Origin of the sequence: Pseudomonas sp. IT-P260 (genome assembly GCF_949768395.1) — a bacterium.
GTDB classification, from domain to species: Bacteria; Pseudomonadota; Gammaproteobacteria; order Pseudomonadales; family Pseudomonadaceae; genus Aquipseudomonas; species Aquipseudomonas parakoreensis.
Map to the genome: position 1 here is coordinate 344,490 of NZ_CATKPO010000033.1, position 110,390 is coordinate 454,879.

114 protein-coding genes, 3 tRNA genes and 3 pseudogenes (1 of these 120 only partly in view) are annotated in these 110,390 nt (G+C 58.1%); 61 read left to right on the forward strand and 59 right to left on the reverse strand.

Going from position 1 to position 110,390, the window contains the following annotated elements; all coding sequences use genetic code 11:
- The 5 genes from ACM6HV_RS15420 to ACM6HV_RS15440 form a co-directional block, all read left to right on the forward strand.
- Positions 1–221: the 3' portion of a hypothetical protein gene (locus tag ACM6HV_RS15420; RefSeq protein WP_414904651.1), read on the forward strand. Its footprint begins 235 nt before the window's first position; 221 of the gene's 456 nt are visible here — the last part of the coding sequence; the start codon falls outside the window, past its left edge; its stop codon occupies positions 219–221.
- Positions 200–751 (forward strand): sel1 repeat family protein, encoded by a 552-nt coding sequence (locus ACM6HV_RS15425; RefSeq protein ID WP_414904652.1) that lies wholly within the window; start codon positions 200–202, stop codon positions 749–751. The genes ACM6HV_RS15420 and ACM6HV_RS15425 overlap by 22 nt, the downstream gene beginning before the upstream one ends.
- A gap of 131 nt (positions 752–882) precedes the next feature.
- Positions 883–1,857 (forward strand): tetratricopeptide repeat protein, encoded by a 975-nt coding sequence (locus tag ACM6HV_RS15430; protein WP_414904653.1) that lies wholly within the window; start codon positions 883–885, stop codon positions 1,855–1,857.
- Positions 1,858–1,862: 5 nt separating this feature from the next.
- Positions 1,863–2,828 (forward strand): tetratricopeptide repeat protein, encoded by a 966-nt coding sequence (locus ACM6HV_RS15435; protein ID WP_414904654.1) that lies wholly within the window; start codon positions 1,863–1,865, stop codon positions 2,826–2,828.
- Between the two features lie 274 nt (positions 2,829–3,102).
- A complete protein-coding gene (locus ACM6HV_RS15440; RefSeq protein ID WP_414904655.1) occupies positions 3,103–3,852 on the forward strand; it encodes a tetratricopeptide repeat protein in 750 nt (249 codons plus the stop codon).
- 103 nt (positions 3,853–3,955) lie between these two features.
- Here ACM6HV_RS15440 and ACM6HV_RS15445 read toward each other — a convergent pair whose 3' ends face one another.
- Positions 3,956–4,252 carry a hypothetical protein gene (locus tag ACM6HV_RS15445; protein ID WP_166495844.1) on the reverse strand — a complete coding sequence of 99 codons (297 nt, stop codon included), beginning with the start codon at positions 4,250–4,252 and terminating at the stop codon, positions 3,956–3,958.
- 489 nt (positions 4,253–4,741) lie between these two features.
- On the opposite strand from ACM6HV_RS15445, the gene ACM6HV_RS15450 reads away from it, so the two are divergent.
- Together ACM6HV_RS15450 and ACM6HV_RS15455 are read left to right on the forward strand one after the other, a co-directional pair.
- Positions 4,742–5,011, forward strand: a complete 270-nt coding sequence (locus ACM6HV_RS15450; protein ID WP_414904656.1) for a DUF2790 domain-containing protein — start codon at positions 4,742–4,744, stop codon at positions 5,009–5,011.
- Positions 5,012–5,101: 90 nt separating this feature from the next.
- A complete protein-coding gene (locus ACM6HV_RS15455) occupies positions 5,102–5,500 on the forward strand; it encodes a hypothetical protein (protein ID WP_414904657.1) in 399 nt (132 codons plus the stop codon).
- Here ACM6HV_RS15455 and ACM6HV_RS15460 read toward each other — a convergent pair.
- Positions 5,497–5,766, reverse strand: coding sequence for a DUF1652 domain-containing protein (locus ACM6HV_RS15460; protein ID WP_007964586.1), 270 nt, complete (start codon positions 5,764–5,766; stop codon positions 5,497–5,499). The two genes, ACM6HV_RS15455 and ACM6HV_RS15460, sit on opposite strands and share 4 nt — an antisense overlap.
- 370 nt (positions 5,767–6,136) lie before the next feature.
- Here ACM6HV_RS15460 and eco point away from each other — a divergent pair, with 370 nt between their 5' ends.
- Both eco and ACM6HV_RS15470 read left to right on the forward strand, forming a co-directional pair.
- Complete coding sequence (gene eco / locus ACM6HV_RS15465) at positions 6,137–6,622, forward strand: serine protease inhibitor ecotin (RefSeq protein WP_414904658.1); 486 nt, start codon at positions 6,137–6,139, stop codon at positions 6,620–6,622.
- Between the two features lie 21 nt (positions 6,623–6,643).
- On the forward strand, positions 6,644–6,949 hold the full coding sequence (locus ACM6HV_RS15470) for an NIPSNAP family protein (RefSeq protein WP_003225174.1): 306 nt from the start codon (positions 6,644–6,646) through the stop codon (positions 6,947–6,949).
- Positions 6,950–6,979: 30 nt separating this feature from the next.
- Here the strand turns inward: ACM6HV_RS15470 and ilvA are convergent.
- A pseudogene (gene ilvA, locus ACM6HV_RS15475) lies at positions 6,980–7,938 on the reverse strand (threonine ammonia-lyase, biosynthetic); the annotation flags it as partial.
- A 281-nt stretch (positions 7,939–8,219) separates the two neighbouring features.
- Here ilvA and ACM6HV_RS15480 point away from each other — a divergent pair.
- Entirely contained in the window at positions 8,220–8,555 is a 336-nt protein-coding gene (locus ACM6HV_RS15480; RefSeq protein ID WP_166495849.1) for a DUF2834 domain-containing protein, read from the forward strand.
- 146 nt (positions 8,556–8,701) lie between these two features.
- On the opposite strand, the gene ACM6HV_RS15485 is transcribed toward ACM6HV_RS15480, so the two are convergent.
- Both ACM6HV_RS15485 and ACM6HV_RS15490 read right to left on the reverse strand, forming a co-directional pair.
- On the reverse strand, positions 8,702–9,625 hold the full coding sequence (locus tag ACM6HV_RS15485; protein WP_041064381.1) for a magnesium transporter CorA family protein: 924 nt from the start codon (positions 9,623–9,625) through the stop codon (positions 8,702–8,704).
- Between the two features lie 7 nt (positions 9,626–9,632).
- Positions 9,633–11,207: a RimK family protein gene (locus tag ACM6HV_RS15490; RefSeq protein ID WP_047294647.1), complete on the reverse strand. Its 1,575-nt coding sequence runs from the start codon at positions 11,205–11,207 to the stop codon at positions 9,633–9,635.
- Between the two features lie 92 nt (positions 11,208–11,299).
- On the opposite strand from ACM6HV_RS15490, the gene ACM6HV_RS15495 reads away from it, so the two are divergent.
- Entirely contained in the window at positions 11,300–12,418 is a 1,119-nt protein-coding gene (locus ACM6HV_RS15495) for a peptidase C39 family protein (RefSeq protein WP_414904659.1), read from the forward strand.
- A gap of 130 nt (positions 12,419–12,548) precedes the next feature.
- Here the strand turns inward: ACM6HV_RS15495 and ACM6HV_RS15500 are convergent, their stop codons facing one another.
- Positions 12,549–13,694: a PQQ-dependent sugar dehydrogenase gene (locus tag ACM6HV_RS15500; RefSeq protein ID WP_414904660.1), complete on the reverse strand. Its 1,146-nt coding sequence runs from the start codon at positions 13,692–13,694 to the stop codon at positions 12,549–12,551.
- Between the two features lie 52 nt (positions 13,695–13,746).
- A complete protein-coding gene (locus ACM6HV_RS15505) occupies positions 13,747–14,088 on the reverse strand; it encodes a hypothetical protein (RefSeq protein WP_145598224.1) in 342 nt (113 codons plus the stop codon).
- 192 nt (positions 14,089–14,280) lie between these two features.
- On the opposite strand from ACM6HV_RS15505, the gene ACM6HV_RS15510 reads away from it, so the two are divergent.
- A complete protein-coding gene (locus tag ACM6HV_RS15510; RefSeq protein WP_414904661.1) occupies positions 14,281–15,153 on the forward strand; it encodes a Ku protein in 873 nt (290 codons plus the stop codon).
- Positions 15,154–15,290: 137 nt separating this feature from the next.
- Here the strand turns inward: ACM6HV_RS15510 and lpxO are convergent, their stop codons facing one another.
- The 3 genes from lpxO to ACM6HV_RS15525 all read right to left on the reverse strand — a co-directional run bounded on the left by lpxO (position 15,291) and on the right by ACM6HV_RS15525 (position 17,849).
- On the reverse strand, positions 15,291–16,190 hold the full coding sequence (gene lpxO, locus ACM6HV_RS15515; protein WP_007964602.1) for a lipid A hydroxylase LpxO: 900 nt from the start codon (positions 16,188–16,190) through the stop codon (positions 15,291–15,293).
- Positions 16,191–16,665: 475 nt separating this feature from the next.
- Positions 16,666–17,205: a hypothetical protein gene (locus tag ACM6HV_RS15520; protein ID WP_414904662.1), complete on the reverse strand. Its 540-nt coding sequence runs from the start codon at positions 17,203–17,205 to the stop codon at positions 16,666–16,668.
- A 176-nt stretch (positions 17,206–17,381) separates the two neighbouring features.
- Complete coding sequence (locus ACM6HV_RS15525) at positions 17,382–17,849, reverse strand: anti-virulence regulator CigR family protein (protein ID WP_414904764.1); 468 nt, start codon at positions 17,847–17,849, stop codon at positions 17,382–17,384.
- Between the two features lie 396 nt (positions 17,850–18,245).
- Here ACM6HV_RS15525 and ACM6HV_RS15530 point away from each other — a divergent pair, with 396 nt between their 5' ends.
- Positions 18,246–19,832, forward strand: a complete 1,587-nt coding sequence (locus tag ACM6HV_RS15530; protein ID WP_041064399.1) for an ABC-F family ATPase — start codon at positions 18,246–18,248, stop codon at positions 19,830–19,832.
- A 278-nt stretch (positions 19,833–20,110) separates the two neighbouring features.
- On the forward strand, positions 20,111–21,298 hold the full coding sequence (locus ACM6HV_RS15535) for an MFS transporter (protein ID WP_414904663.1): 1,188 nt from the start codon (positions 20,111–20,113) through the stop codon (positions 21,296–21,298).
- A 92-nt stretch (positions 21,299–21,390) separates the two neighbouring features.
- Here the strand turns inward: ACM6HV_RS15535 and ACM6HV_RS15540 are convergent, their stop codons facing one another.
- Both ACM6HV_RS15540 and ACM6HV_RS15545 read right to left on the reverse strand, forming a co-directional pair.
- On the reverse strand, positions 21,391–22,428 hold the full coding sequence (locus ACM6HV_RS15540; protein WP_414904664.1) for an alpha/beta hydrolase family protein: 1,038 nt from the start codon (positions 22,426–22,428) through the stop codon (positions 21,391–21,393).
- A gap of 238 nt (positions 22,429–22,666) precedes the next feature.
- Entirely contained in the window at positions 22,667–23,278 is a 612-nt protein-coding gene (locus tag ACM6HV_RS15545; RefSeq protein ID WP_108182802.1) for an FMN-dependent NADH-azoreductase, read from the reverse strand.
- Between the two features lie 125 nt (positions 23,279–23,403).
- Between ACM6HV_RS15545 and ACM6HV_RS15550 the strand changes: the two genes are divergently transcribed.
- Both ACM6HV_RS15550 and ACM6HV_RS15555 read left to right on the forward strand, forming a co-directional pair.
- The gene (locus tag ACM6HV_RS15550; RefSeq protein ID WP_047294719.1) at positions 23,404–24,312 is read left to right on the forward strand and encodes a LysR substrate-binding domain-containing protein; all 909 of its coding nucleotides are present in this window, start codon (positions 23,404–23,406) and stop codon (positions 24,310–24,312) included.
- Positions 24,309–24,668, forward strand: coding sequence for an MmcQ/YjbR family DNA-binding protein (locus tag ACM6HV_RS15555; RefSeq protein ID WP_041064415.1), 360 nt, complete (start codon positions 24,309–24,311; stop codon positions 24,666–24,668). The genes ACM6HV_RS15550 and ACM6HV_RS15555 overlap by 4 nt, the downstream gene beginning before the upstream one ends.
- Positions 24,669–24,781: 113 nt before the next feature.
- Here ACM6HV_RS15555 and ACM6HV_RS15560 read toward each other — a convergent pair whose 3' ends face one another.
- Positions 24,782–25,210, reverse strand: coding sequence for a DUF1294 domain-containing protein (locus tag ACM6HV_RS15560; protein WP_041064418.1), 429 nt, complete (start codon positions 25,208–25,210; stop codon positions 24,782–24,784).
- On the reverse strand, positions 25,207–26,037 hold the full coding sequence (locus ACM6HV_RS15565) for an undecaprenyl-diphosphate phosphatase (protein ID WP_414904665.1): 831 nt from the start codon (positions 26,035–26,037) through the stop codon (positions 25,207–25,209). Before ACM6HV_RS15565 ends, ACM6HV_RS15560 begins: the two co-directional genes overlap by 4 nt.
- 302 nt (positions 26,038–26,339) lie before the next feature.
- On the opposite strand from ACM6HV_RS15565, the gene ACM6HV_RS15570 reads away from it, so the two are divergent.
- The 9 genes from ACM6HV_RS15570 (at position 26,340) to ACM6HV_RS15610 (ending at position 34,526) form a co-directional block, all read left to right on the forward strand.
- Positions 26,340–27,974 carry a methyl-accepting chemotaxis protein gene (locus tag ACM6HV_RS15570; RefSeq protein WP_414904666.1) on the forward strand — a complete coding sequence of 545 codons (1,635 nt, stop codon included), beginning with the start codon at positions 26,340–26,342 and terminating at the stop codon, positions 27,972–27,974.
- Positions 27,975–28,122: 148 nt separating this feature from the next.
- A complete protein-coding gene (gene pnuC, locus ACM6HV_RS15575) occupies positions 28,123–28,686 on the forward strand; it encodes a nicotinamide riboside transporter PnuC (protein ID WP_414904667.1) in 564 nt (187 codons plus the stop codon).
- Positions 28,683–29,219: an AAA family ATPase gene (locus tag ACM6HV_RS15580; RefSeq protein WP_414904765.1), complete on the forward strand. Its 537-nt coding sequence runs from the start codon at positions 28,683–28,685 to the stop codon at positions 29,217–29,219. Before pnuC ends, ACM6HV_RS15580 begins: the two co-directional genes overlap by 4 nt.
- Before the next feature lie 323 nt (positions 29,220–29,542).
- On the forward strand, positions 29,543–29,992 hold the full coding sequence (locus ACM6HV_RS15585) for a hypothetical protein (protein WP_145598514.1): 450 nt from the start codon (positions 29,543–29,545) through the stop codon (positions 29,990–29,992).
- A gap of 1 nt (position 29,993) precedes the next feature.
- Positions 29,994–30,566: an adhesin gene (locus ACM6HV_RS15590; protein ID WP_414904668.1), complete on the forward strand. Its 573-nt coding sequence runs from the start codon at positions 29,994–29,996 to the stop codon at positions 30,564–30,566.
- Positions 30,567–30,639: 73 nt separating this feature from the next.
- Complete coding sequence (locus tag ACM6HV_RS15595) at positions 30,640–31,623, forward strand: heme utilization protein (protein WP_145598512.1); 984 nt, start codon at positions 30,640–30,642, stop codon at positions 31,621–31,623.
- Positions 31,624–31,686: 63 nt separating this feature from the next.
- Positions 31,687–32,367 carry a C39 family peptidase gene (locus ACM6HV_RS15600; protein ID WP_145598511.1) on the forward strand — a complete coding sequence of 227 codons (681 nt, stop codon included), beginning with the start codon at positions 31,687–31,689 and terminating at the stop codon, positions 32,365–32,367.
- Between the two features lie 44 nt (positions 32,368–32,411).
- Positions 32,412–33,158 carry a hypothetical protein gene (locus tag ACM6HV_RS15605; RefSeq protein ID WP_145598510.1) on the forward strand — a complete coding sequence of 249 codons (747 nt, stop codon included), beginning with the start codon at positions 32,412–32,414 and terminating at the stop codon, positions 33,156–33,158.
- A 45-nt stretch (positions 33,159–33,203) separates the two neighbouring features.
- Positions 33,204–34,526 carry a hypothetical protein gene (locus ACM6HV_RS15610; protein ID WP_414904669.1) on the forward strand — a complete coding sequence of 441 codons (1,323 nt, stop codon included), beginning with the start codon at positions 33,204–33,206 and terminating at the stop codon, positions 34,524–34,526.
- An 85-nt stretch (positions 34,527–34,611) separates the two neighbouring features.
- On the opposite strand, the gene ACM6HV_RS15615 is transcribed toward ACM6HV_RS15610, so the two are convergent.
- Positions 34,612–35,937 carry a sigma 54-interacting transcriptional regulator gene (locus tag ACM6HV_RS15615; protein ID WP_414904670.1) on the reverse strand — a complete coding sequence of 442 codons (1,326 nt, stop codon included), beginning with the start codon at positions 35,935–35,937 and terminating at the stop codon, positions 34,612–34,614.
- A gap of 345 nt (positions 35,938–36,282) precedes the next feature.
- Here ACM6HV_RS15615 and ACM6HV_RS15620 point away from each other — a divergent pair, with 345 nt between their 5' ends.
- The 3 genes from ACM6HV_RS15620 to nhaB all read left to right on the forward strand — a co-directional run bounded on the left by ACM6HV_RS15620 (position 36,283) and on the right by nhaB (position 39,688).
- Positions 36,283–36,549, forward strand: a complete 267-nt coding sequence (locus tag ACM6HV_RS15620) for a hypothetical protein (RefSeq protein WP_041064446.1) — start codon at positions 36,283–36,285, stop codon at positions 36,547–36,549.
- Between the two features lie 278 nt (positions 36,550–36,827).
- Positions 36,828–38,117: a hypothetical protein gene (locus tag ACM6HV_RS15625; RefSeq protein WP_414904671.1), complete on the forward strand. Its 1,290-nt coding sequence runs from the start codon at positions 36,828–36,830 to the stop codon at positions 38,115–38,117.
- A gap of 68 nt (positions 38,118–38,185) precedes the next feature.
- Positions 38,186–39,688: a sodium/proton antiporter NhaB gene (gene nhaB / locus ACM6HV_RS15630; RefSeq protein ID WP_414904672.1), complete on the forward strand. Its 1,503-nt coding sequence runs from the start codon at positions 38,186–38,188 to the stop codon at positions 39,686–39,688.
- A 101-nt stretch (positions 39,689–39,789) separates the two neighbouring features.
- Here the strand turns inward: nhaB and ACM6HV_RS15635 are convergent, their stop codons facing one another.
- From ACM6HV_RS15635 to gnd, 3 genes are read right to left on the reverse strand one after another with little or no spacing between them, the layout of a single operon-like run.
- Positions 39,790–40,596: an HAD family hydrolase gene (locus ACM6HV_RS15635; RefSeq protein WP_145598505.1), complete on the reverse strand. Its 807-nt coding sequence runs from the start codon at positions 40,594–40,596 to the stop codon at positions 39,790–39,792.
- A complete protein-coding gene (gene zwf / locus ACM6HV_RS15640) occupies positions 40,593–42,116 on the reverse strand; it encodes a glucose-6-phosphate dehydrogenase (protein ID WP_414904673.1) in 1,524 nt (507 codons plus the stop codon). Before zwf ends, ACM6HV_RS15635 begins: the two co-directional genes overlap by 4 nt.
- Complete coding sequence (gene gnd, locus ACM6HV_RS15645) at positions 42,113–43,117, reverse strand: phosphogluconate dehydrogenase (NAD(+)-dependent, decarboxylating) (protein WP_305809626.1); 1,005 nt, start codon at positions 43,115–43,117, stop codon at positions 42,113–42,115. Before gnd ends, zwf begins: the two co-directional genes overlap by 4 nt.
- Before the next feature lie 249 nt (positions 43,118–43,366).
- Between gnd and ACM6HV_RS15650 the strand changes: the two genes are divergently transcribed.
- Entirely contained in the window at positions 43,367–43,549 is a 183-nt protein-coding gene (locus tag ACM6HV_RS15650; protein WP_041064455.1) for a DUF6026 family protein, read from the forward strand.
- Between the two features lie 200 nt (positions 43,550–43,749).
- Complete coding sequence (locus ACM6HV_RS15655) at positions 43,750–45,498, forward strand: phosphoethanolamine transferase CptA (RefSeq protein WP_414904674.1); 1,749 nt, start codon at positions 43,750–43,752, stop codon at positions 45,496–45,498.
- Positions 45,499–45,840: 342 nt separating this feature from the next.
- On the opposite strand, the gene galU is transcribed toward ACM6HV_RS15655, so the two are convergent.
- The gene (galU, locus tag ACM6HV_RS15660) at positions 45,841–46,680 is read right to left on the reverse strand and encodes a UTP--glucose-1-phosphate uridylyltransferase GalU (protein WP_007912230.1); all 840 of its coding nucleotides are present in this window, start codon (positions 46,678–46,680) and stop codon (positions 45,841–45,843) included.
- A gap of 258 nt (positions 46,681–46,938) precedes the next feature.
- Here galU and ACM6HV_RS15665 point away from each other — a divergent pair, with 258 nt between their 5' ends.
- Positions 46,939–47,124, forward strand: a complete 186-nt coding sequence (locus ACM6HV_RS15665; RefSeq protein ID WP_007964653.1) for a hypothetical protein — start codon at positions 46,939–46,941, stop codon at positions 47,122–47,124.
- A 152-nt stretch (positions 47,125–47,276) separates the two neighbouring features.
- Positions 47,277–47,564, forward strand: coding sequence for a hypothetical protein (locus tag ACM6HV_RS15670; protein WP_131671764.1), 288 nt, complete (start codon positions 47,277–47,279; stop codon positions 47,562–47,564).
- A gap of 3 nt (positions 47,565–47,567) precedes the next feature.
- On the opposite strand, the gene ACM6HV_RS15675 is transcribed toward ACM6HV_RS15670, so the two are convergent.
- Entirely contained in the window at positions 47,568–47,798 is a 231-nt protein-coding gene (locus tag ACM6HV_RS15675; RefSeq protein ID WP_027612691.1) for a hypothetical protein, read from the reverse strand.
- Between the two features lie 72 nt (positions 47,799–47,870).
- On the reverse strand, positions 47,871–48,227 hold the full coding sequence (locus ACM6HV_RS15680) for a hypothetical protein (RefSeq protein ID WP_003225393.1): 357 nt from the start codon (positions 48,225–48,227) through the stop codon (positions 47,871–47,873).
- A gap of 212 nt (positions 48,228–48,439) precedes the next feature.
- Between ACM6HV_RS15680 and ACM6HV_RS15685 the strand changes: the two genes are divergently transcribed.
- The 5 genes from ACM6HV_RS15685 (at position 48,440) to ada (ending at position 51,572) form a co-directional block, all read left to right on the forward strand.
- Positions 48,440–48,742, forward strand: coding sequence for a DUF1883 domain-containing protein (locus ACM6HV_RS15685; protein WP_041064472.1), 303 nt, complete (start codon positions 48,440–48,442; stop codon positions 48,740–48,742).
- 23 nt (positions 48,743–48,765) lie between these two features.
- A complete protein-coding gene (locus tag ACM6HV_RS15690) occupies positions 48,766–48,942 on the forward strand; it encodes a hypothetical protein (protein WP_162531605.1) in 177 nt (58 codons plus the stop codon).
- A gap of 94 nt (positions 48,943–49,036) precedes the next feature.
- Positions 49,037–49,747 (forward strand): 2OG-Fe(II) oxygenase, encoded by a 711-nt coding sequence (locus ACM6HV_RS15695; protein ID WP_414904675.1) that lies wholly within the window; start codon positions 49,037–49,039, stop codon positions 49,745–49,747.
- Between the two features lie 5 nt (positions 49,748–49,752).
- Positions 49,753–50,418: a DNA oxidative demethylase AlkB gene (gene alkB / locus ACM6HV_RS15700; RefSeq protein WP_414904766.1), complete on the forward strand. Its 666-nt coding sequence runs from the start codon at positions 49,753–49,755 to the stop codon at positions 50,416–50,418.
- Positions 50,419–50,504: 86 nt separating this feature from the next.
- Positions 50,505–51,572, forward strand: coding sequence for a bifunctional DNA-binding transcriptional regulator/O6-methylguanine-DNA methyltransferase Ada (gene ada, locus ACM6HV_RS15705; protein ID WP_414904676.1), 1,068 nt, complete (start codon positions 50,505–50,507; stop codon positions 51,570–51,572).
- Here ada and ACM6HV_RS15710 read toward each other — a convergent pair.
- Positions 51,569–52,027 (reverse strand): GyrI-like domain-containing protein, encoded by a 459-nt coding sequence (locus ACM6HV_RS15710; RefSeq protein ID WP_414904677.1) that lies wholly within the window; start codon positions 52,025–52,027, stop codon positions 51,569–51,571. The two genes, ada and ACM6HV_RS15710, sit on opposite strands and share 4 nt — an antisense overlap.
- A gap of 62 nt (positions 52,028–52,089) precedes the next feature.
- Complete coding sequence (locus tag ACM6HV_RS15715) at positions 52,090–53,073, reverse strand: MDR family oxidoreductase (RefSeq protein WP_414904678.1); 984 nt, start codon at positions 53,071–53,073, stop codon at positions 52,090–52,092.
- Positions 53,074–53,262: 189 nt separating this feature from the next.
- Here ACM6HV_RS15715 and ACM6HV_RS15720 point away from each other — a divergent pair, with 189 nt between their 5' ends.
- The 11 genes from ACM6HV_RS15720 (at position 53,263) to ACM6HV_RS15770 (ending at position 62,938) form a co-directional block, all read left to right on the forward strand.
- On the forward strand, positions 53,263–55,722 hold the full coding sequence (locus ACM6HV_RS15720) for an autotransporter (protein WP_414904679.1): 2,460 nt from the start codon (positions 53,263–53,265) through the stop codon (positions 55,720–55,722).
- 114 nt (positions 55,723–55,836) lie between these two features.
- Complete coding sequence (locus ACM6HV_RS15725; protein ID WP_414904680.1) at positions 55,837–56,901, forward strand: NAD(P)H-dependent flavin oxidoreductase; 1,065 nt, start codon at positions 55,837–55,839, stop codon at positions 56,899–56,901.
- A gap of 166 nt (positions 56,902–57,067) precedes the next feature.
- The gene (gene modA, locus ACM6HV_RS15730; protein WP_414904681.1) at positions 57,068–57,835 is read left to right on the forward strand and encodes a molybdate ABC transporter substrate-binding protein; all 768 of its coding nucleotides are present in this window, start codon (positions 57,068–57,070) and stop codon (positions 57,833–57,835) included.
- A complete protein-coding gene (gene modB, locus ACM6HV_RS15735) occupies positions 57,836–58,516 on the forward strand; it encodes a molybdate ABC transporter permease subunit (RefSeq protein WP_414904682.1) in 681 nt (226 codons plus the stop codon).
- A 3-nt stretch (positions 58,517–58,519) separates the two neighbouring features.
- On the forward strand, positions 58,520–59,599 hold the full coding sequence (gene modC / locus ACM6HV_RS15740; protein WP_414904683.1) for a molybdenum ABC transporter ATP-binding protein: 1,080 nt from the start codon (positions 58,520–58,522) through the stop codon (positions 59,597–59,599).
- A 69-nt stretch (positions 59,600–59,668) separates the two neighbouring features.
- Entirely contained in the window at positions 59,669–60,697 is a 1,029-nt protein-coding gene (locus tag ACM6HV_RS15745; RefSeq protein WP_414904684.1) for a DNA topoisomerase IB, read from the forward strand.
- 189 nt (positions 60,698–60,886) lie between these two features.
- Positions 60,887–61,117, forward strand: coding sequence for a hypothetical protein (locus ACM6HV_RS15750; RefSeq protein WP_041064505.1), 231 nt, complete (start codon positions 60,887–60,889; stop codon positions 61,115–61,117).
- Positions 61,118–61,239: 122 nt separating this feature from the next.
- Positions 61,240–61,470, forward strand: a complete 231-nt coding sequence (locus tag ACM6HV_RS15755; protein ID WP_007964939.1) for a hypothetical protein — start codon at positions 61,240–61,242, stop codon at positions 61,468–61,470.
- Between the two features lie 106 nt (positions 61,471–61,576).
- Positions 61,577–61,861 carry a hypothetical protein gene (locus ACM6HV_RS15760; protein ID WP_414904685.1) on the forward strand — a complete coding sequence of 95 codons (285 nt, stop codon included), beginning with the start codon at positions 61,577–61,579 and terminating at the stop codon, positions 61,859–61,861.
- 208 nt (positions 61,862–62,069) lie between these two features.
- Entirely contained in the window at positions 62,070–62,576 is a 507-nt protein-coding gene (gene msrA / locus ACM6HV_RS15765; protein ID WP_414904686.1) for a peptide-methionine (S)-S-oxide reductase MsrA, read from the forward strand.
- A 200-nt stretch (positions 62,577–62,776) separates the two neighbouring features.
- Positions 62,777–62,938 carry a hypothetical protein gene (locus ACM6HV_RS15770; RefSeq protein ID WP_174376922.1) on the forward strand — a complete coding sequence of 54 codons (162 nt, stop codon included), beginning with the start codon at positions 62,777–62,779 and terminating at the stop codon, positions 62,936–62,938.
- A gap of 152 nt (positions 62,939–63,090) precedes the next feature.
- Here the strand turns inward: ACM6HV_RS15770 and ACM6HV_RS15775 are convergent, their stop codons facing one another.
- Both ACM6HV_RS15775 and ACM6HV_RS15780 read right to left on the reverse strand, forming a co-directional pair.
- Positions 63,091–63,531: a hypothetical protein gene (locus tag ACM6HV_RS15775; protein ID WP_222014494.1), complete on the reverse strand. Its 441-nt coding sequence runs from the start codon at positions 63,529–63,531 to the stop codon at positions 63,091–63,093.
- 682 nt (positions 63,532–64,213) lie between these two features.
- On the reverse strand, positions 64,214–64,963 hold the full coding sequence (locus ACM6HV_RS15780) for an NADPH-dependent F420 reductase (RefSeq protein WP_414904687.1): 750 nt from the start codon (positions 64,961–64,963) through the stop codon (positions 64,214–64,216).
- A gap of 109 nt (positions 64,964–65,072) precedes the next feature.
- Here ACM6HV_RS15780 and ACM6HV_RS15785 point away from each other — a divergent pair, with 109 nt between their 5' ends.
- Positions 65,073–65,435, forward strand: coding sequence for a winged helix-turn-helix transcriptional regulator (locus ACM6HV_RS15785; RefSeq protein ID WP_414904688.1), 363 nt, complete (start codon positions 65,073–65,075; stop codon positions 65,433–65,435).
- A gap of 19 nt (positions 65,436–65,454) precedes the next feature.
- Here the strand turns inward: ACM6HV_RS15785 and ACM6HV_RS15790 are convergent, their stop codons facing one another.
- A complete protein-coding gene (locus tag ACM6HV_RS15790) occupies positions 65,455–65,673 on the reverse strand; it encodes a hypothetical protein (RefSeq protein WP_414904767.1) in 219 nt (72 codons plus the stop codon).
- A 673-nt stretch (positions 65,674–66,346) separates the two neighbouring features.
- On the opposite strand from ACM6HV_RS15790, the gene ACM6HV_RS15795 reads away from it, so the two are divergent.
- Positions 66,347–67,330 carry an LLM class oxidoreductase gene (locus ACM6HV_RS15795; protein WP_414904689.1) on the forward strand — a complete coding sequence of 328 codons (984 nt, stop codon included), beginning with the start codon at positions 66,347–66,349 and terminating at the stop codon, positions 67,328–67,330.
- 89 nt (positions 67,331–67,419) lie between these two features.
- On the opposite strand, the gene ACM6HV_RS15800 is transcribed toward ACM6HV_RS15795, so the two are convergent.
- From ACM6HV_RS15800 to ACM6HV_RS15830, 7 genes are all read right to left on the reverse strand, one after another.
- On the reverse strand, positions 67,420–67,722 hold the full coding sequence (locus ACM6HV_RS15800; protein ID WP_414904690.1) for a putative quinol monooxygenase: 303 nt from the start codon (positions 67,720–67,722) through the stop codon (positions 67,420–67,422).
- A gap of 226 nt (positions 67,723–67,948) precedes the next feature.
- A complete protein-coding gene (locus ACM6HV_RS15805; protein ID WP_414904691.1) occupies positions 67,949–69,049 on the reverse strand; it encodes a low temperature requirement protein A in 1,101 nt (366 codons plus the stop codon).
- 98 nt (positions 69,050–69,147) lie between these two features.
- Positions 69,148–69,687 carry a DsbA family protein gene (locus ACM6HV_RS15810; RefSeq protein WP_103367061.1) on the reverse strand — a complete coding sequence of 180 codons (540 nt, stop codon included), beginning with the start codon at positions 69,685–69,687 and terminating at the stop codon, positions 69,148–69,150.
- A gap of 11 nt (positions 69,688–69,698) precedes the next feature.
- Complete coding sequence (locus ACM6HV_RS15815) at positions 69,699–70,241, reverse strand: redoxin domain-containing protein (RefSeq protein WP_414904692.1); 543 nt, start codon at positions 70,239–70,241, stop codon at positions 69,699–69,701.
- Between the two features lie 514 nt (positions 70,242–70,755).
- Complete coding sequence (locus tag ACM6HV_RS15820) at positions 70,756–72,996, reverse strand: putative bifunctional diguanylate cyclase/phosphodiesterase (RefSeq protein ID WP_414904693.1); 2,241 nt, start codon at positions 72,994–72,996, stop codon at positions 70,756–70,758.
- 530 nt (positions 72,997–73,526) lie between these two features.
- On the reverse strand, positions 73,527–73,817 hold the full coding sequence (locus ACM6HV_RS15825; protein ID WP_247842706.1) for a hypothetical protein: 291 nt from the start codon (positions 73,815–73,817) through the stop codon (positions 73,527–73,529).
- 218 nt (positions 73,818–74,035) lie between these two features.
- The gene (locus ACM6HV_RS15830) at positions 74,036–74,467 is read right to left on the reverse strand and encodes a GFA family protein (RefSeq protein WP_047598473.1); all 432 of its coding nucleotides are present in this window, start codon (positions 74,465–74,467) and stop codon (positions 74,036–74,038) included.
- A 104-nt stretch (positions 74,468–74,571) separates the two neighbouring features.
- Between ACM6HV_RS15830 and ACM6HV_RS15835 the strand changes: the two genes are divergently transcribed.
- Positions 74,572–75,462, forward strand: a complete 891-nt coding sequence (locus ACM6HV_RS15835) for a LysR family transcriptional regulator (protein ID WP_145598488.1) — start codon at positions 74,572–74,574, stop codon at positions 75,460–75,462.
- A gap of 132 nt (positions 75,463–75,594) precedes the next feature.
- Complete coding sequence (locus ACM6HV_RS15840) at positions 75,595–76,284, forward strand: LysR substrate-binding domain-containing protein (RefSeq protein WP_414904694.1); 690 nt, start codon at positions 75,595–75,597, stop codon at positions 76,282–76,284.
- Here the strand turns inward: ACM6HV_RS15840 and ACM6HV_RS15845 are convergent.
- Complete coding sequence (locus tag ACM6HV_RS15845) at positions 76,281–76,676, reverse strand: MerR family transcriptional regulator (RefSeq protein ID WP_145598486.1); 396 nt, start codon at positions 76,674–76,676, stop codon at positions 76,281–76,283. The two genes, ACM6HV_RS15840 and ACM6HV_RS15845, sit on opposite strands and share 4 nt — an antisense overlap.
- A 72-nt stretch (positions 76,677–76,748) precedes the next feature.
- Between ACM6HV_RS15845 and ACM6HV_RS15850 the strand changes: the two genes are divergently transcribed.
- Positions 76,749–77,723 (forward strand): aldo/keto reductase, encoded by a 975-nt coding sequence (locus tag ACM6HV_RS15850; protein ID WP_414904695.1) that lies wholly within the window; start codon positions 76,749–76,751, stop codon positions 77,721–77,723.
- 580 nt (positions 77,724–78,303) lie between these two features.
- On the opposite strand, the gene ACM6HV_RS15855 is transcribed toward ACM6HV_RS15850, so the two are convergent.
- The 5 genes from ACM6HV_RS15855 to ACM6HV_RS15875 are packed head-to-tail and all read right to left on the reverse strand — an operon-like array spanning position 78,304 to position 84,159.
- On the reverse strand, positions 78,304–79,488 hold the full coding sequence (locus ACM6HV_RS15855) for an acetyl-CoA C-acyltransferase (protein WP_145598484.1): 1,185 nt from the start codon (positions 79,486–79,488) through the stop codon (positions 78,304–78,306).
- On the reverse strand, positions 79,485–79,949 hold the full coding sequence (locus tag ACM6HV_RS15860; protein ID WP_145598483.1) for an acyl-CoA thioesterase: 465 nt from the start codon (positions 79,947–79,949) through the stop codon (positions 79,485–79,487). Before ACM6HV_RS15860 ends, ACM6HV_RS15855 begins: the two co-directional genes overlap by 4 nt.
- Positions 79,949–81,112, reverse strand: coding sequence for an iron-containing alcohol dehydrogenase (locus ACM6HV_RS15865; protein ID WP_145598482.1), 1,164 nt, complete (start codon positions 81,110–81,112; stop codon positions 79,949–79,951). The genes ACM6HV_RS15860 and ACM6HV_RS15865 overlap by 1 nt, the downstream gene beginning before the upstream one ends.
- Positions 81,113–81,148: 36 nt before the next feature.
- On the reverse strand, positions 81,149–82,924 hold the full coding sequence (locus ACM6HV_RS15870; protein ID WP_414904696.1) for an acyl-CoA dehydrogenase C-terminal domain-containing protein: 1,776 nt from the start codon (positions 82,922–82,924) through the stop codon (positions 81,149–81,151).
- The gene (locus ACM6HV_RS15875; RefSeq protein WP_414904697.1) at positions 82,921–84,159 is read right to left on the reverse strand and encodes a 3-hydroxyacyl-CoA dehydrogenase NAD-binding domain-containing protein; all 1,239 of its coding nucleotides are present in this window, start codon (positions 84,157–84,159) and stop codon (positions 82,921–82,923) included. Before ACM6HV_RS15875 ends, ACM6HV_RS15870 begins: the two co-directional genes overlap by 4 nt.
- 80 nt (positions 84,160–84,239) lie before the next feature.
- On the opposite strand from ACM6HV_RS15875, the gene ACM6HV_RS15880 reads away from it, so the two are divergent.
- The gene (locus ACM6HV_RS15880) at positions 84,240–85,157 is read left to right on the forward strand and encodes a LysR family transcriptional regulator (protein WP_145598479.1); all 918 of its coding nucleotides are present in this window, start codon (positions 84,240–84,242) and stop codon (positions 85,155–85,157) included.
- Between the two features lie 100 nt (positions 85,158–85,257).
- Complete coding sequence (locus tag ACM6HV_RS15885; protein WP_414904698.1) at positions 85,258–87,219, forward strand: alkyl/aryl-sulfatase; 1,962 nt, start codon at positions 85,258–85,260, stop codon at positions 87,217–87,219.
- Positions 87,220–87,232: 13 nt separating this feature from the next.
- Here ACM6HV_RS15885 and ACM6HV_RS15890 read toward each other — a convergent pair whose 3' ends face one another.
- Genes ACM6HV_RS15890 through ACM6HV_RS15900 form a run of 3 tightly spaced genes read right to left on the reverse strand, consistent with a single transcriptional unit; the run spans position 87,233 to position 89,269 of the window.
- The gene (locus ACM6HV_RS15890; protein WP_145598541.1) at positions 87,233–87,526 is read right to left on the reverse strand and encodes a DUF202 domain-containing protein; all 294 of its coding nucleotides are present in this window, start codon (positions 87,524–87,526) and stop codon (positions 87,233–87,235) included.
- Positions 87,519–87,905, reverse strand: coding sequence for a DUF202 domain-containing protein (locus ACM6HV_RS15895; RefSeq protein ID WP_145598477.1), 387 nt, complete (start codon positions 87,903–87,905; stop codon positions 87,519–87,521). The genes ACM6HV_RS15890 and ACM6HV_RS15895 overlap by 8 nt, the downstream gene beginning before the upstream one ends.
- Positions 87,905–89,269, reverse strand: a complete 1,365-nt coding sequence (locus tag ACM6HV_RS15900; protein WP_414904699.1) for a DUF1329 domain-containing protein — start codon at positions 89,267–89,269, stop codon at positions 87,905–87,907. Before ACM6HV_RS15900 ends, ACM6HV_RS15895 begins: the two co-directional genes overlap by 1 nt.
- A 220-nt stretch (positions 89,270–89,489) precedes the next feature.
- On the opposite strand from ACM6HV_RS15900, the gene ACM6HV_RS15905 reads away from it, so the two are divergent.
- A complete protein-coding gene (locus tag ACM6HV_RS15905) occupies positions 89,490–90,443 on the forward strand; it encodes a LysR family transcriptional regulator (protein ID WP_145598475.1) in 954 nt (317 codons plus the stop codon).
- 37 nt (positions 90,444–90,480) lie between these two features.
- Here ACM6HV_RS15905 and ACM6HV_RS15910 read toward each other — a convergent pair whose 3' ends face one another.
- The 3 genes from ACM6HV_RS15910 to ACM6HV_RS15920 form a co-directional block, all read right to left on the reverse strand.
- A complete protein-coding gene (locus tag ACM6HV_RS15910) occupies positions 90,481–91,737 on the reverse strand; it encodes an MFS transporter (protein WP_145598540.1) in 1,257 nt (418 codons plus the stop codon).
- Positions 91,738–91,847: 110 nt separating this feature from the next.
- Positions 91,848–93,011 (reverse strand): acyl-CoA dehydrogenase family protein, encoded by a 1,164-nt coding sequence (locus ACM6HV_RS15915; protein ID WP_145598474.1) that lies wholly within the window; start codon positions 93,009–93,011, stop codon positions 91,848–91,850.
- A gap of 13 nt (positions 93,012–93,024) precedes the next feature.
- A complete protein-coding gene (locus ACM6HV_RS15920; protein ID WP_145598473.1) occupies positions 93,025–94,572 on the reverse strand; it encodes an AMP-binding protein in 1,548 nt (515 codons plus the stop codon).
- A gap of 335 nt (positions 94,573–94,907) precedes the next feature.
- Here ACM6HV_RS15920 and ACM6HV_RS15925 point away from each other — a divergent pair, with 335 nt between their 5' ends.
- Together ACM6HV_RS15925 and ACM6HV_RS15930 are read left to right on the forward strand one after the other, a co-directional pair.
- Positions 94,908–96,761, forward strand: coding sequence for a DUF1302 domain-containing protein (locus ACM6HV_RS15925; RefSeq protein ID WP_414904700.1), 1,854 nt, complete (start codon positions 94,908–94,910; stop codon positions 96,759–96,761).
- 18 nt (positions 96,762–96,779) lie between these two features.
- Complete coding sequence (locus ACM6HV_RS15930; protein WP_145598471.1) at positions 96,780–98,105, forward strand: serine hydrolase domain-containing protein; 1,326 nt, start codon at positions 96,780–96,782, stop codon at positions 98,103–98,105.
- A 204-nt stretch (positions 98,106–98,309) separates the two neighbouring features.
- Here ACM6HV_RS15930 and ACM6HV_RS15935 read toward each other — a convergent pair whose 3' ends face one another.
- Genes ACM6HV_RS15935 through ACM6HV_RS15945 form a run of 3 tightly spaced genes read right to left on the reverse strand, consistent with a single transcriptional unit; the run spans position 98,310 to position 101,092 of the window.
- Positions 98,310–99,311, reverse strand: coding sequence for an NAD(P)H-quinone oxidoreductase (locus tag ACM6HV_RS15935; protein WP_145598470.1), 1,002 nt, complete (start codon positions 99,309–99,311; stop codon positions 98,310–98,312).
- On the reverse strand, positions 99,312–99,644 hold the full coding sequence (locus ACM6HV_RS15940; RefSeq protein WP_414904701.1) for a carboxymuconolactone decarboxylase family protein: 333 nt from the start codon (positions 99,642–99,644) through the stop codon (positions 99,312–99,314). It lies immediately after the preceding gene.
- 11 nt (positions 99,645–99,655) lie between these two features.
- On the reverse strand, positions 99,656–101,092 hold the full coding sequence (locus tag ACM6HV_RS15945; protein WP_145598468.1) for an NAD-dependent succinate-semialdehyde dehydrogenase: 1,437 nt from the start codon (positions 101,090–101,092) through the stop codon (positions 99,656–99,658).
- A gap of 221 nt (positions 101,093–101,313) precedes the next feature.
- Between ACM6HV_RS15945 and ACM6HV_RS15950 the strand changes: the two genes are divergently transcribed.
- On the forward strand, positions 101,314–102,240 hold the full coding sequence (locus tag ACM6HV_RS15950) for a LysR family transcriptional regulator (protein WP_145598467.1): 927 nt from the start codon (positions 101,314–101,316) through the stop codon (positions 102,238–102,240).
- Between the two features lie 76 nt (positions 102,241–102,316).
- Here ACM6HV_RS15950 and ACM6HV_RS15955 read toward each other — a convergent pair whose 3' ends face one another.
- Both ACM6HV_RS15955 and ACM6HV_RS15960 read right to left on the reverse strand, forming a co-directional pair.
- Entirely contained in the window at positions 102,317–102,568 is a 252-nt protein-coding gene (locus tag ACM6HV_RS15955) for a DUF2790 domain-containing protein (RefSeq protein WP_145598466.1), read from the reverse strand.
- A gap of 287 nt (positions 102,569–102,855) precedes the next feature.
- Positions 102,856–103,458, reverse strand: coding sequence for a terminase small subunit (locus tag ACM6HV_RS15960; RefSeq protein WP_145598465.1), 603 nt, complete (start codon positions 103,456–103,458; stop codon positions 102,856–102,858).
- Positions 103,459–103,679: 221 nt separating this feature from the next.
- On the opposite strand from ACM6HV_RS15960, the gene ACM6HV_RS15965 reads away from it, so the two are divergent.
- The gene (locus ACM6HV_RS15965) at positions 103,680–103,880 is read left to right on the forward strand and encodes a KTSC domain-containing protein (RefSeq protein WP_145598464.1); all 201 of its coding nucleotides are present in this window, start codon (positions 103,680–103,682) and stop codon (positions 103,878–103,880) included.
- 137 nt (positions 103,881–104,017) lie between these two features.
- Here the strand turns inward: ACM6HV_RS15965 and ACM6HV_RS15970 are convergent.
- A pseudogene (locus tag ACM6HV_RS15970) lies at positions 104,018–104,350 on the reverse strand (phage holin family protein).
- A gap of 195 nt (positions 104,351–104,545) precedes the next feature.
- Between ACM6HV_RS15970 and ACM6HV_RS15975 the strand changes: the two are divergent.
- Positions 104,546–104,890: pseudogene (locus tag ACM6HV_RS15975) on the forward strand (tyrosine-type recombinase/integrase); the annotation flags it as partial.
- A gap of 93 nt (positions 104,891–104,983) precedes the next feature.
- Here ACM6HV_RS15975 and ACM6HV_RS15980 read toward each other — a convergent pair.
- The 8 genes from ACM6HV_RS15980 to ACM6HV_RS16015 all read right to left on the reverse strand — a co-directional run bounded on the left by ACM6HV_RS15980 (position 104,984) and on the right by ACM6HV_RS16015 (position 109,910).
- A tRNA-Leu gene (locus ACM6HV_RS15980) sits at positions 104,984–105,070 on the reverse strand.
- Between the two features lie 194 nt (positions 105,071–105,264).
- Positions 105,265–105,338: transfer RNA gene (locus ACM6HV_RS15985), tRNA-Cys, on the reverse strand.
- Between the two features lie 46 nt (positions 105,339–105,384).
- Positions 105,385–105,460: transfer RNA gene (locus tag ACM6HV_RS15990), tRNA-Gly, on the reverse strand.
- A gap of 60 nt (positions 105,461–105,520) precedes the next feature.
- A complete protein-coding gene (gene pgsA / locus ACM6HV_RS15995; protein ID WP_414904702.1) occupies positions 105,521–106,081 on the reverse strand; it encodes a CDP-diacylglycerol--glycerol-3-phosphate 3-phosphatidyltransferase in 561 nt (186 codons plus the stop codon).
- Positions 106,082–106,113: 32 nt separating this feature from the next.
- Positions 106,114–107,937, reverse strand: coding sequence for an excinuclease ABC subunit UvrC (gene uvrC / locus ACM6HV_RS16000; protein WP_145598463.1), 1,824 nt, complete (start codon positions 107,935–107,937; stop codon positions 106,114–106,116).
- A 2-nt stretch (positions 107,938–107,939) separates the two neighbouring features.
- Entirely contained in the window at positions 107,940–108,581 is a 642-nt protein-coding gene (uvrY, locus tag ACM6HV_RS16005; protein WP_024012761.1) for a UvrY/SirA/GacA family response regulator transcription factor, read from the reverse strand.
- 127 nt (positions 108,582–108,708) lie between these two features.
- Positions 108,709–109,152 carry a GNAT family N-acetyltransferase gene (locus ACM6HV_RS16010; RefSeq protein ID WP_414904703.1) on the reverse strand — a complete coding sequence of 148 codons (444 nt, stop codon included), beginning with the start codon at positions 109,150–109,152 and terminating at the stop codon, positions 108,709–108,711.
- Positions 109,149–109,910, reverse strand: a complete 762-nt coding sequence (locus ACM6HV_RS16015; RefSeq protein WP_414904704.1) for a carbon-nitrogen hydrolase family protein — start codon at positions 109,908–109,910, stop codon at positions 109,149–109,151. The genes ACM6HV_RS16010 and ACM6HV_RS16015 overlap by 4 nt, the downstream gene beginning before the upstream one ends.
- Positions 109,911–110,390 lie beyond the last annotated feature (480 nt).

Consider the following 110,390-nt stretch of genomic DNA (forward strand, 5'->3'; position numbering starts at 1 on the left):
TGACTCCGGAAGCTAAAAAAGCATATGAAAGCTCCGCAAAAAAGGGGAATATCTACTCTATGATTCGCCTCGGGAGAATTGAAGACGACTTGTGTTCAACCATGAAAAACTGTCCACCGGGTGAAGATTCTCCTAGCAGTTGGGTAATCAAAGCTAAAGCCTTGCAATTCAACGATCAACGCAGGGAGATAGCGAATCAATGTACCTGTTATATGAAATGACAGGGAACGATGACTGGCTCGAGAAATCAGCAGAAAACGGATTCGCATTGGCGCAATTTCGTTTAGCCACTAAGTACCAAGAAGGGGGTGGCACATTTCTGCTGCCATCAAGAAGATCTGAAGCAATCGAAAAATGGATGAAGGCGTCTGCAGAAAATGGCTATCCTCCAGGCATGATGGGATTCGCAGCAGCCAGAATTAAAAAAAATGATTTATCGTCTTTCAGATTTTGGAATGAAAAAGCTGCAACTTTAAGCTATGTATCCGGAGTTTTTGGCTATGCATCCTACATTGGTGGGATTGAACCAACATACGGCCTCCAATCAGACTCAGTAAAATCATATGCTCTATTAACGAACCTGCTAGAACTTGACGGTGGCGGCAACGTAATAAACAACGTTAACGATACGCTACCAGAAGTTGAAAAAAATATGTCCAAAGAACAGATAGCAGAAGCAAAAAAACTCGCTAAAACGTGGAAGTCCACGCACCCGCCTCTCTCATTTTATCCGGACAAACTAGGACATTAATGCCTATGGATTGTAGGCTGCCTGCATTTTCTGCCAACTTACAATCCTTTTTTATTACTTCCTTTTAGCAACCCATACAGTTCCGACCCGAGAATCTGAAGGAGCAAAGTAAAATTTCACGCAGAATACTCATGACAACCAGAATAACTTTCACTTTATTATTACTGCTGCCACTTGGCTGTCACGCAAACACCCAGATAACGCCGAACCAAAACTCTGCAAAACAACAAGGCATAAATCTATACAATCAATACAAAGCTACCTCAGCAATCCCTTTTTTAACAACAGCTGCAGAAGCCGGCGACCACGAAGCTCAATATTATTTAGCAGAAGCTCTTCGTAAGAAAAATCATTATATGAACGAGGACGCCAAGAAATGGTATGAAGCGTCAGCAGGCCAGGATGATCTCTATGCCATGATCCAATTGGGCCGCATTGAGCATGACATGTGCGAAATCTCTAACGACTGCTCTCCTTCGCAGAAGCCGGCAATAGAGTGGTTAAATCAGGCAAAAAAAATAGCGAAAGAAAAAGCAGATACTGGCGACGCGGAAGCGATGTACATAATGTATGAGATTACGCTAGAGAATGCTTGGTTGGAAAAATCCGCATCTGCGGGAAATGCACTTGCACAGTACTGGATGGCGGTCTCCATCAAGCAAGGTGACGGCTTTTTTCTGCCCTGGAAGCGAAGCGAAGCAGTTGAAAAGTGGTTTAAGCTTTCGGCTGAAGGTGGCTACCCTAAGGCGATGATGAATTATGCTGCTCTTTTGTATGAACGAGGCGATGTGGAAGGATATCGTAGCTGGGTTGAAAAGACAGCACTTACAGGGTACGCAACTACTGTTTTCGGATATGGTGCAGATTTAGCACATGAGCCTGATACATTCGGATATCCCCTCGACCTAATCAAAGGCTATGCACTTATATACTGGCTGTCCGAGCTAGACGGGGGTGGTGGCATGAAGGAAAACGTTGAATACACGCTACCTCGAATCGCCGCAAAAATGACCGCTGAACAAATTGAAGCAGCCAAAAAGTTTTCTAAAGAGTGGGCTGCGTCGCACCCTCCCCTTTCTTTCTTTCCTGACAAACTTAGCCGCTGAGCATGATGAAACTTTCTATCGCAGGATTTTTGCTAGTCACTTTTGCCCCTGCCACATTGGCACTCACTGACTCCGAACTTGCAATTAAGTCCAGCGGTATAATTCTTTACAATCAGCTTAAAACTATCTCTGCAACTCCTCTACTGAGAATAGCAGCAGAGGCTGGAGACCATGAGGCACAATATTATCTAGCTGAGTCATTACGACAAAAAAATACCTACATGAATCCTGAAGCTAAAAAGTGGTATGAAATGGCAGCTGACCAAGGGGATCTTTATGCAATGATCCAGCTTGGGCGAGTAAAAAATGATCTATGTAAATTATCAGACGACTGCCCTGCAACAGAAAAAAAACCATCAGACTGGTTGAATCAAGCATCTAGCATCGCTCAGCCTAAGGCAGAAGATGGAAATGCAGAAGCCATGTACATAATGTATGAATTAACGCTCGATACAACTTGGCTAGAAAAAGCAGCCGCAAAAAACCACCAAATCTCACAGTACTTATTAGCTAAGAGCTACAATCAGGGAGACGGTTTTTTCCTTCCATGGAAACGCTCGGAAGCGGTTGAAAAATTATTCAAAGCTTCAGCTGAGAGTGGGTACCCGCCCTCCATGATAGAATACGGAGCCCTTCTTTATGAAAAAGGTGACATTGAAGGCTTCCGTCATTGGAATGAGCAAGCAGCTTTAGCAAGCTACGCCACAACAGTTTATGGTTACGGTTCTGATCTTGCTCATGAGCCAGATACGTATGGATTCCCATTCGATGTCGTTAAAGGTTATGCCCTCGTTTACACCTTGAAGGAGCTAGACGGCGGTGGCGGCTTACAAGAAAGAGTGGAGAGTAAGTTACCGAAAATTGAAGCAAAGATGACAGCTGAGCAAATTGCAGAAGGTAAAAAATTTGCAAAAGAATGGAAGGCGACTCACGCACCACTTTCGTTCTACCCGGACAAACTAAGTCGTTGAAAACCAAGCTTAGCATTATCTCTTTTCTGGCGAGTCGAACTGATAGAATCCATGAAGTATTTGGCCATCTCCCTGCTATTCATAACAATGCTTTCTTCTCACGCGGAAGCCCAACTGGACGCACAGCAGAAAATCGCAAAAAAACGAAGGCATTATACTCTATAACCAATATAAGGCCACTTCAGCCATTTCCTTTTTGACAATCGCAGCAGAGGCTGGCGACGCAGAAGCCCAATATTATTTAGGTGAAGCCCTCCGAGCGAAAAATCATTACATGAATATAGCTGCCAGAAAATGGTACGAGGCGTCTGCAGGTCAAAACTATCTTTATGCCATGGTTCAGTTAGGGCGTATCGAACACGACCTATGCGATATATCCAACGAATGTCCCGCTTCGCAGAAAGCACCTATAGATTGGTTAAACCAAGCAAAACAATTAGCCCAAGAAAAAGCAAATGCTGGCGACGCAGAAGCGATGTATATAATGTATGAAATCACTCTAGATGATACTTGGCTAGAACGATCTGCAACTTCAGGAAATGCTCTTGCACAATACTGGCTTGCCACTTCACTTAAGCAAGGTGAGGGATTTTTGCTACCATGGAAGCGAAGTGAGGCAGTTGAAAAATGGTACAAACTTTCAGCTGAAGGCGGCAACCCTAGATCAATGATGGAGTTGGCTGCTCTTCTTTTTGAGAAAGGAGATATTGAAGGCTTCCGACATTGGAATGAGCAAGCCGCAGTATCAGGTTACGCAGAGTCCGTATATGGATACGGTTCATACTTGGCTCACGAGCCCGACACCTATGGCTTTCCGTATGATCCTGTAAAGGGATACTCGCTTATTTTTTCTCTACGTAGCTTGGATGGCGGGGGCGGAATGCAGGAAAATGTTAAATACAAGCTTCCCCTCATTGCTTCCAAGTTGACCCCTTCGCAAATATTAGAAGCTAAAGAGCAATCAAAAAGATGGATATCCATCCACCCTCCCCTGTCCTTCTTCCCTGACAAGCTAAGCCGTTAGCTTGTCTTATACGAATACAAGGGCACGAGCATCATACAAACGGGAGGAGTAGATAGCGTGAGGTTCGTCCAACGCGATCCCACTCCCGTTCTCAGTCAAGGCATCAAACCGGCGCCTTCCAATCCAGCATCTGCTGCTGCGCAACTTGCAGCAAATCATTGCCGTCCTGCGCCAGCAGGTACAGCGCATGGGTGATGTGTGGAATGTCCTGAACATCGCCATGGCGGAAGCACATGCAGTGCAGGGTTTCGAGCAGGTCGCTGCAGGCGCGGATGCGCTGGACGGCGGACTCGAGGATGTCTTGGGGGTTGGCTTGGGTGTCGATGACCATTGGCGCGCTGTCGGTGACGCCGCTGTTGAGCGGGTGATAACGGCTTGGGAGCGGATTTGGTGTAAGCATATTGATTACTCGATTGTTTCGAAAGTAACCCGCCAGCACCGTGACCAAACGATGAGAGGCGGACCGTGTGCAGGCTTGGTCAACCGAGAACAATCAACTCAGCTCGCCCGAAGGCGTCCTGCACACGGCCACCACAGCAATGCACTACACGGTCAAAGAACTCCGCGGTGCAAATGATGGCACATATGCAATCGATTATTCTCAGGTGACCAAACCCGAATCGCTGATTTTGCAGCGACGCCAAACCATACCCGCCTCACTCCAACCGCCGAAAGCAGACAAGGCATCTGCCCTTGTAGGAATCGGCACCGCATTCCCGAGAAATCATCCCTCTGCCAGACAGCCGGCGTTCAGCCCGGTTAACCATCGCTTAACGCCGCAGTCCAAGACTGTACTGAACCGCACACCTCAGCCCCTGGCTGACGCCGAGTGCGGCAGGTTCGGCTGTATGGCGCCGAACGCTTATTCCGTCGCACGGGAGTCCGATCCATGAACATTCGCACGCTACTGCTCACCTCCGCCCTCGCCTGCACCGCGTTCGCCGGGCTGGCTCAGGCCAATGACACCAACGCTGCTACCCAGCCCGTTCCCTATCAGTACGGCATGCCGTTGCATGTGAACAAAGTGATCTCGCTGACCGAGCCACAGACTCAGCAGTGCAAGGTCATCACCGCTGACATGAAGTACATCGACAATGCCGGCAAGCCGGCGGAAATCTCCTATCGGAAGATGTCTGACGCCTGCAACTTCCAGAACTGACAGAAGGCTCTGATTTGCGGCTTTGCGGTAGGCGGTGAAGGGGTCGCGGGTTATGCTCGGGGTCACTTCTCACTGCCGCAAGGACTCGCTATGCAGTTGTCGTTTCGCACGTTGTCGATCATCACTGCTTCGTTGTGTTTTGTACTCGCGCTGGCCTGGGGCATTTTCCCGGAGCTGTTGCTGGCGATCTGGAGCATTGAGTATTCGAGCGCGGTAGGGTTTGTTGCGCGGCGCAGTGCGGTGCTGTTTGCGGCGTTGGGGGTGATGTTTTACCTGGTGCGCAGCGCGCCGCCGTCGCTGGGTCGCAATGCCCTGAGCAACGGGTTTATCGTCGTTTGTTTCGGTCTGGCAGTGCTGGGGTTTGGCGAATGGCTTAACGGCCATGCCGGCCCCGGGATTCTGCTCGCGGTGCTGGTCGAGTTCGCGCTGGGCCTAGGCTTTGTGCAGGCCCGGCGCGTGACGGTCGAACTGGGTGAAACGGTGAGTTAAAGCGCTCTGGAGCGAGGACTGTAATGCTGTGGTGTGGTTTGTTGCGCCAGATCCGAACGCAGGCCGGCAATCAGTTCATTGATCTCGCGACAGCCATTGAGATGGCTGGCGTCGATACCGCTGACGTGCAGATCAACCTGGTCAGTCTGGTGGTCACCGAAGACCTTAACGGTCATCGACAGATCCGGCGACAGCGTGCACTGGCAGCGTTTAGGCAGAAAACTGCTTTCAATGATATTGCGTAGTTCCAAGGCAGACAGAAACATGGTGAACCTCTCCTTATTGATGAAACTGCCAATCAACTCTTCACGTTGACCGCTTTTGCTGCCCCTGCACGGGTGTGTCCCCGCTGATTCCCTGGTGCGGCAAACGGTTGTACTGCGAAATGTCCATTGGAGTGTAGGCGCCCGAAGCCGGTGCGCTGCACCAAAGCGACGCATAAAACGTGCCTTTCATCGGGTCATTTTGACCCTCATGAAATCAAGCACTTGGCGCACTGGCCAGCATTTGGCCAGTTGCAAAATGCAAGATCGACCCTCCTGGGCACTGCAATTTGCAAGTCGACGCCGGTTTGCATTCATCGCTGATGACAGTGAGAATGCCCGACATCCACCCTACACCCGCCAGGAGGCTTTCATGGGTTCTTTACGCGCTCGCGCGACAATCGGTCTGCTCGTTGCCGGCCTGTCTACCCTCGCCCACGCGGCCAAACTCGAAGACGTCGCGCCGTATCCCGAGGCGGAAAACGGCTTCACCCGCCAAGTCATCTACCTGCCCAAACAGGATCAGGAGGAGAACTTCCAGATTGAAGTGCTCGCCGGCAAAACCCTGGAAGTCGACTGCAATCGCCAGCGCCTGGGCGGCGCTCTGGACGAGAAAAACCTCGAAGGCTGGGGCTATCCGTTCTACCGCCTGGAAAAAGTCATTGGCCCGATGAGCACGCTGATGGCCTGCCCACCCGGCACCGCGAAGAAACGCGCTTTTGTCCCGGTCGTCGGTGATGGCTTCATGCTGCGCTACAACAGCAAGCTGCCACTGGTGATCTACGCCCCGAAAGATGTCGAGGTGCGCTATCGCATCTGGTCGGCTTCGGACAAGGTCGGCACGGCCATCGTGGAATGACCTGAACAGGGAGCGCCAAACGTGATTACCTGCCATGTGCGATACGTGATCGATCCGTACCAATTGACCGAGTTCGAGGCCTACGCCAAAGCCTGGCTGGGCATCGTCGAACGCTTGGGCGGCACGCATCACGGCTATTTCCTGCCCTCCGAGGGCGCGAGCAACATCGCTTATTGCCTGTTCAGCTTTCCTTCGCTGGCCGATTACGAAAGTTACCGGCACATCGCGCTGACCGACCCGGAAAGCACGGCGCTGGTGGAATCACTGGTGCAGAAGAAATTCATCGTCAGCTACGAGCGCAGTTTCCTGCGCCCACTGCTGCCCTGAGTGTTATCACGCCGGGACGCCGCACACCGCGGCGCGCTCGGCGACATGGCGCAGGCTGTCGAAGTTGATGTTGGCGCCGGAGTCGATCGCGACGAAGGTTTGCTCACGAACACCGCTGCGCGCCACGTATTGCTTGATCCCGGCCACCGCCAATGCCCCGGAAGGCTCGGTGATCGAGCGGGTATCGTCGTAGATGTTCTTGATCGCCGCGCAGAGTTCGTCATTGCTGACGGTGACCACCTCGTCCACGCAAAACCTGCACACTTCAAATCCATAAGCGCCGATCTGCGCCACGGCCACGCCATCGGCGAACGTTCCGACACTGGGCAACACAACGCGCGCATCCGCTTGCAGCGCCGCCTGCAGGCAGGCCGAGTGCTCCGATTCGACACCGATGATTCGCACCTCCGGCCGCAGGTATTTGACGTACGCCGCAATGCCGGCGATCAGGCCGCCACCGCCGACCGGAACGAAGATCGCATCCAGCGGCCCCTGATGCTGACGGAGGATTTCCATGGCCACCGTGCCTTGGCCGGCGATCACGTCCGGGTCGTCGAATGGAGAGACAAAGGTGCGCCCGGTTTGCTCGGCCAGTTGCAGCGCTTGGGCCAGGGCAAACGGAAAACTCTCGCCGTGCAGCAGCGCCTCGGCGCCACGATTTCGCACCCCGAGCACCTTGAGTTCGGGCGTGGTCGAGGGCATGACGATGGTCGCCGCGATTCCCAGCTCCCGCGCCGCCAGCGCAACGCCTTGGGCATGATTGCCCGCCGAAGCAGTGATCACCCCGCGAGCTTTCTGCGCATCGCTCAATTGCGTCAGCTTGTTGTAGGCGCCACGGATCTTGAAGGAGAACGTCGGTTGCAGGTCTTCGCGCTTGAGCAGGACCCGATTGCCCAACGCCTCGGACAGCGCCGGCGCCGTTTGCAACGGAGTGCGCACGGCAATGTCGTAGACCGGCGCGGCGAGGATCTTTTTCACGTACTGCTCAAGCAGGGCTTGCTGGTCGGGGCTGTGCGGCATGATCGTCTCCTGACGTTTGATCAGAACCCCGGAGACAGAAAATGAAAACCCGCCTCTAGGGCGGGTTGGGTGCTGCAGTCGTGAGCTAGCCCGCCAAGTGAGGAATGGCGGTAATAATGCTTGGCTGGCAGCGCAATACGGTGGAAGTCATGGGCCTGAAATTAGCCCGGCGGCGACGGGCGAGTCAATGGCTTATTTGCGGATGCCAAGGTAGGCTGGCGATTCTGCTCAGCACCCAAGGAAGGAATGCATGATGTCTGTCGCCCTGCCCCTCACTGCGTTGATTGCGTTTACCGGCTACACCGTGTCGGTGATGTTCCAGGCTGAACAGTCGTTGATCGACTTCGGTATCAGCCTGATGTCGCGCCCGGACACGGCGCAGGTGGTGATTGATCTGTATCTGCTGGCGACGCTGGCCGGGGTGTGGATGGTCAAGGATGCCCGGTCGCGAGGGATGTCGGTCTGGTCGGTGGTGCCGTATCTGTTACTGACGGCGGTGTTTGTGTCGATTGGGCCGCTGTTGTATCTGGTGGTGCGTGGGGTTCGGGAGCGCAGGAAAGTGACTGTGGCAGATCCGGCGAGCTGATCTTGAGCCTCCGGTGCTGCTGAAATAGCTTTCGCGAGCAAGCCCGCTCCCACAAGGGATTTGTGTCAGGCACAGATCCCGAGCCATCCCGCAATACACTGTAGGAGCGGGCTTGCTCGCGAAGGCGTCAGCTCAAGCCCCATCAATCACTTGGCCAACCGCCGCAACCCAAACAACATCCCCCCCGCCCCCAGCAACATCACCAGCAGAAACACCGGATACGAAATCCACCACGGCGTGCCCGCCGTCATCATGCTGAACTCGGACATCCCGCCAATGCTCGCAATCAGGTTCAACGGTAGAAACACCACGTTGATCAACGTCAGTTTGCGCAGCAGATTGTTCATGCTGTTGTTCATCAAGTTGCCGCGCGCATCGATCAACCCGGAGAACACCGTGGAGTAGATCTCCGCCTGCTTGTAACACTGGTTGTTTTCGATGATCAGGTCGTCGATCAGTCCGATCGCCTCGCTGCCGAAATGCTGTTTTTCCGCATGATTGCGCAGACGCGTCAACACCGCGCCGTTGCTGTGCAAGGCATTGATGTAATAGATCAGGCTTTCGCTGAGGTTGAACATCTGCACCAGGTGCTGGTTCTGCATCGAGGCGTTGAACTTCTGTTGCAGCTCGCGGGCGACCAGTTTGATCACCTTCAGATGGCCAAGGTAATGGTGGATGTTGTTGAACAGCAGATCGAGCAACACATCCAGCGGCGCATTGAGCGGCTGGCGCGTGCCGATGCCGTGCAGCGGCGTGTCGTCGGTGGCGATCACCAGTAATTGACCGGGCGCAAACAGCAGGCCACAGGACGACACTTCAAACGCCAGGCTGCCTCCGCCGGAATAGTTTTCCGGGCGTTTCCAGATCAGGAACAAATGATCCGGGTGAAACTCGATTCGCGAGACTTCGTCCGGGTCCAGCGCCGAGGCCAGCGCGTGTTCGTCGACCTTGTAGTGGCTGTGGAGCAAATCGCGTTCGGCCGCATCGGGGTTGCTGAACAGCATCACTTCAGCGTCCAGCCGCTCGACCCGCTGCAGCGCGCCATGAGTCAGTGCGAAACTGCTGATCATCGGCGCTTCACCAGGCCTGGCCGCGACGTTTGAGTTCCAATCGTCGCACAAACTCCTCCAGCACCAGTGAATACAGATCGTCCTGCAAATAGGCATCCTCGATACCGGCGTCGAGGTTCGGGTTGTCGTTGACCTCGATCACCACCACTTTGTCGCCGGCCTGTTTCAAGTCCACGCCGTAGAGGCCATCGCCGATCAGATTGGCGGTCTTCACTGCCAGTTCCACCACCGCTCGCGGCGCCTCGTGCACGGCCAGGGTGCGACACTCGCCGTTGACGTCCTGGCCCTTGGCTTTGTGGTTGTAGATTTGCCAGTGGCCCTTGGACATGAAGTACTGGCAGGCGAAGATCGGCTTGCGGTTGAGCACGCCGATGCGCCAGTCGTACTCGGTGTAGAAAAACTCCTGAGCCAGCAGCAACACCGAGTGTTCGAACAGTTCGGCGGTGGCCTCCAGCAGCGCCTGCTGACTTTCAACCTTGATCACTCCGCGAGAAAAACAGCCGTCGGGGATCTTCAACACCAGCGGAAAACCGAGGCGTTCGCCGACCCGCTCGAAATCTTCCGGTCGTTCCTTGTAGAGAATTTCCGTGGCGGGCATGCCTAACTGATGGCTGTTGAGCAGGTCGGTCAGGTAGACCTTGTTGGTGCAGCGCAGGATCGACGTCGGGTCGTCCATCACCACCAGGCCTTCGCTTTCAGCCTTCTTGGCGAAGCGATAGGTGTGGTTGTCGACGCTGGTGGTCTCGCGAATCAACAAGCCGTCGTACTCGGCAATCCGCGCGTAGTCCTTGCGTTCGATCAGCTCGACATCGATGCCCATGCGCTTGCCGACCCGGACGAAATTCTCCAGTGCCTTGGCGTTGGATGGCGGCAAGGCCTCCTGCGGATCGTGCAGGATCGCCAGATCGTAACGCGCCACTTGCGGCGAGCGTGGCGCCCGCCAGACTTTACGGCTGAAGCCATCCAGCGCATTGGCGAACTGATCTTCCTGATCGTCGCGCAACTTATGCAGGGCACCGGACTTGATGCCTTCGATGTGCCAACCGTTAGTTCGCCGAAACTCAACTAACAGAATCGGGCACGGAAACACTTCAAACAATTGTCGAGCCAGATCCTGCAGCGGCTCGATATGCGTTTTGCCGAAGTAAAGCGTCAAAGTGAAACCTTCGGTATCGCTGTACAGATGATGCGTGAGGGCTTTTTCCAGAGTTTTATCGAGATCGTCCAGTGCGAGACCGTAAAGCGATTTTTTCGTCAGCTCGCTGATGGTACGCACCGATGGAATCACCTTGTGGCCGCGGGCTTCAGCCAGCAGCGAGCAGTAGTAACCGTGCCCGAGGTACTTGTAGCTGCGGCACAGGTTGATCACCTGCACCCGCTTGCCCGGCTCGTTGTCACGGGTTTGCTCGAGGTATTCCTGAGCGGTGACGATGTCCTCGCTGGGGAAGTACGAGGCCCAATCTTCCTTGCGTTCGACGATAATCAACACTTGACTGGAAGTTCTGATGGCTGGATTTAAAAAAGTTGCCGCCGGCAAACTTTGCTCGGATACTTCGCGCCAATGACCCTGTACCGCTGACATAGAGATTGATCCGTTGGAGAACAAGACCATTTCTATTAAGCACGAAGTTTTTCGAAAGTCCCGTTTCGTTACGCAACTTTTACGGTGGTCATATGAGTGCTGTTTTTCGTTTGGCGGTAGTTGAAGATCTGCCAGCGCTGCTGGCTCTGGAAATGCAATGTTTCACCAGCGACCGGCTCACCAGTCGCAGCTTTCAATGGATGATCACCCGCGCCCATGCGCAACTGCTGGTCGCCGAACTTGACGGTCAATTGCTCGGCTACGCCCTGGTACTGTTTCATCGCGGCACATCACTGGCGCGCCTGTATTCCATCGCCATTGCCGGCGAAGCTCGCGGTACTGGGCTGGGTAAACAATTGCTGCAACGTATCGAGGTCTGTGCCGTCGAGCATGACTGCGCGTACCTGCGTCTTGAGGTGCGTATCGACAACCCCAGCGCCATCGCGCTTTACGAGCGCAACGGCTATCGGCGCTTTGCGCTGATTCACGATTACTACGAAGACCATGCCGATGCGTTACGACTGGAAAAGCGCATTGTTCAGCACCGTGATTCGCGCAACATCAAGGTGCCCTATTACCCACAAACCACTGAGTTCACATGTGGCCCGGCCTGTCTGCTGATGGCCATGGGCGCGCTGCAACCTGAGCGTTTACTGGAGCGGCGTGAGGAATTGCAGATCTGGCGTGAAGCGACCACGGTGTTCATGACTTCCGGCCATGGTGGCTGCAGCCCTCAAGGCTTGGCACTGGCCGCTTGGCGTCGAGGTTTCCAAGTGCGTTTGCAGCTCAGCATGGCCGGGCCATTGTTTCTCGATGGCGTGCGCGATGAGCATAAAAAAGACGTCATGCGCCTGGTGCACCATGAATTCACCACGCAAATGCAAGACACCGACATCGAGCGCAAGATTGGCAACCATCTGGATTTGCCGCGCCTGCTGCAGGCTGGCGGACAGCCTCTGGTGCTGATCAGCAGCTATCGCCTGACCCGTTCCAAGTCCCCGCATTGGGTGGTGGTCACCGATTGCGATGAAGACTTTGTGTATCTGCACGATCCAGATGTCGACCACAGCCAGCATCGTCAACCGATGGACTGCCAGCATGTGCCGGTCAGCCATGGCGAGTTTGAAAAGATGAGTCGGTTTGGGCGTGGGAAATTGCGGGCGGCGGTGGTTGTGTATGCCCGCGCTACGCCAACTATCGTCAGGCTCTAGAGGTTTTTTTGTGGCGAGGGAGCTTGCTCCCGCATGAGTGCGTAGCGCTCACAAGGGCTTGGGGCTGCTGCGCAACCCAGCGGGAGCAAGCTCCCTCGCCACAGGACATCAGTGAAAATTGGAAGTGAAGTTATTTCAGGCCGATCTTGTACAACGCACCGTCCTGCTCGTCCGTCAGCACATACAGATAGCCATCCGGCCCTTGCCGCACATCACGAATCCGCTGTTTAAGCTCGCCCAATAGCCGTTCCTCGTGCGCCACCTTGTCCCCATCGAACTGCAAGCGGATCAACTCCTGACTGACCAGCGCGCCGATGAACAAATTCTGCTGCCACGGCTTGAAACGATCAGCGTCATAGAACGCCATGCCGGAAACACCCGGCGACTTTTCCCAGACGTGGTGCGGGTCAACCGCACCTTCGACACTTTTGCCCTTGGCTTCGGGAATCGGTTGCAGGGAATAGTTGATGCCGTGGGTCGCCAGCGGCCAGCCGTAGTTTTTCCCACGCTCGATGATGTTCACCTCATCGCCGCCTCGGGGTCCGTGTTCGTTCTCCCAGAGAGTGCCGTTCCACGGATTGAGCGCCGCGCCCTGCGGGTTGCGGTGGCCGTAGGACCAGATTTCCGGACGTACGCCGGACTGGCCCACGAACGGGTTGTCATCCGGCACCTTGCCATCGGGGAAAATCCGCACGACCTTGCCCTGCAGTTTGTCGAGATCCTGCGCGGTCGGCCGATCATTGTTTTCGCCGAGGGTGATGAACAGATAGCCATCGCGGTCGAACACCAGACGTGAACCGAAATGGTTACCGGTCGAGAGCTTCGGCTCCTGACGGAAAATCACCTTGAAATCGCTGATCGTCTTCAAATCGTCCGACAGCCGGCCTCGCCCCACCGCCGTCCCGGCCTTGTCTCCGGCGCCCCCGCCCTCGGCGTAGGACAGGTAGACCAGTCGATCCTGCCGGAAGTCCGGCGACAGCACCACGTCGAGCAAGCCACCCTGGCCTTTGGCCCAGACCTTGGGCACGCCGCTGATGGGCTCGGAACGCTTGCCGTCGGCAGTAATCACCCGCAGGCTACCCGGGCGCTCGGTCACCAGCATCCCTTGACGATCCGGCAGAAACGCCAGCGCCCACGGATGCTCTAGGCCTTGAGTAATCGTGGTGACTTCAAGGGTGCCCTGCTCGCTTTGCAACTCTTTGGGGGCCGCGGCGAAGGCTGGGGCGCTGATCAACGTGCCGGCGCACAGCGTGGCTAGAAGGGTTTTACGCAACATGCACGATTCCTTTTGTTCGTTTCGAAGGCTGACAGGCGCTCAGGCCTGATGTTCAACGGTTGCTGTCTCCATCACGCGGCGGTGGGTTGGGAATGAATTTGGGTGGTGTACTCGGTACCGAGCGTTGCTGCTGACCATTGCCGATGCCGCCATTGCCAACGGTGGGCGTACTGGGCACCGGCACTGTATTCGGCCCGCGAATCACCGGCGTACTGGGCTGGGTGCCCTGCATGCTGTTGGGATTGGCCCGGCGAATCGGGCTGTTGTAGGGATTGTTGCTGTTACCGGTGGGACTTTGTGCCAGCAACAGCGGCGCGGACGGTGCCGTGACCTCGGCATGCGCAAGACCTGCTCCAAGGAGCAGAACGATCATGCCGGGCAATATTCGGTTCATGGGATGGCCTCTCGATGCACAGGTGATAGAGCCTTCGAGTCCACGCTACGCCCCGGGTTCGGATTTGTTAACCCATCGCCCTTAAACAAGATGTAACACGGCTTGACCGACAGCACTGCTGTCTCTGGCAAACGCTGGAAACTTTCGCCGCCAGCTGCAGGTCACCTGAACATCATTCGCGGAGGACTCACCATGGCTCGGGCAATCTGGAAAGGCGCAATCAGTTTCGGACTGGTGCATATCCCCGTTGCGCTGGTGTCGGCAACGTCTTCGCACGGCGTCGACTTTGACTGGCTCGACAGCCGCAGCATGGATCCGGTGGGCTATAAACGGGTAAACAAAGTCACCGGCAAGGAAGTCACCAAAGAGCACATCGTCAAAGGTGTGGCCTATGAGAAGGGCCGCTATGTGGTGCTCAGCGAGGAAGAAATCCGCTCGGCGCACCCGGTGTCCACGCAGACCATCGACATTTTCTCCTTCGTCGATGCCGAGCAGATTCCACTGCAGAACATCGACACGCCTTATTACCTGGCCCCAGACAAACGCGGCGGCAAGGTCTACGCCCTGCTGCGCGAAACATTGAGCAAAACCAACAAGGTCGCACTTGCCCGCGTCGTTCTGCACACTCGCCAATATCTGGCGGCGCTGATGCCGCTGGAATCGGCATTGGTGCTGGTCAAACTGCGCTGGCCGCAGGAGGTGCGCGGCCTCGACGAACTGGAACTGGGCAGCGAGGTGACCAAGCCGCAACTGGCCAAGGGCGAGTTGGACATGGCTAAACGTCTGGTGCAGGACATGAGCGGCGACTGGAGCCCGGAGGACTACAAGGACGAGTTTGAGGACAAGATCATGGCCCTGGTGGAGAAAAAAGCCCATGAAGGCAAGATCGAGGATGTCGAGACCGTGGGTGGAGAAGAGGAGCGCAAGTCTGCAGATGTGATCGACTTGACCGAGCTGCTCAAACGCAGCCTGGGTGGGAAAGCGCCGGCCAAGACCAAGGCTAAACCGGAGAAACCCACGAAGTCCACGCCGGCAAGGAAAACCAAAAAAGCCTCTGGGGAATGAATATTCAACGCCTGTCAGGTAACTGACAGGTTGCTTTTGAGACAGTCATCGCCAGCAGGCCGGCTCCCACGGTTTGGGATGCATTCCCCTGTGGAAACCAGTCTGTGGCAATGACAAAAACAGCCGCGACACAGCAGTCAGATCAGAATGAAGATCGCCAGCAAACCGCCAAAGATCGCCCATTTTTCCATGTAGTAACGCGCACGATTGCGCTTTTTAAGCTCTTTACCACGCAGGCGAACCTTGTAGATTTTGGTAAACAGGCGGTTGATCCCGCCAGTGCGGTCGCCGGCATCGTTCGGCGCACCAGCAGCGGACATTACGGTGCGACTGAACCATCTGTTGAACGCTGCCGCCCAGCGATATTTCATCGGACGCTCGATGTCGCAGAACAGGATGATGCGGTTTTTGTCGGTGGTGTTTTCGGCGTAGTGGATGTAAGTCTCATCGAACATCACCGCTTCACCGTCGCGCCAGTGGTAGCTTTCACCGTCGACATTGATGTAGCAACCCGCATCGTTTGGCGTATCCAGGCCCAAGTGATAGCGATAGGAGCCCGCATACGGGTCACGGTGACGAACCAGTTTCGAACCCGGTGGCAGCTCGGCGAACATCGCGGCCTTGATCGAGCCGATGCTCTGCACCAGTTCGGTGGTGCGCGGACACAGCTTCATCGCCGACGGATGACTCTCGCCGTACCACTTGAGGTAGAAACGCTTCCAGCCACTTTTGAAGAACGAGTTGAAACCCACATCGTCGTACTGATTCGAGCGCTTGATCTCACCGGCACGCAGCAGGTCCTGCCCTTCCTGGCGAATTTCTTCCCAATGCGCCTGCAACGGGCTCAGGTCCGGAAACTCGGAAGGATCGAGATAGGGCTTGTTTGGTTTCTTTGAAAACAGGTACAGAAAGCAGTTGATCGGCGCCAGAAACGTCGAGTGGTCGCTCAACTGACGGCCCAGTTTGTGACGCACACGACCACGAAGGTGAACGTATGCAATGGAAATGACATAAATAGCGGCAATGATGAGTTTCACGGAAATCGTCACACGTCAAAAAGTGAACAAACTGCGCGCCTGCCGGCCAAAGGCCCAGGGTCTGATGCAGTGGCATGAATACAAATACTGTCCCGGTGGCACTTCCTTGAGCCCATGCCGTGAGCGGCTATTGGGTAATCGGATGGCATTTTAGCCATACTTTGTAACCAATGGTGAACCTGATCTGTGAAAAACTGTCGGCTGAATCTGCCAAACGGCAGACGCGACAGTACGCTCGTGCAGGCCCATGAGTGCTGACGCAGAGCAAAACAGCGGTTATTCCGGGAAGCGCCGCAGCGTTTGCGCTGAGCTTTGACGTGTACTTTTCAGCCGCTGCGTACCGAGCCAGATGTAATCCGCACCGGACTTGAAAATGGTCCGCGGGCAATGAGAAATGAGTTTGAAAGGGTGAAGCGAAACCCGCCAGGTTTGGAGCTCGACCGAGCATGACACCTGGCGGGTTACGAGTAAGGGCTTATTTGTCGGTGGAAAGGCTCGCCTTGCTCAATCCCTTGGTATTGTGATCGCCTGGCGTCGTGGCGGAGATCGCCGTGGCTTTCGACAACCCCTTGGTGTCCTTGGAATGCGCTACACCTGAAGTCGCCAGGCCGTGCCCGCGGTCGGTATTGTGGTCGCGTCCAATATGTTGGCCACTGACGCCATGATCGCGTACGGCCCTGCCGTCATGATCGGTTTCCTGGCCTTCAGCGCGGCCATTGCCGGAGACGCTGCCTGAATGCCCGGCACTGTCGCCGCTATGGCCTGCGCTGCCAGCACCGCCGTGACTGCCTCCACCGCCAGCGCCACCGGCACCACCACCGTGACCACCACCACCACCACCACCACCACCACCACCACCACCACCACCACCACCACCACCACCACCACCACCACCACCACCATCCTTGGCGTGGGCAGAGGCCATGATGGACAGTTGAGCAGGCAGTAATGGCGCAGCCGCAAACATCATTACGCAGGACATGACGGCAACCAGATTTTTCTTTTTAAAACGCATGACGGCATCCACAGGGGTTGGTTTTAATGTCATCTGAGATGCATTCATTTAGATCTGGTTCACCCACAAGCGACCAGCGGAAGCCAATCGCCTTATATATAAAGTGGATGAGAATGTATTGCTTTTACTTTAGGTGAACGGACTCAAAAAATCAGGTTCATTGACCTGCCATCAGACTAATCGAAAGCGCCATTCAGCACTTCGTAGATAAGCCCGCTCGCAATCGCCACCAGGATCAAATCGGTGCCCGCCTGCTGCCACTCATATCCGTCGTAATGAGGCAGTCGCCCCGCCAGACGCCCATCCAGTTTTTTGGCGATGCCCGGCGGCAGCGGTTTACCGCGCGCCAGATTCTTTTGAATACCGGGAGGCAGCGCCGGACCGGGGCTCCAGTAGTCTCTGTAGCCGTTGAGCACGGTCAGCACACCGCTTCGATCGACCACAGGTGCATGATCCCAGTTGCCCGAACTGGATCCTTTGTTTTTGCCACCTTGATTGCCATGTCCCTGACTGTTCTGCGGGCCGCCCTTTCCGTTCCCTTTGCCATTACCATTGCCATTTCCCGGATCGGCCAGTGCCGTTACAGAACTCACCGCCAAGGCCAGACAAGTAACAGACGCAACCAGTAAGTGTTTTTTAAACATGACCGTCCTCTCATCGGAAATTCCTTGATGAAATGTAGACGATATCAGGCGTTTTAGTTCCTCCCATGATTGTTGGAAGCCCGCATCGACACTCATGAATTCGATAGACCACGGCGTGAACGCGCATTTCACGCTCCCCGATGCAGGCGGTCTGCCGGTTCGTCAGCGTCCGCCATACAACTGCCGCATGACTTATGCGACAATGCGCGCAATGTCTGGCATGAATCCCGCCTTTAATGCCCAACAGCCTGGACGCCGTGTCCAGTTGCTGCTCTCACCCCTCGCCTGCTGGCTACCGCCAACACTGACCGGGTAGGGAAGAAAACGCTCCAAAATGCCCCAGAAATGGCCCAAGCGCCAAATGTGCGGCTCGCAACCCATTGATAGGTAAAGCAATTGATCTCCACAGCTAACATCACGATGCAGTTCGGCGCCAAGCCGCTCTTCGAAAACGTTTCGGTCAAATTCAACGGCGGCAACCGCTACGGTCTGATCGGCGCCAACGGTTGCGGCAAGTCGACCTTCATGAAAATCCTCGGTGGCGATCTCGAGCCGTCCGGCGGTCAGGTCATGCTCGAGCCGAACGTACGCCTGGGTAAATTGCGTCAGGATCAGTTTGCCTACGAAGAATTCACCGTGATCGACACCGTGATCATGGGTCACGAAGAGTTGTGGAAGGTCAAGGCCGAGCGCGATCGTATCTACTCGCTGCCGGAAATGAGCGAAGAAGACGGCATGGCCGTGGCCGAGCTGGAAACCGAGTTCGCCGAGATGGACGGCTACACCGCCGAATCCCGTGCCGGTGAACTGCTGCTGGGTCTGGGTATTCCACTGGAACAGCATTTCGGCCCGATGTCTGAAGTGGCGCCAGGCTGGAAGCTGCGGGTCTTGCTGGCTCAGGCACTGTTCTCCGATCCGGAAGTGCTGTTGCTCGACGAACCGACCAACCATCTGGACATCAACACCATTCGCTGGCTGGAATCGATTCTCACCGTGCGTAACAGCACCATGATCATCATTTCCCACGACCGTCACTTCCTCAACAGCGTGTGCACCCACATGGCTGACCTGGACTACGGCGAACTGCGTCTGTTCCCGGGCAACTATGACGAGTACATGACGGCCGCGACCCAGTCCCGCGAGCAACTGCTGTCGGACAACGCCAAGAAGAAAGCGCAGATTGCCGAACTGCAAACGTTCGTCAGCCGCTTCTCGGCCAACGCCTCGAAAGCCAAGCAGGCCACTTCCCGCGCCAAGCAGATCGACAAGATCCAGCTGGCCGAGGTCAAGCCATCGAGCCGTGTCAGCCCGTTCATCCGTTTCGAACAGACCAAAAAGCTGCACCGTCAGGCCGTGACCATCGAGCAGATGTCCAAGGGCTTCGACGGCAAGACCCTGTTCAAGAACTTCAGCTTCACCGTTGAAGCCGGCGAGCGCGTGGCGATCATCGGCCCGAACGGTATCGGCAAGACCACGCTGTTGCGCACCCTGATGGGCGAGCTGACGCCAGACGCCGGTTCTGTGAAATGGACCGAGAGCGCGGAGCTGGGCTACTACGCCCAGGATCACGCCCACGACTTCGAAGACGATGTCAGCCTGTTCGACTGGATGGGTCAGTGGACGCAGGGCGAGCAAGTGATTCGTGGCACCCTGGGTCGCATGCTGTTCTCCAACGACGAGATTCTCAAGTCGGTCAAGGTCATCTCCGGCGGTGAGCAAGGTCGTATGCTGTTCGGCAAGTTGATCCTGCAAAAACCGAACGTGCTGGTGATGGACGAACCGACCAACCACCTGGACATGGAATCGATCGAGGCGCTGAACCTGGCGCTGGAAAACTACCCGGGTACGCTGATCTTCGTCAGCCACGACCGTGAGTTCGTATCGTCTCTGGCCACGCGCATCATCGAGCTGAGCCCGAACGGCGTGACTGACTTCAGCGGCACTTACGATGACTACCTGCGTAGTCAGGGTGTGGTGTTCTAAAGATAGCGGCGAGCTTCCCGCTCCAAGCTTCAAGCGAAAGCCCTGTCGGTGTGACAGGGCTTTTTGCATTTCAAGGGATCTTGATTTCGTGCTGCGAAGCCCTTCGCGAGCAGGCTCGCTCCCACGGTAATCGCGTTCCAAATGTGGGAGCGAGCCTGCTCGCGAAGAGGCCCTCAAAAACGCCACCGACTCCAAGTAAATTAGTTAGCCTGCTTCCTTTTATTTCAGCACCCAGCCATGATGCCGACTCTCCCACCGCCGCCCGCGAACGAGTCCACATGCCTGCGCAGCAACAGCCTTTGCAAAGCTCCCTGGCGATCACCCTGCAGATCGTCTCCATCGTTTTCTATACCTTTATCGCCTTCCTGTGCATCGGCCTGCCGATTGCAGTGCTACCCGGTTATGTTCACGAGCAACTGGGGTTCAGCGCGATCGTTGCCGGACTGGTCATCGGCTCGCAGTATCTGGCCACTTTGCTCAGTCGACCGATGGCCGGGCGCATGTCGGACACGCTGGGCACCAAACGGGCAATTGTCTATGGCTTGTCGGGGATTGTGCTCAGCGGGCTGCTGACGCTGAGTTCGACGCTGCTGCAGGATTTCCCGGTGCCGAGCCTGATTATCCTGATCATCGGTCGGCTGCTGCTCGGCGTCGCACAGGGTTTGATCGGCGTCGGCACCATCAGCTGGTGCATGGGCCAGGTCGGCGTGGAGCACACGGCAAGGTCGATCGGCTGGAACGGCATTGCCTCCTACGGCGCGATTGCGATTGGCGCGCCGCTGGGCGTGGTGATGGTTGCCGACTACGGCTTTACCAGCCTGGGCATTGCCCTTTCGGTGCTGGCGGCGGCCGCTCTAGTGATCATCCGTAATAAACCCTCGGTACCGGTGGTGCGCGGCGAACGGCTGCCTTTTTGGGCGGTATTCGGGCGCATCGCACCGTATGGGGCCAGTTTGAGTCTGGCATCGATCGGTTACGGCACGCTGACCACCTTCATCACCCTTTATTACCTCAACCGTGGCTGGAGCGGCGCCGCGTATTGCCTGACGGTATTCGGCGTGTGCTTCATCCTGTCGCGGCTGCTGTTCATTTCGGCGATCAGCCGTTTTGGCGGCTTCAATTCGGCCATCGCCTGCATGAGCATCGAAACCGTCGGCCTGGTGCTGCTGTGGCTGGCACCGTCGACCGCGTTCGCCTTGATCGGCGCAGGGCTGGCCGGGTTTGGCCTGTCGCTGGTGTATCCGGCGCTGGGGGTCGAGGCGATCAAGCAGGTGCCCAGTTCCAGCCGTGGCTCGGGACTGGGGGCTTATGCAGTGTTCTTTGATCTGGCACTGGCGATTGCCGGGCCGTTGATGGGCGCGGTGGCGTTGAACCTGGGATATGCGTGGATTTTCTTCAGTGCGGCGCTGTTGTCGGTGCTCGGGCTGGGGTTGACCTTGTTGCTCAAGCGCCGGGCGATGAGTTGAAAAACCAGATCAAAAGATCGCAGCCTCCGGCAGCTCCTACACTCGATTTTTATAGGAGCTGCCGCAGGCTGCGATCTTTTGATCTTTGATCTTTATTGATCCGCGGTCTGCATCCCCGCCCGGCTCGGCCTGCCCAGCGTGCGCGAGAAAAACTGTCCGGCCTCGGAAATCAGGTTGCGGTGGATGTCTTCGCGATCCACGCCGTCGGCGTCGGTGCACAGCGCCGGCATGGCGCGGATCTGCTCTTCGTTGCACGGCGCCATGAACACAAAGTGCCCTGCCCCGGCCAGCAATTTGAAGTCCGGCGCGGTCGGCAGTTTGCGGGCCAGCGCCGCGGCGTTTTTGTCGAAGGCCACCAGTTTGTCGCCATCGCCGCTGTACAGCAGCACCGGCACATGCACGTCTGCGAGGGTGTGACGACCAAATTTGAGGCTCAGCGGCGCCATCAGCAACAGCGCATGCACGCGCGGATCAGCCACCGGTTGCAAGTCATCACGATCGACGATCAGTTCGCCCTGAGTGTTGCAGGCGTCACGGTCGTCCGGGCGCTCCTGACAGTACCGGCGCAGGCGATCCAGATCCGGCTGCGCACCGGAGAGAATCAACGCGGTTTCGCCACCGGCCGAATAGCCGATCACCCCGACCTGATCGGCGTTGACGAACGGCGAGAGCATCGGGTCGCCGAGGGTGGCAGTGATCGCTTCGGAAATCTGGATTGGCCGCCCATACAGATTACTCAGGGTACCGAGGCGGCTGTGGTCTTTGGAGTTGTCGCCGGGATGAATCACCGCGACCACCACAAAGCCCTTGCGTGCCAGCGAGGTGGCAAGGTCATGCAGCGCCAGCGGCGTGCCAGTGTTGCCGTGGGACAGCATCAACATCGGGAAACGGCCGATGGCAACCTTGGTGTCGGCGCCCGCCTCGACGGTGTAGCCCTCAAGCAGGCTGCTGTGTTCGCGGTCGCTGGAGGGATAGAAGGCGATGGCGCGCATCGGTTGCAGATCCAGCGGATCGAGGAATGTCATCTCGTGGTAACCGACACTCCAGACAGGGTGTCGCCCGGGCGCGGCATGCACTGAACCGAGGCTGCCAAGCAGGCAAATCAGTAACATTGCACAAAGACGCATCATCGGATGGCCCACCCTGTGTTACTCAATCGAAAGATCCTTTGTGTTCCGACACGCCCGCAACCCTGAGGTTCGGTGATCCGGCGTGGCGTTGCACTCAGAGGTTGATCGTTTGACTGCATAACCCGGGCCAGATTATGCAACAGTCTGAAACAAAAAACTCCGCACCTGGCCCTTGCAGAACCAGAATACAGAGTTTTTTGAGGCGCTACCTGAACGACAGCTGGTCTTTACGCAATGCTTACGCGGCGGCGAACAGTTGCTCGGCGATCTTCGCCTGAGCGGCGCTCATTGCGTTGTTGCGCACTTCATCACCGTAGGCCAGACCTTCGGCACGGACGATTTCGATGTCGGTGATGCCGAGGAAACCGAGTACCAGCTTCAAATATTCTTCGTGGGCGATGCCGCTCGCCTGGCCGGCATGGATGCCACCGGCGGTGGAGACGATCACCACTTTCTTGCCACCGCACAGGCCTTCCGGACCCGCTTCGGTGTAACGGAACGTCTGGCCGGCAACGGCGACGCGGTCGATCCAGGCCTTGAGCTGGGTCGGCACGGTGAAGTTGTACATCGGCGCGGCGATGACGATGGCGTCGGCCGCGATGAATTCGGCCAGGGTCGAAGCGCTCAATTCGGCTTCGTGCTGTTGCGCGGCGTCGCGCAGTTCAGCGGTGGTACCGGCAGCCACCAGAGTGGTCGACGAGAAGTGGCTGATGGCGTCAGCGGCCAGGTCGCGGTAGGTCACCACGGCCGCAGGTTCTGCGGCTTGCCAGGCTTTGACGACCTGGCTGCTCAGCTGACGGGAAGCGGAGTTGTCGCCCAGAATGCTCGAATCGATGTGCAGCAGTTTCATGTGGAATCTCCTGGAAAGAATCGCCGGCGGCGACGGAATGGAGACAATCCTACGGAAGAAACCAATAGCTGATTAGCCGCCGACAATGCGATAGTTCGTCCCACTGATAGAACGGTGGATTTTTCATGCAGGATCTCAACGATCTGTACTATTTCGCCAAAGTGGTCGAGGCCGGTGGCTTTGCGGCAGCCGGCCGCTTACTGGGCATTCCCAAGTCGCGGTTGTCGCGGCGCATTGCCGAGCTCGAAGAACGCTTGGGCGCCCGCCTCCTGCAACGCACTACGCGCCAGTTGAACCTGACGGCTGTTGGCGAGCGCTACTTGCGTCACTGTCAGGCGATGTTGCTGGAAGCGGAGATGGCCGACGAAGCCGTTGCCAGCATGTCCAGTGAACCGCGCGGGCGCTTGCGGGTATCGTGTCCGACCGGGCTGGCGCGAGAAATGTTGCCATGGGTAATCAGCGAATTTCTGGGCAAATTCCCCCAGGTGCAGCTGGAGGTGGTGCTGCTCAATCGCCGCGTGGATCTGGTCGCCGAGGGCTTCGACGTGGCGCTGCGCGTACGTGAACTCGGCGATGAGGATCCATTGCTGGTCACCCGCCGTCTGCGTCAGGCGCAAATGGTGGTGGTGGCCAGCCCGGCCTTTGTCGAAGGCAAGACCATTGCCCACCCGCAGGATCTGAAAAACCTGCCGGTACTTGGCGCGCTTGAAGCCGACCGCATGGTCCACGTGCGTTTGCTTGATCAGCAAGGCAATAGCGTCGAGCTGAATATGGAAGCGCGCCTGGGCATCGATGACTTTATCGTGCGCAAAGCCTGCGTACTCGCCGGCCAGGGCTTTACCCTGTTGCCGATGATGTATTGCGAAGCCGATCTTGAAAGCGGCGCGCTGGTGCAACTGTTGCCCGAGTGGTCGTTGCCCGGCGGCTGGTTGCAGGCGGTATATCCGCATCGGCGCGGGGTAATGCCGGCGGTGCGGGCGTGGATCGATCATCTGGTCGAATCGTTCAATGCGTGCGGGGAGCGGCTGTTATGAGCAAGGGAAAGATGAACGAAGCGGATGTCGCCGCCTTTTGCCTGGCCTTGCCGGGCGCGCGGGAGGATTACAAATGGGGCGGCGTGCGGGTGTTCTCGATTGCCGGCAACAAGATGTTTGCCTTGCAGGGGCTGCGCGGGGATTCACTGGCATTCAAGGTCGACAAGGATCTGTTTCTCGGCCATTGCGACCGCCCGGGCATTCACCCGGCGCCTTATCTGGCGCGGGCACAGTGGATCATCATGCACCCGCCCTACCCGCTGGGCGCCGAGGAACTGCAGGGATTGCTGACGCGTTCGCATCAGTTGGTGGTGGGCAAATTGCCGAAAAAAACTCAAATCGGATTACTGCTCTGAACCCGTCCCTGTAGGAGCTGCCGCAGGCTGCGATCTTTTGACTTGGATCTTTTAAAAAGCAAGATCTAAAGATCGCAGCCTGCGGCAGCTCCTACAGGGGGATTTGCGGTGATTTAGAACAGTGAAAGCAGGTTCGAACCCAGAAACAACTGGTCGATCCAGAACACCTGATGCAGCGCCACAATCACCCAGAACAGAATCTGGAACGACACCTTGCGCGTCTTGTGCCGGAACACTTGCTGGGCAATCAGCGCACCGGGCCAGCCGCCGGCCAGTTCCAGCGCATGCAGGATGTTCTCCGGCGTGCGCCAGGCATCGGCGCGGGCCTTGCGCTTGTCTGCCCAGTACATGAAAAACGCCAGCACACTGACAACCCCATAAGCCGTCAACGGTACCAACGAGATGCCGCGCAGCCACATCGACAGCGAGCCGAACAGCGGCAGCGCGCAGACGATCAGCAGCACCGCCAGTTTCAGTTTCAGATGCTGAATGCCGCCGCCGGACGGGCGTCCATCCGGGCGGCGTGCGCGGGAATCACTCATGGTTTGGCCGCCGACCAGTCCACCCAGCCGAACTGCCAGGTCGCCAGAATCACCAGGCCGAAGGCGATCCGGTACCAGGCGAACGCCGCGTAGCTGTGGCTGGCGATGAACTTGAGCAGACCGCGCACGGCAATCATGGCGAAGATAAACGCCGTGATGAAGCCGATGGCGAATACCGGGAAATCCGCCGGCACGAACAGATCTCGATATTTGTAACCCGAGTAAACCGCTGCACCGACCATGGTCGGCATCGCCAGGAAGAACGAGAACTCGGTCGCGGTCTTGCGCGACAGTCCAAACAGCAGACCACCGATAATCGTCGAACCGGAACGCGAGGTGCCGGGAATCATCGCCAGACATTGGGCGAACCCGACCTTCAGCGCGTCTTTCCAAGTGATCTCGTCCACGCTTTCGGCGTGCACTTCATGCTGGCGGCGCTCTGCCCACAACATGATCACACCGCCCACCACCAGTGCGCTCGCGACGGTGATCGGGTTGAACAGGTACTGGTGAATCAGGTCGGCAAAAATCACCCCCAACACCACCGCCGGCAGGAATGCGATCAGCAGGTTGGCAGTAAAACGTCGCGCACTTGGCTGGGTCGGCAAGCCAATTACCACATCGAGAATCTTGCGACGAAACTCCCAGACCACCGCAAGGATCGCGCCGAGCTGAATAATGATGTTGAACGCCATGGCCCGTTCGCCGCCGAAGTCGAGCAAGTCGGCAACAATGATCTGGTGTCCGGTACTGGAAATGGGCAAAAACTCCGTCAGCCCCTCTACAACTCCAAGAATCAGTGCCTGCAAAGCGATCCAAAGATCCATCAGTCCCCCAAAGAGCGATGCACGCTGGCATGCCCCGATAATATTTTTACGTTCACTGCGATCAGCGTAGCTGTTTGTTGCTGTACCGATTCCGCGCGCACAGCATCCACACGAAACGGTCAAAATTCCGTGAAATATCAACTTGGATTCAGGTTTTCGCGCGCGGGGCCGAAATCCTAACAGACAAGCCTTAATAGTGCTGCGGCGTTATACGACTTGGGTCGCGTATGCCCGACCACTCAAACGTGGTTGGATGCTGGCGTTGATTTATTACAAGAAAAAGAAATCGGAGTGGCAGCGTTATGAACAGCTTGCGCAGTGTGTCGATCAGCCGACGCTTGTGGCTCATTTTGATTGTGGCCGTGGTCATGTTGTTGACCTTGGGTGTGTTGATGCTCAAGCAGATCCACGATGACCTCTACCACGCCAAGGCGCAGAAAACCCAGCACGTGGTGCAGACCGCCAGCGGCTTGCTGAGCTACTACCACGACCTGGAAACCGCCGGCACCCTCACCCGCGACGCCGCACAGAAGCAGGCACTGACCGCCATTCGCGGCCTGCGCTATGACCAGAGCGACTACTTCTGGATCAACGACCTCACCCCCGTGATGGTCATGCACCCGACCAACCCCAAACTCGAAGGCCAGAACCTCTCGGCGATCCGCGATCCGGACGGTTTTGCGGTATTCAACGAGATGGTCGCGATCGCCAAAAGCAAAGGCGCGGGGATGGTCAATTATCGCTGGCCAAAGCCCGGCGCCAGCGAACCGGTCGCGAAAACGTCCTATGTAAAACTGTTCGAGCCGTGGGGCTGGATCCTTGGTTCCGGCGTTTACGTCGATGATGTGCAGAGCGAGTTTCGCGGTCAGTTGATCAAGGCCTCGGTAATCGGCCTGGCGATTGCGCTGATCATGGTCCTGCTGGTGATTTTGATTGCCCGCAGCATCGTGCGTCCGTTGCAGGAAACCGTGAACGCCATGGCCAACATCGCCAGCGGCGAGAGCGACCTGACCCGTAGCCTCGACACCCACGGTCAGGACGAAGTCACACAACTGGCGCATCACTTCAACGCCTTCACCGCCAAGTTGCGCCGGGTCATCGGTGACCTGCAGATCTCGGCCAGCGCGCTGGGCCAATCGTCCAGCGAACTGGGCAACGATGCGACCCAGGCCCAGCAGCGCAGCCAGCAGCAATCGCAGCAGATGGAACTGGTCGCGACCGCGATCAACGAAGTCACCTACGGCGTGCAGGATGTGGCGAAGAATGCCGAGCACGCCGCTGCGGAAATGCGCGATGCCGAAGCTCAGGCGCAGCAGGGTCAGATCAACATCGACGGCAGCCTGCAACAGATCGACAGACTGTCCGACACCATTGACCAGGCGGTCGAAGTGATCCGCACCCTCGCCGCCGAAAGCACGCAGATCGGCAGTGTGCTGGAGGTGATCCGCTCGATTGCCGAGCAGACCAACTTGCTGGCCCTCAACGCGGCCATCGAAGCGGCCCGTGCCGGTGAACAGGGCCGGGGCTTTGCGGTGGTGGCCGATGAAGTGCGACTGCTGGCGCAGCGCACGCAAAAGTCGACGGCGGAAATCCAGACCATGATCGAGCGCCTGCAGAACCATTCCGAAGCGGCCGTAAAGGTCATCGGTGACAGCAGCAAAGCCTCGCAGCTGACCATCGAACAGGCTGGCCTTGCCGGCGCGAGCCTGAATGCCATCGGCCAGGCACTGCGCAACCTCAACGGCCTGAACGCCTCGATTGCCAGCGCCACGTTGCAACAGGCGCATGTGGTCGAGGACATCAACCAGAACGTCACACAGGCGGCCGGCCTGTCTCACAGCACAGCGCTGGCGGCGGAGCAGTCAAGTGCGGCGAGCGTGAAGCTGGGGCAATTGAGTGAACAGCTGAACCAGCTCCTGCGCCAGTTCCGCGTCTGACCCCTCCCCCTTGTGGGAGCGAGCCTGCTCGCGAAGGCGTAATGTCAGTCAACAACTGCATGGTTGACTACCGCTTTCGCGAGCAGGCTCGCTCGCACAGGTTTTTGGGTACAATCCGCTCCCTCCTCAATTCCCCCAAGGAACCCCCATGTCCGGGCTTGAACTGTTTGCCGCCGCCCTCGGTGTGATTGCCGTCTGGCTGACGGTCAAACAGAATCCGTGGTGCTGGCCGATCGGCCTGGTCATGGTGTTGCTGTACAGCTGGATTTTCTATGACGTGAAGCTGTACTCGGACATGTTGCTGCAAGTGATCTACGCCGCGCTGCAAGTCTACGGCTGGTGGCAATGGACCCGCGCCGGGACAATGCATGACGGACGCGACGTCACGCGTCTGGATCGGCGCTCGATCCTGTTCGGCCTGAGTGTCGGCGCACTGGGCAGCCTGCTGCTGGGCGCGGCCATGGCGCACTGGACCGACGCAGCGCAGCCATGGCTTGATGCCGCGTTGACTGCTTTCAGCCTCGTCGCACAACTCTGGATGGCGCAGAAACGCCTGCAATGCTGGGCGCTGTGGTTCGTGCTGGATGTGATTTTCGTCGGCCTGTTTCTTTACAAGGGCCTGTACCTCACCGCCGCGCTGTATGCCCTGTTCACCCTGATTGCGGTGCAAGGCTGGCGGGAATGGCGCGCCGATCCGGCGTTGCAGCGATGAAGGTGGTTGTCCTCACCGGCCCGGAATCCACCGGCAAGAGCTGGCTGGCCGCTGGCCTACAGGAGCACTTCGGCGGCCTGCGGGTGGACGAATACGTACGCTGGTTCATCGAGCAAAACCCTCGTGATACCTGCCTCGACGACATCCCCGCTATCGCTCGCGGGCAGTTGCAGTGGGAAGATCAGGCGCGGATGCAGCAACCGCAGTTGCTGATTCTCGACACCCATTTGCTGAGCAACATCCTGTGGAGCCAGACCCTGTTCGGCGACTGCCCGACATGGCTGGAGCCCCAGCTGCTGGCGCGGCATTACGACTTGCACCTGCTGCTGTCACCGGAGCAGATCGACTGGACCGACGACGGCCAACGTTGCCAGCCCCAACTGAGCGAACGCCAGGCGTTCTTTCAGGCCACCCGCGACTGGCTGGAACAGCACAAGCAGCCGTTGCAGATCATTCAGGGCGATTGGGATCAACGCCGCGTTCAGGCCTTTGAAGCCGTCGCCCGGTTATTGGCTGATGGATCCATCGAATAGCTCCGTTCAGGACGAATGTGTCCATTCCTGAAACACCTCCCTGCGCGCAAAGCGGCCAGTTCAATGGCCTTCATCATTTTGTCAGGACATCTGTTTCGCCAGTGAAACAGTCCCCGGCAAACCCTTGTCCCAGAGCTTTGCGCCGCCATGGGACCTGTGGGCGTCTGCACGACTGTTTCAGCGTTGAAACAGCTTTTGTATCAACCCTGCGCGGCCCATCGCCAACCCGTTGAAAATCAACAACAACTCAAAAGCGGCACAGCTTTCGCTCTCTCCTTCCCAACGCTGACAAGAGCCAGCCCACTGAAGAAGGAATTGCCGCCGTGGGGAATTTCAATAAAGGCCTGACCTGCCTTCTGCTGATTGGATCAGCCGCCAGCACTTTCATCAGTTTCAACGTTCAGGCCGAAGGCAATGGCGTGATCGTTCTCAACCGCGATGTCCAGCCCATTCCAATCGGACGCAGCGGTGGCAAAGACCCCTATCCCACCACAGTCAATGCCAACCCTTCGGCTCGCATCAATCAAGCGATGACCAGCACCGAGCTGGATGACGGTGAATTTGCCAGTGTAGCCAGTGGCTCTTCGATTCGCGGCAATATCACCACGCCCACCGCCAACATGCCTGGCATGAACACCTTGACCAATCCTAACGGCCTGCCCGGCATGGGCGGCGGTCACGGCGGTGGCGCGGGCGGTTCGATCTCCAACACCGTCAACCGTGCAATGAGTTCCGGTCTTGCCCCGCTGACCCGCATGGCCGGAGGTCAATGAGATGAATCGTTCCCTTCTGCTGCTTGCCCTGTTCGGCTGCGCCAGCGCCATGGCCGATCCAGGCTCCGTGAATAACGCCGACATCCAGAACAGTGGCGTGCAGTACCGCGGCAACTACAACGTCAACCAGGCCGCCGGCGACCAGATGCAACAGACCAATACCAAAGCGATCGCCATCGGTACCAACGCCAGCGCCACGACCATTGTCAGGCAAAAACTGGATACCCCAGCCAACCCGTCGATGAACGCCAGCGCCACCATCGGCGGTACATCTTTCAGTAATGGCAACGGGATCCTGGGCGTGAACCAGGGTGCCGGGGCCAACAACCAGATGGCCAACGTGACGCGCGTCAGCATCAGTGCTGCCCCGCAGAGCGTTGACGACAGCGCCCTGTCACAACAGAACGTGGCGCTTTTACCGAGCTCAGGAGCAACTGGCACCTCACCCGGCAGTCGCCAGGTCACGACAAGTGATCAGGCCTTCACCGGCAGCCGAGGGGTGATTCAGGTGAACCAGAGTGCCGGGGTGGGGAACCGTATGGCTAACACCCTGAGCATCCGGGTCGCTGACTGACCCAAACAACAAAAGCAGTGCAATTAGAAAGTACCAACACTTAACCAACTAATAAGCACGATGGAGAAACACCATGAAACCTACAATGGCTCTCAAACCACTGGTTTTCGCACTTGCAGCAGTCATGGCAATGGCGGCTCAGGCAGGCGGCAATGATCATGGTAACGGGCACGGCAATGGTCATGGCAACCATGAACCTAAAGGCCCTACCCTGGAACAACTTCTGCAGATCGGTGCAGGTGCCGGAGCAGCAGTGCTCGACGAACAAAACAGCGATGGCAACGTGGTGAAAAACCAAGGCACTCTCAATAACGCCAACGCCAGCGACTCGCTCAATGGTTCTAACGGCAATATGGGCGCCAACGTTGCTGCAGGGGACGGCAACCAGCAGGACAACGCCGCCGCCCTGGCTACCGCCGATGAAAGCTTCATTTTCGGCACTGCAGTTGCTGCCTCCAGCGCGACTCAAGTCAACAACAACAACTATGTGAAAAACTCGTCGACCTTTAATAACGCTACGCTCAGCAACGCAGGCAACAATGGTTCCGGCAACATCGGCATCAACGTGTCTTCCGGCAACTTCAACCAGCAGAAAAACAACCTGGCGATCGCCGTATCCGGTGGCCGCGTAGCCACTGCCGCCGCGTCTGCCAATCAGTCCTCTACTGGCCTTGTTGTAGAAAACAAAGGCGTGCAGGCCTACAAAACCGACACCCTTACCGGCACCTACGCGGCCGCTGGCGTGTTTAAAGCCAAAGGCACTGCAACCATCGAAGACGACAACCATGGCGGTTGGGATAATCGTGGCGGCGGCCACGGCGGCAACGATGACCAGAAAGCCAAGTTCGAAGCCGTGGGTACCTTTGGCCTCGCTGGCGTCACCACTCAGCAAGTGCTGACCAAAGATGGCTGGAAAGCTCCTGTTGTGAACAATGCCAACATGACCAACTCGATGAACAACTTCTCCGGCAACGGCGGAGCCAACGTCTCGGCGGGTGTGGGCAACCAACAAAGCAACTCGCTGTCCATCGCTGCAGGTTGCAAAGCCTGCATGTAATCGCGATCGAAACGAAAGCCCCGGAAACGGGGCTTTTCCTCAGTCCGCAAAGGCGTATCGATCATGCGTAAGACTGCCTTTATCGCCCTGCTTTGCCTGTCCGGCCTGACTCAGGCTGCCCAGATGCCCGTCGCTGCCCTGCCCGGCGGCGTACTCGTCTACAAAAACGTGCAAAGCATCCGTGAACGCAAGTTTGCCGACATCGTCGAACAGAAAACCGATTTCAGTTGCGGCGCCGCCGCACTGGCCACGGTATTGCGCCAGGCCTATTGGCTCGACGTCGATGAGGAGCACATCATCAAAGGCATGCTGGTCAACGCTGACCAGGACCTTGTTCGTACTCAAGGGTTTTCCATGCTGGACATGAAGCGCTACGTAGAAAGCATCGGCATGCGCGCCAGAGGTTACAAGATTCCGCCGGAGAAGCTCGAAGCAGTCACGATCCCGGTGGTGGTACTGTTGGAAATTCGCGGTTACAAGCATTTCGTGGTACTGCAGCGTTCGGACAAGGATTGGGTTTACATCGGAGACCCCGTTCTAGGACACAAACGCTACGCCCATGATGACTTTGTCAAAGGCTGGAACGGCATTGTCTTCGCCATCGTCGGCCCCGGATACGACAAAACCAATGCATTACGCAGTCCTCCGACCCCGCTGACCGCCAAGAACAAGCTCGATTCTTTCAACCCTGTCAAAGATGCTGAATTGATGGACTTCGGGTTCATACAGAGCGACTTCTTTTAATCGCCGATTATAAAGAATGGGGCTGGATGTCCCGGGAGCAGCAGATGAAAACCTCATACTGGCTGGCCGCCGCCTGCCTGGCGGCGAGCGCGTCAGGCTATGCCAATGCAGGATTCAAACCCATCGAAATCAAGGACCAGGAGCTCGCCGAGCTGCGTGGTCGTTACGTCATGCCGGGACGGATCATCAGCTTCGGCATTGTCATGAGCAGTACCTGGCGCAACGCCAGTGGTGATCTGATCGGCGCTGCGACGTCGATGCAAATCCAGGCCGCCACGATCAAACCGGAATTTTATGTCTCGACCATCAAGGAACAGGGCAACGGCAGCACCCCGACGCCGGGTACTGGCAATGTCATTGGTGGTGCGGCACTCAACAGCAGCCAGGGCGTGACCCAAAGCGTACGCGCCGCCGGCGACGGCAACACCGCCAACAACAATGTGGCGATCAACGTAAAAGAGGCCAACACCCCTCCTCCGCTGGCCCCCGCACAAGGTCAGGCCTTGATAGCCGGGCAAACCATCGGTGCCAGCAATGCCGCTGGCAGCGTCGCCGTATCGGCCAGCAGTGGTGGCGTGCAAATGGCGATCCAGGCCTCCGGCAACCAGGGCAACGCCCTGCAACAAGTCGCCCAGGGAGGATTGCTGCAGAACACTCGACTGCTAGGCAGCGCCAACGTGGTCAACAACATGACCCAACTTAATGTCGTGCTTAACAATAACGGCATCAGCCCCGGCGCACTGGACTGCAACCTGACTCAACTCAGGGCACTACGCAACATGGGATATTGAACTACGCTGAGTCTCGATCATTGGGCTTAAAGGGACGGCTTATTCATGTATCGATCAGTATCACTGCGTGCCGCTGTATGTCTGAGCACTCTTCTACCTGCGGCGATGCTGCAAGCAGCACCCGACGCAGATGTGGAGACCCTGAAACAGGAACTTCTGGAGCTGAAGCAACGATACGAAGTACAACAAAAGGCCCTGGCGGTGCTCGAACAACGGGTTCGTCAGGTTGAAGATCAACCGGCAGCGCCGCAACCCAAACGGCTGGCCAAGTCGCCGTCTGACATGAAAGGCAATCCAAGAGTCGCCACCAGCACCGGCGCGCCCGGGACTGGGGCGGCAGCAGCGTCGGGGGGCGCAGCAGGGGGCAGTGGCGCGTCTTACGGCCAGTCGCTGGCCGACGATTCGCAACCGGCACAGAGTGTGTCCAACCTCTACGACGAGGCCAGCGGCTTCTTCGGTGGTGGCAAATTCAGCTTTGAAACCGGTGTGACCTACTCGCGTTACGACACCCGGCAGCTGATCCTCAACGGCTTCCTCGCACTGGACTCGATCTTTCTGGGCAACATCAACCTCGACCGGATCAAGGCCGACACCTGGACGCTGGACCTGACTGGCCGCTACAACTTCGACAACCGCTGGCAGTTCGACGTCAACGTACCGGTGGTTTACCGCGAGTCGACCTACCAGTCCGGTGGCGGCAACGGTGGTGCATCGAACGTCACGACGGAACAGGATGTTTCGCGTGATCCAACCATCGGCGACGTCAACTTCGGTATCGCCTACAAGTTCCTCGACGAGTCGGTCAACACGCCGGACGCGGTGGTCACCCTGCGCGTCAAGGCGCCAACCGGCAAGGATCCGTTCGGGATCAAACTGCGCCAGACCGATGCCAACTCCAACCTGTTCGTACCTGATACCTTGCCCACCGGTAACGGCGTCTGGTCGATCACCCCCGGGGTTTCGCTGGTCAAGACGTTCGACCCGGCAGTGCTGTTCGGCAGCCTGTCCTACACTCACAACCTGGAGGAGTCGTTCGACGACATCAGTTCGACCGTCAATCAGAAAAACCCCGGCAAGGTGAAGATTGGCGACAGCTTCCAGATTGGCGCCGGTATTGCGTTCGCGCTGAACGAAAAGATGAGTATGTCGTTTTCGGTATCTGACCTGGTGCAACGCAAGAGCAAGTTGAAACAAGACGGCGGCGATTGGGAGTCGGTGGTCTCCAGTGACGCCAACGCCGGTTATTTCAACATCGGCATGACCATTGCCGCCACGGATAATCTGACCATCGTGCCCAACCTGTCGATTGGCATGACCGACGATGCCCCGGATTTCTCCTTCAGCCTCAAGTTCCCGTACTACTTCTAGAGCACAAGATCGCAGCCTGCGGCAGCTCCCACATAGGTAATCCCTGTAGGAGCTGCCGCAGGCTGCGATTTTTTTACTTTGGTGTCTAGCGAATCTGATGTTTGTGCAGCAGGCGGTAAAACGTTGGCCGGGAGACCCCAAGCACTTTCGCCGCGACGCTGAGGTTGTCGCTGTGCCGGTTCAATACATCGCACAAGGCCTGGCGTTCGGCCCGGGTCTTGTAGTCTTCAAGCGTGCCCATCGGCGTGGAGATTGAGTGCTGACTGATCAACCCCAGATCCCGGGCTTCAATTTGCCGCCCCTCCGCCAGCACCAGGCCCCGTCGCACACGATTGGCCAGCTCGCGCACATTACCCGGCCAGTCGTGCTTGCCCATGGCGATCAACGCATCCTCGCTGAAGCTGCGTGGACGGCGGCCGGTTTCATGACTGTAGAAATGAGAAAAGTGGTTGGCCAGCATCGACAGATCACCGTGTCGCTCGCGTAATGGCGCGGTGACCACTTGCAGCACATTGAGGCGGTAATACAGGTCTTCGCGAAAGCGTTTTTTCTCGATGGCAGCTTCCAGGTCGACGTGGGTGGCCGCGAGGACGCGCACATCCACCGGAATCGGCTGGCTGCCACCGACACGCTCAATGTGTTTCTCCTGCAGGAAACGCAGCAGATTGGCCTGCAACTCCATCGGCAAATCACCGATTTCATCAAGAAACAGCGTGCCACCGTTGGCCGCTTCAATGCGCCCGACCTTGCGCTGATGGGCACCGGTAAAGGCACCTTTTTCGTGGCCAAACAGTTCGGACTGAATCAAGTGTTCGGGAATCGCCCCGCAATTGATCGCCACAAACGGCTTGCTGTGGCGCTGGGACTGGCGGTGCAGCGTGCGCGCGACCAGTTCTTTGCCGGTACCGCTTTCACCGCGGATCAGTACCGGGGACTCGGTCGGCGCCAGTTTGCTCAACAATTTTCGCAGCTCGCGGATCGGCTTGCTGTCGCCGAGCAATTCGTGTTCCGGCTGATCGACGTGAATCGTGCCTTGTCCACGCAAACGCGCCATGCCAAACGCGCGCCCAAGGGTCACTTGGACCCGCGAGACATCGAACGGCAATGTATGGAAATCGAAGAACCATTCGCAGACGAAGTCGCCAACGTTCTGCAACCGCAGGACCTCCTGATTCAGCACCGCGATCCACTCGGTGCCGCTGCGGCTGATCAATTCCTTGACGGCTTCCGGGCGCTCGAGGTGAAAAGGTTGCAATCTGAGCAGGCCGACGTCGCACGGCCGATCGGCAGCATTTTCCAGGGTACAGCTGTCGACATCCCAGCCCACCGCGCGCAATCCGGGTAACAGGCGGTGACAGTCGTCACAGGGGTCGACTACCAATAAACGTCGTAACGCTGGCGCTTCGATCATGACTGTTCCTTGGCGCCAAATTTAAGGAAATTATTGTAAAAACAGTCATTTGGCAGACCCGACTGTAACATTAGCAAGAAATTGACAGGGGCTTGTATCGATTGCTTATAGGTGTACAAGCTAAAGCGTTATAAGAAGCGGGGTTATTAGTTAGCTATCGAGTTGCTCTCTTTCGCCAGGCTTTCAAAAACTGTCGAAATCTTGAGCATAAGCAATAAAGTTGAAATTTCTCCGTTTCGTGTGTGACCTGCTTCGGGGTTGCGTGCATCAGTACAAGTAACCAGCCGAACGGTAAGCCCAACCGACGGCACATCACTTGATTGGGCACGACAGAGAGAAGACCCCATGACCGCCCCGCTCCGTATCAACGAAGCTCTTTTGATTGCCAACCATGCATTTAAACCTTTCCAGTGCGTGGCCTGGGCCCCACAAGACGGCAACGGCGAACTGAACCTGACCGTCATCGACCGTACCAACTCGCATATCGGCCGCAAGCAGATTCCAAGCAGCGCTTACTCCGACCCGGCGCAACTGGAACAACTGCTGCAGCAGGCACGCGCCGAATTGAGCGAAGAAGGTTACCTGTTGCAATCGTGGTCGATGCCGCACTGATCAGAGGGTAATGCGGACGACTTCCAGTCGTCCGCCCTGCTCTTTTTATTTATCTGTTGCTGTTTATCTCCAGTACTTTTGTACAACTTTCTTTAAAGCGTCAGGCGACACTGCTTGGCAGGCTTTCATTTGGTTCAAAAAGACACTGTTCTGGCACAGTGCGACCCTCCACCTGTTAGTTATGTCAGTTGTACTTCGGCGTATTCAGGGATTGAATGTTTCGCTCATGCAGTTACCCACCCGATTCGGGCCTGGTCAACTTGCAAGGAGAAGCATGCATGTCCCCCGAGAACGCCGTTGCGCTCCCACCGCCAAAGACTAACGCCGGGCAACTCGACAGAGACTTTGCCCACTGCGGCATTGCTCAAGTGTATTTTGCCGGCAGCGTGTCGAGCATGACTCAAGGCCTGGCCCTGGATTCACAAGGCCGGGTGTTGGTGGCTGCCAAGATTGGCACTGCCGCTGGCAGCCGTTTCGGGTTGGCGCGAATGCTTCCCGACGGTTCTGCCGATCTCGGCTTCGGCGCTCAAGGCAGCGTGATCGGCGAATTCGCGCCCGGATTCGAAGCCATGGGCGCAAAGGTCCAAGTGTTGCCAGACGGACGCATTCTGCTGGCCGGTCTGCATTATGAAAACGCTCACCGTACCCTGCCCGCCTTCGCCCGATTCACGGCTGACGGCTTGCCTGACCCATCGTTTGGTGACAATGGTCGACAAGTCGTGCGCCTGCCGGGCGACCTGTCCGTCGGGTCTCGGGATAGCTGGCTTCCGCCCGGAGTGCCGGGGGCCGAAGCATGCGACTTCGCGGTGCAGGACGACGGGCACATTCTGTTGATCGCCAATCACCACTTCGAATTGGCCGACCATGCTGGCATGCTGATTCGTCTGACTCCAAACGGCACCCTCGATCCCGGCTTCAATGGCCGTGGATTCGTGATGATCCGTCACCTGCTGCTCAACTCCTGGCTCAACTGCCTGCTGCTTCAAGAGGATGGGCGCATCATCGTTGCCGGCGCCATCGACTTTCCTCAGGAAGGTCTGGTGGCACGTTATCTGCCCGACGGACGTCTGGATGAGCGCTTTGCGGTGGACGGTTTCCTCGCCTTCAAGGCCCACGGACAAAGCGCGATGGTCAGTCAGGTGCTGCATTCGATGGAACACCTGCATTGCTTTGGCAGCAGCCGCGACCCGATCCGCTGCATGGCGCTAAGCCTGCACCCCAACGGTCGCCCGGAGTTGCGCAACAATGCCGGCCACCCGCATCTGCTGGAGATCGGCCCCTGTGGCTGCCAGTGGAGCGCGGCGCAGTGCATCGCCGATGGCCGCATTATCGCGGTAGGGGCGACGATTGGCGGTATCGAGGCCGATTTCATCGTCGCGCGCTATCTGGCCGACGGCCAACTCGACCGCGAGTTCGGTAACGGCCACGGCTGGTTGCGCACGCGACTGGGACGCAGCCTGGATATCGCCAACTCACTGGCGGTGCAGGCCGATGGACACATCCTGGTCGGCGGCTATTCTCTGGACGGCAACTACCGGGCCATGGTTGCCCGCTATCTGAATCAATAAACCCCCGAGACTTGAACTTGCCAGTCACTTGCGGCACTTTGCGCGCTTCTTAATACAAGGAGCAACCGATGTCCGGTTCACTGGCCCAGGCCTTCGCGCATAACTTCCTCGGGCACTCGCCCCGCTGGTACAAGGCGTGCATCGTCGGCTTCCTGATCCTCAATGCCGTGGTGCTATTTACGGTCGGCCCGGTCGCCGCTGGCTGGCTGCTGGTGATCGAATTCATTTTCACTCTGGCCATGGCCCTCAAGTGCTATCCGTTGATGCCCGGCGGCTTGTTGTTGATTGAAGCCCTGCTGCTGAAGATGACCACGCCGCAGGCGCTATACGATGAGTTGGTGCACAACTTCCCGGTGATCCTGCTGCTGATGTTCATGGTCGCCGGCATTTACTTCATGAAGGATCTGCTGCTGTTTCTGTTCTCGCGGCTGCTGCTGGGCGTACGCTCCAAGGCGATTCTGGCGCTGATGTTCTGCTTTCTCTCGGCGTTTCTGTCGGCGTTTCTCGATGCCCTGACCGTGACGGCGGTGATCATCAGCGCCGCCGTCGGCTTCTATTCGGTTTACCACCGTGTGGCCTCGGGCAACGATCCGCGTCAGGACAGTGAGTTCAGCGACGACCGACACTTGCCGGTGCTGCACCATGACGACCTGGAACAGTTTCGGGCGTTTCTGCGCAGCCTGCTGATGCATGGCGCTGTGGGCACCGCACTCGGCGGCGTCTGCACCTTGGTGGGCGAACCGCAGAACCTGTTGATCGGCCATGAGATGGGTTGGCACTTCGCGGCGTTTTTCCAGAAAGTCGCGCCGGTCTCGCTGCCGGTGCTGGTGGCGGGGCTGGCAACCTGCGTACTGCTGGAAAAACTGCGCTGGTTTGGCTATGGCACCCTGTTGCCGGACAACGTGCGTGCTGTGCTGGCCAATTACGCCGCCGAAGATGACGCCGAACGCACTCCACGTCAGCGTGCCGCGCTGCTGGTGCAAGGCACTGCTGCGTTGATTCTGATTGGCTGCCTGGCGTTTCACGTTGCCGAAGTCGGCTTGATCGGTCTGATGGTGATCGTGTTGATCACCGCGTTTACCGGCATCACCGACGAACATCGTCTGGGCAACGCATTCAGGGACGCCATGCCGTTCACCGCGTTGCTGGTGGTGTTCTTTGCCGTGGTCGCAGTGATTCATGATCAACAGCTGTTTGCCCCGTTGATCCAATGGGTGCTGGCACTGCCGGCGGAGCAACAGCCGGGCATGCTGTTCATCGCCAACGGCCTGCTCTCGGCGATCAGCGACAACGTGTTCGTCGCCACGATCTATATCACCGAAGTGAAACAGGCCTTCCTGTCCGGGCACATGAGCCGCGAGCATTTCGAGACCCTGGCCATCGCGATCAACACCGGCACCAACCTGCCGAGCGTAGCGACGCCAAACGGTCAGGCTGCGTTCCTGTTCCTGCTGACCTCGGCGATTGCGCCGCTGGTGCGACTCTCGTACGGGCGCATGGTGTGGATGGCGCTGCCGTACACCGTAGTGATGGGCCTGCTGGGCTGGTACGCCGTCAGCTACTGGCTCTGACAACAACCTCATGCAGGAGCTGCCGAAGGCTGCGATCTGTTGATCTTGCTGCATAAAAAACAAGATCAAAAAATCGCAGCCGGCGGCAGCTCCTACAAGTGTTACGGGAGGATGTACTTCTCGATCGCCAGGGCTACGCCATCTTCGGTGTTTGGCGCGGTCACCACGTCAGCCTGACGCTTGACCGCCTCCTCTGCCTGCCCCATGGCTATCGACAGTCCCGCGCAATGGAACATCGCCGGGTCGTTACCGCCATCGCCAATCGCTGCGGTCTGCTCCAACGGGATATCAAGGTGCGCGGCAATCGTCGCCAGTGCGGTGCCCTTGTTGGCCTCCAGCGCCGTCACGTCCAGATAGACCGGCTGCGAACGCGAGACCTGAGCCATGCCGTTGACCTTGGGCAGCAGGCGCGCCTCAAGTTCAATCAGCAAATCGGTGTTGTTGCTGGTCGCGACAATCTTGTCGATGCGCTCCAGATACGGCTCGAAACTCTCGACCACCACCGGCGGATAACCGAGACCGTGCTGTTCGCGCGGCACCATCGGCCCGTGCGGATCCTTGAGCAGCCAGTCGCCACCGCTGAACACCCAGATTTCCACTTCCGGCTGATCGGCGAACAACGCCAAAGCAATCAACGCTGTCGGCACCGGCAGGTAATGCGCCACCAACACGCTGCCGTCCGGATTGACGATGGTGCCGCCATTGAAGGCGGCGGTCGGCAGATCGACCCCCAAGGCTTCGATCTGCTGCAACATTGCCTTGGGCGGGCGCCCGGTGGCCAGGCTGAACAACACGCCCGCCTCGCGCAGCGAACGCACCGCATCAATGGTGCGCTGACTCAGGCTGTGATCGGGCAGCAACAGCGTGCCATCCATGTCACTCAATAAAAAACGGATCGACTCACTCATCCCAGACCATGCCAGACGCGACCATCGCGAGTCAGCAGATCGTTGGCGGCTTGTGGACCGTCTTCCCCGGCGGCGTAAGTCTGCACGCTCGCGTCCTGCTGCCAGGCATCAAGGAACGGTTGCACCGCGCGCCAACCGTTCTCGATGTTGTCGGCGCGCTGGAACAGCGTCTGGTCGCCGGTCAGGCAGTCGTAGATCAGCGTTTCGTAACCGGTGGATGGCTGCATTTCGAAGAAATCCTTGTAAGCGAACCCCAGCTCGATGTTGGCCATGTTCAACGCCGGCCCCGGCCGTTTTGCCAGCAGGTCGAACCACATGCCTTCGTTGGGCTGGATCTGGATACGCAGATAAGTCGGCTGCAGTTCATCGACTTCGGTGTCGCGGAACTGCGCATACGGCGCCGGTTTGAAGCAGATGACGATTTCGGTGTCGCGCACGCTCATGCGCTTGCCGGTGCGCAGGTAGAACGGCACGCCCACCCAGCGCCAGTTGTCGATCATGACTTTCAGCGCGACATAGGTCTCGGTGTTGCTGTCAGGCGACACGTTGGCTTCCTGGCGATAGCCATTCAACGCTTTGCCATCGACTTCGCCGGCGCTGTATTGACCGCGTACCGAATTGGCTCGCGCCTCTTCAACGCTCCACGGGCGGATCGCGCCGACCACTTTGGCCTTTTCACCGCGCACAGCGTCAGCGCCAAACGCGGCCGGCGGCTCCATGGCGACCATCGCCAACAACTGGAACAGATGATTGGGCACCATGTCGCGCAGCGCACCGGTGTGCTCGTAAAAACTGCCACGGGTTTCAACGCCGACGGTTTCCGCGGCGGTGATTTGCACGTGGTCGATGTAATGGTTGTTCCAGAACGCTTCAAACAAGCTGTTGGAGAACCGGCTGACCAGAATGTTCTGCACGGTTTCCTTGCCCAGATAATGGTCGATCCGATAGATCTGTTTCTCGGACATGACCTTGAGCAGGCAGGCGTTCAAGGCTTCGGCAGTATGCAGATCGGAACCAAACGGTTTCTCGATCACCACCCTTCTGAACGCTTCGGGGGTTTCTTCGAGCAGTTTGGCGGCGCCGAGACGGCGCACCACTTCACTGAAAAAACGTGGCGCGGTGGCCAGGTAGAACACCGCGTTGCCCGTGCCGCTGTCGGCGATTTTTGCCGCCAGCGCGGAATAGGTGCTGTCGTCCAGGAAATCGCCCTGGACGTAGCTGATACCTTTGGCGAGCTTGGCCCACAAGACCGGATCAAGCATCTGATCGCCCTTGCCGACCTTCGCCGCCACTTCGGTACGGATGAAGTCTTCGAGTTTTTGCGCGAAGGCCTCATCGGTAATGGCGTTGTGATCAACGCCGACGATCCGCAGATTTTCGTCAAGCAAGCCGTCGCGACTGAGGTTGTACAGCGCCGGCATCAGCAAGCGCTTGACCAGGTCGCCGTGGGCACCGAACAGAAACAGCGTGGTCGGTGGTGCGGGTTCTGCCTTGGATTTTCTGCGGATCGTATGGGTCATTTCTTCGGTGTCTCCACGTGGCCGCCGAAGCCGAAGCGCTGGGCCGAGAGAATCTTGTCGCCAAAGGTGCCCTGGCCGCGCGAGCGGTAGCGCGAGAACAGCGAGTTCGACAGCACCGGTACCGGCACCGCCTGCTCCATGGCCGCTTCGATGGTCCATTGACCTTCGCCGCTGTCCGCCACCGAACCGGAGAACCCGTCGAGCTTCGGATCGCTGGCCAGCGCGTCGGCGGTCAGGTCGAGCAGCCACGAGGAAACGACGCTGCCACGACGCCAGACTTCAGCAATGTCGGCCACGTTCAGGTCGAAACGCTGATCTTCCGGCAGGCGTTCGCTGGATTTGGTCTTGAGGATGTCGAAGCCCTCGGCGAAGGCAGCCATCATGCCGTACTCGATGCCGTTGTGAATCATCTTGACGAAGTGCCCGGCGCCGGCAGGACCGGCGTGGATGTAGCCGTGTTCGGCGCGGTGATCCTCGGACTTGCGATCCTTGGTGCGCGGAATCTCGCCCATGCCCGGCGCCAGAGCGGCGAACAGCGGGTCGAGACGGTTCACGGTCTCGGCATCACCGCCGATCATCATGCAGTAACCGCGCTCCAGGCCCCAGACGCCGCCGGAGGTGCCAACGTCGATGTAGTGCAGGCCTTTTTCGGCGAGGGTCTTGGCCCGGCGAATGTCATCCTTATAGTTGGTGTTGCCGCCATCGATGATGGTGTCGCCGGCTTCCAGCAAATCGCTCAGGGTGTTGATGGTGTCTTCGGTCGGCGCACCGGCCGGCAGCATGACCCACACGGCACGTGGCTTGGCCAGGCCGGCGACCAGCGCAGGCAGATCGGCAACGCCCGTGGCGCCCTCGGCGGCCAGGGTGTCGACAAAGGCGGTATTGCGGTCGTAAACAACGGTGGTGTGACCGTTGAGCATCAGACGCCGCGCAATATTGCCGCCCATGCGGCCCAGTCCAATAATCCCGAGTTGCATGTGCTGATGCTCCTTACTACAAATAAATGTGTGTCATTGGTTATAGCCCAACGCGACTAATGGAGGTTAGTCCAGAGCGTCGGGCCGAAGTTTCCGGGCATTGTGCCCGATCCAGACTGATAACGCCCCGAATCATGCCGAAGACACACCGACCATGAAAAATAAAAAAGTTCCATTCATGGGCAAAAGAAATCAAAATTGGCGCCGATAGCAGATCAGTAGCCCGGCACCGGGACAATCTGCAGTTGAGACACGCCATTTGCGAGGTGAGCAATGGGCACAGTACACACAGCAATGCCGCCACAAACCCTGTATGTCACGATCCGTCGCGATGAATTGCGCCAGTTGAAGGACGAGCGCGACCAGTTGAAGCAGGAGCTGGCGCAATTGCGCTCGCTGACCCAGGGCGCTCAGCCCAAACCTCTGCCGGTTGTCCAGCGTCAACCGCACGCCTGACCTGCCCCCGCCCGCTTCGGGAACGGCGCCCGTCGTTCCCGTCATGATCCGCTCCTGCCAACAATCAGCAACTAACGAAGTTTTCACATTACGTTCGTGATACTCGCGCCCATTCTGGCCGTGCGTTTGCGCGCGGCTTCCGTTCGTCGGTTTGATGTAGTGTTCCGGCGGTGGTTAGTGACGATGAGCTGGAGTGCTGAATGGCATTGTTCAAACGCAGCAAAACGACTGCGACAGGTTTCGATTGGGCCGGGGTTCTCTGGCTCTTTGCTTTTTTCTGGTACTTCTCGGGCATCACCCAACTGTTGATCCAACTGACCGGGACCTCCGGTTTCAGCGGTTTCCGTCAGGCCTTCGTGATGAGTGCGCTGTGGCTCGCCCCGATGCTGGCGTTCCCCAAACGCACCAAACTGCTGGCTGCGCTGATCGGTATTGTCCTGTGGGCCTGCTCCATGGCCAGCCTGGGCTACTTCTTCATCTATCAGCAGGAATTCTCGCAAAGCGTCATTTTCATCATGTTCGAGTCGAACGTGTCGGAAGCCGGCGAGTACATGACCCAGTACTTTGCCTGGTGGATGATCCCGGCGTTCCTCGCGCATACCGCTTTCGCCTATTTCCTGTGGACCCGCCTGCGCCCGGTGTACATGCCCCGAGGCCGTGCGTTCGTGGCTGCGATCGCGATCGTCTTCGCCGTAGTCGGCTACCCGCTGATCAAGCAGACCCAGCGTACCGGCAGTTTCGCCGGCGGCTTCGAGAAGTTCGAAGACCGCATCGAGCCAGCGGTGCCTTGGCAAATGGCCGTGGCTTACCACCGATACCTCGACACTCTGGCCGGCATGCAGGACATGCTGCACAGTGCAAGCAAGGTTCCGCCGCTGCATAACCTCAAGGCTGCCGACGCGGATAAACCGTCGACGCTGGTGCTGGTGATCGGCGAATCGACCAACCGCCAGCGCATGAGCCTGTATGGCTATGGCCGCAAGACCACGCCGGAACTGGACAAGCTCAAGGATCAGCTCGCGGTGTTCGACAACGTCATCACCCCGCGCCCGTACACCATTGAGGCGTTGCAGCAGGTGCTGACCTTCGCCGACGAAGAAAATCCGGACTTGTACCTGTCCACGCCGTCACTGGTCAGCATGATGAAGCAGGCCGGCTACAAGACCTTCTGGATCACCAACCAGCAGACCATGACCAAGCGCAACACCATGCTCACGACCTTCTCCGAACAGGCCGACGAGCAGGTGTACCTGAACAACAACCGCAACCAGAACGCCGCGCAGTACGACGGTGACGTGATTGAGCCGTTCAACAAGGCGCTGAGCGACCCGGCGCAGCGCAAGTTGATCGTCGTGCATCTACTCGGCACGCACATGAGCTATCAGTACCGCTATCCGCCGACCTTCGACAAGTTCCAGGACCGTACCGGCGTGCCAGCCGGCGTGCGTGACGATCAGGTGCCGACCTACAACAGCTACGACAACGCCGTGTTGTATAACGATTTCGTTGTATCGAGCCTGATCAAGGACTACGCCAAGTCCGATCCGAATGGTTTCCTGCTGTACCTCTCCGACCACGGTGAAGATGTGTTTGACTCGGTCGGCCACAACACCCTCGGCCGTAACGAGAACAAACCGACGGCACCGATGTACACCATTCCGTTCATGGCCTGGGCGTCGCCGAAATGGCGCGAGAACCATGACTGGAACTTTGCCGCCGACCTGAGCCGGCCGTACAGCAGCTCGCATCTGATCCACACCTGGGCGGACATGGCCGGTTTGAGTTTCGATGAACTGGACCGCAGCAAGAGTCTGGTCAGCGACAACTTCAAACCGCGTCCGCTGATGATCGGCAACCCGTACGAACGCGAGCAGCGCGCCTTGATCGACTTCAGCCTGATGAAGCCGAAAAAGGTCGAGCCCACCGCAGCGAATGTCGTGCAGCAGTAACCGCCTGGAAGGCGCCGGTTTCGAGAGATCGCAATCGGAGTAACGCATAAAGAAAAAGCTCCGTATCGCAAGATACGGAGCTTTTTTCGTTCTGAGCGGACGGGTTGCCCGTTTGCCCGGGGCCCTGCAGTGCCGCCTGAAGGGAATCGGGGCAGCGAGCAAACATGCCCGCACCCTCCCCCTTTAAAAAGCAGCCAGCACGCTCAGAAGGCGTCAGCCAATCGCGCCGCCAGGCCCAAGGTTTTTTCCAGCACAAAAGCAAACGCCCCGAACAAGTCGGGGCGTTTGTGGGTGCATTCGCTTGGGTGCTTTCACACCCTTCACCTTGCAGATCCGGCGTTATCAGTAAGCCTTGCCGGTCTTGTAGAAGTTCTCGAAGCAGAAGTTGGTCGCTTCGATGTAGCCTTCAGCGCCACCGCAGTCAAAACGCTTGCCCTTGAACTTGTAGGCCATGACGCAGCCGTTCTGGGCCTGCTTCATCAGGGCGTCGGTGATCTGGATTTCACCGCCCTTGCCTGGCTCGGTCTGTTCGATCAGGTCGAAGATGTCCGGCGTCAGGATGTAACGACCAATGATCGCCAGGTTCGACGGTGCGTCTTCCGGCTTTGGCTTCTCGACCATGCTGTGGACGCGGTAGATGTCGTCGCGGATCATCTCGCCGGCGATCACGCCGTACTTGCTGGTTTCCTGCGGATCGACTTCCTGAATGGCGATGATCGAGCAGCGGAACTGCTTGTACAGCTTGACCATCTGGGTCAGTACGCCGTCGCCTTCGAGGTTGACGCACAGGTCGTCCGCCAGTACCACAGCGAAGGGTTCGTCACCGATCAGCGGGCGACCGGTGAGGATCGCGTGGCCCAGACCTTTCATTTCGGTCTGACGGGTGTAGGAGAACGAGCACTCGTCCAGCAGCTTGCGGATGCCGACCAGGTATTTTTCCTTGTCGGTGCCCTTGATCTGGTTTTCCAGCTCATAGCTGATGTCGAAGTGGTCTTCCAGAGCGCGCTTGCCACGACCGGTCACGATCGAGATTTCAGTCAGGCCAGCGTCCAGAGCTTCTTCAACGCCGTACTGGATCAGTGGCTTGTTTACCACCGGCAGCATTTCTTTGGGCATGGCTTTAGTCGCTGGCAGGAAGCGAGTACCGTAACCGGCTGCTGGGAACAAGCATTTCTTGATCATATAAGTCCTTGAAAGGGCTGTGTGTACGAGTTTCGGCGCAGTCTAATCAGGCGGCGTGCACCTTACAATGCCCCGCACTGGCTAACCGATGCCAACATAGAGAAATATTCTCGCCGATAGTTCCGCTGGCAACTTCGACCCGCGAAAACAGAGTAGCTCAAACACGCAAATGCGCTGCATCACTCTACGCTCATCATCCCCCAATGTGAGGATTTGTCGGTATCATGGCGCCTTTGAACCAGCGAACGAGACAGATAGATGGCCGCGGTAAAAATCATCAACGGGTATGTGATCGACAAGAAAGACGGCAAGTGGAACCTGACCACGACCAATGGCGAACACATCGCCGGGCCTTTCGACAGCGAGCAGCTGGCGACTGATGTGGCGTCGGTGTTCACTGACACCCCTGCGTCGTCCAAACGCCGTGGCAAAGATCAGGACTGACCGGTTGCGACACGCGCCGAGCCCTGCCCTTGCGCAGGGCTTTTTTGTGGCCGCTCGCAAACCCGATAAAAACAAGTGGCCAATCGCTATAACCTTTTCACTCCGGCGCTGTCAGAGCGTTTAGCCCCTCCCTCGCTGAAGACGACACACATATGAACATGAACAAAATGCTGCCGCTGATCGCGGTATTGGCCCTGGGTGGCTGTGCCACCTCGCAAACCACCTACTTGAACAACGGCGAACAGGGTTTGAGTATCGACTGCTCCGGGGAAGCCAACTCCTGGGCCACCTGCTACGAAAAAGCCGATGCTTCCTGCGCGGGCACCGGTTATCGCATTGTCGGTACCGACGGCACACCGGCACCCAAGGAGAGCGACAAGACCCTGGGGGTCGATGTCGGCAACTATAAAAACCGCAGCGTGGTGGTGGTCTGCAAATAGACCCTACATGTGGATCTCGGCGAACTTGATCCCGAGCCCGCGCACGATCTCAATCAGATCGTCGAGCCGGGCGAAGGATTCGACTTCGTCGTTATCGTCGACCAGAAAATAGCTGCGACCGGCGCTCTTCTTGAAAAACACGATCCACTCACCCGAGTTCGCCGGATTCTGAATCACATGCGTGGCAGAGATAAGGCCCTCTGCATGCCGTTCCCGTACTTGCTCTCGCTTCATGCGCGACTCCAGAAATGAAAATGCCGCCACAGCATGACTGTGGCGGCACTGGTGCTGATGACCGCTATTCTATCAGCCGGAAATGCAGGCATTGGCGGCGTTTTGCACGTCACGAGGACGAATCGGCACATTGGACATGCGCTCATGCAACTTGATGCTGCTGCCGCCGGAACGGTCGTCGATATCAAATACCGCTGCCGCGCCAGTGGAAAATTTCCCGGGAACAATCACCCGCACGCCATCCTTGTGCGGCTGCATCTGCAGTGCGCCGCGACTGTTAGCCAGCTTGTCCGCCAGGCACTGCGCATACTCATGGGGTTTCTTGCCGGAAATCACGCTCATGGTGGGCAAGGTTTCATTGATTTCGGAAACACTCGCGCAACCACCCATGACCAACATCAACGGCAGACACACCACACCCCACTTCATACAAATACCTCCCATAAAGACCCTCGGACAGCAGTAATGCCATTTTTCTCCGAGGCTTACTCCATTAAACCCGCAGCGAATCGCGAATAACCGTTTTTAATTGTCAAAGCAGCGCTCGACGGCGGGATAATAACCCGTTCGGGCTGATAAACTGCGCCAATCGCACATGCTATCGTTTTGATTTAGTAGAAAAAGCCCTTCTGGAGGCGCCCATGAAATTCATTCACCAGCGCGAGCACCTCAACGAAGACGACATTGTCGTCATCCAATGCTCGCAAACCTGCAACATCCGCTTGATGAACGACGCCAACTTCCGCGCGTTCAAGAACGGCGGCCGCCACACCTACCACGGCGGTGCTTTCGACACGTTTCCTGCGCGCATCACCGCGCCGAGCACCGGTTTCTGGAACATCACCATCGACACCGTCAGCCGGCGCGCCATCAGCGTCACGCGCAAACCGACCCTGACCCACTCGATCAAGATCATCCGCCGCTCCAGCTCCAAACTGAGCTGAGTTGCCCCAACGCAAAGGTAAGCATGACCGTGGCCCAAACGACCAAATACGTCATCAAATACAAGCTCAACGGTGAGCGCCGCTTCGAGTTCGCGCAACTGCAAAACGGCACCGTGGAAGAAGCTAAGGCTGCACTGGATGCCATCCACGGCCAGACTGAAGATGTGATCAGCGATATCGCCGTCAGCAAAGCCCTGTAACGCAACACCCCGGATTCGACCGCAAGCGGCGGAGTGTTCTGCCGCCGGGATTCGCCCAGACTGACAGCCTCGACCAAAGGGTTCAGGAGTCAGAATGTCAATGTCCCCGTCTCGGCTGGATGCGCTCGATTGGGCGTGCCTCGAACAGCATCTGGATCAATATGGCTATGCCATCGTCCGCTCGCTGCTGTCGGCGCAAACCTGCGAGCGCTTGAGCGCCCTGTATTCGCAGACCGGACCGTTTCGTTCGCAGGTCATCATGGCCCGCCACGGTTTCGGTCGCGGGGAATACAAGTACTTCAGCTATCCCCTGCCGACAACCATCGAACGTCTGCGCACTGCGCTTTACCCGCGCCTGGTGCCGCTGGCCAACCGCTGGTACGAACGCATGAATGTGCCTGTACGCTTTCCCGCAACCCATGCCGGGTTTGTGCAGCGCTGTCACGATGCCGGTCAACTGCGGCCCACACCCTTGCTGTTGCAATACGGCCCGCAGGACTACAACTGCCTGCATCAGGATCTGTACGGAGAACTGGTTTTCCCACTGCAAGTGGCGATTCTTCTGTCGCAGCCCGGACAGGATTTTACCGGTGGAGAGTTCGTCCTGACCGAGCAGCGTCCACGCCTGCAGTCGCGACCACACGTCGTGGATCTGCAAAAGGGTGACGCCGTTATATTCGCGGTCAACCAGCGCCCGGTCAGCGGCACACGCGGCGATTATCGAGTGACCATGCGTCATGGCGTCAGTCGCCTGCACAGCGGAAACCGGCATACTCTGGGCATCATCTTCCACGACGCAATATGAGCAGCATGCAACCAAGCCACTTCGACCTGTTCGCCGACCACGAACCCGAGCAACAACCCCGCGCCGAGCAAATCGGCGAACAATCGTGGGTGTTGCGCGGGTTCGCCCTGCCGATGATCGATCAACTGTTGCCGACGCTGGACGGCGTTCTCGCCGCAGCGCCATTGCGTCACATGATGACCCCGGGCGGTTTCAGCATGTCGGTGGGCACCAGCAGCTGCGGAGCGCTGGGCTGGATCACTGATCGCAGCGGTTATCGCTACAGCACCGTGGATCCGCTGAGCGGCAGACCATGGCCGGCAATGCCCCAAGTGTTGTTCGAAATGGCACAGAGAGCGGCGCAGCGCGCAGGATTTGCCGGATTTCACGCCGATTCCTGCCTGATCAACCAATACGTCCCCGGCGCCAAGATGTCTTTGCACCAGGACAAAGACGAACATGCCTACGCGGCGCCGATCGTTTCGTTGTCATTGGGGTTGCCGGCAATGTTCCTGTTCGGTGGTTTTGTCCGCAGCGACAAGAGCCAGCGCATTCCTCTGCTGCACGGCGACATGGTGGTCTGGGGCGGGGTCGATCGCCTGCGTTTTCACGGTGTGCTGCCGATCAAGCCCGGCCAGCATCCGCGTCTGGGCGAGCGGCGGATCAATCTGACCTTCCGGGTCGCCGGGTGATCTGAAAAGTTTGACCGCAAGGCCCGGAGTGTTACCCACATTGCAGCTGGTTAACCTGAATCAAACAGGTCAACGGACTACTCGTCATGAAAAAGCTTTCGCCGATCATCAATGTTGAAACCGATCCACGCTGGGCCGCCGTGCTCGCGCGGGATCCGCGAGCCGACGGGCAGTTTGTCTATGCGGTAAAAACCACCGGCATCTATTGCCGACCCAGCAGCCTTTCGCGTTTGCCCAAACCGCAAAATGTCGAATTTTTCGACAGCGCCGAAGCTGCCGAAGCGGCGGGCTACCGCCCAAGCAAACGCACAAGCAAGGATCAGACTGATGTCGCCAGCCAGCACGCCGCGACAGTGGCGATGGCCTGTCGGCAGATCGAATCGAGTGAAACAGTGCCTGCGCTCAATGAACTCGCTGAGGTTGCCGGCCTCAGCCCGTTCCATTTTCATCGCGTGTTCAAGGCCGCTACCGGCCTGACGCCCAAAGGCTACGCAGCGGCGCATCGCTCGCGCCGGGTACGGGAACGGCTCGCGAATGGCGGCTCGGTGACCGATGCGCTGTACGACGCGGGCTTCAATTCCAACAGCCGCTTTTACGAATCGGCCGACAAGCTGCTGGGCATGAAGCCCGGTGACTATCGCGCTGCAGGGCGCAACAACGACATTCACTTTGCGGTTGGCCAGTGCTCACTTGGCGCGATTTTAGTGGCGCAAAGCGAACGCGGGGTGTGCGCGATCCTGTTGGGCGACGATCCACATCAACTGGTGTGCGATCTGCAGGATCAGTTCCGTCAGGCCAACCTGATTGGCGCCGACGCCGGGTTCGAACAGTTGATTGCCAAAGTGGTGGGTTTTATCGAAGCGCCAGCACTGGGCCTCGACTTGCCACTGGATGTGCGCGGCACAGCTTTTCAGGAACGGGTGTGGCAAGCGCTGCGGGAAATCCCGGTGGGTCGCACTGCCAGTTACGCCGAAATCGCACAACGTATTGGCGCACCGACTTCCATGCGCGCGGTGGCGCAAGCCTGCGGCGCCAACCGTCTGGCCGTGGCAATCCCTTGCCATCGCGTGGTGCGCAGCGATGGCAATCTCTCGGGGTATCGCTGGGGTGTGGAGCGCAAGCGCCAGTTGCTGGAACGCGAAAACCAGCCTTAGCGAATCCCGATGCAGACCGACACGGACTCGGGGCCGGTATAGGCCTCGTAGTCGGTGGCATAACGGCGCTGAATCTGAGGGTTCTCCTCAAAGAAGGTCCAGATCCGTCCCCAGGTCGCAATGACCGCGTCAGGCAACGGCCCCTGCGCCTCGAACACCAGATATTCGCCGGCTTCGATCTGTACGGTCTCATAGCCTTTGGGTCGTGCATTGACCGCGACCCCCGCGGTGACATCGAATGCACCCGAGGCATCGGATTCATAGGCCGAATACACACCATAAATTGCAGAGCCCGGGATCTTGCCGGGAATACTCTCGGCCTGTTCTTCACTGAAAAACCGGCCCCACATCGGGCCGATCTTTGCGCTCTGGGGCTGGTGCTCTGCGGCGTTGGTCGTGCGCACACGCAGGCCGGCCACGGTGAAGGCGTCGATTTGCTGTCGTTTCAAATCCATCGAAAATGCCGCTCCCTGTCATAGAAGTGCGGCCACACAGGGCCGCAATGGCGCTTACTCTGTCAGCGATTGACGTCGACCACAACCCTGCCGCGCAGCTGTCCGGCGAGTAATTTGGGGGCCGCGTCGATGGCTTCGCTCAGGGCGATTTCGTGGCTGATCAAAGGCAACAAGGCGAAGTCCAGATCCTTGGCCAGACGTTTCCAGGCCTCGATCCGCCGGGCCTTGGGTTGGGTCACGCTGTTGATGCCCGCCAGGGTCACACCGCGCAAAATGAACGGCGCCACCGACGCAGGAAAATCCATACCCTGGGCCAGACCGCAGGCCGCCACCGTGCCTTCGGCGCGGGTGCTGGCACAGGCGTTGGCCAAGGTGTGGCTGCCGACCGAGTCGATCACGCCGGCCCAGCGTTCCCTGGCCAGCGGTTTGCCCGGTTCCGACAAGGTTGCGCGGTCGATGATCTCGCTGGCGCCCAGTTGCTTCAGGTACTCATGCTCGGACACCCGGCCGGTGGACGCCACCACGCGATACCCGAGTTTGCTGAGCAAGGCGATGGCGAAACTGCCCACCCCACCATTGGCGCCGGTCACCAGCACTTCACCCTGATCCGGCGTCACGCCGTTACGCTCCAGCGCCAGAATGCACAGCATCGCCGTGTAGCCGGCGGTACCGATGGCCATCGCTTGCGCGGCGCTGAAGGCCTCGGGCAAGGGAATCAGCCAATCGCCACGGAGGCGTGCCTTTTGTGCCAGGCCGCCCCAGTGACTTTCGCCCACGCCCCAGCCATTGAGCAGCACCTGATCACCAACCTTATAATCAGGATGCGAGCTGACCTCGACCGTGCCCGCCAGGTCGATCCCAGGCACCATCGGAAACTGGCGTACCACCGGGCTGCTGCCGGTAATCGCCAGACCATCCTTGAAGTTCAGCGTGCTGTACGCCACCTGCACCGTCACGTCGCCTTCGGGCAACTGCGCTTCATCGATCTGCTGCAGGCTGGCGCGGTAACCGCTGTCGTCTTTGTCGATCAAAATGCCGTTGAACATGGCTGCCTCTCACTCAGTGGATTCATATCCTCGCGCCTTGAAATAACACAAAGCAACACATTGCCCCACCCGACTTTGCGCCAATTCGCAAATCCGCCCAGTGATTCCATAGCGGGCGACTATGCTTTTTCGACGGTCGTGCTTTCGCTGCCCCCCTGCTGAAAGCGGCCTCTGTCGATGGAGCTGACAATGCCTTACCCGCGCTCATGGATTGCAATCCTCATGCTGTGCCTGCTGACCGCCGGCAACCCGTGGGCCGCCCCGGCCACTGCCAGCAAACCCGCCGCTGCCGACGCCGCCCCCAGCGCGCCGACGTGGCCGCAAGTGATCACCAGCGGCAAGGCCAGGCTGACCGTGTACCAGCCGCAACTCGACAGCTGGGATGGCTACACACTCAATGCCCGGGCGGCGGTCGAAGCCAGCGGCGCCGACAGCAAACCCACCTACGGCATTGTCCAGTTCAGTGCGCACACGCTGGTCGACAAGTCCACGCGCTGGGTCGCACTGGATCAATACAAGATCATCAAGGCCGACTTCCCCGCCGATGCCAGTCAGGCGGATGTCTGGCTCGCGGCACTGCAAAAGGATGCCCAGAGCCGCAAGAAGACCATTTCCCTCGATCAACTTGAGGCCGCCGTCGGTGTGTTGTCGGCAGAGCAGAAAGCCGACAGCGCGCCGCTGGAAAATACCCCGCCGGCGATCATCAGTTCCGACGTCCCCGCCCTGCTTGTCTATATTGATGGCGACGCGGCGTATCGCGCGGTCGAGGGCACCGCGTTGCAGCGGGTGATCAACACCCGCCCGTTATTGCTCAAGGACGCCGAGGGCAAGCACTACTTGCATGTGTTTGATGGCTGGATGGTCGCTGACAACCTCAGCGGCGAATACACTCGTCTGACCACACCGCCGGCCGATCTGGAAAAGGCCAAACAGGCGGCGATCCAGAGCCGTCAGGTCGATCTGCTGACCGGGCAGAGTGATCCGAAAGACAAGGTGCCAAATCTGGCCAAGCCGCCGCAGCCGAAAATTTTCATCGCCACCACCCCCACCGAGCTGATCGTTACCGACGGGGCTGCGCAGTGGTCGCCGATCCAGGGCACCAGCCTGCTCTACGTGAGCAACACCACAGGGCACATCTTCAAGGAAATCGGCGACCAGAACAGCTACGTGCTGATTTCCGGACGCTGGTTCCGGGCCGCCGACATGAACGGGCCGTGGACGTTTACCCCGGCGGACAAATTGCCGGCCGACTTCGCCAACATCCCCGACGACAGCCCGAAAGAGAACGTCAAGGCCTCCGTCGCCGGTACGCCGCAGGCCAAGGAAGCCGCGATTGCCGCCACCATCCCGCAAACCTCGGCGATCAAGAAAAGTGCAGTGAAAATGACCGCGCCGCAGTTCGACGGCGAGCCGCAACTCAAACCGATCAACACCACGTCGCTGCAATATGTGGTCAACAGCGCGACGCCGATCATTCGTGTCGACAACGACAGCTGGTATGCCGTGGAGAACGGCATCTGGTTCACCGCAACGACAGTCAGCGGACCGTGGGTCGTCGCCAGTTCGGTACCGTCGGTGATCTATTCCATCCCGCCGAGTTCACCGATGCATTACCTCACATACGTCAAAGTCTATGAGTCCAGCGGCGACACGGTGGTGGTTGGTTACACCCCGGGGTATCAAGGGTCGAACCTGGATCCGGCCACGGGTGTGGTGGTTTACGGCACCGGATATCCGTACACGCCATGGGTCGGCAGTGTCTGGTATGGGCCGCCCGTGACCTACGGTTTCGGCGTCGCGATTCGCTACACACCCTGGACCGGCTGGACCTTCGGTTTCGGCTTCGGCTGGAGCTGGGGCGGCAACACCGTGGCAATGGGTTGGGGCTGGGGTGCTTATCCGTGGTGGGGCAATTACGGCTGGGGTTATGCCTGGGGGCCGCGCTTGTATCCAGCGCCGCTGGCCTGGGGCGGCGCCGCTTACGGCTATCGCGGCGGTGCCGTGGCCTGGGGGCCCGGTGGCTGGGCCGGCACCACCGGCAACATTTATCGTCAGTGGGGCGACCGCGCGACCGTCAGCCGTTACGGCGCCGGCTACAACGCCTGGACCGGCAATCGCTGGGCCGGTCAGGTCGGTTCGTCCTATAACTCGCGCACCGGAATTGCTGCGGCGGGCCAGCGCGGTGCCGTACACAATGCCTACAACGGCAACTACGCGGCCGGACGCAGCGGTGAGGTGGTCGGGCCGAACGGTGGCGCCATCGCCGGCGGCCGAGTGACGGCGGGCAACGCACGCAACGGCACGCAAGTCACCGCCAACCGTGGCGCGGTGTACAACCCCAACACCGACAAGACCACGCAATATGCTGGCGTCAAGGGACGCAACGGCGGCGCTGCACGGGTCGGCGACAACGTCTATGCCGGGCACGACGGTAACGTCTACAAGAAAACCGACAACGGTTGGCAATCAATGGTCAAGGGCAGCCCGACCCGCACGGCACCGGTCAACAACACTGCCCAGCTGCAGAATCTCAATCGTGAATCTGCAGCGCGCAACTTCGGCAACCAGCGCACCAACAACTTTCACAACTCCTCGCAAGTCATGAACCGTTCATTTGGCGGCGGTGGCGGTGGATTTCATCGACGTTGACGGCGCATGGCTGTCCGTGCGCGGAAAATTCGCGCTGGCCCTGAGTCCGGTTTTGCTGTTAAAAAACCGGCTCTGCCGTCCCTGCCCCGTTTCATCGTTCGGAGAACCGCTTCCATGAGCCAATGGCCTGACACTCGCATTCTTGACCTGCTCGGCATCGAGCTGCCGATCATCCAAGGCCCAATGGCCGGTGCCACGAACTCGGCCATGGTGATCGCCGTGTGCAACGCCGGCGGCCTGGGTTCGATGCCCGCCGCAATGCTGAGTATCGAGCAACTGCGCGAAGAACTGCAGACCATTCGCGAGCACACTCGCAAGCCGTTCAACGTCAATTTCTTCTGCCATCAGCCACCGGCTGCCGATGAACAGCGCGCGCGGGACTGGAAAAACCTGCTGGAGCCGTACTACCGCGAACTGGGTGTCGATTTCGATGCACCGACGCCGGTGTCCAACCGGGCACCCTTCGATGCAGCAGCGTGCGCCGTGCTGGAAGAGTTTCGTCCTGAAGTCGTAAGTTTTCACTTTGGCCTGCCGGAGAAATCCCTGCTGGATCGGGTCAAGGCCACGGGTGCGAAAATCCTCTCGTCTGCCACGACTGTCGATGAAGCAGTGTGGCTTGAACAAAACGGTTGCGACGCGATCATCGCCATGGGCTACGAGGCAGGTGGTCATCGCGGGATGTTTCTCAGCGATGACCTGAGCAGTCAGGTCGGTACCTTTGCCCTGGTGCCGCAGATTGTCGATGCGGTGAAAGTACCGGTGATCGCTGCCGGCGCCATTGCCGATGCGCGCGGGGTGGCCGCGGCATTGATGCTCGGTGCATCGGCAGCGCAGGTCGGCACCGCGTATCTGTTCACCCCGGAAGCGAAAGTCAGCGCTTCTCATCATCAGGCGCTGCGCACCGCCAAGGAAAGCGAAACCGCGATTACCAACCTGTTCACCGGCCGCCCGGCTCGCGGCATTCTCAATCGGGTGATGCGCGAAATCGGCCCGATGTCAGCGAAAGCCCCGGCCTTCCCGCTGGCCGGCGGAGCGCTGATGCCCTTGCGTGCAAAAAGCGAAGCGCAGTTCAGCAACCTCTGGGCCGGGCAGGCTTTTCCATTGGGCAAGGAGCTGAGCAGCGCCGAACTGACCCGGGAACTGGCGCAAGGCGCGCTGGCAAAACTGGTCCGACACTGACCCGATCCAGGATGAGGCGCGACACAGCCTCATCCTGTATACAACAGCACTTCCTGTTTAGCGGCATTTCGCTATATATTTCGCTATATAGCGTTTCACCCTTCGCATCGGTGCAGTCCACCTCCAACAATAACTGCCCTCTGCACTCGCCAATAACGGAGCTGTTATGACCCTTCGTGCCTCACGTTTTGCCCCCACTTGCCTGGCTTCTTTGCTGGCGGTATTTGCCTTTGGCGCCGCTCACGCCGATGAGGTGCAGGTGGCGGTTGCCGCCAACTTCACCGCGCCGATCCAGGCCATTGCTGCCGACTTCGAAAAAGACACCGGGCACAAACTGGTCGCCGCCTACGGGGCCACCGGCCAGTTCTACACCCAGATCAAGAACGGCGCGCCGTTCGAAGTGTTCCTCTCGGCGGACGACACCACTCCGGAAAAACTGGAAAAAGAAGGCGATACCGTCAAGGGCTCGCGCTTCACCTACGCCATCGGCACCCTGGCGCTGTGGTCGGCGAAAGAAGGTTATGTCGATGGCAAAGGCGAAGTGCTGAAGAAAAATGAATACCAGCACCTGTCCATCGCCAATCCGAAAGCCGCACCGTACGGGCTGGCCGCCACTCAGGTGCTGGAAAAACTCAAGCTGACTGAAGCGACCAAAGCCAAAATCGTCGAAGGCCAGAACATCACCCAGGCCTACCAGTTCGTGTCCACCGGTAATGCGGAACTGGGCTTCGTAGCACTGTCGCAGATCTACAAGGACGGTAAGGTCACCAGCGGTTCGGCGTGGATCGTTCCAGCGAACATGCACGACCCGATCAAACAGGACGCGGTAATCCTGAACAAAGGCAAAGACAGCGCCGCCGCCAAAGCACTGGTTGACTACCTCAAAGGCCCGAAAGCCGCTGCGGTGATCAAGTCATACGGTTACCAGCTCTAAATGTCGCTCTCGAGTGCCGATTTCGCGGCGATCTGGCTGACCCTGAAACTGGCGGCCCTGACCACCGCGATCCTGCTGGTCGTCGGCACTCCGATTGCCCTGTGGCTGGCGCGCAGTCGTTCCTGGCTGCGCGGCCCCATCGGCGCAATCGTCGCCCTGCCCCTCGTGCTGCCGCCGACCGTGATCGGCTTCTATCTGCTGCTGGCAATGGGGCCCAATGGCTTTCTCGGCCACTTCACGCAATGGCTGGGCCTGGGCACGCTGACCTTCAGCTTTACCGGGCTGGTGATCGGTTCGGTGATCTATTCCATGCCGTTTGTGGTGCAACCGTTGCAGAACGCGTTCGCGGCCATCGGCACCCGTCCACTGGAAGTGGCCGCGACCTTGCGCGCCAATCCCTGGGACACTTTCTTCAGCGTGATCCTGCCTTTGGCCCGCCCCGGTTTCGTGACAGCCGCGATCCTCGGGTTCGCGCATACCGTCGGTGAATTCGGTGTGGTACTGATGATCGGCGGCAACATTCCCGACAAGACCCGCGTGGTCTCGGTGCAGATCTACGACCATGTCGAGGCGATGGAATATGCTCAGGCCCATTGGCTGGCCGGGGCGATGCTGGTGTTTTCGTTTCTGGTGTTGCTGGCGCTCTACTCCAGCCGCAAGACCCGCGTGGGCTGGAGCTGATCGATGATTGATGCACGTCTGAAAATCACTTATTCGGGTTTCAACCTGGATGTTGATCTGCATTTGCCGGGGCGTGGCGTGACTGCGCTGTACGGTCCTTCCGGTTCGGGCAAAACCACCTGCCTGCGCTGTATCGCCGGGCTTGAGCGCGCCGCGCAAGGTTTCATCCAGATCAACGACGAAGTCTGGCAGGACAGCGAGCGTCGGATTTTTGTCCCACCGCACAAACGTGCGCTGGGTTACGTGTTCCAGGAAGCCAGTCTGTTCCCGCACCTGTCAGTGCTGGCCAATCTGCAGTTCGGTCTCAAGCGCATTGCCAAGGCCCAGCGCCGTGTCGACATGGCGCAAGCCACCGAACTGCTGGGCATCGGCCATCTGCTGGAGCGCCATCCGCAGCATCTGTCCGGCGGCGAACGCCAGCGTGTCGGTATCGCCCGCGCGCTGTTGACCAGTCCGAAACTGCTGCTGATGGATGAGCCGTTGGCGGCCCTCGACAGCCAGCGCAAAAACGAAATCCTGCCGTACCTGCAACGTCTGCACGACGAGCTGGACATTCCGGTGCTTTATGTCAGCCACGCGCAGGATGAGGTGGCGCGGCTGGCCGATCATCTAGTGTTGCTCAGCGACGGCAAGGCCCTGGCCAGCGGTCCGATTGGCGAGACCCTCGCGCGGCTGGACCTGCCAATGGCGCTGGGCGATGACGCCGGGGTGATCATCGAAGGCCAGGTCAGCGCCTACGATGCCGAGTACCAACTGCTGAGTCTGCAATTGCCGGCCACGGCCATGAACATCCGCGTGACGCACGCACCGATGGCGGTCGGTCAAGCCTTGCGCTGCAAGGTGCACGCCCGCGACATCAGTCTGGCCCTGCACAACAGCGAAGCCAGCAGCATCCTCAATCGCTTGCCGGTGACCGTGGTCAGCGAGCTGGCGGCGGACAACGCCGCGCATGTGCTGATTCGTCTGGATGCCGGCGGCACACCGCTGCTGGCACGGATCACGCGGTTTTCCCGGGATCAACTCGGCATCCACCCGGGCCAGCATTTGTGGGCGCAGATCAAGGCCGTCGCCGTGCTGGCCTGAATTGGTTGGCACGACGGCCACGGCCCGCGGTCAATCGCTGTAACAGAGCGATTCGCCAAGGACACCGCCATGCCCGACACCGTACTAGCCGACGTCTTACCGCCCGACCTGCATTACGTCGACGACACCCAACCCGGCATCCGCCGCAAAAAGCTGCGTGGCAAATTCGCCTACTTCGATCCGGCCGGGCAGCGCATCAACGACCCCGATGAGATCAAACGGATCAACGCGCTGGCAGTACCGCCGGCCTATACCGACGTGTGGATCTGCGCCGATCCGCGGGGCCATTTGCAGGCCACTGGCCGCGATGCCCGGGGCCGCAAGCAGTATCGCTATCACCCGCGCTGGCGCGAGGTGCGCGACGCCGACAAGTACTCGCGCTTGCGTGAGTTCGGCCTGGCGCTGCCGAAGTTGCGCAAACAGCTCGAAACCCTGCTCGACGCACCAGGCTTCAGCCGCGACAAGGTCATGGCCACGGTCATCACGCTGCTCGACGCCACGCTGATTCGTGTCGGCAACACTCAATACGCGCGGGACAACCGCTCCTATGGCCTGACCACCCTGCGCAGCCGGCATGTCGAGGTCAACGGCAGCGCGATCCTGTTCCAGTTTCGCGGTAAAAGCGGCATTGAACACCAGATCACCGTCAAGGATCGTCGCCTGGCGCGCATCATTAAGCGCTGCCTGGAAATCCCGGGACAGAATCTGTTTCAGTATCTGGATGAAAATGGCGAGCGGCACACCGTCAGCTCCCACGACGTCAACAGCTACTTGCAAACCCTCACCGGTGCCGACTTCACCGCCAAGGATTACCGCACCTGGGCCGGCAGCGCGCTGGCCCTGGCGGTATTGCGCGAACTGCAATGGGAGTCGGAAGCCGAGGCGAAACGGCATGTGGTGGAGATGGTCAAGAGCGTGTCCAAACAGCTGGGCAACACCCCAGCCGTTTGCCGCAAGTGCTACATCCACCCGGCCGTGGTCGAGCGCTTCCTGCTCGGTGCCTTGGCCGAACTGCCACGCCCGAGGGTGCGCAAGGGCTTGCGCGCCGAGGAAGTGGCGCTGGCGATGTTTCTCGAGCAAATGATGGACGCGTCTTGATCGCGCTGGTAGCCGAACAATCAATCGCGGTTTCCCAGGTTCCAGAGTTTCTACAGGCGTTGAGGCCGACGCATCGCCTGGATTGGCGCGCCACCGAGTGGCTGCAACCGACGAACTGACTGGCTATTTTTTGCACGATCGGCCAAGGCTTCTATAGTTGATCTGACACCTATTTGCTGTGGTGACGCCATGGAAGACATCTTTGTCGTGAAGCGCTGCAACAAGATCATCATTCACGGCCGTCGCGCCGGGGAAAGTCAGCATGAACCTGCCGAATCCAGCAGCTGGTTTCGGATCAATGACACCCGAACCGGAGGCTTCATCGGTGATGGCTATGATCTTGAGGAAGATGCCCGGCGCGAATGCCAAAGGCTCAATGCGGCCAGCTCGCCGCGACCGGCGCGACAATCGGCCGGCTGATGCAATTGACAGGCGGGGTCTATACTCAAAACAGCTGACGGACCAGCGCCCCAACGGCAGAGAGCTCGCAGCCCGCGGGCTTTTTGCTGCCTCTCAACGGTTTGTCTGAACGGAGGTGCTCCATGTCCGAAAAAGAGTCCATCACCACCCTCCTCACCCTGCTTGACTCCCGTCAGGCGCGCCTGGCGGCGGCCTGCAAGGAAATTGCCGACTGGGTCGATCATCAAGGCGGCCATCCGACCGCCCTGCGCATACGTGATCGCCTGAACGACATCGAAAAAGATACGCCGCTGATTCGCAGTACGCTGTCTTCGTTGCAACCAGTCGAGCGGCCTCTGCCTCGTTTCAGATGACCGGATGGCAATAACGACAGTCTCAACGCGTACCGCCTGGCCGACCCGGCGAACACCCGCAGTCGTGGGAGGTCATAACCTGTACACGTCATCAGGAGACTGATCCATGGTTATCCATTTCAAAGTAGACGGGCACCTGGCTTGTGGTCACAAGGGCAACAACCTTGCCTCGAGCCAGGAACTCAATCGTGTCAAATGCCGCAGCTGCCGCAACACCGACGCCTACAAAAATGCGCGCAAAACCCAGCGCAATGCTGCTCGGCGCGCAGCGCGCCACACACAGGCTGATCACGGTGCATCGAACTGGCGCTCGGAATGGATCGCACGCTTGACCGCTCTGGCGGGTCCGCAACGCCTGCCACGGGGCTTTTTCGGGCAAGCGATTGTGTAACCGCTTGATATCTTGGTTTTCGTCCATCACTCAGCGCGAATTGCCACGAGTTCACCGCTCGAAACCATCAATGCCCTGACCTTATCGTCAGGGCATTTTATTGAAAACACCGTTTCGAGCAGCCCTTCACCCTGAGTCAAACTTGCAAATAGCCCACGCGCCCTCATAACCAGATCCGTATCCACCGTCACCGAGAGGCAAAAAGATCATGACCGGAAAGACCGAAACCGCGATTCTCGCCGGAGGCTGCTTCTGGGGCATGCAGGACCTGCTGCGACGCTATCCCGGCGTGCTGCAGACGCGAGTCGGCTACAGCGGTGGCGATGTGCCGAACGCCACCTATCGCAACCACGGCAACCATGCCGAGGCCATCGAAATCGTCTTCGACCCTGCCGTGATCAGCTACCGGCAAATTCTTGAGTTCTTTTTCCAGATCCACGATCCCAGCACACCCAACCGACAAGGCAACGATCTCGGCCCCAGTTATCGCTCGGCGATTTACTACCTTAACGAACAGCAACGCGACATTGCTGAAGACACCGCTGCCGACGTCGATGCATCCGGGCTGTGGCCGGGGTGCGTGGTCACTGAAATCGAACCGGCGGGCCCCTTCTGGGAAGCGGAACCCGAGCACCAGGACTATCTGGAGCGGATACCGAATGGTTACACCTGCCATTTCATCCGCCCGAACTGGAAGCTGCCGAAACGCAGCTGAAAACACACTTGCGTAATCACTTCACGCACGGCGCTGGCCTCAGCTGAGGCCGGCGCTTGCGCACCTCTGGAATTGATCATTTTGGTGAGCCCTCCGTAGCACAGTTCAAGCGCCCGAGGATGAACATACGTTCATCGCAAGCATGGCTCTAAGCGTCTAGCCTGCGGGTTCCAACATAGTGCCTACAGGAGTACCCCACCATGTTCTCGCACGAAAGCATTCCACTGATTGCCATTTTCACCATCATGCTGCTGTGCGTACTGGCTGCGTTTTTGCACCCGGTACATGCATTCTTCAGTTGGCTGCGCAGGCGCAAGGAACGATTAAACGCCCAGGCTGCAAAGGAGGTTGATTCGCGCTGAATGTATTCCCTAAACCGGCCCGGGTATGCCTGGGCTTGTTGTTTTCTGACTGAACAGCAGATACAAAAAAGCCCAGCACGGGGCTGGGCCTGATTGTTCTTCAACGTTAAAACATGCAGGCTTTTCAGCCACAAGAGTAGAACTCAAGTGACTTACGCAAGAGCCCTTTCGTGCTCGCTTTCATGCACGTAAACCCATGAAATTCCGGATGGCGAGGTCTGGTCGAGGCGCATAAGCGCCGAATCGACTTTCTTCTTGGTGATGCCGTCTTTGACAAGGTCGAAAACGGCCAGGAAGCAGTCCCCTGGAAGCGCTGTGATCGAGAGGTTAGTGATGTGCGATTCAGGGCTTCCAGCACGCTTGCCGTACAAACCCCAAAGTCGCTCCCAATAATCCGCTCGACTCATGATCTGTCCATCAGTGAGTACCACACGAAAGTCATTCGCCAACGCGTCGTACAGGGGTTTGATGGCGCCTTCCGACCGGGAAGACATACCGCGCGACCACGGAAAGAAGAGATTGTACCAACGGTACACCTCGGCTTCGACGAGAGCGGTTTTATCGGTTGCTGCGTGCACTTGATTGATTGCCATCGGTGTTCTCCTTAACACGTCAAAAATGGCGGGTTTGGCGTGACAGACTGGGGGTCTGAATGCCCATCGCCTGAACGATGCACCGCGCCTTGATCAAGATCCATCCTGATATCAACGCCATCGGGTCAAGCTCAAATGTTCACTCAATGACTTTTGATATCTTCGACCAAGCCACAAACGTAGACGCTCGCAGGATTGATTGCATCAAGAAGTGACCAACGGTCTTTGCAAACAGGAAGAAGAGGACATGGAAGAATTGACGACGAGCCATTTAAAAATGGTGCCCTGAAAACAAACAAGGGTCTGCATCAGCTTTCGCCCGCAAACCCTTGATTTAAGATGGTGCCCGAAGCCGGAATCGAACCGGCACGCCCTTACGAGCGGGGGATTTTAAGTCCATAAACTTTTACTTCTAATTCAGAAGCTTACGGCCAGCATTTTTCCGCATCACCGAAATTTTCTCTCCGTTCCAAGACAGTAAAACAAGCACGTAAAAATAAATTGCGGAAAGAAATCGGGCTGCATGATCACGCATTTTAAGACAACTCAGATGCACGTCAGTAGCCAGACAGCCAAGGAATGGTTGACCAGCCCTTGGGGGAACTGGTTTCCACTCTACCAAAAAAAGGCCCCCATACCAGGGCCAGTTGTGGGGGCCGATTGAACATAGGGCGAATTAAGACTAACGCGTGATCGGACTCAGCTGCCGATTCATCGCGACGATATCCGCATGGCTGGGATTACTTCCCAGTTTCGAAAAATTCTCTGCCATGCGATCTCGAATTTTGGGGGCCTCACCTTTGACTGCTGCATCCAGTGCTCTGCGCATATCACTGGCTTGGTAGTCGCAGCAGTAAGCCGGAGTGGACGGTTGCTGTCGCCACGACTGCTCAAGCGAGCCGGAGTTGACTGGATCAAAACCCGATTCGCTGACGAGTTCCATAACCATCCCAACAGCACGCTCATCGTCTCCCGCGACGGCCGCAGCCAGACGTCCCGGCGTACCTTCGGATTGACCAAGCTCAGCAAGCGTATAGGCCAACAGGTTGTTGTACGCCTTGATCACGGGTCTTCCAATTTGCTTGGAGACCCATACGCTTTCTGTCATGCCATTATCAATTTCCGGGATCTTGTCGTCTCGCAGACCGGGGTAGTAATTGCTTGTATCGACGACCGGGACTTCCAGCGGAACAGATGCGAACAAATCGCGAGGCAAATGAGTGACCGCTGGTAAAGGGATCGATAGAAAGATCACTGCCGTATCTCGTACAGCTCCAGAAACATCTGTAGGCACTGCTCCGATCTCATTGGCGAACGCACGAACCCCCTCGATACCTTTGGAGTTAGCCACCAGCACTTCGTGACCTGCTGCAATCATTTTTCGGGCAATCGTTCCGCCGATATTTCCGGTTCCAATAATTCCAATTTTCATGGTCTCTCACTCACAAATAGGCGCAAATAGGCGCAAATAGGCAGCCACCTTAGGCCAACGGTGAGATAATGGTAAGTACACACCAAAAGGTAAGTAACGAACCAAAACTATGACTAATGAACGCGAATGGGACTGTGGCGACCCAAAAAATAGAGTGAGATGGGCTGAGGCAACAATGGAGACCCTCCGGGTGCTGGAGGGAAAATGGAAGATCATCATCCTTTGCCAGCTCTTCGCCGCAAAAGGGCCTTTGCGCTTTTCTGACCTGGAAAAGCTCATCGAGGGCATTAATCAGAAAATGCTTATTCAGCAGCTCAAGCAGTTGGTGAAGGACGGCATTGTGGTGCGCACTGTATATCCAGAGGTGCCGCCGAAGGTGGAATACGAATTGACGGCTGATGGATACGCGCTAGGGCCATCCATGCAGGCTCTTGTCGCATGGGCGTTGGACAGGCACGAGCGAGTAAAGTAGAAGCGCCGATACTTCCTGTCTAAGACCGTCTAAGTGGAGTAATCGCATCTGCCAGCGCTTTGGCGTTAGTGTCCAAAGTCTTCATGGCCATGACTGCATTTTCGGAAGCAGTCACTGCCTCATTCTCTGAAAGCCATCTGGTGAACTCTTCTATTGCCGCACCCAAGGCGTGCTGGTTGTGCAGAAGGAATGTCAAAGCGTCTGCCGTTGCGATGTTGGATTCTGAGTTATTCGGCATGGATTCGTCCTTGATTGAGGCGCCTGCAAAGACTAGTCCATTGCAGCCGAACCACGCTAAATCAATCAATCGCGACGCTCTGTTTTCCGCACCAAAGTAGCGCACCAGTCCCATCTCAGTCCCATATGGCCTTCTTTCAGACGCCAAAAACCAAAAACCTCGACTTTCTCTAGGAAAATCAGTGGTTTAGGCTTACTGAATATGGCAGTGAAGGAGAGATTCGAACTCCAAACCACTAGCGACTATCGATATTCATCGGGACACCTTGGCAATGGCGGCTTTCGGCCAATAGCGGCCGTTCTGGAATGGCAGGAAACGACCGATAACTGCCTTCGATACGCGACTTTCGCCCGCCAGCGGCTCGATTGTAAGAATATGGCGGAGAGCTGCAAAACCGCCTACGCTTATAGAATGATTCCTCGAACGCCTTGCCCATCTGGTGGTATAGAGCCGAGAGATCTGACTTCCTTTGACCGTCCGCTTAACACCCACCCGGACCAACCCGCGCCTATCGCCAGCAACTGCCCCCTGAGTCCGGTCCACACGACCAGCAGTACGGCGCAACGGGTAAAAGCCAGACCCAGTCCCCCCACCTGCCGTTCAAAAGCGACCGATGCCGCAGCACCTCTGGAAACGGGGGCGCTGTTCACGTTCTGCCATGAGGTCAATCCGTATGTATCGGCCGAGCACGACTCCTTACCAGCAGCATCGAGGGTTCAGCCGAACCTTCACTCAGGGGCATTTGAGCCTTGGATTATTCTTTCCCATGGAGGCGTTCGACGGGGACACTCCGAACATGCTCAACCAGGTCACACTGGCTAAACAAGCCGAGGCGCTGGGCTTCTGCGCGCTCTGGTTTCGCGACGTGCCGCTTCGCGACCCTGGCTTCGGCGATGTCGGCCAAGTCTTCGACCCTTGGGTTTACCTGGGTTATATGGCCGCCCATACCTCGGAGATTGCACTTGGCACCGCCTCCATCGCCATCCCGCTGCACCATCCCCTGCACACGGCCAAGGCGTCAGCCAGCGTCGATCAGTTGAGCACTGGTCGCTTGATTCTGGGGGTTGCTTCGGGAGATCGGCCAGTGGAGTTCTCGGCGTTTGGCGTCGATCCCGAAAGGCGTGGAGAGATCTTTCGAGAACACTACGAAGTGATTCGCCGCGCCCACAGCACCAGTTTTGAGCTCATCCACTGGAGCACTGGTGAAATGCAAGGCGCAGACCTGATTCCGAAACCTACCACCCAATTCATTCCAATGCTCGTGACCGGCAACAGTCACCAGTCACTGGATTGGATCGCGCGTGAGAGCAACGGATGGATCAACTATCCACGCATTCCGAACATGCAGCGGCTGGTCGTGGAAGATTGGCGACTGGAGGTCACGAAACAATGTGGTTCTGTGTATAAGCCCTTTACTCAGTCGCTGTACATCGATCTCGATGAGAATCCGTCAACGCCACCCACACGTATCCATTTGGGGTTCAGACTTGGACGTTACCATCTACGATTTTTGCTGGAGTCGCTTGAGGAAATCGGCGTGGACCACGTCATTCTCAATCTCAAATACGGCAAGCGCCCTGCGGTGGAAGTTATTGAGGAATTGGGTACGCACATCGTTGCGCAGTTCGGAGTGCAGCCGCGTTCGGCAGCGCATTGAATATCGGTCACTGCTACGCCGACGGATGCTCACTTGACGAAGCCATCGTGAGCCTCCCCGAACTGAATGGAACTTCCTGTTGGATTTGCTTAACCGGGCAGCTTGGCCGCAAGGACGTCAACCTTCTCGATTGATGGCGGTTCGGCAAACAGCTCGGGAGCGTTTGCCATAAGCGCCGCCGCGACCTTGCCCGAAAGATGAGCCTGCCGGCCCGCTTCATCCGGGAATGCGTCAAAGATGCCAAAGGTGGACGGCCCCAAGCGGATTCCAAACCAGGCTGTAGTGGCTGGCTCCTCCTCCACTAAAGGAAGGCCGCTCAAGAGAAAGCGCTCCACCTCATTCTCTTTCCCAGGTTTTGCTTCCAGACGAACGAACAACGCTACTTTGACCATGACGTGGCTCCTGTTGTTACGGTGCGGCTGGTGCTATCTGGTCGCAATAGCTAAAAGGGGCATCCGGCGATTAACTATGGTCGACGACACCAGGATTACAAACCCAAAGAGACCAAGGGTAGCGTCGCATGTCGCTCGGACACTGAGAATGACGTAGTGGGCAACGTGCAAGCCGCAGACCAGCCGCTTGATCACTTTTCCCGAGCTGTGGCCTGATAATAAAGACTCAACGATATCTGAAATTCAGGAGAACATAACAGATCATGGTTACTGTCAGGCCGACCAATATGTACTCGACACGCGGTAGAAATATAACTGACCCACCTAAAGAAAGCACGATCAAGGTGTTTTGCAGTATGTATTTCCTTATTCGACTCACGGCTATGAAATAGCCATATTGCTTCCCCAGGAAAAACAATGCCATGCCGATGATCGACATGATCTGGAAATCGCGCATCGCAATGTCATTCAGGATCGCATGCCTGATCAAATTTGCTAGGAGTGCCAGCCCCATAAAAAGAAAAAGGTGCGAGTAGATCAAGGCGTGTCCACTCATACTGCTGTGATTTTTGCTCAGCAGGTAAAAGCTATCAAAATAGATCCACCAGATACTGCAAATCATGATGAATCCGGTGATGGCCGCCATCACATTGTAATAACCCCATTGAATGTTAGATAAGCCTCCGGAAAGGCTAATAATTGACTCCCCCAATAAGATTAGGGTGAGTAGGCCTATGCGCTCAACCAAGTGTTCTGTGTGTGCTGGCAACGGCTTTAGTTTAGTCCAGAAAAATACAGGAAACAGAATATCAAGAACAATCCCAATATAAGCAACAAGGTAACGCAAGGGCGGGTCAAAAATAACCGATGAGAGACTAATGACTGCGCTAATTAACAGGGCGAAGCCGAGCCTGGAGGAGAGCTCGCCGCGAGAATCGAATTTACTTATTGACGAAATGTACATGATGCTGATGATGGCACGTATGCCAAAATAGCAGGCAATAATAAACGGGTAGTTTACTTCCAGATCTTCCCCGATCCGTGCCGATAGCACAATGAGCAGGAGCATTATGAATAATGTTGCCAAACGGTGAAGATTGCTGTCTGTATCAAACCTGTTGGAGTAAATCGTGTGACTGGACCAGATCCACCACAACGGTACAAAAAGCAGCAAGAATGTCCATAATTGCTTATGTTCAAAGTGCCCGCCATGAACATGTCCGAGAGTGTGCGTAACCTGGCCTATCGTCACAACGAAAGTCAGGTCAAAAAACAACTCCAACCATGTGGCGTGTCGATTTTTTTCATAATACTTCAAAGATTTCATTAGCTGCCGGCTCCGTGTACACCTCTTTAATGTAGAAGGAAGCTAACGCTGGTTTGCCCTCGGCTCTGGTGTGGTTGATGCCGGGCCGATGTCGCAATCTAGCGATTTCGTCCGCGCACTAACAGAAGCTCAATCATCTGACTCATCTCGTTGAACTCTGGGACCCCGTCATAGCGAAGCCCGTCAATGTAAAACGCTGGGGTGCCATTCACGCCGCTGCGTACACCGCCATTGAAATCGGCTTGTATTTTGGGAATGTAAGTATCCTCTTGCATTGCAAGATCGAATTCCTCCCTGGAAAGGCCGTGTTTGAGAACGATGGCGCGATACAGCGGCAGGCCCAATCGATCCTGATTTTCGTACAATTCGTCGTGGGCCTCCCAGAAGAATCCTCGACTCCCGGCATACTCAGCGGTGACCGCTGCACCCAATGCATGGGGGTGAGCGGTGGTCAGAGGGAAGTTGCGGAACACAAACAGCAAGTCATCGCGAAAATGCTGTTGCAGATTCTTGACCATCCAATAAGCTTCACCGCAATAGGGACATTCATAGTCGCCAAATTCGACCAAGGTGACCTTGGCATGCGCACTTCCCTGGCGATGGTCGTTGGCACTTACCGGGACTTTGAGAGTGGCCATCTAATCACCTGTTAATTTTTGGTGGGCGTGCTTTGTGGCGAATTCGCCAAAGCATCCAGCGCATCCAGAATACCGTCCGCACCAGGGTTGATTGCCATCGGGGAGACGTAGCTCCAGGCAACCACCCCGTCCTTGTCAATCACGAACAGCGCACGCTTACAAACCCCGAGCTGGGACTCGTACGCTCCATACTGTCGTGCCACAGCCCCTTTGGGCTCGAAATCGGCCAGCAGGCTGAAGTGAAAATTCCGATCTTTGGCAAAGGCCTGATGACACCAGGCGCTGTCAACCGAGATACCCAGTAGCGCCGCACCGTATTCTCTGAATGTGGGTAGCAACTGGTTGTACAAGGTCAGTTGGTCACCACACACCGAAGTCCAGTCAGCGGGATAAAACGCCAATATCACGGGATTTCCCTTTAGCTCACGCAGCGATAACTGTTGATCAGGGGTTGCGTGAAGAGTGAAGTCGGGCGCGAGAGTGCCGGCCGGCAGCGGACCCTGAACCAGGTCGCCATTGGTTTTTTGTGCATCATCTAACTCTGAAGTATTCATTGCTTGAACCTTGATAGATGGGTGGTTGGGACGTGCTCAGTGGGATACGACGTGCCCGGCGGGATAACTCCATCCACCATCAAGGGGTTCAAATAAAGACAACGCTGCCTCGATCTCAGCCTGAGCCTGAGTAATTTCGGCAGCGAAACGTTTACGTTCCGCATCAAGGAACACAAGAAGATCCGCCGTGTAATCGCGGAATTGGATTAGGCCAGGTTGGCAGGGGAATGGTCGGATTCGCTCTGGCTCACCAATGACTATAGTCGTTGATGACGCTTACCGTAGTAACTGAACGAATTTTCGGTACCCTCCAGTGCCAACAACAGTCACGCGCTTAATGCGTCCACGGCCAGGCGTGTTGAGCAGAGCTTGGGTCTAAAGCGCTCAGTTTCCCAAACGCTTCTGGACCCGGCAAAAGATCTGAAGCGCTCAACAGGAACGCTCCAGGACCGAAGTGGCAACTGAAGTGTGGTTCAGGGCAACCGGACTCGTTCGAATCTGAAGATTCGCCTTTTCAAACTTCGGAACAGACAAGATCGGGCGTCAGGGACCGGGACGCGCGAAGGCTTAGGAAAGCTTCGAGGTCCGCATAGGGCATCGGTTTAGCAAAGTAATACCCCTGAAAAACATCGCAGCGACCGCCCTTGAGAAAATCCACTTGAGACTTGGTTTCCACACCCTCGGCGACCACCGTCAGGCTGAGGTGATGGGCCATGGAAATAATGCCTTGGGTGATCGCGGCATCGTGATGGTCGGTAGCGATATCCCGGATGAAAGAACGGTCAATCTTGATCTTGTCGATGGGTAAGCGCTTGAGGTAGCTGAGGCTGGAATAACCGGTGCCGAAATCATCGAGCGCAATGCGTACACCTAGAGCCTTGAGCTGGTGCAACGTGTCGATCGCCTGCTCAACGTTATGCAACAGGAGCGACTCGGTAATCTCCAGTTCCAACTGCCCGGCGCTAAGTTCGTACCTGTTCAGCACTGCCTGTATACACTCGACGAACTGCCCACGCTGGAAATGCATCGGCGAAATATTCACGGCCATCGAGATGCCTGTGATGCCCTGCTCGCCCAGTTGACGCAACTGCGCGCAGGCCGTATCGAGTACCCAAAGGCTCAGCGGGATGATCTGACCACTGTCTTCAGCCACTGTTACAAACACCGCTGGTGAGATAAATCCTTTTTCCGGATGCTCCCAGCGCAGCAAGGCTTCGATCCCGACCACCTGCCCCGTGCGTGCGTCTATCTGCGGTTGATAATGCAGCTGGAAGGATTGAGTTTCGATAGCCTTTTGCAAGTCATTGCGCAGGCTCGCGTGCTCGCAAACACGTTGATTGAGCTCGCTGGTGTACCACTGAAAGTTGTTGCGCCCTTGCTGCTTGGCTTTGTACATGGCCATGTCAGCCTGCTGGATCAGTTGCATCGGCTGCTCAATGTGACCATCGCTCAGGGTGATGCCGACACTTGCACTCACATGCAGGTCAATGCCCTGGATGCAGTAGGGTCTGGCAATGCTGGCCATCAAGCGCTCGGCGACTGGCACTGCGTCCTCGTCACATAGCAGGTCCGGCAGCAGCACAATGAATTCGTCACCGCCCATGCGCACGATGGTGTCACCGGGACGAACTTGCTGAGTCATGCGTTGCGACACTTCGATCAGCACCTGATCGCCGAAGTAATGCCCGATCGAATCGTTGATGGATTTGAATCCATCCAGATCAATGCACATTACCGCCAGACGCCGATTACGCCGACGACTGATGTGGCAATCCCGAACAAGTCGCTCTTCAAGCGAAACACGGTTAAGCAAACCGGTCAGCCGGTCATGGCTGGCATTGAAGCTCAATTCGCGTTCGAAATTTTTCTGTGCGCTGATGTCCCGGGCAATGCCGAATACTCCCACAATCTCTCCGTTGACCATGATGGGCAGGTTGGAGATATCCATGGTCAACAGTTGCTCACTTTCGTCGCGAAGCTGTGCCTCGAAGCGCTGAGGCGATCCGGCACGGGCTGCGCAAAAATGCTGACTGACCCGTTGCAGATCCTCATCGAGTACAAGATGGGAAAAATGATGACCAATGAAATTGACGGCCGTCTGCGGTTTCAGCTTCAGGCCCGCAGGATTGACGCTCTGGACGTTGCCGGCCAGATCGAGGGCGAACACCGGGTTGGGGTTATAGGTGAACAATGAACGAAAACGTTGTTCGCTCTCCTCCAATCGCCGACCGTCACGCTCATGACGGATCGCAATGACTGCCAGTTGCGCGGCAAACACCAGCTGTTGAATCTGCACCTCGTCCGGCGCATGGATACTCTTTTGGTACAGGGCAAATGTCCCCAACACCGTTCCTTCATGGGAGAGCAAAGGGACTGACCAGCAGGAACGCAGGTCATGCCCCAGCGCCAGGCTGCGGAAACGTTCCCAGTTCGGGTCCCGTGCGATGTCTTCGGTGACTACAAGCTCGCGCCGGAACGCTGCTGTGCCGCAGGTCCCTTCCTGCGGACCAATGGCCATTCCATCTATCGCCTCGCTGTACTCGGCCGGCAGGCCTGGTGCCGCGCCGTTGAGTAAGTGCTTGCCCTCTGCATCCGCCAGCAGGATAGAGCAGTAGGTTTCGGGAGTCTGTGTGTCGAGCATCTGGCAGATGGCGCAGAGTACATCGCCCAGATGCTGATCGGTCGCGATCATGCCGAGAATATCACGTTGCGATTGGGGGAAGGTCTTGCTCTGAAAGCTTGGACGAGTATTCATGGTGATTCCTGAAGACTCTCGATTCGTCCGGTCTTCAGAGAGCCAGAAACAGCAGCGGGCCGATCACTGTCCCCTTGTGCGTCGGATATACACTCTATAGAGCGTTGCCCCGTTAAAAACAGACTCAGATCTAACAAAAAAAGCAGGATCACATTGTTGCCGTCTGGCTGACTTCGCTGTCTCGAGTTTTGGAAATCCGCCCTTTTACGGACGTTCACGACACCGCAGGTGGCCAGATCGAACGCTGCGATTTTCAAGCCTGATTGTTCACCCGTGGCTACGGCGTGGGCGATGCCAAGACGACGCCGCACCCTAGCGATTTCGTCCGTGCCCTACAGACCGCTCTACTGGAGTCCCGTCATACTGCCTATGGCCGAAAGCAGTCATTTGTGGACGGCAGCTATCGGCCAATAGCTGCCGCTCACGAACGGCGGCTTTCGGCCAGAAGCAGCCGCTCATTGATAACCGTTTCCAACATGGTGGTTGTCTACATGCGTGCGGACTGACATTAACCAAGCGCCATGAAATGACTAGAGCTTCGATGCCTGAATGGCTGCTTCAAGCAATGGTCCTGTGATTTTTCTTTCGTTGTAATCACCGACGAAGTAATTGATTCGATTAGCCAGGCACTGAATGGATAACCAGCCCAGGCCGTGGTAGTCACGCAACTCCTCGGCGTTCAGCTTGATCAGACATTCGTAACTTACGAAAGACGCTTCACATTCGACGAGAATATAAACAGCGCCGTCCTCCGCTTTGAGAAGATGCCAGTAGTCGTCCGTTATGTGGTATGCCGCAGGTGCGATCTGAACCAAATCCATGTTTTTTTCCGCAGGTTATTTTCGATTTCTGACCATGACATGGCTGCGAATGAACGATTCTACATGGTTGTTTCTTGCCGGAAACGGCCGCTCACGGCCGGCCGCTTCCGGCCAAAAGCAGCCGCTCGGGAGCGTGGTCTTTCGACCAAAAGCAGACATAGTCAACTTCACAAGCAGCCTAGCGGATGGCTACATTACTGACGAAGAAACAGGATCTATTACCCTAGTGCGGCGGCAAATGCTTCGGGCGTCGGGCTCTCATCCCATTGCGCGACAGTCCCCGACAGCACCAGCCATGGTTGCTTGCGCTTTGTCCAAATATGCGCAATCGGTTCGAAACCTTCAGAGCCTGCCAAGATGCCGGCCCGCAACACGCGCATGTCGGGCGCTGCCGTGGTCTCGTTGAACAACCGAGTGTGACAGGTACCGCAGGCGTGTTGGGTGGACGATTGAGCATGGTGTTCATGTTCAAAGGTCGCTGTTTCGCCCGTCACCTGAACAGCTGAAGCTGCTGTCAGCATGTGCAGACCGAACGCACTGCCACTCCAACGCTGGCAGTTCAAACAGTGGCAGGCATACAGTGGCGGGAACTGCTCAGCTACGATCTCAATGGTGACTTTCCCACATCGGCACTGCCCGGTGAATCTCATGTGTTGGCTCCTTATAATGACACCCGGAAAAATGTGGGCGAATGATCCCTTTTCACGGGCTCGGGCAGAAGAGCAAATTAGGAGCAACAGTTGGTTAAGAATGTATGAGCGGCATTGAATGGGAAAGTCAGCGTGTATTTCTCGCCGTGCTGCGCTCTGGCAGCCTAAGCGGCGCGGCGAAGTTGCTTGGTATCGCCCAGGCCACGGCGCGCCGACGCCTCGACCATCTAGAACACGCTCTCGGTGTGAGTCTATTCACCCGCACACCTCTTGGTCTGACGCCTACTGGCGGAGCACAACGTCTGATTGAACATGTGGAGGCCATGGATCTGGCCGCGCAGACTTTCAACCGCATGGCCAGCTCAGAAGCGTCGATGGATCACGGTACGATTCGGCTGACCTGTGGCGAGTTGCTTGGCGTCCAAGTCCTACCCGATCTGCTCCGTTCTTTCCATTACGACCACCCGGGGCTCAGACTCGAATTGAGCATAGGCGATGCCCTTGAAGACATCGCCAGGCTGCAATCGGATATTGCAGTGCGGCTCACGCGGCCCAATGAAGCTGATATCACTGTGCGGCGTCTTGGCAGTTTGCAGATTGGCATTTATGCCAGTGCCGGGTGCTTGGAGCACTACGGTACTCCCGCTAATTTGCTAGCGTTGCGTCAGCGGCCGATGATCGGACCGGACAGGCGCTTAGCAGATTTGCGTCGGTTGGTCGACGCAGGTCTGTGTGATGCAGACCAGCATTTCACCATCGCCTCTGATAATCACCTTGCTCAGCTGGCAGCTCTGAAAGCCGGCCTAGGCTTCGGACTATGCCCAACGCAAATAGCAAGATCCCACGGCTTGTTACATGTGCTGCCACTCGACTTTGGCTTCGAGGTCGATGTGTGGATCGCAATGCATAACGACCTGCGCAAAATTAACAAGTTCGTTCAGGCTTATGAGGTGCTTGGAGAACATTTGCATCAGTATCTGTGCTTGGTCGATTAGTAGTAAGCGTGGCACCCCTTGGTTAGCCTCAACGGCAGCTATCGGCCAGAAACAGACGGTTAAAGCAAATTGGCGGGCCATTTTGCACCCGCTCGGTAACAGTGAAAAACTATTTGCCCATCTGTGGATGTCATGGACAACGCCGCCCGCGCGTTCAACCGACGCGCCAGCACGGGCGCTGACAGCGTGCGCATCACCAGCAGTGAGCTTCTGGGTGTGGAAGTGCTGCCGCCGCTGTTGGCGGGCGTGCGCCAGGCGTTACCGCAGTTGCGCCTTGAGCTGAGCATCAGTGATCGTCTGGAGGCTCTTGCGCGGCAACAGTCGGATATCGCCGTGCGCCTGCAGCGCCCCTCCGAGGCCAATGTTGTCACCCGTCGGGTGGGCGCATTGCGGGTGGGCCTTTACGCGACCCCGGCATGCATCAAGTGCCATGGCTTGCCGCCCTCGCTGGTCGCGCTGAAGGACATGCCGGTGATTGGCCCGGACCGCCGTCTGGCCGACCACCGCCGTCTGGTGCAAGAAGGTGCGTTCACAGCGGAGCAAACCTTCCTCATTTGTAGCGATAGCCACCTGGCGCAGTACGCCGCGTTGCGTGCTGGCCTGGGTTTCGGCCTGTGTCCGCAACAGCTGGCTGAGCCGGCGGGCCTGGTTCAGGTACTGGCGGGCGAGGTGGAAATGGAAGTTGATATATGGATTGCCATGCACCATGACCTGCGCCGGGTAAAGCGTGCGGCGACCGTGTTCGATGTGCTGTCGGGGCCGCTGGAAGACTTCCTTGCCGGCGCCGTGCGACAGCCGCCACGCCCGGTGCATTCGCCTTAGCACGGTAGCTCGGCAAACTGCGGTGCATCGTCGGGCTGCCCATTTTCGATCCACTCCACCTTGCCTCGCAGAAACACCAAAGCCGCGTCGATGGCCGTGCGTTTTTCTTCCAGGCGGGCAATCTGCTGGTTGAGGACTTCGCAGGTTCGCGCCGCCGAGCGTGCGCTGTCGCGGTATTCGGCTTGCAGCTCAGCGATCTCGCGCAAGGAATAACCCAGTGATTGCTGCAGGCGAATCATGCGGGCGGTGGTGAGGTCGGTAGCGGAAAACCGCTGGTAAGTATTTTCCCCAACCTGTTGCCCCCGTATTGGTGCCAGCAAGCCCTTTTTGATGTAGAACCGGATGGTTTCGACGGGCAAGCCTGAGGCCCTGGAAAATTGAGAAATCAGCATGCTTGGGCTCCTTGACCCTGGAGTAAGGTCCGGTGTTAGAACGTCACCTCCAAACTGTGGGGGTAACCAATGATGCCTGCTGTTATTGCGATGACGCACCTGGGAAATTGGGGGCCGCTGGTCGGCGTGCAAGGGCTGGGTTGCATGGGCATGAGCGAGTTCTATGGGGCAACGGACGAGGCGCAGGCGCAGTCCACGCTCGAGCGCGCCTTGGAACTGGGGATCAACCTGTTCGACACCGCCGACATGTACGGCTGTGGTGCCAACGAAAAACTGTTGGCGACCTTTATCAATAAACACCGTGATCAGGCGGTGGTGGCCACCAAGTTCGGCTATGTGCGCAGTACCGCCAACCCGGATGACTGGAGCCTGAGTAACGAGCCCCATTACATCCGTGCAGCCGTTGACCGTTCGCTGCAGCGCCTTGGCCTCGACTGCATCGACCTGTATTACATGCATCGCCGCGTCAGCGATGTACCACTGGCTGACTCTGTAGGGGCGATGTCTGACCTGGTTGCCGAAGGCAAAGTGCGCTGGTTGGGTTTGAGTGAAGTCAGCGCCGAGGAACTACGCGCCGCCCACGCGGTGCATCCGATTACGGCCTTGCAGTCTGAGTGGTCGCTGTTTACCCGCCAACTAGAAAACTCGGTCATTGCGGCGGCCTCCGAACTTGGCGTGGCCCTCGTACCCTACGCACCGCTGGGCCGGGGCCTGCTCACCAGCAGCACGTTCGCCAACGGCTTATCCGAGCAGGACTCACGACTGAACTTCCCACGCTTTACAGCGGCGAACCAAACGACCAACCAGGCGCTGGTCGAACAGGTGGAGCGACTGGCGGCACAGCGTGGCATCACTGCCGCGCAACTGGCCCTGGCCTGGCTTTACAGTCGAGCGGAACAACTGCACGTTACTGCGGTGCCGATTCCCGGCACGCGCAGCCGTCATCGTCTTGAGCAAAATGCGGCTGCCTCGGGCATGCGATTGAGTGCGGCGGATATGCAGTTGCTGGATTCGATTGCGACCCACGTACAAGGCGTGGCTATTTAGGCAGTCAATACTGAAGCGCGGCAGGTGACCAGAGGGTCTCTAATTCCCCCTAACTCCAAAGAAGCTGCTTTTTCAGTATTCAAAGTCTGCACATGCAAGCGACCGCTTCTGGCCGTTAGCGGCCGTTCTGAGGAACTTTGCACGCAATCAAAGCGGAAAACTGCGGCTCATAACTCATTGAAATTAGTCGAATTATTAAAGGACTTGAAAACCGTCGACTGTAACAGGTCCATGAGTTCGAATCCCATCGCCTCCGCCATCTTATATACGACAAAGCCCTGATTATTCAGGGCTTTGTCGTATCTGGGGTTTGCTGATCAGGCCCGGGCATCTCTGGACCATTTCCGCATCTTTCGAGCCATTTCCGCAACCCTACCCTTCCATCCGCCCTGCTTCTGTCAATATCAATTGCCCGACAGATTTGAAGCAATTTGATTTGTGAAAACATAATGGCAATGACTGCCAAATACAGAATTTGGCCGCCTCCCCCTCCTGCTCGACTCTACATAACGGATTGTCATGCCTGAGCCACTACATATCTCCTGATCAGGGCAATCCGGACGAATATAACAGCGCCTGTTTATAACACCTCGAACAACCCTGCCGCGCCCATTCCGCCCCCCACGCACATCGTCACTACGACGAACTTCACCCCGCGTCGTTTTCCTTCCAGCAACGCGTGCCCAACCATGCGCGCTCCACTCATGCCATAGGGATGCCCGATCGAGATAGCGCCGCCGTTGACGTTCAGCTTCGCCGGATCGATCCCGAGCCGCGACGCGCAGTACAGCACCTGGCAAGCGAACGCTTCGTTAAGCTCCCACAAGCCGATATCGTCGACGGTCAAACCGTGCTGACGCAGCAATTTGGGCACCGCCAAAACCGGTCCGATGCCCATTTCTTCCGGCGCCAGCCCGGCGACCGCAATGCCGCGATAAAGTCCTAACGGAGCGCTGCGCAAACGCGCCGCCAAGCCACCTTCAAGCAATACGCACGCACTGGCGCCGTCAGACAATTGGCTGGCATTGCCAGCGGTGACACTGCCGCCTTCGATCACTGGTTTGAGGCCTTGCAGATCCGCCAAGACGGTAGCGGGCCGATTGCCCTCATCCTGGGTGAGCGTGACCTGCACGTGGCTGACCGCACCGTCCTCCTGGTTTACGATCTTTTTGCGTGCTGTGACCGCGACGATTTCATCGGCAAACAGGCCGGCGGCCTGGGCCGCCGCCGTGCGCTGCTGAGACTGCAACGCATAGGCGTCTTGCACCTCGCGACTGATACCGTACCGCGCGGCCACCCGCTCGGCGGTTTGCAACATCGGCATGTAGGCATGCTCGTTCATGCGCAGCACAGCGTCGTCGTATGCCTCGCTCGCCAGGCGATTGTGGGCCGATTGCACAAGGCTGATCTGCTCCTGACCGGCGCCGATGGTCACCTGCATGCCGTCCACGATGATTTGCTTGGCGGCGATGGCAATTGCCATGAGGCCTGATGCGCATTGGCGGTCGACGGTCTGCCCACTCACCGACACCGGCAGACCGGCCGCCAGCGCCGACAGACGCGCGGGGTTGATCGCTGCAGTGCCGCTTTGCATGGCCGTGCCCAGCACCAAGTCTTCTATCTGGTCCGGCTCGATGCCGGCACGTTCGACTGCTGCGCGAATGGCGATTGCCGTCATGCTGGGTGACTTGAAATCATTGAATGCGCCGCGCATGGCCTTGGCAATCGGCGTGCGAGCGGTGGAAACAATCACAGCATCTTTCATGGTTCAAGATCCTTGGTCGTGGAAGCGGGCAAGTTGCAAATCAGTTCCCCTAACACCACGCGCAACCGTTCGGGAATCGGTACCGGGCAGCGTTCGATCCGATCGACAAAAACATGCACGAAACGCCCGGTGGCGCTGGCCAGTGCCTGCCCTTCGGGAAACACCGCAAGTTGATAATGCACGGAGCTGCGGCCCAGTTTGCTTACCGCGAGCGCGACCTCGATGCGCTCTGGAAAAGCGACCGGAGCGTGGTAATCGCAGCTGGAACTGACCACCAACCCGATCACCGGACCGTCATGGATATCCAGCCCGCCCTTGCCGATCAATACGTTGTTCACGGCACTGTCAAAGAAACTGTAATAGACGACGTTGTTCACGTGCCCATACACATCGTTGTCGTGCCAACGGGTCGTGATCGAGGTGAAGTGTGAGTAGTTGGCGCGCTCTCGGATGTCGGTCATCAATAGGCCGCCTCATAGATCGCCAGCGCATCGGCTTCGCTGAGGGCGCGCGGGTTGTTCACCAACAGCCGCTGTTGTTGCATCGCGTCTTGGGCCAGTTGGCCCAGGCTTTCTCTGGGCACGCCGGCATCGCGCAGCGTGTTCGGCAATCCGCAACGGGCGCCCAGTTGCGCCAACTCGCAGACAAATTGCTCGCTGCGGCTCTCGCGATCGCCCGCCTGCAGCCTAGCTCCCAGCAAGGGCGAAGCCAGTTCGGCGTAGTCGGTCAGCGCATCGGGCAGGTTGAAGCGCATTACATGCGGCAGCACCAGCGCATTCGCCAGGCCATGGGGAATGTGAAAATGTCCACCCAGCGGATACGCCAGCGCATGCACCGCCGCCACTGGCGCGTTGGCAAATGCCTGACCGGCGAGGCACGCCCCGAGCAGCATTGCCTGCCGCACGGGTAGATTTCCGCCGTTGTATACAGCCTGTTCAAGATTGTCAGCCAACAGGCGCAGCGCCTCTCGCGCCAACAGGCTCGACAGTGGATTACGCTTGAGTTTGCTGGTGTAGGCCTCGATCGCATGCACCATGGCATCGATGCCCGTGGCTGCCGTGACGGCTGGCGGCAGACCTAGCGTACAAACCGCGTCGAGGACGGCAAGATCCGGCAGCAGCAAGGGCGAGACGATCCCCATTTTGGTGGTCTCACCGGTTGTCACAATCGCGATGGGTGTCACCTCCGAGCCGGTCCCTGCGGTGGTCGGCACCTGGATCAACGGCAGGCGCGGCCCCTTGGCCTTGTCGATACCGTACAATTCGCTGATCGGCTGGCCGCATGCGGGATGTGCGAGCAGAGCGACCAGCTTGGCCACGTCCATCGAACTGCCACCGCCGAAGCCAACGATCATGTCGGCACCAATATGCCGTGCGCGGTCCACGGCGGCGAGCACACAGTTCTGGCTCGGATCCGCCGTCACGTCACTGAAGATCGCCACACCAACTCTCGCGAGGGTGAAAGCGGGCAAAACGTCATCAAGCATGCCAAGACGGGCGATGCCGGGGTCGGTGATGATCAGGATACGCCGCGCACCACGCTCGCGGCACAGGCTCGCGAGGCGTTGCGCCGCGCCGCTTTCGCAAAGAATCTGCGCAGTAGTGGCAAAGCTGAAAGGCTGCATGTCAGCGACTCCCTGTTCTTGGTAATACGTCTGCGGTCAGCAACTGAAGTCACTCGACGCCATCGCCATCAAGCAGCTCGCACCGCCCAGCAGCGCTTCACGGTGCGCACTTGCACGGGGCAATACGCGGCGCCAGTAAAAGTCAGCGGTATGCAGCTTGGCCTGATAAAAAGCCTCATCGTCGGTACTTGCGGCCAGCGCTTCATGGGCGCGCACGGCTGCCTGCATCCATAAACCGGCCAGCAGGACGTAGGCCGAGTACGCGAGGAAATCCACGGAAACCGCGCCGATCTCCTGCGGATCGCGCTGGCAGGTCTCGATAACGCTAATGCTCAGCGCTCGCCATTCTTCGAGGCGCTGACTGATCGCTGCGGCCATTTCGTTCATTGATGGGTAAGCGCCGGCGGTGTCTGCGTGCTGTACCAATTCGTTGATCAGTGCGTGCAATTCGGCGCCGCCATCGCTGATCAATTTACGCCGGATCAGGTCCAGTGCCTGGATGCCATTGGTGCCTTCATAGAGCTGGGTAATGCGACTGTCACGCATCAGTTGTTCCATGCCCCATTCGCGAATGTAGCCATGCCCGCCAAACAGCTGCACGCCGAGGCTGGCGACTTCCTGGCCGACATCAGTGAAGAACCCTTTGACGATAGGGATCAGGAGCGCGGCGCGGCGCATGGCGGCTCGACGAACGTCCGGTTCTGCTGCTGCGTGTTCCAGATCGAGTTGTCGCGCGGTATACGCACCCAACATCCGGCAACCTTCAGTGAGGGCCTTTTGGGTCAGCAACATGCGCCGCACATCGGGATGAACGATGATCGGGTCGGCAGCCTTTTCCGGTGCCACTGCGCCGGCCAGCGAACGCGACTGCAACCGTTCGCGGGCGTAAGCCAGGCCCCCTTGAAAAGCCGCTTCCGCAATGCCCAGGCCCTGCAAACCGACCTGGAATCGCGCGTCGTTCATCATGGTGAACATGCACGCCAAGCCTTGATTTGGCTCGCCGACCAACCAGCCCTGAGCACCGTCGAAATTCATGACGCAAGTCGAAGCACCCTTGATGCCCATCTTGTGTTCCAGGGCGCCGCAGCTCAGCGTGTTGCGCTGGCCGTCGGGGAGGATTTTGGGCACCAGAAACAGGCTGATACCTTTCACACCCGCCGGCCCATCAGGCAGACGCGCGAGGACCAGATGAATGATGTTGTCGGTCAGATCGTGCTCACCGCCGCTGATGAAAATCTTGCTGCCGTTGATGCGATAGCCACCATCGGTCTGGGGCTGCGCGCGGGTGCGCAGTAACGCCAGGTCGGTTCCGGCCTGTGGCTCGGTCAGGCACATGGTGCCGGTCCATTCGCCGCTGACCATTTTGCCCAGCCAGGCGTGTTTGAGTGCGTCACTGCCATGGCAATGCACGGCCAGCACCGCGCCTTCGGTCAGGCCGGAATAAATCCGGAACGACAGCGAGGCCGCCATCAGCATTTCATGCACGCAGGCCGAGACCATTTGCGGCAATCCCTGGCCACCGTACTCTGTCGGCCCGCTCATGCTTGCCCAACCGTTGTCAACGTACTGGCGATAGGCATCGCGGAACCCGTCGGGCGTGCGGACCTCAGTGCCGATCAGTTGACAGCCTTGCTCGTCACTGTTGCGGTTGAGTGGTGCAATGACTTGGCCGGTAAAGCGTCCGGCCTCTTCAAGAATGCCGTCAAGCGTGTCGCGGTCGAGCTCCACGCCCAGCTGTTCGCAGTGGCCCACTACGTCGAACAACTCGTGCAATACGAAACGCATATCGCGCAAAGGGGCTTGATAATTCATACCGCGCCCTCCACGACATCGGCGAAACGTTTGCCGCTGTCCTTCAATCGCTGGAGCAGACCGGCTGGGCGCCAGTGCTCGCCGAACATGCCCTGCAAGTGTTCAAGCCCGGCGACCATCTGGCTTATGCCCTGCTCATCCGCCCAGCGCATTGGCCCTCCGGTTTGCGCAGGAAATCCATAGCCGTTGAGCCAGACCTGATCGATGTCGTGGCTGCTGGCAGCAATCCCTTCTTCGAGAATTTTTGCCCCTTCATTGACCAGCGCGAGGAGGCAGCGCTGAAGAATTTCCTGCGCGTCGATTTCACGGCGACGATAGCCCAGGCCCTGAGACACCTCGAGCACCAGGTTATCGACCAGCGGATCATGCTCGGCTACATGGCTGCCTGCTGCATAGCGGTAATAACCCTGGCCGGTCTTCTGGCCGAGACGGCCGAGATCGCACAAGGCGTTGTCGATCCTGACCAAGGGATCATCCATGCCCTGCCCTGCCAATTGTCGGGCGCGCCATTCCAGATCAATGCCGACCACGTCATACATGCGGAATGGACCCATGGCAAAGCCGAATTGCTGTAACGCGTCGTCCACCTGCTGCGGCATCGCTCCTTCAAGGAGCAGTTTGCGCGCTTCGGCCACGTAGCTGCGCAGCATCCGGTTGCCAATGAAACCGGGGCAGTTGCCCGCCACCACCGCCACCTTGCCAGCGCGCTGAGCGAGTAATAGCGCGGCGTCCAGCACTTCGCGGCCCGTGGCGTTGCCGCGGACGATTTCCAACAGCTTCATGATGTGCGCCGGGCTGAAAAAATGCAGACCCAGCACCTGTTGTGCACGTTTGGTCACTGCGGCGATGGCGTCGATGTCCAGTGCCGAAGTGTTGCTGGCCAGGATCGCCTGCGGTTTGAGGTGCGAATCCAGCGCGCGGAAGATTTCCTGCTTCAGCTCCAGGCTTTCATACACCGCTTCGATGACCAGATCCGCCTCAGCGAGGTCAGCGTAACTTTGCACAGGACGTACCCGCGCCAGATGGGCGTCTGCCTCCTCCTGAGTGATCCGCTGTTTGCCAACCTGCTGTGCCCAGGTCTGTTCAATCATGGTCAAACCAGCATCCAGTGTCGGGGCGTTGCTTTCCAGCCATAGCACTGGGTATCCGGCGCTGGCCAGGCTGATGACAATGCCTCGGCCCATGGTGCCAGCGCCGATCACGGCGACCTGCTGAATATCGAAAGGGGTGCTCACACGCGGCGCTCCTGCATCGGTAGGAAATAACAGCCGCCACCGTAAGCAGGCTTCCAGTATTTTTGAAATTTCATTTTCATATGCCATATATTTGCGGCATGAATATTTCAAATTTTGATCTGAACCTGCTGCGTATCTTCGACATGCTGTTGCGTGAGCAGAATGTTTCGCGCGCGGCCGAGCGTCTGGCGCTGACTCAGCCCACCGTCAGCAATGCCTTGGCGCGTTTGCGCGACGCATTGGACGATCCGCTGCTGGTGCGCGTTGGCCGCCGCATGTGTCCGACGCCTAGAGCGTTGGCCCTGGAAGGACCGATCCGCGCGGCGTTGCAGCAGATCGAACAAAGCCTGGCCACGGGCGATACGTTCGACCCGGCGCTTAGCCATCGACAGCTGCGGATCGCGCTCACCGACTATGTCGAACAATTGTGCATGCCGTCCTTGCTGGCCCACTTGCAGACCCAGGCGCCGCACTTGCGCATCGATGTCGTCCACTTGACGGCGAGCCTGCCGGCGGAGGCGCTGGACCGTAGCGAACTGGATATGGTGCTGGGCCGTTTTGATCACGTACCGGCACGTTTTACCCGGCTGCGCTGGCGCAGCGAAACGTTGCGGGTGGCGATGCGTCAGGGGCATCCACAATCAGGCGCCGGCCTGGATCTGCGCAGCTTTCTGCAACTGCGCCACGTCTGGGTGAATGGTGGCCAGACGCGAGGAATGATTGATCAGTGGCTGGCCGAACAGAATCTGGTGCGGCAGATCGTCTATACCACGCCCAATTACTTGCAGGCCGCGCACCTCGTGGCCGCTACCGACCTGTGCACGGTATTGCCGACCCAGCTGGCGCAACAGTTCGCCAGGCTACTGCCTTTGGACTTGCTGGAACTGCCATTCGCATTGCCGCCCTTCGAGCTTGATCTGGTCTACCTGACGCATCGCCAACACGACCCTGCATTAGCCTGGCTGGCTGAACAGATCCTGACGATTGCACCGGACTGAGCCATCAAAAAACACGATGGCCACCATGCCGCTCTGGTATTGGCTGCGGCCAGGCCCTCTCCCTAAAGTGGATCGCCCAAACAATAACAAGGACTTCTCCATGCGTTTTCCACCGACGTTGCTTTCACTTGCCTTGTTGGCACCGCTGATGAGTTCTGCCGCGACACCGGCTAAAGATGCGACGGCGAGCACGCTGCAGAGCAATCAACAATGGTTGCAGCGTTTGCCCTTCGCCGACCGCGGCGATTTCGAAGCGGCGCAGCGCGGTCTGATCGAGCGGTATGAGGGGGTGGTCAGCAATGCGCACGGCAAGACCGTCTGGGACCTGAATCAGTACGCGTTCCTCAACCAGACCAACGCACCCGGTACCGTCAATCCGAGTCTGTGGCGCATCGCGCAGCTCAATACCATTGCCGGTCTGTTCAAAGTCACTGACGGTATTTATCAGATTCGTGGCCTGGACCTGGCCAACATGACCATCGTCGAAGGCGACAATGGCTTGATCGTGCTCGACCCGCTGCTGTCGGTGGAAACCGCTAAAGCCGGTCTTGAGCTGTACTTCAAGAGTCGTCCGCGCAAGCCCGTGACCACGGTCATCTACACGCACCCGCACGTTGACCATTTCGGCGGTGTGCGGGGGATCATCGACGAAGCGGATGTCACCGCGGGCAAGGTCCAGGTGATTGCACCGCAAGGTTTTTTCGAGCACGCCATCGGAGAGAATGTGTTGGCCGGGCCGGCAATGAAACGTCGCGCTCAATACATGTACGGCGCACCGTTGCCGCGCAGCGAGCGCGGCCAGGTAGATGCCGGGCTGGGCAAGGGTATTCCGGCCAACGCAACCATCAGCTTGATCGCGCCCACCAGGGAAATCAGCCAGCCGCTGGAGCGCCTGACCCTTGAGGGTATCGAGGTCGAATTCCAACTCACCCCCGGCACCGAGGCGCCGGCGGAAATGAACATTTATTTCCCGCGATTCAAGGCGCTGTGCATGGCCGAAAATGCCACTCACGTGCAGCACAATGTGCTCACCTTGCGCGGCGCGCTGGTGCGCGACCCGAAGATCTGGGCGCATTACCTGGATCAGTCGCTGCTGCGCTACGGCAATCAGGCCGAGGTGGTTTTTGCCCAGCATCACTGGCCTACCTGGGGCGGTGCGCAGATACGCGAATATCTGGCTGACCAGCGCGACATGTATGCATTCATCGACAGCCAGACCCTGCGACTGATCAATCAGGGACTGACGCCCATGGAGATTGCCGACACCTTGAGTTCGCTGCCGCCACGCTTGGCGAACAAGTGGTACAGCCGTGATTATTACGGCTCGTTGAGCCATAACGTGCGTGCGGTGTATCAGCGCTACATGGGTTTCTACGACGGCAACCCGGCGAACCTCAATCCTTTGCCACCGCAGGCTGCGGGCAAGCGTTACGTAGCGGCGATGGGCGGTGCCGAGCAGCTCTTGAAGCAGGCGCGCAAAGCCTTCGACGAAGGCGATTATCGCTGGGTCGCGCAACTGACCAATCATTTGGTCTTCGCAGAGCCGGACAATGCCGATGCACGCAACCTGCAGGCCGATGCGCTGGAACAGCTGGGCTATCAGAGCGAGAACGCGACTTGGCGCAATGCCTACCTCAGCGGCGCGCAGGAATTGCGCGACGGCGTTGCGGCTACAACAGGCAGCGGCGGAAATGCCGACGATATGGTGCGGGCGCTGCCCCCTGCAATGTTCTTCGATTACCTGAGCGTCCGGGTTGACGCGCTAAAAGCCGCCGACAATGACTTGATCATCAACTGGCGCTTCACCGATCTGAACGAGGATTACGCCCTGACCTTGCGCAACGGTGTCCTTACCCACCGCGACTTGACCCGGCATGACCAAGCCGACGTGAATATCAGCATGAACAAGTCGACGCTGGATCGCATCGCGCTGAAACAGACTGGCTTTTTGAAGGAGGCAACGGTGGGCGATATCACGATCACCGGTGAGCGAGTGAAATTTCTACGCTTCATGGGTGGACTTGAGGAAACGGACGGACGCTTCAATATCGTCACGCCCTGAACGTGGGCGGCGCTCAGGCGCCGCTTTGCAGCTCGACCATAGCGATCAACGCCAGCAAACAGACGCTCGCGCCCAACGCCAGAATCGCCACGGGCGCCGGCGATGCCTGCTCCATGCGCAGCATTGCCAATCCTTGGCGGTAGCGGCGCCCTTGCCTGGCGAGCAGCCCTAGGACGGCGACAGCGCCTATCCCCAGCGACAGCCACGCACCCACTCGCCCCGCCAGAATCACCACTAACAGCAACGCGACCAAAGTCCGTCGCCACGCCAATTCAGTCCGCTCCGCCTGAAGCCCCGGATCACCCATGCCAGCGGGGCCACAGCGCACTGCCAATCAAAGCCACCGCCGTAACGCAAGCCATCGCCAACAAAGGCGCGAGCGCCGGCAATGGCAGCGGCCGACGCTGGCGCAACGCACGCTCCACCCTCAGCCAGCGCACGCAGGCACCGGCGCTGATCAACTGACTCAACACCAACAGGGTAATGGCTACGGCCATGCGCAAACCGGGCTCGAAGACCTGTGTGGCGAAGGCCTCAATGGCAATTGCGCCGCCCAGTAATGCCAGCGACGTGCGAATCCAGGCAAGAAAGGTTCGTTCATTGGCCAGTGTGAATCGCGGATCCGGCGCCTCGCCGCCGCCGAGCAGGAGTTCAGTCCAAGTGCGACGCTTAGTATTCACCCTCATCAGCGCACACCAAAGCTGCGCAATGCGCCGGGCGAAAAGTACGAAAGACTGGTCGGCACGTTGAAGGCGTAGGGGTTGCGTTGCTCGTTTATCAGGCCGGAAACGTGATATCGGCCACTTTTCAGGTCGTAAGTGACCTCCATCGCATTCACCGCCGCCTCACCGCTGGCGTGGTAAAAACTGTGCGCTTCGGAGGTACGCCATAACGCGCCTCGCTGGTCATAGACATCGGCCTCGAGAATGGCCCAGGTATCTTCGTCGATGTAGTAGTGACGTTTGCCGTAGATGTGCTGGGCTCCCGGCTTCAACGTCGCAACCACTTCCCACACACGGTGCAGTTCATAGCGGGTGGGGACAGGGTTGACGTGGCCAGGCTTGATCAATTCGCTGTAGCGCAATCGGGGCGAGGCCAGGCGATAGCTGTTATACGGCACGTGAAGCAATTTCTTGCCCACCAGTTGCCAGTCGTATCGATCCGGTGCGCCATTGAACATGTCACGACTGTCCGCCGTGCGCAGGCCTGCCGTCCCCGGCCCGGCGGTGTCATAAGCGATGCCCGGCGCACGCCGCACTCGACGCTGGCTGGAGCTGTAGACCCACGACAATCGCGGTTCGGCGACCTGGTCCAGTGTCTCGTGCACCACCATCGCATCCCCAGCGAGCCGCGATGGTGCGGTCATTCGGTGGCTAAAATAGTAGAGAACTTTGTCGGCATCAGCACCCGGCAACCCGTCAGGTCGAGCGAATTCCTGACGCGCGCTCATCAACGTAAATCGGCCGTTGCCCTGCGGCGTGGCGCTGTCGGAGACAACGCTGTAACTGGCATTGCGGTTGCGGGTCAGGTGGTTCCAGATCACTTCCAGGCCATTTTTAGGCAGAGGAAAGGCAACCGCCCCGGCGAAATCTCGCAGACCGTTGCCTTGGTCGTCGAGCTGCGCGTGCGTGGCGTTGCGTGCGGCGGATGCGGCGAGGTGCGCGGGTATGGCGACGCTGCGATGGGTGGGGTAGACAGGCAGCTTCATCGTCTCTGGAAAACGCTTGAGCAAAGCGATCTGCCCGGCTGACAGCTGATCCTCGTACTGGCGGTAATTCTGTGCGGTTATCTCGTACAGCGGTCGTTCATCACCGTAAGGATCGACCGGCGTGCCGTTGCTTTCCAGTCGCTGTTGCGCGGTTGTGAGTCCGCCTTGCCATGCTGGGATTCGCCCGTCGGGGGAGGCATCGCGCTCGGCGCCGATCGGCGTCAGGTTCTGCGGTAATTCACTGGCGGTGAGCGCTCCTGCCGCCCACGGTATTGCCAGCAAGACACAGCATGACAACGGAATCAACGACGACTGAATAAAATCTCTGGTACGTGCTGGCATCACTCTTAACCTCTTATTGTGTTTATCAGAGAGTGAACATGTGCAGTGGTCCCGCCAGACGACATAGCGGCTGGCAGGATGGTGGGCAAAAACAATTTTTAGCGCCGGTCAGATAGCCTCTGGATGAGTATCAATGGATACTAAGTAGCCCTCTGGGCCCCGACAAATAGCGTCTTCAGATACTTGCCATAGCACTTCGGCATAGCCAGAGATTTGCCCCATGACTTTGAAACAGCTGCGTTACCTCGTCGCGATTGCAGAAGCTGGAAGCTTCTCCAATGCTGCACGCCGGGCGTTCATCGCTCAGCCTGCCCTGAGCCGTCAGATCGGTTTATTGGAAAGCGAACTGGAAATGCAGTTACTCGCCCGTCAGCACGACGGCATTGAACTGACCGATGCCGGGCGACAGTTATACGAAGTGGCGCGTTCGGTGATTCAGAAGCTCGATTCGGTGAAAGACGAGCTCAAATCCAGTCGGGGCAATCCGATGGGCCATGTCGCGATTTCCATTCCGGCAACCGCTTCGTCGTTGCTGTTACCGACGATCATCACGCAGGCGCAGGCAAAGTTTCCGGGGATCAAGCTGACGATATGGGATGGTCTCAGCCGCGAAGGCGGCCAGGCGATCGAGCTGGGCAAAGTGGATTTTGGCGTTGTGCCGAACGCTGAGGAACTGGAACACGTCATCGCCGAACCGGTCTTCACCGAAGACCTGTATTGGGTAGGCACACCGGTGCATGAAGCTGATCACTCGTCCATCACGCTGGCTGAAGCGGCCGCGACCCGGCTGGTGATGCCGCCGCGCGCCCTGCATCTGCGGCGTCGGATCGAGCAGGCAGCGATGGAAACCGGGGTGACCCTCGATTCAAGCTACGAGCAGCAGTCTGCGCCTGGCATCAGCAGCCTGGTGCGCGCCGGGTTGGCGGCGACCATCAGCAACTGGCCGCCGCTGACGGAATTGCTGGAGCCGATATCGGCCCGGCTGATCGTCGAGCCGCGAATCACCCGCACGATTTCGCTGGCCTATTCGCAGCACAAGCCGCTGTCGTTTGCGGCAACCTGCATGCGCGATCTGGTCCGCGGCGTCCTGGTCGAGGCCGTCGTCGACGACCACTGGAAAGGCAGTTTGATCGAGCGTGTGCCCGAAGAAACCTTGAGCGCGGTCGATCACTAAGGGCGCCGCAACGGTGGGCCGTGCAGCGCCGCACGGTTCAGTTGACCCGAGGCAATGCGATACCTTTCACCTCGTTCAGGCGCTGGCGGGTTTTCTGCGGATCCATCCAGAACAAACCGATCACCCCGGCAATGATCAGCACTGCGCCACAGACCAGAAACCCTTCACCGTAACCTGCCGGATGCTCGGCCCCCACACCCTGCACGAGGATGCCGGTGACCACTGGCGCCGACAAACCAGCGAGTGAGGCAATGCCGTTGCCGATCGCCAGAATGCCCGCACGTTGGCTGCCGGGTGTGAACTCGGCGAGCATGGCCGGCCCTACCGAATACATCACCAGCGCCAAGCCACCGCTGAACGTTAGGCTGACGATTCGCTCTATGCTCGACAATCCCGGCAGAAACAGCGCCGCGCTGAGCAGGCCACTGGCAATCAGGCAAAACGAAACGAATGCTCCACGCGACCAGCGCGTTGCAATCCCGCCGCGAAGCATGCGCTGTGACAGCCAAGCCATGAACAGACTCAGCGGAGTGGTTACCACCACGAACAGCACGAACACCCGGCCCGTCATGATGGGGTCGATGCCCAGCCCGTTTTCCAGATAGCTCGGCACCCAGGTCAGGGTCAGTGCCAACGACCAATTCGCGGCGAAATGGCAAAGGTAATTGCTCAGCACCGTGCTGTCCGTGAGCAAGCGACGATACGGTACGCGTTCCTCGTCCTGCTTCAGCTGGCCGGGACGGATGCGATCAAGCGTACCCTCACGACCCAGCAGCCACCACAACACACACCAGACTGCGCCGATGACGGCCAGAACAATGAAGTTCATTCGCCAGCCGTAATGCACGCTGATCCAGGGGATCATTGCGCCCGCAACCAACAACCCCAAGGCGCTGCCGGTATGCAACAGCGCGACCGGAAGGTTGCGACGGTCATTGGGAAACCATTTGTACAAGGCGTGGGTAGCGACTGGCGAGGCCGGCCCTTCGCCGATGCCCAGCAGCACCCGGCAGGCAATAATGGCCCAGAGAGAAGTGACGAAGAGCATCGGCAGTTGCACGACCGCCCAGAATGCGCCCATGCCCAGCAGCAACGTGCGTGTGGGACGGCGGTTAGCCACGAAGCCGCCGATGACCGCGGAAATCGCAAAGAACCAGTGCAACGCGCCCCCTACGAGGCCGAACTCGGTCGGGGTCAGGCCGAGCTCTTTGGACATCGGCACCGCCACCAGGCCGATGACCACTTTGTCGAGGAAGTTCACCAGCATCAGCAGCGCCAGCAATACAGCAATCATCCAGGCGGTGCCCAGACGTGCGGGTGTGTCAGTGTGAGTCATGGTCGTCTCTCGTTATTGTTCTTGTCAGAGCGTCCGGCCCTGCACGACCGGACGTGCGGCACCCGCTGCTAGCTCGGCATCAGGACACCCTTGGCAATGGTGTTGCGCTGGATTTCGCTGGTTCCCGTCAAGATGCGCATCATTCGGGTCGCGCGGAAAATCCACTCCACCGGATGGCCGCGCAGCAACCCCGCGCCGCCGTGAATTTGCACCGCGCGGTCAGCAATACGGAAAGCGGTTTCGGAGACGAACAGCTTGCACATCGGCGCCTGGGTGCGAATATCACCGCCGGCGTCGTTCACCGCTGCGGTGGCATAGACCATGCTGCGTGCGGCATGCAGTTCGGTAGCCATATCGGCAATCATGTGGCTGATCGACTGGTACATCGCGATGGGTTGGCCGAACTGCTTGCGTGTGCGCGCGTAATCAATCGACAGGTTCAACGCCAAGCCTGCCATGCCTAACAATGTCGGGCAATGCAGCAAACGGTTGAGCATGATCCGCCCCATCGCCAGTTTGAATCCCTGGCCCTCTTCGCCAATGCGGTTGGCCACAGGCACCCTAACGTCGTCGAGGAAGATATCGCCATGCGCGCCACCACCGGACATCACCGCATAGTCGCTCTCGATCCGCACACCGGGCGCCTTCAGATCGACGAAGAAGGCCGAAATGCCTTGGGCTCCGCCGCCGGTGCCGGTAACCGCAAGCAGCACGGCAATATCCGCATAAGGCGCGCCAGAGATGAAACGCTTGCTGCCGCTCAGCACATAATCATCGCCATCGCGTCGCGCGCTGGTGGTGATCGCCGTGGCGTCGGAGCCCGCCTCGCTTTCTGTCAGCGCGAAGCACACGGCTTTCTCGGCACGGCACACCGGCTGCAAGAAAGTCTCGACTTGTTCCGGGCTCGCGACTTTGAACAGATGCCCAATGCGCGGCGGCCCGGACAGTTCGCCGAGGATGTGCGGCGCCAGCATGGAACCGCTTAGTACTGTGGCTTCCTTTACCGCGCACAGGTCTGAAACGTTAAGCCCCGCGCCACCGATCGCCTCGGGCAGCATGATGTTGTAAAACCCCAGCTCGCAAGAGCGCTGCCACACTTGCTGAAGAACTTCGCGGGGATGCGGCTCCGCCCAACTCAGGTCGGCGCTTTGTTCCAGCGGCCGGATCTCATCGCGGATAAAACCGCCGATGGCCTCGATGATTTGGCTGGCCTTTTCACTTGGCTGATACATGGTGATCTCCTCGTCAGATACGGCGGTCGCTGTTTTGCCAGTAGGCATCGCGAATAAGACGGCGAACGACTTTGCCGTTCGGGTTCTTCGGTAGTTCGCTGACGAAATCCACGGCGCGGGGTTTCTTGAACCCGGCCAGGGTGCGTGCGCAGTGATCGATGACCTCCAACTCACTCAGTGCAGTGCCCGGCTTGAGTACAACGACGGCTCGCACCGCCTCGCCCCACTGCTCATCCGGCACACCAATGACCGCCGCCTCAAAAACCTCAGGCAAGGTGTAAAGCACCTGCTCGACTTCCGTGGGATAGATGTTGAAGCCGCCGGAGATGATCATTTCCTTTTTGCGATCGACGATGAACACGTAGCCCTGTTCATCGACTGTCGCCAAGTCGCCGCTGAGGTAATATCCCTCACGCATCACCTCGGCAGTGAGCTCCGGCGCGCGCCAATAGCCCTGCATGATGTCCGGGCCCTTGACCACGATTTCGCCGATTTCGCCAGGCTTAACATCCTCGAAGTTTTCGTTTACCACTCGCAGGTCAGTCTCGAAGTAGCAGCGCCCGCAGGAAGCCAGGCGGCGATAGTCGCCCTCTTCACAAATATGGTCTTGCTCGGTGAGTACCGTGACCAGCGAGCAGGTTTCGCCGGCACCGTATCCCTGGGCAAGGATCGGCCCGAACACTTCAATGGCTCGTTTGACCAGCGAGGGTGCCATCGGCGCTGCGCCGTACATGACCAGGCGCAGGCTGCTCAGGTCATAGCGATCGACGCCGGGGAAATTCACCAGTCGGTTGATCATCGCCGGCACCAGAAACAAGCGCGTGACACGCTCACGCTGGATGCTTTCGAGCAGCAGTTGATCGTCGTAGCGTTCCAACAGCAGGTTGCACGCGCCCACCGCCAGCAAAGGCATCAATTGCATGCCGCTGGCATGGGTAATCGGCCCGACGTGGGCCATCACATCGTCCGGCGCGGCTCGCCGGGTGGGGCTGGCGATGCTCTTGCGGATCAGCGCCTTGCGATTGCCCACGCTGAGCATGGCGGCTTTCAGCACACCGGAACTGCCCGAGGTGTAGTGTAAGACCGCCAGTGCATCGTCCGGCAGGTCACAACTGACCGGCGCCTCACTGCCTTGATCTAGCAGTGCCGAATAGGCGATATCACCGCCCTTCTCGCCCAGTGCCACCACCAAGCGCAACCCCGGAACTTCAGCCCGACGTGCGATCAACGCCTCGGCAAACATTGGTGTGGCGATCAGTCCGACGCTGCAAGAGTCGTTGATGATCTGAATGACTTCTTCGAGCGACAGCCGCGCATTGACCGGCACTTTCACCAAGCCGGTCTTGTAGAAGGCGATTTCCGCCTCCACCAGTTCTACCCGGTTTTCCGCAAGGATGGCGACGTGTTCGCCCGTGCTGATGCCTTGGCCCAGTAATGCTGAAGCAAGCTGATTTGTCCGCTGCTCCAGCTGTGCAAAGTTCAGCCTAGTGTGACGATCGATGACGGCCATCCGCTCTGGCCAGTACCTGGCACTTCGACTGATTATTTTTCCGAGGTTCACGTTGTTGTTCTCGTCGACAGTTAAGACGGGGACGATGCTAAACAGCGTGGGCTTGAGGGGCGTAATACTAGTTATTGATGCCGGCTATAACGGTTTTAGCTGGCTGAACAGTTCCATTCCGTGCGCTACATCGCGGCGGTTTTTGCAGCGTCACGCCCATGCCGAAGTGTTATGGCAACGATTCAAAGACGCTATTTGTGAGCCCCGTCGGGGTCTTCCTATTATCGATACCGACCGACAAAAGCCAGACCGCCGCTGACCAGGCGCTGAGGTGCTCTTCCTGTTGTCGGTGCGCTATCCCCTCACTCTCGAATAAACACAATAAGAGGTTAAGAGTGAACACACATGTTTGCGACCGGCTACGGTCATCGCTGGTTTTACTGTCGTGCAGTCTGCTCGCCGCCCCGGTGGGCGCAGTCGAATTTGCATTCGGCGACATCGATGGGCAGCTCGATTCGTCGCTGGCACTCGGTGTCGGGGTCAGCACTGCCAATCCGGCCAAGCTGCAACTGGGGGCCGCGAACGGCAATGACGGCCGACGCAATTATCGATCCGGGGACGTGTTCTCAACGATTTTCAAAGGCACCCATGACCTGGAGCTCAAACGCGACAACATCGGCATGTTCCTGCGTGGTACCTACTGGTACGACACCGCGCAACGTGATCACAGCCAACGCTTCAAGGACATCGACGACAACGATCGCCAGGCGTCGGCAAAAACCGCAGGCTTCCAACTGCTCGATGCCTTCGTCTACTACTTCTACGACATCAGCGGCGAGCCGGGCTCGGCGCGTGTCGGCAAGCAAGTGGTGAACTGGGGGGAAAGCATTTTCATCCAGGGCGGTTTGAACGTCGTAAATCCTTTCAACCAAGCGGCACTGCGCCGGCCCGGTTCTGAGGTGAAGGACGCACTGGTGCCGGTGAACTTGCTCTACATGACGCAGAACATCAATGAAGCAGTGTCCTTTGACGCCTTCTACCAGTTGGACTGGGAACAGACCCAGCTGGACAACTGCGGCACCTTCTTTTCGGGAAACGACTTCACACCTGAGGGCTGCACCGGCCTCGATGTCGGCGGACGCCTGGTCAACGCCGCCGCTGCCAATCGAGGGTTAGGCCCGTTCGGCGTGGTCATGGGTGAGGAAGGCGTGCGCATCCCCCGCAGCGGTGATCAGGACGCACGCAACAGCGGCCAATGGGGCCTGTCGTTACGTTGGTACGTCACACAACTGGATGCTGAATTCGGGGTCTATGCCGCCAATTACCACAGCCGTTCGCCGTATCTGGGAACTGTCAGCAGCCGGTATTACAGCAACACCGGTTTTGCTCCGCAATTGTGCAGCAATCTTGGAGTGCCGTCGGCAGGTTGCGGTGCTTTCCTGGCCTCCAGCGCCGGCCAGACACTCGCCGGCGCGCTGCGCATGGGAACGTCTCAGTACCTTTCCCAATACCCCGAAGACATCCGTTTATATGGCATGACGTTCTCGACCACCCTGCGCACCGGTACGGCGGTGCAGGGCGAACTCAGCTACCGCCCGAATATGCCCGTGCAACTCAATGGCACGGATGTGCTGCAGTCGCTGCTCAATGCCAACGGGCGCAGTCCACTGTCCGAACCCGGCCTGAGGCCGACCACCGACTCAACTCTTTTCAACGGCTATCGGCGCAAGGAGGTCACCCAGGCGCAGGTCTCTGCAATGCATTCTTTCGGCCAGGTCTTGGGGGCGAATCAGTTGCTATTGGTCGGTGAAGCCGGCGCCACTTACGTCGGTGGCCTGGAGGGCAAAAACGGGCCTCGCTATGGTCGATCCGGCGCTTATGGCAACGGCGCGCTGACTGACAACAGCATCTGTCGGGCCATTTCAAGCAGCCCGCAATACTGCACCGACGAAGGCTTCGTCACACCGTTCTCCTGGGGTTACCGGATGCGCGCGACCTTGAGCTACTCAGGGGTGATGCCAGGGCTGGACCTGCGGCCCAACCTGTCCTGGGCGCATGACGTCAAAGGTTATTCGCCGGGCGATGGCTCGGCGTTCAACGAAGGTTCGCGCTCCGTCAGCCTGGGTCTGGACGCGACGTTCATGAGCAAGTATTCGCTGAGTCTGTCTTACACCGATTACATCGATGGCACTTACGGCACGCGCGATGACCGCGACTTTGCCTCCATCGCTATTGGTGCCACCTTCTAACGTAAAAGGAAAACAAACATGCGCAAGTGCCTTGCCCGGTTCGCCTCTGACAAACCCCAAGCCCCAATGGTACTGGGTGCTGCGTTGCTGCTTTCCAGCGCCCTCTGCCCGGCCGTCGCCGCGAGTGGCTCAGCCGATACCGGCGTCATGCACGGTTTTCCACCCGCACCGGAGTTTCGTGTGAACAAAACCAATGCCTTTCACCCGCCTTTCCTGCGCTGGTCAATCCGACACGCTCGGGAAGTGTCCGCAACGCGCAACATTGCTCGTGCCGCACAACCGCTGTCGATCATCGAGGCTGCACCGCACGATCTCGACTCGGTGACTTTCAAGGCTGGCGAAGAGGACCTGACCCTCGCCCGCTACCTGCAAGATACCGCGACCGATGGCTTCATCGTCCTGCGACGCGGCCGCGTGGTGTTTGAACGCTATATGGAAGGATTTGAACCCGGCCAACCGCACATCTGGGCTTCGATGACGAAATCCGTCACCGGCTTGCTGGCAGCGCAATTCATTGCAGAAGGCAAGCTCGACCCGCAAGCGAAACTTGCCAGTTATGTCCCTGAACTGAGCGGCACACCGTTTGGCGAGGCCACGGTGCAGGCCAATCTGGATATGCAGGTGGCTGTGGCCTACCCCGAAGCAGTTCCGCCGGACCTCGGTTTGTTCGCCGCGACCGGGCTCATCCCGCGGAGCGCAAAAATGCCCGGCGATATCTACTCTTTTTTGAAGGTCGCGCAAATCGCTCCCGGGGAAGGCAAGTTTTTTTATCAGAATGGCTCACCCGAGGCGGTGGCCTGGGCGCTGCGGCGTATCTCCGGAACGAATTGGGCGCAACTGGTTCAGCAACGGATCTGGTCGCGCTTCGCTAAGGAAGATGGCTATGTCCAAATCGATGAATTGGGCACTGAGATGGCCAGCGGCGGGATCAGCACGAATCTGCGTGACACCGCGCGCTTCGCCGAACTGGTCCGTCGTGAGCTGGCTCGTGAATCAAGCACGGACAGTTTCAATCAAGCCGTGCGCAATACCTTCCAGCCGGGCGATCCGGCGATTTTCGCGCAAGGCAATCTGGCACCTGGCCGGCCTGGTTATGCCTATCGCAATTATTGGTTTCAGCGCAATGACGGCGAAGGATCGGTGGAGGCCAGTGGTCGCTTCGGACAAAAAATCTACATCAACCCGAAGCGTGAGGTGGTGATCGTTAAACTGTCCTCCACTGCCGACCAAGCGAGGCGCGCCACAAGCGCGGCAGGTGGAGCAAAGGTGGCTGCAAGGATGATCGACTCACCCGGCACGTTTAACAACATGATCAATGCGATATTGCCAGATTTAAGAGACTGAACGTCATCGCAGTTATTTCGATAACAAGCGGCCAATAGCGGACGTTCGCAAGCGACCGCTGTCGGCCATTAGCTGCCTGTCACGATTAGCCCGGTTGTCGCGATCAGCCGATTCAGAACGCACTGCTCAGAGGTGTTCCCCACACCCGTTGAAGGTGCCCACTAAGGGCACCTTTTTTCAGCTCTATCCCCAATGTGGCCAGACTTAAAGCAAGTCTTCATGCTGCATCGTCAAAATGATTTTCCCGATGTTTTCGGAAGACTCCATCCGGCGATGCGCATCGGCAGCCCGTGCTAGCGCAAAGGTGCTATCGACAACCGGCTCAAGGCTTCCGGCACCCTCGAAGCGATCAAGCCAGTGCTCGCGGAAGCGCTTGATCATGGCGTGTTTCTCCGGTTGCGTGCGCGACTTCATCACCGTACCGATGATTTGCAAGTGGCGATAAAGAATGTCCTCCAGCGCCACCGTGACGTTGCCTCCACCGCCGAGAATCCCCACCTGAATGAGGCGGCCGCCGCGTGCAAGGGACGCGACGTTGCGGGCGAAGTAGGGCTCACCGATAAAGTCGATGATTACATCGACGCCGCGGCCCTGGGTTTTGTCGGCGATCACTTCAGCGAAATCTTGCGTCTTGTAGTCGATCGCCACGTCAGCCCCCAAATGCTCGACACGCGCCAACTTGCTGCCTTCGGTTGTCGCATACACCGTCGCGCCGGTGGCGTAAGCCAGCTGCACAGCGGCAGAGCCGACGCCGCCAGCGGCCGCGTGAATCAACACTGAATCGCCAGCCTTAAGCCGAGCCAGGTGCATCATTGCTTCATGGGCCGTGACGAAGACCTCGGGAATGGCTGCCGCGTGTACATAATCAAGCTGCGCGGGGATGTGCATGGCCATGCGGTAATCGATGCGTGCCAGCTCGGCGTAGGCACCGCCGCCGACCACGCCCATGACTCGATCTCCGACCTCGAACCCTGTCACCGCGTTACCTTTGCCGATCACTTCGCCGGCGATTTCCAGGCCGATGATCAGCGAGTCACCGAAATTCGGATGGCCGTACCCGCCGGTCCGGTGAGTCAGATCCGCACGGTTCACTCCGGCGGCATAGACACGCACCAGCAGGTCGTCAGGACGCACTTCAGGATTGGCGAACTCTACGAGTTCCAGAACGTCTGGCGCACCAAATTCTGTGATCTTGATGGCTTTCATTCAGTTGTTCTCCGTTTCGTTGAACGTGGCGTTGGCGATAGCAGATGCGGTAATGGCGCCAGGGAAGCCCACATAAAAAGCCAAGTGCGTGATCGCTGCCGCCAGTTCATCGTGGGTCACACCGTTGTTTGCCGCCCGGCGCAAGTGAGCAGGCAACTCTTCCGAATGACCAGCGGCTATCAATGCCGCCACGGTGATCAGGCTACGGTCGCGCGGGGACAGTGCCGGATCGCTCCAGATGAGTGGATAAAGCGTTGAGTCGACGAATTGCGCCAGCTTCGGCGTGAATGCGCGCGCCGCTTCGCGAGGACTATTGAAGTTGAGCTTGGACATGGGCGAGTTCCTTAAACCTGGCTGATGAATTTATGGGTGAGATAGTGTTCGATGCCTTCAATGCCGCCTTCGGAGCCGTGACCGCTTTCTTTCATGCCGCCGAACGGGAGCTCGGTAGCGACGATGCGGTATTGGTTGATGCCGATCATCCCGGCCTCCAATCCGTCAGCGACATCAATGGCCGTGCGCGCGCTGGAGGTGAAGGCGTAAGCCGAGAGTCCGTAGGGCAGGCGGTTGGCTTCCTGCAGTCCATCGGCCAGTTCATCGAACGGCATCAGCACGGCGATGGGGCCAAAGGGTTCTTCGTGCATAACGCGGGCGTTCATCGGCACATCCGCCAGCACCGTGGGTTGAAAGAAGTAGCCTTCACCTGGCAAGGCTTCGCCACCTACCAATACCCGTGCACCTTTTTCGACGGCATCGGCGACCAGTTCTTCCATCTTTGCCAATTGCCTTGGGTTGGCCAAGGGGCCGACTTGGGTGTCCGGATGCAGGCCTTCACCGATCCTCAGGGCTTGGGTCGCCGCGACAAAATGATCGACAAAGGCTTGATAGGCGCCACGCTGGATCAGAAACCGAGTGGATGAAATGCACACCTGCCCAGTGCCGCGAAAGCGGTTGGCGACACCTTCGATGGCGGCTTTTTCAATGTCGGCATCCTCGAACACCAGCACCGGTCCGTGCCCACCGAGTTCAAGGGTGATGGGCTTCACGCCTTCGGCAGCTCGTGCAGACAGCAGGCGCCCGATGGGCACCGAACCGGTGAAGGTCACTTTGCGAATGATCGGCGAGGCAATCAGATGGCTGGACACTTGATCCGGTACGCCGAAGACCACTTGCAAAACCCCCTTGGGCAATCCTGCATCGTCGAGTGCACGCGCCAGGGCCAACGCTGTGGCGGGACTTTCTTCACCGGGTTTGAGAATGACGCTGCAACCCGCGGCCAGCGCTGCCGAGAGCTTGCGTGCCGGGGTGATGGCCGGGAAATTCCACGGTGTAAAGGCGGCCACTGGGCCGATGGCCTGGCGTTTGACCAGTTGCAACACTCCTGGACGGTTGGCCGGGACCACACGGCCATCGATACGCCGGGCGCTTTCGGCAAACCATTCGAAATACTCCGCCGCGCGGGTCACTTCATCGAGGCTTTCACTCAGCGGCTTACCTTCCTCCAGGGTCATCTGCGCGGCGATTTGCGGTGCGCGTTCGAGGATCAGGTCGGCGGCACGCTTGAGGATCTTGGCGCGTTTGTCAGGCACGGTCTGGCGCCATTGCTCGAAGCTCAGGCGAGTTACTTCCAAGGCGTGATCAAGGTCGCCTGCGGTGGCGAGAGGGACGCGGCCGATTTCCCGGCCGGTTGCCGGGTTGACGACAGCGGCGGTATCGCGCCCTTCGGCACTGATCCATTCACCACCGATGAAAAGATAAAGCGGGTCGTAGGAAGTCTTCATGATGTGACCTTCAGTTGGTTGTCAGAGATTCGTAAGAAACCCGGCGCCTGTTCAGGCGGCCTGTGCAACCAAGTTTATGGAAGGAGTGCCCATTGATTTAGACGGGCCAAAGGGAATCATTGTTGTCGCCAGAGGTAATATCGAGCCGCGGGCTGAACGTGTAGCATCCGGAAAAAATGCGCGTTATCACGGGTGAGCGTCAGATCTACAGGAAGGTCGCGATGGATAAGCTTTCGAACATGTCGGTGTACATAAAGGTTGTCGAGATGGGCAGTTTCACGGCCGTGGCCAATCATCTGGACTCCACGGTCGGTAACGTCTCGCGTGCTGTCTCTGCGCTGGAAAACGTGCTCGATGCGCGCCTGTTGCAACGCTCGACCCGACGCCTGTCGGTTACCGATGCGGGGCGACGGTTCTATGAGCGCTGCACGAAAATTCTGGCTGATCTGGAGAGTGCCGAAGCCGAAGCCAGCAATGCCGCGCTGGAGCCTCGGGGAACACTGAGGGTGCATTGCGTTCCCGGACTAGCCCGGCATCTGGTCACCGGGGCCGTGCTGGAATACCGCCAGCAATTCCCGGAAGTGACCGTGGATTTATTGCTCTCGCAACGCATGCCTAACCTGTTGGAAGACCAACTGGATGTCTCGATTCTGATCGCCCGTGCGCTCCCTGATTCGGCGTATGTCAGCCAAAAAATCGGTGTCAGCCATTGTGTACTGGTGGCGTCGCCAGACTACCTGGCCGGGCATGCGGCCCCGGAGACGCCTGAAGATCTGCGCGATCACCAGTGCCTGTTGTTGGGTACCGTGGACTATGTGCGGGATGAGTGGCAGCTGAAGAGCAAAGCCGGGGACGCGACATTTGTCCCGACAGGTCCAAGTTTCAGCGTCAACGATATGGATGCGATGGCGCTTGCCATTCGAGAGGGCGCGGGGATTGGCTTGCTGGCCGGGTTCACGGCCATCGACGATTTGCGTTCCGGCAAGCTAGTGCGGGTTTTGCCTGACTACCATACCTATGAGCGCAACGTTTACGCCGTCTATACCTCTCGGCAGTTTGTCGATGCAAAAATCACCCGATTTATTGAAGCGCTGAAAGATCGGGTTGGCAGTCAGCTGGCAGCCACGGCCCAAGCACTGATCGATTGAAACACTGCGTGGCAAAAAGGTATTTGCGCCTCGATGAGACCACTCTCCGAGGCGCAATGATGGGCGAACATCTGACTTAGCCCTGGCTGCAACGGCCCATGACGCTATAGGCCAGTACGTGCTGTTTGCCTTGTGAATCCTGATAGGTCATGTGCGTCGGCACTACAGCGCAAATATCTGGCACCGGGTCTTCAGAGATGACCTTTGCGACATCAAGGTGGGTGCCATAACCGTATTGCTCGACAGGTTGAGTATTTGCAGCGCCGTCCTGTGCCGCTACCAGAGAGCTGAAGCCCAAGAGTGCGACGATGATCATTGCCGTTTTCATAATGAGATTTCCTAAAGTAAGTGTGATGTTGCTGGCAGGACGTACTTTAGGTTCGAGGGCTTTCTGGAAACAGGAGCGAATCAGGGAAAGACTTTTCTAAATTCCGAACACAATGTGGGGATGTCTGACGTGAAGGCAATTCGTCTGTGACCGTCCGCTATTGGCCGATATCGGTTGCTCATGAGCGGCAGCTATTGGCTCATTTCGGCCTATCACAAGTCTCGGTAAATTTAGTTATGAATAATTTGTTCAGGGCACTCCAGAGCCCAAGGAAGTCGTCTCCACCCTCACCTGTCGTCCAATGCGATCCCAAAGTCATCACTAGACACTTGAGCCGCCTCGTTAAGGCGTTGACGGATTGCAGCCGTCAACTGCCGCTCTACTTCCCACGGATCTGACAGCGCAGCGAGCTGGGGTGCCAATTGCGGCGACAGGCTCATCAGAGAATGATTGAGCGATCGCGCTGTTTCAAAGGCGGCCTTCTGCACAAAGCTGATTTCCACCAGTTCACCTTGTGCCTTACGGAACTCCATCTCCGCCATCCTCGCCAGGTAATGCTCGCGATGCGTTCTTGCTTTCTGAAAGTCCGGAGTCTGCCCCTGAGCAGGGTCAACGGGCGGCGACGCAGCCATGTTAGTCGGCTCGGATTTGGCTGCGACGTGACTGTACACATCACGCTGAAGCCGGTCTTGTTGGTGGCGAGCAGCGACGGCAGCCTTGCTTGGGTCGGCAGTATCGCGGACCAACGCTTCGGTGGCCAGCACGTCGACCTGCTTGCCATTGGGCGTCAGGACCAGCCGCCCGTTTTCCTTAAGCCAGGTGATGTAACTCGGTGATCGGCCGATGCGCGCAGCGAAAGCGTTCTTTGACAGGTACGTAGCTGTGCTCATAAGCCCTCCTTTTCAGCGGCTTTTCAATGAATCCTTTCAAGATTTCAGTGGATTGAAATTTCAGTAAGCTGGCAGACATCCCACTAACACGATCCCGCGGGTTTCCGACCCCGTGTCCTTTGAAAGTCCTCAGGGTCCCCGGCGACTTTTCGGTGGCCTGGGCTGCAGATCCGCCTCGCTCGACTAGCATCAGTGGACGATCCGTCAGAGGGAGAGATGTCATGGACATGATTGCCGTGCGTTCCAGTGCGATGACCGCCGTTGGCTATGACCCAGCAACGAGACGAATGAGGATCCGCTTTGAACAGGGTCACTCTTACGATTTCTGCGGCGTCCCGTCGGCCATACACAATGGCTTGATGGCCGCGGTGTCCAAAGGCGCCTATTACAACCAGCACATCCGTGATCGTTATCAGTGCTGAGGCCCGTACGCCACTTGGAAAGACGGACATCCCTGCGAAGGTTTCAGCTAGAGAGAATCCGCGAGTTCGCTAACCCGTGTAGGGGGCGGCCCTCGGGGAGGACCCGTAAAATCGGCGCCCTACCCGGCCTGCCCGGCTCATGCTTTCGGCTCGGCCTCGCTCAGGTCCAGCCGCTTGGCCACCCAGCGTTCGTACAAGCCGATGGCGACATCGGCGCCGGCCATCGCGGTCAGGCAACCCAGGGCGCCCGCTGTCCAGATCGACAGGCCCGCGCCGAACAGCAACATCATCGCCGACACGCCGCAGACGATGCAGGCACCGGAGCGAAGTGCTAGGCGGCGCAGTAACGCCCAGCCTCGTGCTCAGTCCCTGTCAGCGCGCCACATCTCGCCGGATACACCGCCCACCAATGACAGGGCAATCACCAACCAGATCGGCATCTCTGCCAGTGCCTGTTGCTCGTTCGTCATGGCCCTGCCCCTTAAACAAAAAGACCCGGCGCCATGGCCGGGTCAGGTGGTGGGTGGCCTGCCACGCTTTGCGGTCGCACCCATCGAAGATGGCCCCTTTTTACAGGTCGATTCTGGTGGCAGCAAGACCGTTTTAATGCCATCCGGTGAATGCGTGGCTTACGTCCGGCGAACCGCTGGCGAATGTCGGCGAATAAACGAAGGATCGAGATCATTGGTGAGCTCAAAGTCGTAATCGATCGAATCATGACACGAAAGGCTGGACACAAAATCCTATCAACACGCCTGGTAGTAATCGACTCTGGGCAGCCAATGACGACCAGCATGCTCAGAAAGCGGTTTGATGACGCCAGGGAAGCAGCCGGAATTCCAAAAGCAGAATTTCAGATGCGCGACCTAAGAGCAAAAGCGGCGACGGATAAGGAGGAGTCAACAGGAAGCAGCCGAGAAGCTAGGGACCAGCTAGGACATACAACCGTTGGGATGACAGAACAGTACATCCGAATGCGTAAGGGGATGAAGGTTACCCCTACGAAGTGACTGACGATCACGAATTGCGGAAAAGATTTTTTGATTGCGGAAAAAAGAACTAAGGGCTTGCATGAGGTACGTCATGCAAGCCCTTGATATTCATGGTGCCCGAAGCCGGAATCGAACCGGCACGCCCTTACGAGCGGGGGATTTTAAGTCCCATGCGTCTACCAGTTTCGCCATTCGGGCGGTAGCGCGGTGTAGTGCTCAAAGCAGTCGATCAGCAAACCTGACAGCGTTAAGCCTTGTAAAGCAGAGCGGGAAATATATACATCACGTCCCGGTGAAGCAAGTTCACAGTGGTTGATTTCAAGACTAAATCTTGCAGCGCACTGGAAATAAAAAAGCTCCGTAAATCATGGATCTACGGAGCTTGTTTATAGTGGAGGCCGAGGTCGGAATCGAACCGGCGTAGGCGGATTTGCAATCCGCTGCATAACCATTTTGCTACTCGGCCTCAAACGATTGCTGTTTAGTAGCACCACAACAACCGCGTACAAACTTGGAGCGGGAAACGAGACTCGAACTCGCGACCCCGACCTTGGCAAGGTCGTGCTCTACCAACTGAGCTATTCCCGCTTGGTGTGGCGCATTCTATAGATTTCAGATGCCCCGTCAACCCTTTGATTCAAAAAAGTTTTATTTCTTTTCAACGTCGGTTTTCAGATGCGGCCAGGCGGCCCGCAAGTATTGAACCATCGACCACAACGTCAGGCCTGCCGAAATCATCAACAAGGCATAGCCCAGCAAGACCCAGAAACTGAAGTCTCTTGGATTGGACAGCAGGATCACCAGCGCCAGCATCTGCGCTGCGGTTTTCCACTTGCCGAGATTGGACACCGCTACATGAGCGCGGGCACCGAGTTCGGCCATCCATTCACGCAAGGCCGAGACGACAATCTCACGGCCAATGATGACCGCAGCGGGAAGTGTCAGCCACAAATTGCCGTGTTCCTGAACCAGCAGTACCAAAGCGACAGCCACCATCAGCTTGTCGGCAACCGGATCGAGAAAGGCTCCGAACGGCGTGCTTTGTTCCAGGCGACGAGCCAGATAGCCGTCGAGCCAGTCAGTGGCCGCCGCAAAGGCGAACACCGAGGCGGAGGCCATGTAGCTCCACTGATAAGGCAGGTAAAACAGCAAAATGAAGATCGGGATGAGCAGGACGCGTAGAACGGTAATCAGATTCGGGATATTCATCGGCACAACTGGCTACGAGGTGAGTTGGCATTCTACTCGCTATGCAGGTTTGCATAAATCGACTCTGCGAGCTTTTTACTGATCCCCGGTGCTTTGGCGATCTCTTCGATGCTTGCACGAGACAGCTCCTGCAATCCACCAAAATGTTTCAACAAGTCCCGACGCCGGGTCGGCCCTACGCCTGCAACGCCTTCCAGCGTCGACGTACGGCGGGTTTTGCCGCGCCGCGCACGGTGGCCCGTGATCGCGAACCGGTGTGCCTCGTCGCGAATCTGCTGGATCAGGTGCAGCGCGGGTGAGTCGCCACGCAAAGTGAACTCATGGGCGGCATCATTAAGATACAAAGTTTCGAACCCTGCCTTGCGGGTTGCGCCCTTGGCCACACCCAGCAGAATCAGGTCCGGCACTGCCAATTCGTTGAGCACGTCGCGGGCCATCGACAATTGTCCCTTGCCGCCGTCCACCAGCAAAATATCCGGCAGCTTGCCCTCCCCATCCTTCAGTTTGCTGAAGCGCCGGGTCAGGGCCTGGTGCATGGCCGCGTAGTCATCGCCCGCTGTGACGCCCTCGATGTTGTAACGACGATAGTCGGATTTGATCGCACCTTCCGGACCGAACACGACGCAAGAGGCGACAGTCGCCTCGCCACTGGAGTGGCTGATGTCATAGCATTCCAGGCGCTGCGGTGGTTCATCCAGGTTCAGTACTTCTGCCAGCGCGTCGAAGCGCGCAGCCGTGTGTTGACGGTTGGCCAGGCGTGCGCTCAGCGCTTGCTCGGCATTGGTGACCGCCAACTGCTGCCAGCGCGCCCGCGTGCCACGCACCCGGTGGCTGATGCTCAGCTCGCGACCGCGCAACTCGTGGATGGCGTCGATCAGGGCCGTGGCGTCTTCGGGCACGACGTTGACGATCAGTTCGCTCGGCAGGTCGCGTTCCGGGCTGCTGATATAGTACTGGCCGAGGAAGGCCGCCATGACTTCGGCAACCTCCTCTTCAATACCCACCTGTGGAAAGAAGTTTTTGCTGCCCAACACTCGCCCGCCACGCACGCTGATCAAATGAACGCACGCGCCGCCCGGGTTGACGAAGGCTGCGATGACATCGATGTCGCCCGTACCGCCTTCCATGCTCTGCTGATCCTGGACCCGACGCAGCAAGGCAATCTGGTCACGCAACTCGGCGGCGCGTTCGAACTCGAGATTGATCGCCGCCTCTTCCATCGCCGTTGACAGCTCATTGGTCAGCGCGTGACTGCGCCCTTCAAGAAACATCACCGAGTGACGCACATCCTCGGCATAAACCTCAGGTTCGACCAGGCCGACACAAGGGGCCTTGCAGCGTTTGATCTGATATTGAAGACAAGGGCGCGTACGGTTCTTGTAGTAACTGTCCTCACACTGCCGGACGAAAAAGGTCTTTTGCAGCAGGCTGAGGCTTTCGCGAATGGCCCCGGCGCTCGGATACGGGCCGAAATACTTGCCCTTCGCCTTCTTCGCGCCACGATGGATGCTCAGCCGTGGGAACTGGCCGTCAGACAGAAATACATAGGGATAAGACTTATCGTCGCGCAACAGAATGTTGTACGGCGGCCGCCACTCCTTGATCAGCGTCTGTTCAAGCAGCAACGCCTCGGTTTCATTGGCGGTAATGGTCGTTTCGACCTGTGCGATACGCCCGACCAGAGCAGCGGTCTTCGGCGCCAGCCCGGTCTTGCGGAAATAGCTGGCAAGTCGCTTCTTGAGGTTCTTGGCCTTGCCGACATACAGCAGGCGTGCCTCGCTGTCGAACATGCGATAGACGCCGGGACGCCCACTGACAGTCGCCAGGAAGGCGCCGGAATCGAATATTTCAGTCATGATCAGGCGCTGGCATCAACCATGCCGTGGCGCACGGCCAGCAACGTCAACTCGACATCGCTGCTGATCGACAGTTTTTCGAAGATCCGGTAGCGATAGGTATTAACGGTTTTCGGCGACAGACAGAGCTTGTCGGAGATGATCTGCACCTTCTGGCAGCCGACAATCATCAACGCAATCTGGATTTCCCGTTCGGACAAGGCATCGAACGGTGAGTCATTGGTTGGCTGGAACGATTTGATCGCCAGTTGCTGGGCTATCTGCGGGCTTATGTAACGCTGGCCGGCAAACACCAGGCGGATGGCCTGAACCATCTCCGGCAGACCCGCGCCCTTGGTCAGGTAGCCGGCGGCACCTGCCTGCAACAGACGTGTAGGGAATGGATCCTCCTCACACACCGTGACAGCGACAACCTTGATGTCCGGATGACTGCGCAATAGCTTGCGCGTGGCCTCGAGACCACCGATCCCAGGCATCTTGACGTCCATCAGGACCACATCGGGTTTCAACTCACGGGCCTTGATCAGGGACTCTTCCCCGGACTCGGCCTGTCCAACCACCTGCAAGCCATCGATATCGGCCAGCATACGTGTAATGCCTGTACGAACGAGATCATGGTCATCGACCACTAGCACCCTAATCAAGCAGACACCTCGCGATATGGTCTTATTGGGATGCCGGACACCTTAGCAAAAAGTGCCAGACAGACCTAGCGGCAAGCGTCATTTAAAAAGTTTCAATTCATCATCGAAGGCTTGCCAGCCGTGGGTTTCAGAGCACAGGTGTACCGAAATCGAGCTGCATCCTCAGGAAACACTCGTCCTCGCCACACACATTCAAGCCTTTTCTCTTATACAGGCTTTGCGCAGGATTATTTTTGAATACGGTCAGACGCAGCGCCGGCAGTCCTTCAGCGCGGGCCATGGCGATAACCTGATCAATCGCCCAGGATCCAGCACCCTGCCTGCGAAACGCCTCGCCTATTTGCAGCTCGCGGAGATACAGCGCCCGGCGATCCCGACTGAGGCTGAAAAATCCCACAGGAACTTCGCCACGAATGATCAGCCAATTGTCCCGTCCATCCCAGGCAACCTCGAACGCTTGATCCTGCCACAGCAGATCGTGGCCAATGTAATAGCGCAGCATGTTCTGGCACGTCAGCTCTCGGGCAAACACCCGATCAGCCAGTTCGGCGCGACGCAAATGGTAGGTCATTGCCCCACCACCACCGGAACTACCCGCCCCTGCCATGCGTCGGCATCACGTCGCGCAATGACCAACAGTTCACCAGGCCCTGGCGCGGCGGCAACTGGCGTGCCGTCTTCAGACCAGACTGCACTGCGACCCACCGATTGCCATCCACCCGTGAGCCCGGCGTGATTGGCCATCAGAACCGCCATCGAGTGCTTTTGGGCGTAGCCCTGCAATATCGCGCTATCCACGTCATAGCCTTTCTCGCCAATCAGCACGCCTGCTGCGTACAGGTCGGCGCCAGCAACGGCAGCCGCTGCCGCGTGACTGGCGTGGGAAAAGTCAGCGCAGACTGCCAGCGCGACGGTATCGCCGCCTATGCGCAAGGACGAACCACCAGCACCTGGCGCATAGAAAAGCTCTTCGCCACTGTGCAGATGTTGTTTGCTGTAAACCTCAAGAGAACCATCCCTGCCTAATGTCAGCGCGCCGATCAATACCTTCGAACTGTCCTTATGGCGAATCGGCATTCCGACCACCGCAATGAGACCCAACTCGCGAGCGCAATCGCGCAAGGGTTGCAGCACCGAATCCTGCGGATCGATTGCCATGTCTGCAGCCATCTGGCCTTCGTAACCTGTGAGCGACAGCTCCGGAAACACCAGCAACTCGACGCCCTGCTCCGCTGCCACGGCCATGAAGCGCAAATGACGGGCGATGTTCGCCGCCAGATCACCGGCAACGGAGAACGATTGGGCTGCAGCGATGTTGAACGTCGACATTATTCATCCTTGGGATTGTGCCAAGCACGCAGTGTGTCACAACGCCTGCGGCACTCAAGCAATAGGAAATGTCTTGAAGGCGCGATAGCAATTTCTGATTGCTCAGGCGCATGGGCCTCTAGTAAGCTCGGCGCATTCATTGGAGACAAACCATGTTCAACGCCCTCTCACAGCTTCGTTCCGCCAGCGCCTTGCGCTCGGCTGCGGCTGCCCGGGCGAATGACGCTTGTGCTCCTGCCAGCTTTTATTTTGGGTATTGGTTTAGCCACTGGCGCGCCTGATACCCAAACGGCGCCCATGAAAACGGGTCGCCTACCAGAGAATTCTCACCCCCGGTCGGCCTCCCGACCGGGGGTTTTGTTTTTTCAGGCCCCAACTTTTTCAGCAACACACCAGACACTTTGAGGAATCACGACATGAACTACGCCACTTATTACCGTTACGACACTTTTAGCGCCTGGCGATTTAGCAGCCTCCGCT

Excerpts from the sequence above, each read along its gene's own strand:
- ACM6HV_RS15425 (WP_414904652.1), top strand. The coding sequence starts at position 200 with ATGTACCTGTTATATGAAATGACAGGGAACGATGACTGGCTCGAGAAA.
- ACM6HV_RS15430 (WP_414904653.1), top strand. The coding sequence starts at position 883 with ATGACAACCAGAATAACTTTCACTTTATTATTACTGCTGCCACTTGGC.
- ACM6HV_RS15435 (WP_414904654.1), top strand. The coding sequence starts at position 1,863 with ATGAAACTTTCTATCGCAGGATTTTTGCTAGTCACTTTTGCCCCTGCC.
- ACM6HV_RS15440 (WP_414904655.1), top strand. The coding sequence starts at position 3,103 with ATGAATATAGCTGCCAGAAAATGGTACGAGGCGTCTGCAGGTCAAAAC.
- ACM6HV_RS15445 (WP_166495844.1), bottom strand. The coding sequence starts at position 4,252 with ATGCTTACACCAAATCCGCTCCCAAGCCGTTATCACCCGCTCAACAGC.
- ACM6HV_RS15450 (WP_414904656.1), top strand. The coding sequence starts at position 4,742 with ATGAACATTCGCACGCTACTGCTCACCTCCGCCCTCGCCTGCACCGCG.
- ACM6HV_RS15455 (WP_414904657.1), top strand. The coding sequence starts at position 5,102 with ATGCAGTTGTCGTTTCGCACGTTGTCGATCATCACTGCTTCGTTGTGT.
- ACM6HV_RS15460 (WP_007964586.1), bottom strand. The coding sequence starts at position 5,766 with ATGTTTCTGTCTGCCTTGGAACTACGCAATATCATTGAAAGCAGTTTT.
- eco (WP_414904658.1), top strand. The coding sequence starts at position 6,137 with ATGGGTTCTTTACGCGCTCGCGCGACAATCGGTCTGCTCGTTGCCGGC.
- ACM6HV_RS15480 (WP_166495849.1), top strand. The coding sequence starts at position 8,220 with ATGATGTCTGTCGCCCTGCCCCTCACTGCGTTGATTGCGTTTACCGGC.
- ACM6HV_RS15485 (WP_041064381.1), bottom strand. The coding sequence starts at position 9,625 with ATGATCAGCAGTTTCGCACTGACTCATGGCGCGCTGCAGCGGGTCGAG.
- ACM6HV_RS15490 (WP_047294647.1), bottom strand. The coding sequence starts at position 11,207 with ATGTCAGCGGTACAGGGTCATTGGCGCGAAGTATCCGAGCAAAGTTTG.
- ACM6HV_RS15495 (WP_414904659.1), top strand. The coding sequence starts at position 11,300 with ATGAGTGCTGTTTTTCGTTTGGCGGTAGTTGAAGATCTGCCAGCGCTG.
- ACM6HV_RS15500 (WP_414904660.1), bottom strand. The coding sequence starts at position 13,694 with ATGTTGCGTAAAACCCTTCTAGCCACGCTGTGCGCCGGCACGTTGATC.
- ACM6HV_RS15505 (WP_145598224.1), bottom strand. The coding sequence starts at position 14,088 with ATGAACCGAATATTGCCCGGCATGATCGTTCTGCTCCTTGGAGCAGGT.
- ACM6HV_RS15510 (WP_414904661.1), top strand. The coding sequence starts at position 14,281 with ATGGCTCGGGCAATCTGGAAAGGCGCAATCAGTTTCGGACTGGTGCAT.
- ACM6HV_RS15520 (WP_414904662.1), bottom strand. The coding sequence starts at position 17,205 with ATGCGTTTTAAAAAGAAAAATCTGGTTGCCGTCATGTCCTGCGTAATG.
- ACM6HV_RS15525 (WP_414904764.1), bottom strand. The coding sequence starts at position 17,849 with ATGTTTAAAAAACACTTACTGGTTGCGTCTGTTACTTGTCTGGCCTTG.
- ACM6HV_RS15535 (WP_414904663.1), top strand. The coding sequence starts at position 20,111 with ATGCCTGCGCAGCAACAGCCTTTGCAAAGCTCCCTGGCGATCACCCTG.
- ACM6HV_RS15540 (WP_414904664.1), bottom strand. The coding sequence starts at position 22,428 with ATGATGCGTCTTTGTGCAATGTTACTGATTTGCCTGCTTGGCAGCCTC.
- ACM6HV_RS15545 (WP_108182802.1), bottom strand. The coding sequence starts at position 23,278 with ATGAAACTGCTGCACATCGATTCGAGCATTCTGGGCGACAACTCCGCT.
- ACM6HV_RS15550 (WP_047294719.1), top strand. The coding sequence starts at position 23,404 with ATGCAGGATCTCAACGATCTGTACTATTTCGCCAAAGTGGTCGAGGCC.
- ACM6HV_RS15555 (WP_041064415.1), top strand. The coding sequence starts at position 24,309 with ATGAGCAAGGGAAAGATGAACGAAGCGGATGTCGCCGCCTTTTGCCTG.
- ACM6HV_RS15560 (WP_041064418.1), bottom strand. The coding sequence starts at position 25,210 with ATGAGTGATTCCCGCGCACGCCGCCCGGATGGACGCCCGTCCGGCGGC.
- ACM6HV_RS15565 (WP_414904665.1), bottom strand. The coding sequence starts at position 26,037 with ATGGATCTTTGGATCGCTTTGCAGGCACTGATTCTTGGAGTTGTAGAG.
- ACM6HV_RS15570 (WP_414904666.1), top strand. The coding sequence starts at position 26,340 with ATGAACAGCTTGCGCAGTGTGTCGATCAGCCGACGCTTGTGGCTCATT.
- pnuC (WP_414904667.1), top strand. The coding sequence starts at position 28,123 with ATGTCCGGGCTTGAACTGTTTGCCGCCGCCCTCGGTGTGATTGCCGTC.
- ACM6HV_RS15580 (WP_414904765.1), top strand. The coding sequence starts at position 28,683 with ATGAAGGTGGTTGTCCTCACCGGCCCGGAATCCACCGGCAAGAGCTGG.
- ACM6HV_RS15590 (WP_414904668.1), top strand. The coding sequence starts at position 29,994 with ATGAATCGTTCCCTTCTGCTGCTTGCCCTGTTCGGCTGCGCCAGCGCC.
- ACM6HV_RS15595 (WP_145598512.1), top strand. The coding sequence starts at position 30,640 with ATGAAACCTACAATGGCTCTCAAACCACTGGTTTTCGCACTTGCAGCA.
- ACM6HV_RS15600 (WP_145598511.1), top strand. The coding sequence starts at position 31,687 with ATGCGTAAGACTGCCTTTATCGCCCTGCTTTGCCTGTCCGGCCTGACT.
- ACM6HV_RS15605 (WP_145598510.1), top strand. The coding sequence starts at position 32,412 with ATGAAAACCTCATACTGGCTGGCCGCCGCCTGCCTGGCGGCGAGCGCG.
- ACM6HV_RS15610 (WP_414904669.1), top strand. The coding sequence starts at position 33,204 with ATGTATCGATCAGTATCACTGCGTGCCGCTGTATGTCTGAGCACTCTT.
- ACM6HV_RS15615 (WP_414904670.1), bottom strand. The coding sequence starts at position 35,937 with ATGATCGAAGCGCCAGCGTTACGACGTTTATTGGTAGTCGACCCCTGT.
- ACM6HV_RS15620 (WP_041064446.1), top strand. The coding sequence starts at position 36,283 with ATGACCGCCCCGCTCCGTATCAACGAAGCTCTTTTGATTGCCAACCAT.
- ACM6HV_RS15625 (WP_414904671.1), top strand. The coding sequence starts at position 36,828 with ATGTCCCCCGAGAACGCCGTTGCGCTCCCACCGCCAAAGACTAACGCC.
- nhaB (WP_414904672.1), top strand. The coding sequence starts at position 38,186 with ATGTCCGGTTCACTGGCCCAGGCCTTCGCGCATAACTTCCTCGGGCAC.
- ACM6HV_RS15635 (WP_145598505.1), bottom strand. The coding sequence starts at position 40,596 with ATGAGTGAGTCGATCCGTTTTTTATTGAGTGACATGGATGGCACGCTG.
- zwf (WP_414904673.1), bottom strand. The coding sequence starts at position 42,116 with ATGACCCATACGATCCGCAGAAAATCCAAGGCAGAACCCGCACCACCG.
- ACM6HV_RS15650 (WP_041064455.1), top strand. The coding sequence starts at position 43,367 with ATGGGCACAGTACACACAGCAATGCCGCCACAAACCCTGTATGTCACG.
- ACM6HV_RS15655 (WP_414904674.1), top strand. The coding sequence starts at position 43,750 with ATGGCATTGTTCAAACGCAGCAAAACGACTGCGACAGGTTTCGATTGG.
- galU (WP_007912230.1), bottom strand. The coding sequence starts at position 46,680 with ATGATCAAGAAATGCTTGTTCCCAGCAGCCGGTTACGGTACTCGCTTC.
- ACM6HV_RS15665 (WP_007964653.1), top strand. The coding sequence starts at position 46,939 with ATGGCCGCGGTAAAAATCATCAACGGGTATGTGATCGACAAGAAAGAC.
- ACM6HV_RS15670 (WP_131671764.1), top strand. The coding sequence starts at position 47,277 with ATGAACATGAACAAAATGCTGCCGCTGATCGCGGTATTGGCCCTGGGT.
- ACM6HV_RS15675 (WP_027612691.1), bottom strand. The coding sequence starts at position 47,798 with ATGAAGCGAGAGCAAGTACGGGAACGGCATGCAGAGGGCCTTATCTCT.
- ACM6HV_RS15680 (WP_003225393.1), bottom strand. The coding sequence starts at position 48,227 with ATGAAGTGGGGTGTGGTGTGTCTGCCGTTGATGTTGGTCATGGGTGGT.
- ACM6HV_RS15685 (WP_041064472.1), top strand. The coding sequence starts at position 48,440 with ATGAAATTCATTCACCAGCGCGAGCACCTCAACGAAGACGACATTGTC.
- ACM6HV_RS15690 (WP_162531605.1), top strand. The coding sequence starts at position 48,766 with ATGACCGTGGCCCAAACGACCAAATACGTCATCAAATACAAGCTCAAC.
- ACM6HV_RS15695 (WP_414904675.1), top strand. The coding sequence starts at position 49,037 with ATGTCAATGTCCCCGTCTCGGCTGGATGCGCTCGATTGGGCGTGCCTC.
- alkB (WP_414904766.1), top strand. The coding sequence starts at position 49,753 with ATGCAACCAAGCCACTTCGACCTGTTCGCCGACCACGAACCCGAGCAA.
- ada (WP_414904676.1), top strand. The coding sequence starts at position 50,505 with ATGAAAAAGCTTTCGCCGATCATCAATGTTGAAACCGATCCACGCTGG.
- ACM6HV_RS15710 (WP_414904677.1), bottom strand. The coding sequence starts at position 52,027 with ATGGATTTGAAACGACAGCAAATCGACGCCTTCACCGTGGCCGGCCTG.
- ACM6HV_RS15715 (WP_414904678.1), bottom strand. The coding sequence starts at position 53,073 with ATGTTCAACGGCATTTTGATCGACAAAGACGACAGCGGTTACCGCGCC.
- ACM6HV_RS15720 (WP_414904679.1), top strand. The coding sequence starts at position 53,263 with ATGCCTTACCCGCGCTCATGGATTGCAATCCTCATGCTGTGCCTGCTG.
- ACM6HV_RS15725 (WP_414904680.1), top strand. The coding sequence starts at position 55,837 with ATGAGCCAATGGCCTGACACTCGCATTCTTGACCTGCTCGGCATCGAG.
- modA (WP_414904681.1), top strand. The coding sequence starts at position 57,068 with ATGACCCTTCGTGCCTCACGTTTTGCCCCCACTTGCCTGGCTTCTTTG.
- modB (WP_414904682.1), top strand. The coding sequence starts at position 57,836 with ATGTCGCTCTCGAGTGCCGATTTCGCGGCGATCTGGCTGACCCTGAAA.
- modC (WP_414904683.1), top strand. The coding sequence starts at position 58,520 with ATGATTGATGCACGTCTGAAAATCACTTATTCGGGTTTCAACCTGGAT.
- ACM6HV_RS15745 (WP_414904684.1), top strand. The coding sequence starts at position 59,669 with ATGCCCGACACCGTACTAGCCGACGTCTTACCGCCCGACCTGCATTAC.
- ACM6HV_RS15750 (WP_041064505.1), top strand. The coding sequence starts at position 60,887 with ATGGAAGACATCTTTGTCGTGAAGCGCTGCAACAAGATCATCATTCAC.
- ACM6HV_RS15755 (WP_007964939.1), top strand. The coding sequence starts at position 61,240 with ATGTCCGAAAAAGAGTCCATCACCACCCTCCTCACCCTGCTTGACTCC.
- ACM6HV_RS15760 (WP_414904685.1), top strand. The coding sequence starts at position 61,577 with ATGGTTATCCATTTCAAAGTAGACGGGCACCTGGCTTGTGGTCACAAG.
- msrA (WP_414904686.1), top strand. The coding sequence starts at position 62,070 with ATGACCGGAAAGACCGAAACCGCGATTCTCGCCGGAGGCTGCTTCTGG.
- ACM6HV_RS15770 (WP_174376922.1), top strand. The coding sequence starts at position 62,777 with ATGTTCTCGCACGAAAGCATTCCACTGATTGCCATTTTCACCATCATG.
- ACM6HV_RS15775 (WP_222014494.1), bottom strand. The coding sequence starts at position 63,531 with ATGGCAATCAATCAAGTGCACGCAGCAACCGATAAAACCGCTCTCGTC.
- ACM6HV_RS15780 (WP_414904687.1), bottom strand. The coding sequence starts at position 64,963 with ATGAAAATTGGAATTATTGGAACCGGAAATATCGGCGGAACGATTGCC.
- ACM6HV_RS15785 (WP_414904688.1), top strand. The coding sequence starts at position 65,073 with ATGACTAATGAACGCGAATGGGACTGTGGCGACCCAAAAAATAGAGTG.
- ACM6HV_RS15790 (WP_414904767.1), bottom strand. The coding sequence starts at position 65,673 with ATGCCGAATAACTCAGAATCCAACATCGCAACGGCAGACGCTTTGACA.
- ACM6HV_RS15795 (WP_414904689.1), top strand. The coding sequence starts at position 66,347 with ATGTATCGGCCGAGCACGACTCCTTACCAGCAGCATCGAGGGTTCAGC.
- ACM6HV_RS15800 (WP_414904690.1), bottom strand. The coding sequence starts at position 67,722 with ATGGTCAAAGTAGCGTTGTTCGTTCGTCTGGAAGCAAAACCTGGGAAA.
- ACM6HV_RS15805 (WP_414904691.1), bottom strand. The coding sequence starts at position 69,049 with ATGAAATCTTTGAAGTATTATGAAAAAAATCGACACGCCACATGGTTG.
- ACM6HV_RS15810 (WP_103367061.1), bottom strand. The coding sequence starts at position 69,687 with ATGGCCACTCTCAAAGTCCCGGTAAGTGCCAACGACCATCGCCAGGGA.
- ACM6HV_RS15815 (WP_414904692.1), bottom strand. The coding sequence starts at position 70,241 with ATGAATACTTCAGAGTTAGATGATGCACAAAAAACCAATGGCGACCTG.
- ACM6HV_RS15820 (WP_414904693.1), bottom strand. The coding sequence starts at position 72,996 with ATGAATACTCGTCCAAGCTTTCAGAGCAAGACCTTCCCCCAATCGCAA.
- ACM6HV_RS15825 (WP_247842706.1), bottom strand. The coding sequence starts at position 73,817 with ATGGATTTGGTTCAGATCGCACCTGCGGCATACCACATAACGGACGAC.
- ACM6HV_RS15830 (WP_047598473.1), bottom strand. The coding sequence starts at position 74,467 with ATGAGATTCACCGGGCAGTGCCGATGTGGGAAAGTCACCATTGAGATC.
- ACM6HV_RS15835 (WP_145598488.1), top strand. The coding sequence starts at position 74,572 with ATGAGCGGCATTGAATGGGAAAGTCAGCGTGTATTTCTCGCCGTGCTG.
- ACM6HV_RS15840 (WP_414904694.1), top strand. The coding sequence starts at position 75,595 with ATGGACAACGCCGCCCGCGCGTTCAACCGACGCGCCAGCACGGGCGCT.
- ACM6HV_RS15845 (WP_145598486.1), bottom strand. The coding sequence starts at position 76,676 with ATGCTGATTTCTCAATTTTCCAGGGCCTCAGGCTTGCCCGTCGAAACC.
- ACM6HV_RS15850 (WP_414904695.1), top strand. The coding sequence starts at position 76,749 with ATGCCTGCTGTTATTGCGATGACGCACCTGGGAAATTGGGGGCCGCTG.
- ACM6HV_RS15855 (WP_145598484.1), bottom strand. The coding sequence starts at position 79,488 with ATGAAAGATGCTGTGATTGTTTCCACCGCTCGCACGCCGATTGCCAAG.
- ACM6HV_RS15860 (WP_145598483.1), bottom strand. The coding sequence starts at position 79,949 with ATGACCGACATCCGAGAGCGCGCCAACTACTCACACTTCACCTCGATC.
- ACM6HV_RS15865 (WP_145598482.1), bottom strand. The coding sequence starts at position 81,112 with ATGCAGCCTTTCAGCTTTGCCACTACTGCGCAGATTCTTTGCGAAAGC.
- ACM6HV_RS15870 (WP_414904696.1), bottom strand. The coding sequence starts at position 82,924 with ATGAATTATCAAGCCCCTTTGCGCGATATGCGTTTCGTATTGCACGAG.
- ACM6HV_RS15880 (WP_145598479.1), top strand. The coding sequence starts at position 84,240 with ATGCCATATATTTGCGGCATGAATATTTCAAATTTTGATCTGAACCTG.
- ACM6HV_RS15885 (WP_414904698.1), top strand. The coding sequence starts at position 85,258 with ATGCGTTTTCCACCGACGTTGCTTTCACTTGCCTTGTTGGCACCGCTG.
- ACM6HV_RS15890 (WP_145598541.1), bottom strand. The coding sequence starts at position 87,526 with ATGGGTGATCCGGGGCTTCAGGCGGAGCGGACTGAATTGGCGTGGCGA.
- ACM6HV_RS15895 (WP_145598477.1), bottom strand. The coding sequence starts at position 87,905 with ATGAGGGTGAATACTAAGCGTCGCACTTGGACTGAACTCCTGCTCGGC.
- ACM6HV_RS15900 (WP_414904699.1), bottom strand. The coding sequence starts at position 89,269 with ATGCCAGCACGTACCAGAGATTTTATTCAGTCGTCGTTGATTCCGTTG.
- ACM6HV_RS15905 (WP_145598475.1), top strand. The coding sequence starts at position 89,490 with ATGACTTTGAAACAGCTGCGTTACCTCGTCGCGATTGCAGAAGCTGGA.
- ACM6HV_RS15910 (WP_145598540.1), bottom strand. The coding sequence starts at position 91,737 with ATGATTGCTGTATTGCTGGCGCTGCTGATGCTGGTGAACTTCCTCGAC.
- ACM6HV_RS15915 (WP_145598474.1), bottom strand. The coding sequence starts at position 93,011 with ATGTATCAGCCAAGTGAAAAGGCCAGCCAAATCATCGAGGCCATCGGC.
- ACM6HV_RS15930 (WP_145598471.1), top strand. The coding sequence starts at position 96,780 with ATGCGCAAGTGCCTTGCCCGGTTCGCCTCTGACAAACCCCAAGCCCCA.
- ACM6HV_RS15935 (WP_145598470.1), bottom strand. The coding sequence starts at position 99,311 with ATGAAAGCCATCAAGATCACAGAATTTGGTGCGCCAGACGTTCTGGAA.
- ACM6HV_RS15940 (WP_414904701.1), bottom strand. The coding sequence starts at position 99,644 with ATGTCCAAGCTCAACTTCAATAGTCCTCGCGAAGCGGCGCGCGCATTC.
- ACM6HV_RS15945 (WP_145598468.1), bottom strand. The coding sequence starts at position 101,092 with ATGAAGACTTCCTACGACCCGCTTTATCTTTTCATCGGTGGTGAATGG.
- ACM6HV_RS15950 (WP_145598467.1), top strand. The coding sequence starts at position 101,314 with ATGGATAAGCTTTCGAACATGTCGGTGTACATAAAGGTTGTCGAGATG.
- ACM6HV_RS15955 (WP_145598466.1), bottom strand. The coding sequence starts at position 102,568 with ATGAAAACGGCAATGATCATCGTCGCACTCTTGGGCTTCAGCTCTCTG.
- ACM6HV_RS15960 (WP_145598465.1), bottom strand. The coding sequence starts at position 103,458 with ATGAGCACAGCTACGTACCTGTCAAAGAACGCTTTCGCTGCGCGCATC.
- ACM6HV_RS15965 (WP_145598464.1), top strand. The coding sequence starts at position 103,680 with ATGGACATGATTGCCGTGCGTTCCAGTGCGATGACCGCCGTTGGCTAT.
- pgsA (WP_414904702.1), bottom strand. The coding sequence starts at position 106,081 with ATGAATATCCCGAATCTGATTACCGTTCTACGCGTCCTGCTCATCCCG.
- uvrC (WP_145598463.1), bottom strand. The coding sequence starts at position 107,937 with ATGACTGAAATATTCGATTCCGGCGCCTTCCTGGCGACTGTCAGTGGG.
- ACM6HV_RS16010 (WP_414904703.1), bottom strand. The coding sequence starts at position 109,152 with ATGACCTACCATTTGCGTCGCGCCGAACTGGCTGATCGGGTGTTTGCC.
- ACM6HV_RS16015 (WP_414904704.1), bottom strand. The coding sequence starts at position 109,910 with ATGTCGACGTTCAACATCGCTGCAGCCCAATCGTTCTCCGTTGCCGGT.